Here is a 109291-nt window from a genome sequence, read left to right on the forward strand (position 1 = left end):
TCGCTCCTCGGCGAGGTTGTCCATGACGTAGGCGAACTCGAAGCCGCCCTTGCCCTTCTCCTCTGCCTCCTCGCGGTACTGCTCGATGACGTGGTCCGGAACGCTCCCGGTCTCGTAGAGCAATCGTCCGACGAGCGTGCTCTTGCCGTGGTCGACGTGGCCGATGATGGCCAGGTTCTGGTGTGGTTTCTCCCCCATGATCTCACCCGCGCCGGTTCGGCGCTACCGCTAGATAATCACTGTCAACGAAGAAATCCGTTTCGGCGACCGCCCGCGAAGACCCTTTACGTGGCGGTTCCCTCCACCCGGCATGGAGTTTCGCCGGCTGGTCCGCGGGCGGGTCGACCGGCCACAGCTAGAACGGATCGGCCGCGAGATCGCCAGCCGGTACGACCGCGAGCGCGTCCACATCTCGGTACTGGAGGCGGACAACTGGCTCTCGACGCCGTGTGTCGTCGACGAGGAGTGGTTCGTCAAGGTGATCAGTCCGCAGAACGCGCTGGTCCACGCGCTGTTCACCGGCGCGCGCAACCTCGGCGTCTTCTCGCGGGGCGAGGAGGGCTTCTTCGACCGGTTCGAGGGCCCGCTCGAGATGAGCCAGCACGAACTCGAGGCCACGCGGCTGGTCAGGGAGATCGGACTCAACGCCCCCAAGCCGGTCGAGGCGTTCGGCGTCGACGAGTTCGGGGTGCTCGTCCTGGAGTACCTGCCCGACTTCCGGACCCTCGACGACCTCGCGCCCGAGGAGGTCGAGACGCTCGCGTCCGACCTCTTCGCGGCGCTCGCGCTCATGCACGACCACGGCCTCGCACACGGCGACCTCCGCGGCGAGAACGTCCTCGTTCACGGCGGGGAACTCTACTTCATCGACGCGACCAACGTCCGTGAGGACGGGCTCTCGACGGCACGGGCGTACGACATCGCGAGCGCGCTCGCGACGCTCGAACCCTCGATCGGGGGCAAGCGAGCCGTCGAGACCGCCGCCGGGTTCTACGGTATCGAGGAACTGATGGCCGCTCGGGACTTCCTCGACTTCGTTCGTCTGCGCCCGGACCACGAGTTCGATGCCACGGGGCTGAAAGGCGAGATCGAACGACGGGCCGGGTGACGGGCAACTTTTTACCCTCGCCTCGCAAACCTCCCGAACGATTATGAGTCAACAGACGATGGACGTTTCACAGCACTACATCGCCGGCGAGTGGACCGACGGGGTGGGTGAGGAGACGTTCGAGAGCGTCAACCCCGCGACGGGCGAGACGCTCGGGGAGTTCCGACAGGGGACCGAGGCCGACGTCGATCGCGCGCTCGCCGCGGCCGACGAGGCGTTCGAGGAGTGGCGCGACCTCTCGTACATCGACCGCGCCGAGTACCTCTGGGACATCTACCACGAACTCAGGGACCGCCACGAGGAACTCGGCCGGGTCGTCACCGAGGAGTGCGGCAAGGAGATCAGCGAGGGGAAAGCCGACGTGACCGAGGCCTGGCACATGGTCGAGTGGGCCGCGGGCAACGCCCGCCACCCCCACGGCGACGTCGTCCCCTCGGAGATCCCGAGCAAGGACGCCTACATGCGCCGGAAACCCCGCGGCGTCGTCGGCTGTATCACGCCGTGGAATTTTCCGGTCGCCATCCCCTTCTGGCACATGGCGGTCACGCTGGTCGAGGGCAACACGGTGGTGTGGAAACCCGCCGAACAGACCCCCCGATGCGGGCAGATCATCGCCGAGATGTTCGAGGACGCGGGCATTCCCGACGGGGTGTTCAACATGGTCCAGGGCTTCGGCGACGCGGGCAACGCCATCGTCGAGGACGAGCGCGTTTCTACCGTTCTCTTCACCGGGAGCGCGGAGGTGGGCCACGAGATCTCCGGCAAGGTCGGCGCGGAACCCGGTAAACTGGCGGCCTGCGAGATGGGCGGCAAGAACGGCATCGTGATCACCGAGCAGGCCGACATGGACACGGCGGTCCACTCGGCGGTCATGTCCTCGTTCAAGACGACCGGCCAGCGCTGTGTCTCCTCCGAGCGCCTGATCGTCCACACCGACGTCTACGACGAGTTCAAGGAGCGCTTCGTCGAACTCGCCGAGGGCGTTAAGATCGGCGACCCGCTCGAGGAGGACACGTTCATGGGGCCGGTCGTGGACGAGAGCCAGGTCGAGAAGTTCCACAAGTACAACGAGTTGGCACGGAAGGAGGGCGGACGGGTGCTGGTCGACCGGGCCGACCCCGAGGAGGGAGAGATCCCCGAGGGCCACGAGGGCGGCTACTGGATCGGCCCGTTCGTCTACGAGATCGAGTACGACCCCGAGCTTCGCTGCCTGCAGGAGGAGGTCTTCGGCCCGCACGTCGCGCTGGTCGAGTACAGCGGCGACGTCGAGAACGCGATCGAGATCCACAACGACACGCCCTACGGGCTGGCGGGCGCGATCATCAGCGAGGACTACCGCCAGATCCACGCGTTCCGGGACTACGGCGAGGTCGGGTTGGGCTACGCGAACCTGCCGTGTATCGGCGCGGAGGTCCACCTGCCCTTCGGCGGCGTCAAGAAGAGCGGCAACGGCTATCCGAGCGCGCGCGAGGTGATCGAGGCGGTCACCGAGCGCACCGCGTTCACGCTCAACAACTCCCGGGAGATCGAGATGGCACAGGGCCTCTCGGCGGACATCAAACTCGACGAGTGACCGACGAGAGGACAGAAACGGGGCCGGGCCAGACCCCGTGGCGATGCGGTAAGGCACTGTGCTGGCGGTCTGCCAGCGAGTACCCGTACCACGGCAGAGGTTATCATTATACTGACGCTAACGGCGGAGTAGGGTGCTCGTAAAGCGGACCGAGGCGGGAGAGGGGTCGCCCGAGCGATCCGATGGGGCGCGACGACCGGGTTGTAGTGCCGTCAAGCGAGAAAAGCGCTCTTCGGCACTCCCCACTCGGGGGTCGAACCTAATAAGCGTGTCCGATCGAACCCGCGGGATCGAGCGCCTCTCGACCACACGGGACCTCGTGGCTCACGGCAGTCGGCGGTCCCGCAGCGCCGGGAACTCCTCGCGGACCCGCTCGACCCGCCCGGGATCGATCTCGCTCACGACGAGCGCGGGGTCGTCCGCGGCGCTCGCGAGCGTCGTTCCCCACGGGTCGAAGACGGTCGACCGACCCAGCAGCCGGGTCCCCTCGTGCTCGCTGCTGCCGTTTATCGTGGCGACGTAACACTGGTTCTCGATCGCGCGTGCCCGCGAGAGCGTCGTCCAGTGTTCGACCCGCGGGTAGGGCCACGCGCTCGGGACCAACACGAGGGAGACGTCGTTGGCGGCGAGTTCGCGGTAGAGTTCGGGGAACCGAAGGTCGTAGCACGTCGTGATCGCGGCGGTGAACCCCTCGACCTCGCAGATCCCCGACGCGGGGTCCTCGCCGGGGACCAGCAGTTCGGCCTCGGCCGACTCGTAGCCGAAGAGGTGGTGCTTGCGGTAGATCGCCCGTCGATCCCCCGAGCGGTCGAACAGGACGGCTGTGTTCGCGAGCCCCTCGTCGGCGGGCGTCGGCGCGTCGGTCGTCTCCGCGAGGTCCTCGACGATCGTCCCCGCGAGCACGTTGATCCCGTGTTCGGCGGCGGCCGCCGAGATCCGCGAGAGCGTCGGACCCGAGAGCCCTTCGGCGGCGCGGGGGTACCGATCGAACGCGAAGTAGCCCACGTTGAATATCTCGGGGAGACAGACGAGGTCGACGTCGCGCGCGGCCGCCTCCTCGATCGCGTCGACCGCCCGCTCGACGTTCGTCTCGACATCGCCGTGGTCGATCCCCAGTTGGGCGAGCGCGAGTTTCATCGTCGGTCGTTCCGGGCGAGGTACTCCCGGATCGTCCGCTCGAGGTTCTCGAGTTCCGAATCGAGGTTCTTCTTGAAGAACCGCTCGACGCCGGGGAGCCTCCCGTCGACGACGAACTCGTTCGTGAGCCGACAGCCCCCGTCGGTCTCCTCGAGTCGGTGGCTGCCCGTCACCCGCATGACCTTCGAACGGCCGACGAACTCGACGTACCGGGGCGGGTCGCGTTCGGTGTCCTCGGTCTCGACGCGGGCGGCGCGGCGGATGACCGGGATGGGGATGTCGATGTACCAGATCGCCTCGTTGCCCGCCTCGTCGACGAGTTCGTAGTCGGAGACGACGCTGATCGCGCGTGCTCGCTGCTCCGGATCGGAAATGAACTCCCAGACCTCCTCACACGATGCCGGCAAAACGAACCGTCGTTCGACCCGGACAGTCATACTGGGAGACGGGGACTCTGCGCCTAAAAAGACGCCGGATCAACTCAGTGTGACTCTCCACGTCGTCGAGCGCGAGCGTCCCCACTTCTCGATCTCGACCTCGTCGCTCTTCTCGTCGAGGTAGGGGAGTCGCGCGCCGACCTGCTTCGAGGAGAGCCCGAGCGCCTCCGCGATGTTCTTCGACCGGAAGTAGCCCTCGCCGGTCGAGACGCTGTCACGGAGATACGCGAGGATGCGTCGGTCCTCGTCCGTGATGTCACTCATTGAGGACTGATAGGGCGCGAGCGGTCTTTAACATTTCCCGATTACGCGTACGCGTGGACGGCCACGATCAGGATCATTCCGGCGACCATCGCCGCCGCGAAGCCCCACGCGCCGACCAGTCCGCCCGGAGCCGCGAGCATTCCGAGCGCGCCGCCGATCGCCAGCAGTCCGAACAGCAACCCGAGGCCGAGCCCCTTGTCGGAGACGGCCCGTGTCGTGCGTGCCATGGGTCGTCGTACGCGGAGGGGGCGTGTAGTGCGTTGTGGTTCGCCGCCGGGAGCGGTACGTTTTTGTTCCGTCGAGCGGTTCTACCGATATGGCACGGAGTACCCACGCTCCTGGTCGAGTTCTCGGCGAGTAGTGTCACCACCGCCGACGCGGGGTCGATCGTTCTGACCGTCGACGACACGTCCCACGAACTCACCAGGGAGGGCGCCGCCGATCTGCGCGCGGCGATCGAGGAGGCACTGACCGAACGCCACGACTTTTTCCGTACCGCCGGCGAGTACCGCGAGGACGGCTCCTACGTGGTCTCGCGGCGCGGCGCGGAGTCGGCGGGCAACGCGAAGGTGTTCGAGGATTTCGACTGCCTGCGGCGGCTCTACGACCGCTTACCTGCGACCATCACCGCCGAGGACGTCGGGCGAAGCGGGATCACCGGGTCGCGCCGGCACATGCTGGTGCGCCACTTCGCCGAACACCCGGCGTTCGACTGCCGGATCGCGAACCGAAGCCCGCTGACCGTCGAGAAGACCTGACCTGATCTTTCAGCACTCGACTACCGACGGTAGGCGGTGCGGTGGCCGGCGCGAGCGGAGCCGTCACGTCCGACGGCTCCGTGAGCGGAGCGGGGAACGGCTGGTATACTCGGAAGCGGCGCGTAATCGCGCGCCGCGACTCGGCGGAGCCTGGTCGGACATGAAAAGGGCGAGGAATTCGCGCCAGCGAATTCCGAGGGCTTTCAGGGGAAAGTACCGCCTTCCTCGAACGCCCGCACGACCCGGTCGATGGCGACGACGTAGGCCGCGGTCCGGAAGTTCGGCACGTCGTGGGCCTCGTAGGCGGAAACGAGGTCCTCGAAGGCGTTTACGATCACCCCCTCCAGTTCGTCGTTGACCCGCTCCTCGTCCCAGTAGAAGCGCTGGCGGTTCTGGACCCACTCGAAGTAGCTCACCGTCACGCCGCCGGCGTTCGCGAGGATGTCGGGAAAGACGTCGACCTCGCGCTCGGTGAGGACGGCGTCGGCGTCGGGCGTCAGCGGCCCGTTCGCGGCCTCGACGATCACGTCGGCCTCGACCTCGCGGGCGAGTTCCTCGTCGATGGCGTTCTCGAGGGCGGCGGGCACGAGCAGGTCGACGTCGAGCGTCAGCAGGTCCTCGCCGGAGAACTCCTCGTCGGCGCCCGAAAAGCCGGCCACGCTGCCGGTATCGTCCTTGTGGTCGCGCACCGACTGCGTGTCGAGGCCCGACTCGCTGTGGATCGCCCCCGAGGAGTCGGACGCGGCGACGACCGTCGCGCCCTCCTCTTCGAGGAGGTTCGCGGCGATCCAGCCGGCGTTGCCGTAGCCCTGGACCGCCACGGTCGCCTCGCTCACGTCGCGGCCGAGGTACGAAAAGGCCTCGCGGGCGGTGATCATGGTCGACCGGCCCGTCGCCTCGACGCGGCCCTCGCTGCCGCCGCTCTCGATCGCCTTCCCGGTGACGACGCCGGGCGCGGTCGTGTTCTCGAGGGTCTCGTAGGTGTCCTTGATCCAGTTCATCTCGCGCTGACCGGTGTTGACGTCCGGCGCGGGGACGTCCCGGTCTTCCCCGATGAGGGGCCGAAGTTCGGTCGCGAAGGCACGGGTGATGCGTTCGAGTTCGGCCTCGGAGTACTCCTTGGGATCGATGACGATCCCACCCTTCCCGCCGCCGTAGGGGATCCCGACGATCGCGGTCTTGTAGACCATCCACCCCGACAGCGCCTTCACCTCGTCGCGGGAGACGTTCGGGTGATAGCGGATCCCCCCCTTGTACGGCCCCCGGTCGCCGTTGAACTGCGATCTGAAGGCCCGAAATCGCTCCAAGGAGCCGTCGTCGAGTTCGACCGAGAGGTTCGTTTCGAGGACGCGTTCGGGGTTCTTCAACCGATCGAGGACGTCCTCGCTCACGTCGAGATACGCGGCCGCGTCGTCGACCTGTTCCTGTAGGCTCTCGAATGGGTTCGCTTCCTCGGCCATCGTTCACTCCCACACCCACTGCGGTGTTAAGCGTGCCGAATACGATATCGGTACACCGAACGACCGTGATCACCGATACGAGTCGGCGAGGCGAGCGCGCTCGCGGATCCGCTCGGCCCGCGCGATCAGCGGCGCGTCGATCATCTCGCCGTCGACGCGGAAGACGCCCCGCCCCTCGCTCTCGGCGCGGTCGCGGGCGTCGAGGACGCGCTCTGCCCACTCGATCGCCTCGGGATCGGGCGTGAACGCCTCGTTGATCGGCCCCACCTGGCCGGGGTGGATCGCCATCTTGCCGTCGTAGCCCAACTGAATCGCGAACCGGGTCTCCTCGACGAGGCCCTCGTGATCCTCGATGTCGGTGTAGACGGTGTCGATCGCCTCGCAGTCGGCGGCGCTCGCGGCGATCACGACCCGCTCGCGGGCGTACAGCACCTCGGTGCCCTCGGCCGTGCGGGTCGCGCCGATGTCGGCGGAGAGGTCCTCCGCGCCGAAGACGAGCGCGTCGACGGCGTCGTGGGCGGCGATCTCGGGCGCCGCGAGCACCCCCGCCGCGTTCTCGACTAGCGCGAGCACCGGAAGCGCGTCGCCGTACTCCCGGACCGCCGCGTCGAAGGCCGCGACGTCCGCTCGGCCGGCGACTTTCGGGAGCATCAGGCTGTCGGGCCGGGCGCGTTCGAGGACCGCGAGGTCGGCCTCGAACTCGGGGGTGACCCGGACGCAGACCTCGCTCTCGGGCGTGAAGTCCGGGTCCGCGAGGAGGTCGGCGACGATCTCACGGGCCTCGGCCTTCCGATCGGGGGCGACGGCGTCCTCCAGATCGAAGACGAGCACGTCCGCGCCCGCCTTCGGCGCTTTTCGCAGCATCTCGGGACGGTCGCCGGGGGTGAACATGACGCTACGGCGGGTCATGGGAGGCGTTCGGACGCGATCCATATCGGTGTGTCCCTCGTCGGGAAACGGGAACAGGTTTATCTCGCCGTTCCCCGAACGACCACCGTGAACGGCTCGACGGGCGTCGTAGCGCTCCTCGTGGGTGGGGGACTCGCTGCCGGGGGGATCGAGGGGGTGCGGACGATCGTCGAGACGGCGACCGGATGGCCCGGCGTCGGGATCGTCTTCGCCTACTCGTTTCTCATCGCCTTCGCCCTGCCCGGTCCGAGCGAGGTCGTGCTGGTCGCGCCGCTGGACATCGCCCCCTCGCGTGCGGTGACCCTCGGGGTCATCGTCCTCACCAGCGCGACCGGCAAGGCGATCGGGAGCCTCGTCGCGTTCCACATCGGACAGGAGGCGAAACGATCCGGCCCGCTGCTTCGCTGGCTCGAACGCTCGCGGTTCGACGTCGTCTCGTGGTCCCAGCGGCGGGCGGTCGGAATCGCCAAGAAGTACGGCTACGCGGGACTCGCGCTCGCGCTCTGCGTGCCCTTCTTCCCGGACACCGTCTCCCTGTACGCCTTCGCGGTCCTCGAGGAGAGCTACTGGAAGTTCGCGGTGGCGACGTTCGTCGGGAGCCTCGGGCGCCTCCTCGTGACGCTCGGCGTCTTCGGCGGGGCGATAAGCCTCCTCTGAGAGGGTCGTTCGTAACCGTTTTCAGCCAGCCGCGGCGGAGACGGGTTTCGCGGGGGCGAAACGGACGACGGAGCATCCCTGCCGGGAGAGACGTACGAACGATCCCCTGAGCCATCGCCGGCGATGACGAGGACTGATTGTGCGGCCCGCCCAACGTCCGGCCATGCGCGAACGACTCGACGACATCGACAGGCGCATCCTCTACTACCTCCGGGTCGACGCGCGGAACACGACCGCGCCGATGATCGCCCAGGAGGTCGACGTCTCGGCGGCGACGATCCGAAACCGGATCGACCAGCTCGAGGAGCGCGGCGTCATCCAGGGCTACCACGCCGACATCGACTACGAGGTCGCCGAGGGAAAGCTGATGAACATCTTCCTCTGTAACGCCCCCACCGGGGTCGACGACGTCGTCGCCCGCACCCTGCAGGTCCCGGGCGTGGTCCACGTCCGCTCGACGATGACCGGGCGCGAGAACCTCCACGTCCAGGCGATCGGGGACGACACGGGGGATCTGACCCGCATCAAACGCGAACTGGCCGACCTGGGCCTCGAGATCGAGGACGAGGGGCTGGTAAACGGCGAGTACTACCGCCCCTACGACCAGTACGGACCGGCCGAAACCCACGAACCGAGCCCGCTGACGGACGTCATGAGCCTCTCGGGCGGCGCGGAGGTGATCGAGATCCCCGTCAGGGAGGGCGCCCCGGTCGACGGACGCACGATCGAGGACAGCGTCGAGGAGGGGATCCTCGACGAGGACGTGCTGGTGATCGCCGTCGAGCGCGAGGACGAGGTCATCACCCCGCGCGGGGAGACCGTTCTTCGGAGCGGGGACGTCCTGACCGTGTTCTCGCAGTCGGGGGTGCAGGACGCCCTGCTCGAGGCGGTCACCGGCGTCTCGGCGACCCGCTGATCGGGGCCGGATTTCGCAAAAGAAAATATATTCCTCGTGTGTTTTCGATAGCTGAGTATGACTGCAGAGAGTTTTTGAATGCGGAGTGGCAACCACGGTCGTGGTAGAGAAGACCCGCACCCTCGATTTCAAGATCGCGTTCGCGCTCGGTCTCGGGACCATGATCGCCGCCGGCATCTTCTCGCTGTCCGGACGGGCGGTCTACGAGATCGGTTCGAGCGCCGTCATCGCGTTCGTGATCGCCGCCCTCATCGCGGGCGTCACCGCCGCGAGCTACTCCGAGTTCGCCTCGATCTACTCCGAGAACGGCGGCGGCTACCTCTTCTCGTCGCGGACCTTCGAGAACGAGTACCTCCTGTTCGGCGTCGGGGCGTCGCTCTTTATGGGCTACTGTGCGACGACCGCCTTCTATCTGGGGACGATGGACCACTGGGTCGAGCAGTTCGTCTTCGGGCCGCTGCTCGAACTGCTGGGACTGGGCGGAATCCACCTCCCGGGCGGGGTCTGGGGGATCCTCACCGCGCTCCTGCTGGGCACGCTCAACGCGAGGGGGACCGAGGAGAGCGGCACCTTCCAGTTGATCGTCACCGGCGCGAAGGTCGCCGTCCTCTTCGCGTTCATCGGCGGGGCCGTCGCCTACGCCGGTCCGACGCAGGCGACGGCCACGTTCGTCGCGCAGTTCCAGTTCGGCGACCCCGCCGGCACCGTCTCGATCGCCGCGCTGGCCTTTATCACCTTCTTCGGCTTCTCCGCCATCGCGGCCAGCGCCGGCGAGATCATCGAGCCCCGGGAGACGGTCCCGAAGGCCATCGCCGCCTCGATCGTCACCGTCACCGTCCTCTATACGTTCGTCATCGTCGCGATGGTCAACGCTCCCGTCGACGACTCGGTGCTGCGGGCGGGCGAGACGGCGATGGGGACGGTCGCCGCCTCGTTCATGGGCCCGGCGGGCCAGGCGCTCATCGTCGCGGGCGCGATCTTCTCGATGGTCTCGGCGTCGAACGCCTCGATCCTCGCCGCATCGAGCATCGGCGACCTGATGGGGCGCCAGGGCCAGGCGCCACGGCCGTTCTCGCGCATCCACCGGCAGTACAACACGCCCTTCTGGAGCATCGTCGCCGTCACGGCGACAATCGTGGCGCTGATCGCGGTGTTCGTCGGGCTATTCCCCGCCGAGGGCGGGCTCTCGGGCGCGGTCCCGTTCGCGCTCGGACTCGACGGGCTGACCGGCTTCGCGAACGTGAACCTGCTCGCGCCACTGGCGGTCGTCAACGTCGCGTTGATCGTCAGTCGCCGACGGTTCCCGGACATCGAGCGCCCCTTCTCGGTGCCGGCCTCGCCGTGGCTGCCAATCGTCGGGATCCTCGCGAACCTCGCGCTGATCACCAACCTGCCGCCGATCGGCATCGTCGCCGCCGTCTTGGTCGAGGTGACGCTGGTCGGCGCCTACCTCGTCTGGGGCGGTGCCCTCGATCGCGAGGAGTTGGTCGACCGGGCGGTCACGGCCCGGCGGGTCACCGCCAACGGCAGCGACGGCCAACGGATCGAGACCCCCGGGGTTCCCTCGACCGGCGACGGGTCGGCCTCGCTCGACGACGCGGAGATCGATCCGTCGGTCGCTCGGGCCGAGTCGGTTCCCGAGGACCGCTACGAGGTGCTGGTCCCGATCGAGCGACCCGGCCGGGCGGCCTCCTACGCCCGGCTGGCGGCCGACGTCGGTCGACTCTACGGCGACGATCCGGTCGTTCGCCTGCTCAACGTCACGGAGATCCCCGAACAGACCGAGAGCGCCGCGCTCGTGGACACCGCGGTCGAGCGTGTCGACCGGATCGAGGAGGAACTCGGCGACGTTCGGGCGGACCTCGAGGCGACGGTGCTCGTCGAGGGCCACATCAGCCGCGACGTCGCGTTCGACGTCCTCACGACCGCCCGCGAGGAGTCCGTCGACCGGATCGCCATGGGCTACCCGGAGGACCGACCGGACATCACCGAGGCGATCGAGTACAAGGCCCCCTGTGACGTGCTGTTCGCCAGCGGGGTGGACGCCCCGCTCGACGTCTCGACGATCACCATCGGGGTCGGCGGCGGCCCCCACCACGACCACCTGCTCGACGTCGCGAGTCGACTCGCTCACCGGGGGACGACGGTCCACGTCGTCAACGTCGAACCGACCGGGACGAGCGGCACCCCGGAGGACGTCGGGCGGACGATCGAGCGCTTCGACGAGCGTGACAGCGTCGAGGTACACACGGTCGCGAGCGACGACGTCGCGGACGCGCTGGTCGACGTCGCGACCGACGTCGGCGGGCCGTTGCTCGTCGGCGCCTCGCGCAACCGGGTGTTCCGGCGGTTCGTCTTCGGCAGCAACGCCGACCGGGTGGTGCGTCGGTCCGCGGGGCTCGACCTCCCGGTGCTCGTCTACGCCAGCGAGACCGGGATCCGCGGTCGCCTCCGCTCGGCGCTGTTCACCCCGTATCGCTACTTCCTCAAGCTGGGTCGGGGCTCGCGCCGGCGGGGCCAGTCGGCCGACGAAACGGCGGACTGATGGGGAGTATCGTAGCCGGCCGGAGCCACGGCGCGTCCTCGACGGGGACGGTGTTCGAGTCCCACCGCGGGCACCTCTGTACGTCTACGAGACTCCCTATGAGGGCCCGGAGATCGAACCGTGAACCCGCACCGTTTTCCCCGACGGCCTCGATTCGGGGACATGCCCGGACTGTACTACGAGGAGTTCGAGGTCGGCGAGACGATCGATCACGGGAAACGGCGGACGATAAGTGAGTCGGACAACCAGCGCTTCTGCGACATGACGATGAACCAGCAGCCGCTCCACCTCGATAGCGAGTTCGCGTCCGGTACCGAGTTCGGCGAGCGCCTCGTCAACGGCCTCTACACCATGTCGCTCGCGGTCGGGCTGACGATCCCCGAGACGACCGACGGGACGATCGTCGCCAACCTCTCGTACGACGACGTCTCGCACCCTGCGCCGGTGTTTCACGGCGACACGATCCGCGCCCGGTCGACGGTCACCGAGAAGCGCGAGACGTCCGACGGCGAGCGCGGCGTCGTCACCATGCACGTCGAGGTCCTGAACCAGGACGACGAACTGGTCTGCGAGTTCGACCGGACCGTCCTCTCGCTGAAGGCTAGCTCACGGTGACGATCAACGCGGCGTTGATCAGCGAGGCGATCGTCCACGGGACCGCGAGCCCCAGCGGGACGATCGCGGTGTACTCAGTCGGAAGGACGGCCCGCCCGGCGAGTCCGACCCCGAGCGCGAACAGTTTGAGCGCGCCGAGCGCGGCGTAGCCGACCCGTTCGAGCGCGAACCGCGCGATCGGATTCCCCTCGACGAGGCCCCGTTCGATCCCGTGATACGTGAGGACGATGTCGGCGACCATCGACACGACGGCGGCCCCCCAGAGCAGCGACTCGTACCCCGAAAGCGTCTCCCAGACGCCCACCTCGTGCGTCGACATCAGACGACTGGTTCGGAAGGTATCGATATTGTTATCAATCAGCTATATCCTTTCGAGAGGGTCCCTAAAACCGAGGGTTCGTCGCCCGCTCACGTGCCGGCAGCAGCTCTATTCCCGTCGCAGCCGACCGCCGACACGTGAGTCCTACAGCCCTCACCACCGGCTGCTCGTCGGTCCGTGGAAGTACATGGTCTGGCTGGGACACGTCCTCCCCGACGGGGCGCACGATCGGGTCATGGAACTGCTCAAACGGCTGCCCTGAACGACGGATTCCGAACCGCGATCGCCGGGATTCCGGCCTCAGAGGACCGTCCCGTGTTTCTTCTCGGGCAGGTCCTTCTCGAGGCCCTCGTAGAAGGCGAAGCGATTGACCAGTTCCTCGCGCAGGTCGCTCGGGGGGACGATGTCGTCGATCACGACCTCGCTGGCCATCCGGTGGACGTCGATGTCCCTCCTGTATTCCTCGCGGAGTTCGGCCTCGCGTTCGGCGCGTTCCTCGGGGTCGTCGATCGCGTCGAGCTTGTTGCGGTAGACGGCGTTGATCGCCGCCTCCGGACCCATGATGGCGATCTCGCCGGAGGGAAGCGCGATCGTGCTCTCGGGGTCGTACGCGGGCCCGCTCATCGCGTAGATTCCCGCGCCGTAGGCCTTCCTGACCACCACGCACTGCTTGGGCACCGTCGCCGAGGAGGTCGCGTAGATCATCTTCTTCCCTTTCTCGAGGATGGCGTCCTTTTCCACCCCGGAGCCGGCCATGAACCCGGGGGTGTCACACAGATAGAGCAGCGGAACGTCGTAGGCGTCGGACTTCCAGATGAACTCCGCGGCCTTCTCGGCGGCGTCGGGGAAGATCGCGCCCGCGCGGTGGTTCGGCTGGTTGGCGATTATCCCGACGGGCCGGCCGTCGATCCGGGCGTAGGCGGTGATGATCTCCGCCCCGTAGTCGGGTTTGAGTTCGAAATAGGAGCCGCGATCGACGACCCGCTCGATCACCTCACTCATGTCGTAGCCCCGATTGGGCTCCTCGGGGACGACCGAATCGATCCCCTCGGGCGAGCGTTTGGGCGGCTTCGACTCCCGTTTCGGGGGTTTCTCGCCCGCCTTGTCGGGCAGGTACGTGATGAGTTGGGAGACGAGGTTCCGGGCGTGGTCCTCGTCGCGGGCGACCAGATCGGCGCTCCCGGAGTGTTCGGCGTGGACCGCAGGCCCACCGAGGTCCTGCATATCGATCTCCTCGCCGGTGACCATCCGCACCATTCTAGGACTAGCTATCGCCATCGCGCTCATCCCCTCGACCATCACGGTGAAGTCGGCGAACACGGGGGTGTAGGCCGCGCCCGCTATGCAGGGCCCGTACAGGACGCAGATCTGGGGAACCCTCCCCGAGAGCATCGAGTGGTTGTAGTAGTATTTCCCGATCCCTTCCCTGTTGGCGAAGAAGCCCCGCTGCTGGTCGATCCGTCCTCCAGAAGAGTCCATCAGATACAGGACGGGTTTCCCGCTCTTGAGCGCGCGCTGTTGCATCCGGAGGAACTTTTCCACACCTTTGCCGGCCATGCTGCCGGCCTTCACGGTGAAGTCGTTGGCCATGAAGTGGACCTCGCGGCCCTCGAACTCCGCGGCTCCCGTGAGCAGGCCGTCGGCCGGCAGGCGGTCGTCGGCGTCGAACTCGGCGAACTTGCCGTCCTCGAACAGGGGTCCGTCGGGGAACCACAGGTCGAGGCGGTCGCGGACGAACAGTTTGCCCTGCTCGGGGAGGCGTTCCCTGTACTTCTCCGGGCCACCACGCTCAATGTCCTCGATCTCCTCCCTGAGCAATCGCTCGCGCTCGGTCGGCCCGAGGTCGTCCTCGTACTCGACGACGGCCTCTTGGATCGCCGTCGGCTCGTCGTCGTCGCCGACGTAGACTTCCACTTCGCCGTCGACGTGCTCCGCGAGGGCGGCGGCGATGGCGGAGGCCTCCTCCTCGCTCGCGTCCGCGCTGATCCGGACGTTCATACCTCGTTTGCAACGGGCGATTTGAAACCGTTTTCCATTGAGGATCGGCTCTGACCCCGACGGCCGAACGGTCGCTGTGAACGTGCCTCCGACCGGCGCGAACCATCGGCACCGCGATCGCCGACCACCTCGAGCGCGCCCGTCGGGCGATCGGCTACGAGCCGCGCGCCGAAGGAGTGGGGCGAACCCCCGTAGTGTCACCACTTTTTAGTGAGTCGCCGTAATTAGATATAATTACGATGGTGCACGGACACGCGGACGGCGAGCGCGTCTCGCGTCACGACCTGCTCCTGGGGCTGATCCCGAGCGTCTACGCCGTCGGCTTGGCCGCTCAGGCGGTGCTCTCGGTGTCCCTGCCCGTGGTGCTGGTTCTCTCCTCCCTGATCGCGGCGACGGGGCTCGTCGACGCGCTCCTCGTCCACCCGCCGGCGTAGGGTTCGGTACCGATCGCCGAACGGCAGTCGCAAGACCAACGTTTAGGCGGCGTCGGCGATCACGTCCGACCCGAACGATTCTACCTATGAGCACCGCTACACACGACCTCCACGATCGGATCGAGACGGTAGCGCGCGCGTCGGCCGACCGGACGAGCCTCGTCACGGTGGCGATCCCGCCCGAGGAGGACCTCGAGGCGGTCCGAAACCGGATCGAACGCGACCACTCCGAGTCCGAATACGGCGACTCGGGGCCGACCAACCGGCACGTCGAGGAGGCCTTAGAGGAGCTTCGAGGCGTGTTGCGGGAGTACGACGCGACCCCCGAGAACGGCCTCGTCGTCTACGTCGGCGTCGTCGACGAGGAGCTGGTCGAGTACGTCTTCGACGACCTCCCAGCGCCGATCGACGGGTTCGTCTACGAGCAGGCAAACAAGTTCGACACCGCGCCCCTCGAGAGCATGACCTCCCCCTCGGCGACGTACGGCCTGCTTGTTGTCGAGCGCGGCGGGGCCGCCCTCGGACGGCTCGAAGGCGAGGAGGTCGTCCCGGTCGAGACCCTGGAGAACGAGGTGGCCGAGGAGACGCCCTCGCTCGACAGCGCGCCCGAGGAGGCCGAGGGCGGGGCCCTCGAGGACCGACAGGCCGAGTGGAAGGAGGGCTTTTTCGACGACGTGGCGGACGCCGCCGAGCGGGCGTTCCTGGGCGATGAGTCCGTCGACGAACTGCTCGTCGGCGGCACCGAGATCACCGTCGAGGAGTTCACCGGCGACGACCGGCTCGACCACCGGCTTCGCGAGAGGGTCGCCGGCACCTACACCGTCGAGTACGCCTCCGAGCAGGGCCTCAGACAGCTCGCCGAACGGGCTGAAGACCACCTCACCGAGGCCGAGGACCTGCCCGCACGCGAGGCGCTCGACGAGTTCTTCGAGCGGGTCGACACGGGCGAGGAGGTCGTCTACGGGCGCGAAAACGTGGACGAAGCGCTCACCTACGACGCCGTCGAGACGCTGCTGCTCGCCGAGTCGGTCCCCGCCGAGGAGGCGAGCGAACTGGCCGAGCGCGCCGAGGAGATCGAGGCCGAACACGTGCTCGTCCCGACGGGGATCGAGCGCGGCGAGCAGTTCGAGGAGGCGTTCGGCGGCTACGGCGCGCTGTTGCGCTTCGAGATCGAATAGTCGACATCGTCCCTTCGCGAGAATCGGAAAACGGCTTGTGCGATGGTTTCGGACGGGGAGAGCTTGTCGAGTCCGTCGACCATCGCACGCCGTGAAGCCGCAAACTACAGGTCGGGAAACTCCCGTTGGTACGCCGTCCCCTCGAGGCGATCCTCCCGAAGCGGCCAGAAGGCCAGAAGCGTTGCGGTCTCTCCCTCGACTGCTCGCGAGGTGTGAGGGATCTCGGGAGGGATCGCCAACGTGTCGTAGGGTTCGAGTTCGACCCGCTCGCCGTCGACGAGGAAGTCGAGGCGTCCCTCGACGAGCATGTTCATCTGTTCGTACGGGTGCGTGTGGGGCTCGCCATCCGGCTTTTCGGGACCGATCCGGGAGAAGCCGAGCATCTGATCGATACCGCGAAAGACGACCTGTTCGAAGCCCGGTTCCTCGCGATACGGCGCGATCTCCCGCAGATCGTATACGGCCGGAATCGCGGACGGGTCGTAGTCGCGTGGCATGTGAGTACCTTCCGCGTGCGCCAGATAAACGTGCCCGTTCCGTCCGCGGGCACCGGGACGAACGGCCGGACGGGAACGCCCCTACTGTCCCGTTTCGTCCGTTTCGGACGGGATCAGTTCAGCGCGTCCTCGAGCCGGTCGATCAGTTCGGTCGAGCCGACGTGGACCGGGACGCGGTCGTGGAGGGCGTCGGGTTCGACCTCCAGAAGCGAGCGCTCCCCGTCCGAGGAGCGCCCGCCGGCGGTCTCGACGATGTACCCCACTGGATTGCCCTCGAACTGGAGGCGGAGTTTGCCCTCCGGGGCGGACTCGAGCGCGGGATACGCGAAGACCCCGCCGTAGGTCAGCACCTGGTTGACGTCGCCGATCATCGATCCTCCATACCTGAGTCTGAGGCTCTCGTCGCACTCTATCTCGCGGGCGTACTCGTCGAAGGAGTCGATCCAGTCCGGTACTCGGCCGCCGAAGCCGTAGACCGAGGGCTCGTCGGGTAGCGTGAGGTCCTCGCGGACCGCCTCCCGCTCGCCGTCGGTCACGACGTACTCGGTGACCTCGCCGTCTGCGGCGGCCGCCATCGTCGTGATCGGGCCGTAGAGCACGTAGGCGGCCCCAACCAGTTCGTGCCCGGCGGCGGGCATCGGGGCGTCGTAGATCCCGACGATGGTGCCCATCGTGTTGTTGGGCTTGAGGTTCGAGGAGCCGTCCAGCGGGTCGACCGCGATCGAGAGGCCCTCGCCCGTATCCACGGCCTCCGCGGTCTCCTCGCTCGCGTACTGGCCGACCCCGTCGATCGCGCCGAGGCGCCCCTCCAAGAGGTCGTCGGCGTAGTCGTCGGCCGCGAGTCGCAGTTCGCCGCTGGGGTTCTTTCCGGCGGTCTCGGTCCGCCGACCGGGGAGGGCGGCGCGGATCTCGGGTGCGGTGCGGGCGACCGTCTCGAAGACCTCCTCGACGACGTTCGAGCGATCACGATCCATCAGTCGTCGGAGGGGGCGGCCGCCTCGGTCGCCGCGAGCGCGTCGTCGGCGCTCGCGCCCTCGAAGATGACTTCTTCGAGCGCGTCGAGCAGCGCCGTGGGGTTCTCGCGCTGGAAGACGTTTCGCCCGACGGCGAGCCCCGAGGCCCCGGCGTTGATCGCGCTCTCGACGGTCTCGAGGAAGTCCCTGTCGCTCGCTTTCGACCCGCCGGACATCACGACCTTCGTCTTGCCGGCCATCGCACAGGCGTTTTCCATCGCCTCGGACGACCCGGGGTACTTCACCTTCGTGATGTCCGCGCCGAGTTCGAGCCCCAGACGGGTGGCGTACGAGATCACGTCGGGCTTGGTGTCGTTCTTCAGTCCCTGTCCCCGCGGATACGACCACATGACGACCGCCATGTCCTCCTCGCGGGCGCTCTCCTGGACGTCGCGGAACTCCTCCGCCATCTCGACCTCGTGGTTCGAGCCCCCGTAGAGGGTGAAGCCGACCGCGTCCGCACCCAGTTCGGCGGCGTACTCGGGCGAGCAGTTCACCGCCGAGTCGTGTTCGCCCATCCAGAGGTTCGACGTGCCGTTGACCTTGAGCAGGAGGTTCACGTCATCGGCGTAGGAGGGGTAGTACGCCTCGGCGATCCCCTTCTGGACGGCGACCGCGGTGACCGCGTCGTGGGTAGCGACCTCGAAGATCCGCTCGGGGTCCATCGTCTCGGGGACGGGTTCGAAGTCCACGGGACCGTGCTCGAGACCGTGGTCGTAGGCGAGAATCAGTACCTTCCCATCGCGGACGATCGGGGAGTCGGAAAGCGGGAGCATTCGTGTGGGAATCCGGCGACCTACTATAAGAAACTACTGCCCGTCGTCCGTCAGCGATACGGGGGGTAGCGGCCCGCTAACGAACGATTCCGGCGAATTCGGGACGGGGAACTAACTCCGAAGATAGTAAACCCCGTCCGGCACGCTTAGGACCTCCCCGGGTGAAGCGATCCCATGACCATCGAATCGGTCGAGCGGATCGGCGTGGTCGGTGCGGGAACCATGGGCAACGGCATCGCACAGGTCTGTGCGCTCAACGGCTACGAGGTCGTGATGCGCGACATCGAGACGGAGTTCGTCGAGAACGGTCTGGAGGCGATCGACGACAGTCTGGAGCGGTTCGTCTCGAAGAATCGACTGAGCGAGGAGGAAGCCGAGAGTGCTAAAGAACGGATCACCGGCACGACCGACCTCGACGACCTCGACGACTGTGACCTCGTGATCGAGGCCGCCGTCGAGAAGATGGACATCAAACAAGAGATCTTCGCCGACCTCGAGGCGATCACGGACGAGGACGTGATCCTCGCGACCAACACGAGCACGCTCTCCATTACGACGATCGCGAGCGCGACGGATCGGGAGGATCGGGTGATCGGGCTTCACTTCATGAACCCGGTGCCGATCATGGAGGGCGTCGAGGTGGTCGTCGGCGAGAAGACGGGCGAGGAGACGGTCGAAACCGCCCACGCGCTCGCCGAGGACCTCGGCAAGACCACCTGGGAATCCGACGACAAACCCGGCTTCGTCACCAACCGGATCCTGATGCCGTGGATCAACGAGGGCATCCGGGCGTACGACGAGGGCGTCGCCTCGAAGGAGGACGTCGACCGCGGGATGGAACTCGGGACGAACGTCCCGATGGGGCCGCTGACGCTCGCGGACCACATCGGACTCGACATCTGTCTCGACGCCAGCGAGACGCTCTACGAGGAACTCGGCGACCGGTACAAACCCGCCTACCTCCTGAAGCGGAAGGTCGACGCGGGCGATCTCGGCAAGAAGACGGGCAGGGGCTTCTACGAGTACGAGTGAGCGACGACGAACCGAGCGAACGCGACCTCGCCGGGGCGCTGTACCGGGAACTCGAAGCGACCGAGGGCCTCCCGATCGATCCCGTGGCCAACCGGTGGCTCGGCGAGGCGCAGGCGGTCGCCCGGGAGATCCGAGGTGACGTCTCCCCCGAGGTGCGCCGCGAGGGGGCGACGGACGTCGTTCGACTGTTGGAATCGATCGAGGAGACGGACGACGAACGGGCGGACGAACGCGTCGAGCGGGCGCTCGCGCTGGCGGAACGGTTCGCTCAGGCCTGATGGAACGGCCGTTCGGCGACCGTCGTGCGGAGGTCGCCGACGGCGGCCCGATCGGACTCGCCGAGCATCCGGGTGACGATCGCGCTGACCTCGCTTCGCGAGACCTTCACGCCCCGCTCGGAGAGGGCGTCCTCCGGCCGGGCGGAGAGTTCGCGTAGGGTGCCGACCGCGAGCAGGTAGGGGATCGCCCACGCGGCCAACCGGTTGCCCTCGACCTCGGGGAGGGTCTCGAGGTAGCGCTGGGCGTCGTCGAGGAAGGTCCGTGCGTGGTCCGCGGTTCGTCTCACGACCGCCTTCGATCCGTCCGCGTGCTCCTCGGCGAGCACGCGCTCCTGCGGGACGCCCTCCGCGTCGAGCCACGCCGCCGGCAGGTAGACGTTGTCCTCCTCGCGGTAGTCGTCGTAGACGTCCTTCGAGATGTTCACCAGTTGGAGCAGGAGTCCGAACGATTCGGCGGTGTCGTAGAGGGTTCGCTCGACGGAGCGATCGACCCGCTCGACGCTCTCGGCGTCCCCGGGGGGGCCCGTGTTTCGACAGATGAGGTTGGTGATGAGGACGCCCACGGTGCCCGCGGCGTAGTAACAGTACTCCTCGAGTTCCTCGCGTGTCGCGATCCTGAGCCCCCCGTGATCCGCGTAGCGCTCGACGAACAGCGCCATCCCCGAGACGAGTTCGAGGACGGGCGGCCGGATCGCCTCCGTGACCGATTCGGGCTGGCGCTCGAAGGTCCGGACGACGCGGGGCGCCTGGGAGACCACCGTCCAGTCCGCGGTGCGCTCGCCGTCGTCGGGGATCCACCCGGAGACCGCCTCGGTGAACGACTCGACCCCCGTCGGGTCCGTCGGATCGAGGACGGCGTGGTAGGTCCGAAGCAGCGTCGCCTGCGTCTCCGGCGGGATGTGACGGGCGTCCTCGACGGTGTCGGCGATCCGACAGAGGAGGTAGCCCACGCAGATGTACGACGACATGGGCTCCTCTAGCACGTCGATCGTCAGCGCGAACGTCCGTGAGACGCCGTCTACCGCCTCGTGACACCATTCGAGGTCGGCGGTCGCCTCTGGCAACGAACTCGGGGAGGATCCAGACATAGCCGTTGTCCGTCCTATGGGTCGGAGACAAAAAAACCCACAGGACCCGGCGTGAGCCGTCAGAACCTTTAGGACTGTCCCCTCCCAGAGGACAGGATATGGGATTCAAACGGCTGCTCGGTCTCGGATCGAAGCGCCTGCGCGCGCTCACCATCCTCGCCGCGGCGGGAAAGGCCCTCCGCAAGGGTCGCCCCCTCCGAGGGGCCGGACTGATGGTGGTCGCGGCGCTCGCGTGGAAGTACTTCCTCGTCGCGATGGTCGCGGAGGCCCTGCTGGGTGCGCTCCGGGGGGACGACTCGAAGGACGATCCCGACGCCCCCTCGTCCGAACCCGAAACATAAAGCATCGACCGGGAGGATTCGAAGTATGGACTTCAGCCTCTCCCCCGAACAGAAGCAGATCCGCGAGATGGTCGCGGAGTTCGTCGACGAGGAGATCGAACCCCGAGCGAGCGAGATCGACGAAACCGACGAGTTCCCCCACGACCTCGTGCGCGAGATGGGCGAACTCGGCCTGATGGGGATGCCGTTTCCCGAGGAGTACGGCGGCGCGGGCCTCGACTACCACTCGTACGCGATCGGCCTCGCGGAGATCTCGCGGGGGTCGGGCGGCCTCGGAACGGTCGTCGCCGCCCACACCTCGCTCGCGGGCAACATGCTCTACGAGTTCGGCAGCGAGGAACAGAAGGAGACGTACCTAGCGCCGCTCGCCGAGGGGCGGGAGGTGGGCGCGTTCGCGCTCTCGGAGGCCGGCGCGGGCAGCGACGTGCCCGCGATGGAGACGCGCGCGCAAAAGGAGGGCGACGAGTACGTCGTCGACGGCGGGAAGCTCTGGATCTCGAACGGGTCGGTGGCCGAAACGATCACGCTGTTCGCGAAGACGGATCCCGACGCCGGAAACGGGGGGATCTCCTCGTTCATCGTCCGGCCCGAGGAGGACGAGGGCTTTTTCGTCGAGGGAACGGAGCACAAACTCGGCGACAAGGGCTGTCCGACCGCCGAACTCCGATTCGACGGGATGCGACTCCCCGAAACCCGCCGGATCGGCGAGGAGGGCGAGGGGTTCGTGCAGGCGCTGAAGACCCTGAACGGCGGACGCATCACCATCGCCGCCCGCGGGGTCGGCCTGGCGCAGGCCGCGCTGGACGACGCACGCGAGTACGCGAACGAGCGCGAGCAGTTCGGCCAGCCGATAGGGGAGTTCCAGACGATCAAACACAAGCTGGCGGACATGGACACCAAGTTGAGCGCCGCCCGCCTGCTCATGCATCAGGCGGCGGATCGGAAGATCCGCGGCGAGGACTTCATCAAGGAGGCCGCACAGGCGAAGCTCTATTCGAGCGAAATAAGCAGGGAGGTCGCGAACGAGGCGATCCAGATCCACGGCGGGTACGGCTACACCACCGATTTCGACGTCGAGCGCTACTACCGCGACGCCAAACTCAACGAGATCTACGAGGGCACCAGCGAGATCCTCAGGAACACGATCGGCGACAAGGTGCTGGACTGATAGGGTCGTTCGTCACTGTTTTCAGCCACCCTCAGCAGCGGCGGGTTTCGCGGGGCGAAACGGACGATGGAGCATCGATGCCGGGAGAGAAGTACGAACGACCCCCTGACTCGGCTCAGTCGCGACTCGTCGCCGAACGCTCGACGTTCGACCACCATCCTCGATCACGGATCGCGAGCAGGAGCTGTGAGACGACCGAAAGCAGGGGGAGTTCGAGCAGCGGGCCGATCACGAGCGCCAGCGGGATCAGCGGCTCGTCGGGAAACGCGACGACCGCGATCGCGAGCGCCGTCGGGGAGTTGCGCGAGAGGATCGTGCAGTCGAAACACGCGACCTCCTCGTAGGAGAACTCGAGGGCGCGCCCGATACCCAGTCCGAGGAGGAAGTTGACGACGTAGAAGGCGAGAACGGGCAGGGCGATCAGCGCGAGGACGCCCGGCTCCTCGAGGACGACCTCGCCCTGCGAGGCGAACATCGCGGCGATCGCCAGACAGAGAAAGAGGATCTGAATCGGGGCCAGCCGCGAGATCACGCGCCGGTCGAACCACTCCCTCCCTCGCGTTCGGATCGCTCCCCGCCGGGCGAGGGTCGCGGCGGCCAGCGGCACGACGAGCACGAGGAGGACGCTTTCGACCAACAGATCGAGCGGCAGCGAGACGAGCGCGCCGGCGAAGACGTAGAGATAGACGGGCAGGAGGAGGAGTTGGAGGACGAGGTTGTAGGGGAGGAGCGAGGTCGCGAGCGGGACGTCGCCGCCAGCGATGTCGGTGAAGACGAGATACCAGTCGGTACACGGCGTCACCATGAGCATGATCAGGCCGACCCAGAGCGCGGGCTGGTCCCGGAGGAAGAGCGCGCCCAGACCCACCGCCAGAAGCGGGTTCCAGACGAAGTTGACCGCGAGGCTCGTCCCGACGACCCGCCGGTTGCGAAACGCGTTCCGCAGGCTCGAGAGCGGTATTTGAGCGAACGCGCCGAACAGCATGGCCATCAGGAAGACGAGTATGAGCGACTCGGCGAGCGCCGGCACGCCCGGAACCTGCCCGGCGGCGAGCCCCCCGAGGACGGCGAGGATCACGAGCACCGTCTGGTACTTCTCGAGGAGGTCCATCCGCCGGGTCTCGGGGCCGGGAGCGGATACCGGTTCGGATCCCGACCGACAGGTTCGCCTTCCCGACCCGCGAACGGGGGGTATGGCCGAAACCGACGGGGTGACCGCCGAGTACCACGAGACCGACGCCGAGCGCGTCCTCGAACTCGAACGCGAGGGACGACTGGTCGAGATCGCGCAGAATCGCGAGGGCTACGCGATGCTCGCGGTTCGGGAGGGGGGCGACGAACTCGAACGGTACTACGGCTTCGACATGGCGCTGGATCACGCCGCAGAACTCCTGGAGACCGACCCGAACGACCTCCCGGTTCCCGAGGCCGCGACGGACATGGGGATGTAGGTCGAAGATCGGTGAGTTCCGGCAGTCCTATAGTCGTCCCTCGTCTAGGGGCGACGATGACAGGTGTTCGAATCGCTGGCACGGGTCATACGCACTTCGGCCAGTTCCCCGAGCGGACCGGCCGGGATCTGTTCGCCGAGGCCAGCGGCGACGCGATCGAGACCGCGGGAGTAGAGCGTGGAGAGATCGAGGCGCTGTTCTACGGCAACTTCATGGGCGAACTCGCGGAGGACCAGGGCCACCAGGGCCCGCTGATGGTGGAGATGGCGGGGATCCGCGCGCCGGCCACGCGCTACGAGAGCGCGTGTGCATCGAGCGGGGTCGCGGTGCGGGAGGCGGTCAAGAACGTCCGCAACGGCGAGGCGGACGTCGTCCTCGTCGGCGGAACCGAGCGCATGACCAATCTCGGGACGGCGGGCGCGACGAAGGCGCTCTCGATCGCCGCCGACGAACTGTTCGAGATCCGCGCGGGGATGAACTTCCCCGGCGCGTACGCGCTGATGGCACAGGCGTACTTCGCCGAGTACGGCGGCGACCGGGAGGACCTCGCCCACATCGCGGTGAAGAACCACGAGAACGCCCTCGAGAACGAACACGCCCAGTACCAGCGCGCGATCACCGTCGAGGACGTCCTGGAGGCGCCGCCCGTGGCCGAACCCCTCGGGCTGTACGACGCCTGCCCGATCACCGACGGCGCGAGCGCGATGGTGCTCGTCAGCGACGAGTTCGCGGAGCGCGAGGGGATCGACGCGCCCGTCTCGATCACGGGCACCGGACAGGGAAGCGACCGGATGGCGCTCGCCGACCGCGAGTACCTCGCCCGGACGCCCGCCGCCACCGCGGCGGCCGAGGAGGCCTACGCCGACGCGGGGATCGGCCCCGAGGACGTCGAGGTCGCGGAGGTCCACGACTGCTTCACGATCGCGGAGGTGCTCGCGATCGAGTCGCTGGGCTTCTTCGAACACGGTGAGGGGATCGGCGCGGCCCGCGCGGGCGAGACGACGCGCGACGGGCGGATTCCGATCAACCTCTCGGGGGGCCTGAAGGCCAAGGGCCACCCGGTGGGTGCGACCGGCACGAGCCAGATCATCGAACTCGCGAACGTCCTCTCGGGCGAACACGTGAACAGCGACGCCGTCCCCGACGCGCGGATCGGCCTCGCGCACAACGCCGGCGGCACCGTCGCGAGCACGACCGTTCACGTTCTGGAGGTCCAGTCATGAGCGAGCAGCGCGACGAGGGCTACGACGAGTGGATCGACGCGATCGATCGGGGCGAGGCCTACGCACTGGAGTGTTCGAACGGGCACGGCTCGCTCCCGCCCCGCCGGCTCTGTCCGGAGTGTGGCGACGCCGCTCTCGAAAAGCGAGCGCTCCCCGACAGCGGGACGCTCGACACCTACACGACGATCCACGTCGCGACCCCCGCGTTCGCCGAGGACGCCCCCTACACCGTCGCCATCGTCGACTTCGGCCTCGCCCGGCTGACCGGCCAGCTTCGCGGCGTCGAGGACCCCGAGGTCGGGATGCGACTCGCCGTCGGCGTCGAGGAGCGCGAGACCGAGGAGGAACCGCTACTCGTCTTCCGACCCGCGTAGTTCCTCTCGCACGATTCCGACGAACTCCCGGGGGTACTCGACGTGGGGCAGCAGGCGAGCGCGGTCGATCACCACGAGGCGGGCGTCGGCCGTCTCCGCGAGCGTGCGGCCCTGCCTGAGCGGCGTGATGTCGGCCTCGCGTCCCCAGACCAGCGTCGTCGGGACGTCGAGTTCCGCGAGTTCCCTCCCGAGGTCGATCGGGCGGTCGAGGAACCCACTGATAAAGGAGGCGGGCGCGTAGCGCGCACCGGGCTGGTGGGCGCTCTCCCACTCGTAGCCCAGTGTCTCGTCGGTGAGTTTCTCCACGTCGTAGTAGCCGTGATCCGCGCTGAAATACCGGATCGAGGGCTTGCTCGCGATCAGGTTATATAGACCAGTACCGACCACGGGGGCCCGAAGCAACGAGCGCAGGCGCGGGCGCTTCGTCGGCATCGTTTGTGCGGTCGGACAGATCAGCACGAGCCGCGAGAAGTCGGCCTCCGAGACGGCCTCGACGGCGTATGCCCCCGACAGCGAGGAGGCGACGCAGGTGGCGTCCTCGACCGTATCGCGCGCGAAGTCGCCGAGGAAGTCGGTGTAGAGCTCTCCCGAGTAGAGCAGCGGCGGCCTGTCGGAGGCGCCGAAGCCCGGCAGGTCGGGCGCGATCACGTGGAACTCCTCGGCCAGATCCTCGAAGACCTCCCCGAACTCGTGGCTGGAGGCGGCGGCGTTGATGCCGTGAACCAGAAGCAAGTCCGGGTCGCTCGGGTCGCCGCCCTCGGTGTACGAGACGTCCATCCCCCGCCAGCGATACGTGTGCTGGCGACCCGGGAGGGGCGCCGAGAGCGATCCGGCACGAGCGGCGAGCGTTCGGTTACCGGCAGCCGCGAGGCTGACGGCGGCCGCTGCACCACCGACGAGGCGTCGAAGTTTCATACCCGATCCATCGGCCGGAGGGGTCTTAACGCTGATCGACCGCGCTCAGTTCCGGGCCGACGCCTCCGCCTCCTCGCGTGCGAGACACTCCTTCAGTGGCTCGATGATCTCGTCGGCGACCGTGTAGGGATCGGTCTCGCGGGCGGCAATCCGGTCGACCAACTCCTCCATCCCGCCGCGGCGCTCGATCTCGCCCTCTAGAAGGTGACCGGCGTCCTCCCGGAGCAGGGTGCGCACCTCCTCGGCGTAGCGGGTGCGCGCTTTCTCCTCGAGGACGCCGGAGGTCTCGAGGAACTCGCGGTGGGCCGAAAACGCCGAGAGCAGGTCGTCGATGCCATCGCCGCTCGTGGCGACGGTCTCGACGATCTCGGGGTCCCACTCGCCCCGGTCGCGCCCTTCGAGCATCTCCGAGAGCTGTTTCACCGTCCGGTCGGCGCCGGGCATGTCGGCCTTGTTGACGACGAACACGTCGCCGATCTCGAGGATGCCGGCCTTGAGCATCTGGATGTCGTCGCCGCTTTCGGGCTGGACCAACACGGCGACCGTATCGGCGGTCCGGACGATGTCGACCTCGTTCTGGCCCGCGCCCACCGTCTCGACGATGATCCGATCGATCCCGAACGCGTCGAACGCCGTGATCGCGTCGCCGGTCGCCGTCGAGAGCCCACCCAGTTGGCCGCGGGCGCTCATCGAGCGAACGAACGTGTCCATGTCGCCCGTGGTCGAGGCCATGCGGATCCGGTCCCCGAGGACGGCACCGCCCGTGTACGGCGAGGAGGGGTCGACCGCGATCACGCCGACGGTGAGGCCCGCATCGCGGTAGCGCCGGGCGAGTTTGTCGACGAGGGTCGATTTACCGGCACCGGGGCTGCCCGTGATCCCGACCACCTCGGCGTCGCCGGTGTGTTCGTGGAGCGCGGCGACCAGGTCGCGGTAGCCCGGCGAGCGGTTCTCGATCTTCGTGATCGTGCGCGCGAGCGCGCGGTACTCGCCGTCCAGCAGCGCGTCGACGAGATCGCTCCCGTTCATCGCTCGGGGACGTTCTCGCGGACGAACTCGATCGTCTCTTTCATCGGCGTGCCCGGCCCGAAGATGGCGTCGACGCCCGCCTCCCGGAGGGGTTCCTTGTCCTTGTCAGGGATCACGCCGCCGACGATGATCAGCGTGTCCTCGAACGCGCCGTACTCCTTGAGTCCCGCGACGACCTTCGGCACGAGCGTGTTGTGCGCCCCCGAGAGGATCGATATGCCCAGCACGTCGACGTCCTCTTGCACGGCGGCCTGGACGATCTCGTCGGGCGCGTTGTGCAGCCCCGAGTAGATGACCTCGAAGCCGGCGTCCCGAAAGGCCCGCGAGATGACGTGTGCGCCCCGGTCGTGGCCATCGAGGCCGACCTTGGCGACGAGACACCGAATCGTCCGCTGGCCCTCTACGCTCACCGAGACCGCCTCCGATACGCGTTCATGCCCGTAGTTCCCCGCCGAGGACTTTCACTGTAACGGATGTCCATGATGGAGCCGACGCGTCCGCGGCGGCGAAACCGAACATGGTTTCGACTTTCGGACCGATACCTCGATTCGGTTTCAGCGAAACGTGATACGGATGCGGGCTATACGGACTCACAGTGGCCGTTTCGATCGAACTGATCGGGAACCGAGCGCTCGACCTCTCCCCGAGCGAGGTGACCGGCGCGGTAGGTGATTCGGTTACGGCACTTCCCATCGTCGTCGCGCTCGCCGCCCTCACCGAGATCTCCCTGCCCCACGTGCTGGTCGCCTTCGGCGTCTTCCAGATCGTCTGGGACGCGCGGTACGGCCTGCCGGTCTCGGTCGAGCCGATGAAGGCGCTCGCGATCGCCCGGGCGCTCTCGTACGGGGAACTCGCGCTCGTCGCGATCTCGCTCGGGAGCAGCGTGAGAGAGTCGTCGAACCTCCCGCTCTCGGTCGGGATCGGCCGGCTGGCGGTGGTCTGGAACGTCGGGATCGCCTTCGTGGCGGGGATCTGCGTCCACCTCGTCGTGAAGCGCTATCGCCGGGGCGCGTGAGTCCGACTCACACCGTCGGTCATACCTCCGGCCATCGCCGGTGGCGAAGACGGGCAATGGATGCGCTGGTGATACCGAATCGTGCCACAGACGGTCACAGTCCCACCACCGACGGTATCAGCGGTCGGTCGGGACGACGGCGGTCGACTGGATCCACGCCCGGTCGTTCTCGGCGTCCTGGATCACCGCGATCGTCCGCGACTCGTGGCGGTACTCGCTGTACCGGTATCGTTCCCCCTCCCACGGGTTCTCGGTCGGTTCGTCGGCCACACCGCACCCTCGGTGAGGGCGTGTGATAAACTTTAACAAATCAATCCGTCCGCGGCAGGGCGTAGGCGCCGGCGACGAAGAAGACGAGTGCGAGCCCCGCGAGGACCGCCAGATCCGCGAGCCACGGCCCGCCGGAGACGGTGGCCTCGCGCACGCCCCGCGAGAAGTAGGTGAGTGGAAGCAGGTCGATGACCGGCCCCATCCACCCCGGCAGGAGCGTCGGCGGGACGAACGTCTCGGCGAGAAAGAGCATGGGCAGGGCGATCGTGTTGGCGGCGGCGATCACGCCGTCCTGGGAGTCCGCGACCCGGCCGAGGATCGCGCCGATGCCACAGAAGACGGCGGTGCCGACTCCGATGAACGGGACCAACAGGGGCGAGAGCGAGAAGGTGGCGTCGGTGAGCAGCCACAGCACGCCGATGAGGATCGCGCTCGCGATCCCGACGAGGATCGCGTTGACCAGCGTGTGCGCGAGCAGCCACTCGGTCCGAGAAAGCGGCGTCGTCGCCAGTTTCTCGAAGCGGTTTCCCTCGCGGTGGCGCGCGACGGTGCTCCCCACCCGCGACAGCGGCGTGAAGAGGACGACGACCGCGAGATACCCCGGCAGGTAGTACTCCGGCGGTTCGGTGAAGAGGCCGCCGCCCGTGGGATCGGTGGTGACGAGCGCGCCGAAGATCACGATCAGGATCACGGGGAAGAAGAAGGTGAAGAAGACCGCCGTCCGCCGACGGACGAACGAGTACCACGCGGCGACGAACTCCGCGCGGGTGCGCGCGTGCGAACTCATCGGGCACCCCCGGCCGTCGCCGGCTCCTCGGCGACCCGCTCGTCCGCGAGTTCGAGATAGACGTTTTCGAGGGAGGGCTGGGTCCAGGCGAGCGACTCGTACTCGATCCCGGCGCGTTCGAGCGCCGTCACTGCCTCGCCGATCCCTTCGGGACCGATCCCGTGGATCGTGAGTTCGTCCCGCGTGGCCGAGACCCGGTAGTCGGTTCCGGCGAGGGCGTCGGTCCCGGCGGCCGTCTCGACGACCAGCCGGCTCTCACCACCATGTGCGGCGACGAGCGCCTCCGGGGAGCCAACCTCGACGAGCCGTCCGTCGGCGAGGAGGCCGACCCGATCCGCGAGTTCCTCCGCCTCGGCCATGTCGTGGGTCGTGAGGAAGACGGTCGTCCCGCCGGCGGCGAGGTCGGCGATCAGGCTCCGGAGGTCCCGCCGGCCGGCGGGGTCGATCCCCGTCGTCGGCTCGTCCAAAAAGAGCAGGTCGGGGTCGTTGACCAGCGCCGTCCCCACGCAGATCCGGCGCCGTTGGCCCCCCGAGAGCGTCTCGTACCACGCGTCCGCGTCGGCGGCCATCCCCACCTCCGCCAGGACCGCCTCGACCGGCCGCGACTCGTCGTAGAGGCCGGCGTAGTACGCCAGCAGTTCACGGCCGGTGAGGCGTTCGGGCGGCGAGAACGCCTGTGGCAGGAGGGCGATGCGGTTCTCGTCGACCGCATCGGGCGGGGAGCCAAACACCGAAACCGCCCCGGAATCGGGCGTCGTGGTGCCGGTCAACGCCCGGACGAGCGTCGTCTTGCCCGCGCCGTTCGGGCCGATGAGCGCGAACACCTCGCCGCGCTCGACGGCGAGGGAAACGCCGTCGAGGGCGGTGGTGTCGCCGTAGCTCCGGGAGAGGTCCTCGGCGACGAGCGCGTGGTCCATGTCGGAGGGAGTGGCGAGGCCGCCCTAAGGGGTTCGATCCCCGGACGCTATCGCTACCGGCGCTGGTACCTGTTCCGAACCAGGATCGCCGCGGCGTTCATCGAGAGCATCACCGCGAGCAGGGTGACGACGCCGGCGGCGAGCACGCCGTACTGGAACTCCGCGCTCGGTTGGCTCGCCCACGTGAAGATCTGTCGGGGCATCGCGCTGAACCGGTCGAAGGGGCTCGACGGGGCGTTGAAGATGGTCGCGGCCGCGCCGATCATCAACAGGGGCGCGGTCTCGCCGATCGCCCGCCCGAGCGCGAGGATCGTCCCCGTCAGGATGCCGGGCACCGACGCGGGCAACACGACGTTGCGGACCGTCTGCCAGCGGGTCGCGCCCATCGCGTACGAGGCGCGGCGCTGGGAGTCGGGAACGCTCGCGACCGCCTCCTGTGCGGCGATGATGACGATCGGCAGGATCAACAGGCCGACGGTGAAGCCGCCGACGATGACGCTGCCGGTGGGCATACTGAGGGTTCGGATGAACAGCGCGAGACCCAACAGCCCGTAGACCACGGAGGGGACGCCAGCGAGGTTGCCGATGTTGATCTCGATCAACTCGACGAGCCGGTTGTCGGGGGCGTACTCCTCGAGGTAGATCGCCGCCCCGACGCCGACGGGGAACGCCGAGAGCGCGATGACGAGGACCATCATGACCGACCCGACCAGCGCCGGGTAGATCCCCGCCTCCTCGGGGAACCGGGAGGGGGCGCTCGTCAGGAAGCCCCAGTCGAGCCACGGGTCGGTCCCGGGCTGGCGGATCGCGAAGGCGTCGAGGGTGACGTAGACGAGCAGGATCGACACCATCAGGATCCCGAAGAGGGTGGCGCCGAGACAGAGCCCCTCGAAGAGCCGCCCGCGCCAGTCGACCCGCGCGCCGGCGGCGGTCCACTCCCGAGTTTCGCTTCCGGCCATCAGTCCTCCCCCCTCATCGGTACTCCTCCTGGTATCTGGCGGCGACTACATTGGCCGCGAGGTTCATGGCGAACGTGATCGCGAACAGCGTCAGCCCGATCGCGAAGAGGCTCCTGTAGGCGGTCGTCCCGCCCGAGACGTCGCTCGTCCCGAGTTCGACCATCGCGGATGTCATCGTCTGGCCCGAGCGAAACAGGGCGTCGGGAAAGCTCGCGAGATCGATCATCCGTGGGGTCTGGCCCATCGCGACCGTGACGATCATCGTCTCGCCGATCGCGCGGGACAGCGCGAGGATGAACGAGGAGAAGATCCCCGAGATCGCCGCGGGGACGACGATCCCCGTCGAGACCTCGAACTTCGTCGCGCCGAGCCCGTAGCCCGCGTTGCGCAGTTCGTCGGGCACGGCGCTCATGGCGTCCTCGCTGAGCGAGGAGACCATCGGGATGATCATCACGCCGACCATGATCGAGGCGCTCAGTACGTTGAACGTCGAGACGGGCAGGCCGATCGCGCCCAGCGCGGGCGTGATGTACGCCAGCGCGAAGTAGCCATAAACCACGGTCGGAATTCCCGCGAGCACTTCGAGGGCGGGTTTGATGGCCGAGCGCACCCCGGAACTCGCGTACTCCGAGAGGTAGATCGCCGCCCCGACGCCCGTCGGGAGGGCGATCAGTGCCGACAGGACAGTCACGAGCAGGGTTCCGCTGACCAGCGGCAGCACGCCAAAGGAGAGCGGCTCGATCGCGGGCGTCCAGTCGGATCCGAGAAAGAACGCCGCCGGCGAGACCTCGGTGAAGAAGTCGATCGCGTCGACCGCGAGCGTGAAGACTATCGCCCCGGTCACGAACACCGACAGGGCCGTACAGAGCAACAAGAGCCCCTCGATCGTGCGCTCTTTGAGCGAGCGATCCGCACCGCCCGCCAGGTCGAGCGTGTCGGTTTCAGTGCTCATCGGTCGGTTCGGACGCGCATTCGGTCGTTAGTTCCCCCCGGTGGCGTCCTCGAGCGTCGCGAGGCTCTCCTCGACGAGCTGCTCGTTCGCGGGGACGTAGCCCACCTCGCTGACCAGGTCGGACGAGGAGTTCTCGATGAAATACCGCATGAAATCGGCGACCGTCGAGTCCTGGAGGGACTCCTCGGCGGCGTAGACGAACAGCGGCCGGGACATCGGGTACGAACCGTCCTGTGCGGTTTCGAGGGACGGTTCGACACAGCCCTCGCCGCCGTCGATCTGGAGGCCCTTGATCGCGTCCTCGTTCTCCTGGTAGTAGGCGTAGCCGAAATATCCCAGCGCGTACTGCGAGCCCTGGATCCCCTGGACGATGATGTTGTCCTCCTCGGTGCCCTCGTAGTCCGAGCGGTGCGACCCCGCCTCGCCGATCACGTTCTCGGTGAACCAGTCGAACGTGCCCGAGGTCGAGGCCGGCCCGTAGAGTTCGAACGGTTCGTCGGGCCAGTCGGGGTTGACGTCCGACCAGTTCTGCGCCCCGTTGGGCTGCCAGATCTGGGCGAGTTCGTCGAAGCTCATGCAGTCGACCCAGTCGGCCTCGTTGTTGGCCGCCATCGTCAGCGCGTCGCTCGCGACCTGGAACTCGACCGGGGTGATCCCGTTCTCCTCGGCGGCCTGCTGTTCCTCCTCGCTGATCGGTCGCGAGGCGGTGTTGATGTCGGAGTTACCGGGGATGAAGTGATTCTCGAAGCCGCCGCCGCTGCCCGTCGAGTCGACCGAGATGCTCACGTCGTTCTCCCGTTGGTACTCCTCGGCCATCGCGGTCGCGATGGGGTAGACGGTGCTGCTCCCAGTGATGACGATGTCGCCCGAGCCACCGCCGCCACCGCCGCCCGATCCCGCGTTCGGGTTCTCGTCGCTCATACACCCCGCGACCGTGAGCGCGAGCGCGGACCCGCCGGCCGCGAGAACGTTCCGCCGCGACACCCTCCCGGTTCGCCCGTCGATTGGATCGTCCGTCATCACGCGGAGCATTCGTCGGACGGGGGAAATATCATGCTATGAGCAATATATATTCGACAACACCTATATACTCGGCTATGCTCACCAACCGAGACGTGGGCAAACGATACCTCTCGGCCCCGTTCCCTGCCTGTAGATGATCAGCAGCCTATCGAAAACTCTCAGCAGCGGATCGGTAAATCGACACGAGATCGAATGCTGTGTTTCTACTCTGAATATATAGTATTCAAACCGGTCGATGGGAACGGCGTCGAGCGACCGGGCCGCCGGGTGGATCGGGGGTCACATCCCGAAGGAATGGCCGGGACGGTGAGGGTTTAGGTGATCGAGTCGACAGGGGGCGTATGGAGTATCACAGCCTCGGCTCGACCGGGACGACGGTCTCGGAACTCTGTTTCGGGACGTGGCGATTCGGCAAGGAAAGCGACGGCACCGTCGAGACCGACAGGGAGCAGGCCCACGAACTCCTCGATACGGCCTGGGAACACGGGATCAACTTCATCGACACCGCGAACGTCTACGGGACGCCGAACGGCACCGCCGAGGAGTACATCGGCGAGTGGCTAGACGGGCGCGACCGCGAGGAGTTCGTGCTCGCCTCGAAGGTCTACTTCCCGTTCGACGGCTGGGGCGAACCCGGCCCGAACGATTCGGGGCTCGGACGAAAGCACATCCGCGCACAGATCGAGGGGACCCTCGATCGGCTGGGAACCGACTACCTCGACCTCTACTACATCCACCGCTTCGACGAGGAGACGCCGATCGAGGAGACGCTCGATACGCTCGATACCCTCGTCGAGAAGGGAAAGGTGAACCACCTCGGCGCGAGCACGATGGCCGCCTGGCAGCTGACGAAGGCGCTGTGGAAGTCCGAGGTGGAGGGCTTCGAGCGCTTCGAGGCGACCCAGCCGCTGTTTCACGCCGCGTATCGCGACGACGTCGCCGAGTACCTCGACGTCTGTGCCGACCAGGACCTCGCGGTCTGTCCGTACTCGCCGCTGGCGGGCGGTTTCCTCACCGGCAAGTACGAGCGCGAGGGCGACGAGGTCGTCGGTCCCGAGGGCTCGCGTGCGGACCTCGACGACCGCTTCGAGGACTACTACGTCTCCGAGCGCGGCTGGCACGTCTTGGAGGAGATCCGAGCCGTGGCCGACGAGGTCGAGGCCACGCCCGCCCAGGTCTCGCTGCGCTGGCTGATGGACCAGGAGGCGTTCTCGTGTACGCCGATCGTCGGCGCGCGCACGACCGACCAACTGGCGGAGAACGTCGGCGCGGTCGACGTGGACCTCTCACGCGAGCAGCGCGAGCGGATCGACGACGCGCGCTACGAGAAGGGCGAGAGACGCTACGGTCACTGACCGCTACGCTCCCGCCGTTTTCGTCGCCACCGCTCCTCCGGGTCCTCGCTTCCGTCCTCGCCGTCCCGCTCGCGTTTGAACGGCCGCCAGTGGAGCAGGCAGACGGTGGCGAGGAAGACCGCGGTACCGGCGACGTACGACTGTAGGCTCGTCGTCACCGCGGCCCCGGCGCTACCGAACGCGCCGACGAAGACCGGCGCGATCAGCGGCCAGACGCACGAGAAACACGAAAAGAGCCCGATGACGCCGCCGAGCGCGGAGCCCGCGGCGTCGATGAGGGTCGCGTAGACGAGATACGAGAGGGCGACGTAGCCGACGACGAGGAACGGGACGAACGTGAACCGGACGAACGTGCCGTTGTACGAGACGACCGGCCCGATCCCCGGCGAGAGCATCGAGACGTCGACTCCGGTGGGTACCCCCGGCAGTCCGGTCCAGAGCAGTCCTCCCAACACGAACAGCGCGAGGAGGTAGCCCCCGGCGACGGCCCCCGCGAGATATCGGTGGCGCGCCGTGCGGGGGTCGGGGTTCGTCCGCACGATCGCCCACAGGCCGACGTTGATCCAGATGAAGGGGTAGACGACTGCGAAGACGCTGTCGACACGGACGTCCGAAACGAGGTGATACACCAACAGGGCGACGAGTTCGGTGTTGACGAGCAGCGCGCCGTAGACGAGCGTTGCGGTCCGCGGCCGGAAGCGCTCCGGGAGGGGGTCGAAGAGGTCGAGCGTTTGGGCGTCGCTCATAACACGAGTGCGTCGACGATGATCGCGAACAGGAGCGCTCCGAGGTAGGCGTTCGAGGCGTGGAACGACCGCATCGCGGCGCTTCTGGTCTGCTCGCGGTGGAGCGCCATCACCTCGCGGAGGAACACCGCCCCGAAGAGGACGCTCGTCGCGGCGAAGAGCCAGCCCAGCGTGTCGACCGCGGCGAGCATGCTCGCCCCGATCAGGGTCGCCCCCAGGTAGTAGACGATGTGTTTGCGGGTGGCGCGCTCGCCCCGCACCACGGGCATCATCGGGAACCCGCCCCGGGCGTAGTCGTCCTTGTACGCGAGCGCGAGGTTGTAGAAGTGCGCGGGCGTCCAACAGAAGATCACGCCCGCGAGGACCAGGGCGGGCAGGCCGATCTCGCCGGTGGCGGCGGCCCAGCCGATCAGCGCGGGCAGCGCGCCCGCCGCGCCGCCGATGACGGTGTTCTGGACGGTGTTGGGCTTCAACACCAGCGTGTAGATCACGCTGTAGAAGACGATCGCGGTCAGGCCCAACAGAGCCGCGAGCGCGTTGACGAAGACGTAGAAGGTCGCGAGCGAGGCGATCCCCAGAAGTGTGCCGAACACGAGCGCGTGCCTGACAGGAACGATCTCGGTCGCGAGCGGGCGGGCGGCGGTGCGTTTCATGCGCCGGTCGACGTCGCGTTCGAGCACGTGGTTGAAGGTGCCGCTCGCGCCGATCGCGAGTACGCCCCCGAGGAGGGTGGCGACGATGGTGGTGACGGAGAGGTCGGGGCCGGTGGCGAGCGTCATCGCCGCCGCCGCGACGAGACAGAGCAGCCACATCAAACGGGGCTTCATCAGGCTGTAGTAGGCACCGAGTGTCGCCCGGAGGCCGCGGTTCGGCGTCGACCCCCGTGCGGGTTCGTCGGGTTCCCTCGTGAGCGACTCCTCGCGCTCGCGGGTCGGGAACCGGCGTTCGAGCGACCAGGCGAGTCCGAGCAGGAGGCCGCCGAAGATGACGGTCCCGATCAGCAGGTGGAGCGCCGACACCAACGGGGGTGCGCCGGCCGTGGCGACGACCGCGCCGATCGCCACCTGCACCGGGTAGAGCACGGCCGGGACGACGAGCGCGAGGCGGATCCGCGTCGATCCCGTCCGCCAGCCGACGACGGCGCTCGCGAGGACGCCGACCCCGACGAGGGCCGCGAGGACGCGGTGTGTCCACGCGATCGTCACCTCGGCGCCGTCGAAGGGGTAGCCGCCGTTGCAGGCCGGCCACGTCGAACACGCCGCGGCCGCGTCGGTGAGCGCGGTCGTCGCGCCCGCGATCACCAGCAGGTACGCCCCCACCGCGGTCGCCGCGAGCAGGGCGAGCGCGCGCGACCGGCCACCGAGCGGTTCCGTGAACACGTCTGTGTAGTGGTTGGAGCGGGCGTACTTAGAGGCCGCGATGTGGCCGCCCCCGTTCGAAAACGCACACATTTATGCTCGCCCTCACAAAGGACGCGGTATGGAACGGAGCCGGCGCGCCCTCGTCGGGATCCTCTGTGTGGGGCTGTTCGTCCTCGCCGCAGAGCCCGCCGCGGCGCAGACCTCGGTCAACGATCAGCTCATCGGCGATCTGAACAACGCGCTGCTGTACGCCGCGATCCCGATCACCCTCCTGGTGCAGGCGATCCTGATCTACGCGGTGTTCAAGTTCCGGAACAACGACGACCCCAAACCGACCCAGGAGAACCGCCGGCTCGAGATCACGTGGACGGTCGCGACCGCGATCGTGCTGCTGTTCGTCGGACTTGCCTCCTATCAGGTGATGGCCGACCCCTTCATCACGGCCCAGGGCAACGACGTGCCCGACGAGGCCGACGTCGAGATCGAGGTCGTCGCGTTCAACTACGGCTGGAACTTCAACTACCAGGACGAGGGCATCCAGACGACCGGCGAGGCGACGATCCCGACGAACACCGAGGTCTACTTCAACGTGACCGCGGACGAGGAGCAGAACTCGTACATACACGGCTTTCACGTCCCCGACCTCGGGTTGAAACAGGACGCCAACCCCGGCCAGCACAACATGGTGAAGACGGAGGTCTACGAGGAGGGCGAGTACCAGGGCTACTGCTCGAAGTACTGCGGCGTGGGCCACTCGAACATGTACTTCACCATCAACGCGGTGAGCGAGGACGAGTACCAGCAGTGGGTCCAGGAACAGCAGGCCAGCGCTGAGGGCGAAGGAGGCGGCGAGGAGCAGGCTGCCGAGGAGGAGCAAGCGGCTGAAGGCGAACAGCAGGAGGGCGGAGGCGACCAACAGGCAGAGGGCGAGCAAGGACAGGAAGGGGGCGAACAAGCGGGCGGTAACGGCGAGCAGGCAGGTGGAGAGGGTGAAGCAGGCGGGAACGGCACCCAAGAGGGTGACGGCGGCGGCGGTGCCTGATCGGCGCTGATCGGTTCTCTTTTTCCTACGGTCGGACCGTTCGACCGAGTCGGTGACGAACGGCCGACGGCTTCCCTCACGACCGGCGACAGTCGAACACCTATGAGGACGGAGTGGAGAGCGGAGCGGTATACGTTAGTATCTGAGGGCGCGTACGACGGGTATGACGGAGGAAGTCCTCTTCGAAAGCGAGGGGTCCCGAACCCGCGGGGAGATCGCACAGTACCTCAGGGCGGTCGCCGACGGACTCGACGGCGACGGCCACCTCTCGCTCAGTGCGGGCGGGGAGTCGGTCGATCTGGCGGTCCCGGAGCGCCCGACGTTCGAGGTGAAGGCCGAACGCGAGACCGGGAGCGGCGGGACGGACCTCAGCGTCGAGTTCGAACTCGAGTGGGACGAGGGTGGAGAAGACACGGGCGCGGGCGGCGATCTGACGATCGGGTAGCCGTCCCTGGCCCGCGGTCCACGCATCCGATCGCTGCAGCACGCGAACGGGGAGGCGTCGCGGCCATTCGTTAGCGCGCACGCCCGCGACAGGTTACGAGGGAGAGCCGGAGACCCCGTCTTCGAGACGGGACCACGCTATCGCGGGCCGGTCGAACGCGGGGAAACCGATCCGTCTCAGACGACCGCGCCGAGATACAGCACGACGACGAGGAAGATCCAGACGACGTCGACGAAGTGCCAGTACATCGAGACCGTCGAGACGGAGGTGTGGCGTTCGGCGGAGTACTGGCCGTAGAGCGCGCGCACGAAGACGATGGCGATGAGCACCGCGCCCATCGAGACGTGCAGCCCGTGGAGGCCGGTCAGCCCGTAGAAGGCGCTCGCGTACACCGCCTCCTGGGCCGCCGCAAGCGTAAAGCCGTGGTGGACGATGAACTCGTAGTACTCGTAGCTCTGACCGGCGAGGAAGATCACGCCGAGCAGGAGGGTCGCCCCGAGGCCGAGGATGAAGTTGCGGCGATTGTCCTTTCGGAGTTGGGAGTGCGCCCAGTGGATCGTCCCGCTGCTCAGGATCAGGATCAGCGTGTTCGCGAGGACGATCTCGCTGATGATGGGGATCTGGATCGAGCCCAGCGTGAGGGTGCCCGCGACGAGCGGCCCGGAGATCACCTCGAAGTCCGCGGGCGGCCAACTGCCGATGCGGATCTGGAAGTAGTAGACGAACACCGCGCCGAAGGTCGCGACCTCGGTACACAGAAACAGGATCATCCCCCAGCGAAGCCCGCTGTTGCCGTGGCCGTCGGCGGCCCAGAACGCCTTGATGAACGCGTGGTAGATCCAGCCGTACAGTCCGACGAGGAAGACGACGACGCTCGCGAGCAGGACGCCGCCGCCGACGATCGGTTGGAGCGGCAGGTCGCCCATCGCGAGGATGAACAGGGCGGCCCCGACGTAGATCCCCGAGGCGCCCATCGCGGCGATGAAGGGCCACCAGCTGGCCTCGCCAAAGCCCTTCGGCCAGTCTTCGACGGCCGGGAGGTGGTGGCCGTGATCGTCGCCAGAGTCTTCGGAAACGGTCATGGCTCTGGGTTTTGCGTCGATTACCAAAAAGCCTCCCAACCGCGTCGGCGCGGTGGTCCGGAACCTACAACCGCCCGCGGGGACAATCGCGGGTATGGCAGAGGCGACCTTCGAGCGGCCCGGCGAGGCGGCGCACACCTGCCCGCGGTGCGGGCGTCCGTTCGCGCGCGCGGAGTACGTGACCCTCCACGTCGGTCTCGACCACCCCGAGACGCTCTCGGAGTCGGATCGCGAGCGGTTCGTCGAGGCCTACCGGGGCGAGACCGAGGAGATCAAACGCTTCCGTCTGAAGGCGCTCGCGGGCCTGCTCGTGATCTACTTCGGGTTCCTCTACCTGTATCTCCTCGTCGTCTAGTTCGATGGGTTTTCGGTCGGCTGTCCGCTAGTCGGGGTATGGAAGAGCAACCGGGTTTGAGCGACCGACACCGGAAGGCCAGTCCGTGGCCGCTGTTCATCGCGCTGGGGCTGGCGCTCGCGGAGGTGGGGGTCTTTCTCGACCTCATCGCGATCGCGGTCGGGGGGCTGTTGTTGCTCGTGGGCAGCCTCGGTGGGATCCTGAGCGAGGCGGGGTACGCGGAGACGCCGTGGCCCGTCGTCGGCGCGCTCGGGCTCGTGCTCGCGGTCGCCGGGATCGTGCTGACGGCGATCTACCCGTTGGGCGGCGGCGGCGCGCTCGACCTGGGCTTTCGGGCGGTCTCGATCGCGGTCGCGGGCCTGCTGTGTATGGGCGGGTCGTTGCTGGGACGCGTGCTGACGTCGCGGGCCTCGCCGTTGTAGGCGACGCGAACCACTAGCTATTTGATCGCCGCCCCGGAACGTCGGGTATGAGCCGACTGCTCGACGACCGCGTCTTCAACAAGGAGACGCTGCTCGACTCGACGGTGAACCTCGTGCCGTTCGCCATCCTGATGTTCTTTCTCGTGCTGTACGTGGTCGCCACCCCCGAGGGGTGGAAGGACGGGTCGTACTACAGCATCTACATGCTGACGCTCATCATCAGCATGATCTGGGGGCTGTTGCACCTGACGTACGCGACCGCAAAGCGCATCTGACGGGGCTTCGCCGGCGGCCGATTTTCCGCGCACGCGGAACCTAACCTTTCATTACGCTCCGTTACTGAGAGTGGCGTATGCAGGTAGACGGGCAGATAGCCTTGACCGTCCTGATGGGGCTCCTCTTGCTGATCGTCGCAGGCTGGATCGCCCGCATCGAGGACTGGCGTTCGTACACGCCGCTCGCCAGCGGGGGTGGGCGCGCGGTCGACGACACCGCTTACGAAACACGGGAGAAACCCGGTGGCCTCATCCGGTGGCTCACCACGGTCGATCACAAGGACATCGGCATCCTCTACGGGATCTTCGGGACGTTCGCGCTCGTGTGGGGCGGGGTGACGGTCGCGCTCATGCGGACCGAACTGTTCTCGCCCACCACGGTCCTCATGGACCCGACGACCTACAACGCGCTGATGACGAGCCACGGGATCACGATGCTGTTCCTGTTCGGGACGCCGATGATCGCGGCGTTCGGTAACTACGTCCTCCCGCTTTTGATCGGGGCCGACGACATGGCGTTCCCCCGGATCAACGCCATCGCGTTCTGGCTGCTCCCGGTCGCGGGAACGCTGATCTGGAGCCCGTTTCTCCTGATGGCGTTCGGGATCGACCCCGCCCAGACCGGCTGGACGATGTACCCGCCGCTGTCGATCGACCAGAGCGCCCTCGGCATCGACTTCATGCTGCTGGGGCTGCACCTCTCGGGGATCAGCGCGACGATGGGGGCGATCAACTTCATCGCGACGATCTTCACCGAACGCGCGCCCGACGTCGGCTGGGAGCGCCTCGACATCTTCTCGTGGACGATGCTCACCCAGTCGGGCCTGATCCTCTTCGCCTTCCCGCTCCTGGGGAGCGTCCTGATCATGCTGCTTCTGGATCGCAACCTCGGGACGACCTTCTTCACGACCGACGGCGGCGGCTACATCCTCTACCAGCACCTCTTCTGGTTCTTCGGCCACCCCGAGGTCTACATCCTCGTGCTGCCGCCGATGGGGCTGGTCAGCCTGATCCTCCCGCGCTTTGCGGGCCGCAAACTGTTCGGCTTCAAGTTCGTCGTCTACTCGACGCTGGCGATCGGCGTGCTCTCGTTCGGCGTCTGGGCCCACCACATGTTCACGACCGGGATCGATCCCCGGATCCGCTCGGCGTTCATGGCCGTCTCGCTCGCCATCGCGATCCCGAGCGCGGTGAAGGTGTTCAACTGGACCACCACGCTGTGGTCGGGCCGTCTCAGATTGACGGTGCCGATGCTGTTCTGCATCGGCTTCGTCTCGAACTTCATCATCGGCGGCGTCACCGGCGTGTTCCTCGCCTCCATCCCGGTCAACGCCGTGTTACACGCCACCTACTACATCGTCGGGCACTTCCACTACATCGTGATGGGCGCGATCGGGTTCGCGCTCTTCGCGGGCGTCTACTACTGGTTCCCGCTGGTGACGGGCCGGATGTACCAGCGCTCGCTCGGGCTGATCCACTTCTGGCTCTCCTTTATCGGGACGAACGTGACGTTCTTCGCGATGATCCTGCTGGGCTACGGCGGCATGCCCCGGCGGTACGCCGAGTACCTCCCCCAGTACGCGACCCTCCACCAGGTCACGACGATCGGCGCGTTCCTCATCTTCATCGGCGGCGTCGTCTTCCTGTGGAACATCGTCCAGTCGTGGCTCGAAGGCCCGCGCGTCGAGGACGGCGACCCGTGGAACCTCAAGGAGGACGGCCTGATTACCCACGAGTGGACGTGGTTCGAGCACAAACTCGAAACCCGGCTGGCCGACGGCGGCGAACCCGCGGACGACGAGACGGCGATGGCCGACGGCGGCGAGCGCGAGTGAATCCAGACGGCGACCCGGCCCGGTGCGGTCGCTGACGGAACCGCGACCGCGAGCGCGATGCGTTTCTACCCCGTTATCACGATGAAGAAGGCGGTCATCGCCATCAGTACGGCGACGCCGCCGAGAACGATCGCCAGTAGCTCCTTTTCGGTGAGCTCCCTGTCGAGCATACGCCGGATCGGATCGGCGGAGGGAAAGCCTCATCGCTTCGCCGGCCGAACCCCCGCCGTGAGCGAATCTGCCACCGCCGGCGTGGTGTCCGGCCGACGGGTCGTCGTCGCGATCTACGTCGGACTCGTCGCCTTCGCCGGCATGATGGGGTTCATCCTCGGCGCCGTGGTCGAGGACCTCCGATCGGTCGAACTGCTCGGCGTCGTCCCGATCCCGCCGACGCCGGCGGGTCTCGCCATCTACGGCGCCGCGACGATCGCCCTCCTGCTCGGCGCGTTCCTGCTCGCGATCCGCTACGCCGCCAGCGAGGAGTGAACCAACGGGTCGGGGCCGGCTATCCCTCGCCCACCATCCGGTCCTCCTCGTCCCACTCCTTCTGACGGAGTTCGAACTTCTGGATCTTGCCGGTCGCCGTCGTGGGGAGTTCCTCGACGAACTCGATCTCGTGGACGACCTTGTAGCCCGCGAGGCGCTCGCGGGTGAACGCGGTGATCTCCTCGGCGCTCGCGCCGGGAGCGTCGGGGTCGCCGCTCGCGGGGACGACGAACGCCTTCGGGGTCTCGCCCCACTTCTCGCTTGGCGCGGGGATCACCGCAGCGTCGGCCACGTCGGGGTGCTCGAAGAGGGTGTCCTCGAGTTCGATCGAGGAGATGTTCTCGCCGCCCGAGATGATGATGTCCTTCTTGCGGTCCTGAATCGACACCATCCCGTGTTCGTCGACCACGGCCAGATCGCCGGTGTGGTAGTAGCCCTCGATCCGGTCGTTGAACGCCTCCTCGGTCTCCTCGGGCTTCTCCCAGTAGCCGTCCATGACCTGGTTGCCCCGGACGACGATCTCGCCGATCGTGGCGTCGTCCCGGGGGACGTCCGCGCCGTCCTCGTCGACGACCCGCACGTCGGTTCCGAGATAGCCGAGTCCCTGGCGCTTCTTGATCGAGAACCGGTCGGCCGAATCGGCGTCGAACAGGCGTTTCGCGTCGGAGGTCGTGATCAGCGGGCCGGTCTCGGTCGCGCCGTAGACGTGCTTGAGGTACCAGCCGAACTCGTCCTCGACGGTCCGGATGGTCGCCTCCGGTGGTGCGGCGCCCGCGGTGGCCGCCCGGACGGGATTCGCGCCGGTGGTCCCCTCGCCGGTCGCCTCGTAGCGCTCGATCAGCATGTTCAACACGGTGGGCGCGGCACAGAGATACGAAACGTCCTCGGTTCTGATGGTTTCGAAGATCCCCTCGGCGTCGATCCCACGGGTGCAGACGTGTTTCGCCCCCATTCCCGTGATGGCGTAGATGTGTCCCCAGCCGTTGACGTGGAACATCGGCAGGGTCCAGAGGTAGGTGTCGTCGTCGCGGATCTCCTGGTGGACGCTGACGAGATACGCGTGGATCGTCTCCGCCCGGTGGGTCCGACAGACCCCCTTCGGGTCGCCGGTCGTCCCCGACGTGTAGTTGATCGTGATGATCTCGTCTTCTTCCATCTCGGGACGGTCGTACTCGCCGCTCGAATCCTCGAGGAGCGTCTCGAAGTCCTCCCACTCGCCCTCGGTCGCGCTCGCGTCGTTCGAGACGTACAGTTCCGTGGGCACCGACTCGCGGACGGGTTCGATCTTCTCCGCGTGTTCGTGATCCGCGATGATCGCTTTCACGCCCGAATCGTTCAGGATGTACTCGAAGTCGTCGGGGACCAGCCGGTAGTTCAGCGGCGTGTGGATCGCCCCGAGTTGCATGATCGCGTAGGCGGCCTCGAGGTGGTAGTGCGTGTTCGGGTCCAGCACCGCCACCCGATCCCCCTTTCCGATCCCCCGCTCGGCGAGCGCCGCCGAGAGCCGATCCACCCGATCACCCAGTTCGTCGTACGTAAAGCGCTCGCCCGTCGTGGCGACCACGGCCTCCTGATCGCCGTAGTGCGTGCGTGCCCGATCTAGAAAGTCGGTCGTCAGCAGTGGCTTGTGCATGCCTCGTCCGTCCGTTCATCACAAATAGTGATATACGTTTTCGTCGGGTCCCCCAAGCGATTTCGGTCCGAGGCACCAACCACCGTCCATGACGGGCGTGAACGGGTCGGTGCCGGCTGTCGGCGAGTTCGTCGAGTACTGCCGGACGCAGGCCGGTCTCCTCCGCGGGGCGGTCGAGACGATGGGTTCGGAGGCCGACGGGTTGCTCGACGGGATCGACGCGAAGACTGCCGAGGTCCGCGCGCGTCTCGAGCGGGGCGGCCCCGAGGGGGCGACGACGCCGCAATCGACCGACGCTCCCGACGACGACCCGGTCGACGTCGAGGCGATCGAGGAGTTGGAAGCGGAGATCGAGGACCAACAGTTGCTCGTCAGGGCGAAACAGGCCCGGATGGAGGCGTTTCGAGAACTGGCCGACGGCTACGACGGCCTCGCCGAGGAGCTACACTCGAGCGTGGACGACGGCCGGGAGGCGATGGAGCGAGTCGTGCGGTTCGAGGCCGACCGGGACGCGCCGGCCTACTTCGAGGACCGACGGACGGTGTGTGAAGCCGCCGCGTCTCGCGGGTCCGACGCCGAGTGAACCGGTTTCGAGGGCGGTCGCTACCGGGCCAACCCGACCGTCTCCTGGTACCGACCGTGTTCGGCCTCGAAGACGTCCATGACCTCGCCCATCGTCGCGTAGGCCTTGACGGCGTCGACGATGTGGGGCATGACGTTCTCGCCGTCTCGAATCGCCCGCTGGAGCGAATCGAGGTGGGCCTCGACGGTCCCGTCGTCGCGCTCGGCCTTGACCTCCCGCAGGCGCTCCGTCTGGTGGTCGTAGGCGGCCTGCTCGTCGACGTGGAGCACGTCCGGGCTGGTGTCCTCCTCGAGGGTGTAGCGGTTGACGCCGACGACGACCTCCTCGTCGTCCTCGACGCGTTCCTGGTACTCGTAGGAGGCGTCCTGGATCTCGCGGTGGAAGTAGCCCTCCGAGATACCACTGAGAACGCCGTCGCGCACCGACCCCTCGCCCATCTCGCGGATCTCCTCGATGTACCTCATGGTACGCTCCTCGACCTCGTCGGTGAGCGCCTCGACGGCGAAACTCCCCCCGAGGGGGTCGACGATGTCCGCGGCGCCCGACTCCTCGGCGATGATCTGCTGGGTCCTGAGCGCCACTCGCACCGCCTCCTCCGAGGGGAGCGCAAGCGCCTCGTCGAAGGAGTTGGTGTGAAGCGACTGGGTCCCGCCGAAGACGCCCGCGAGCGCCTGGATGGTCACGCGGACGACGTTGTTCAGCGGCTGTTGGGCGGTCAGGCTCTGGCCCGCCGTCTGGGTGTGGAACTTCATTTGCTTCGATTCGGCCCGCTGAGCGCCGTACCACTCGTCCATGACCCTGGCATAAATCCGCCGGCCCGCGCGGTACTTGGCGACCTCCTCGAAGATGGAGTTGTGCGAGTTGAAGAAAAACGAGAGTTGGGGCGCGAACTCGTCGACGTCGAGCCCGCGCTCCAGGCAGTCCTCGACGTAGGCGAAGCCGTCGGCCAGCGTGAACGCGAGTTCCTGTACCGCGGTAGAGCCGGCCTCGCGGATGTGGTAGCCCGAGATCGAGACGGGCTTGAACTTCGGGGTCTCCTCGACGGCGAACTCGATGGTGTCGGTGACGACTCTCAAGGAGGGCTCCGGGGGGATGACCCACTCCTTCTGGGCGATGAACTCCTTCATCATGTCGTTCTGGAGGGTTCCTCGCACTTCCTCGCGGGGAACGCCCTGCTGGTCGGCGAGCGCGACGTACATCGCGTAGATCACCGCCGCCGAGGGGTTGATCGTAAAGGACGTCGAGACCTCCCCGATGTCGATGCCGTCGAACAGCACCTCCATGTCCCGCAGGGTATCGACCGCGACGCCCTCCTTGCCGACCTCGCCCTCCGAGAGGGGGTCGTCGCTGTCCTTGCCCATGAGGCTGGGCATGTCGAACGCCACCGACAGCCCGGTCTGTCCCTCGTCGATCAGGTAGTGAAACCGCTCGTTCGTCTCCTCGGCGGTGCCGAACCCGGCGAACTGGCGCATCGTCCACGTCCGCCCGCGGTACATCGTCGGATAGACCCCCCGGGTGTAGGGCTCCTCGCCCGGGAACCCGAGGTCCTCGCCGTAGTCGAGGTCCGCTACGTCGTCGGGCGTGTACAGGCGATCGACCCCGAGGTTCGAGACGGTAGCGAAGCGTTCCTTTCGTTCGCCGTGGCGCTCGAGGACCGGTCCGAGGGACTCCGCCTCCCAGCGTTCCCTCTCGGTTCGGATCGCTTCGAGGTCCTCCTCGTCGTACATCGTCGTGTCTTTCATCATCGTTACGCATTAACGTTCCGTCGTCCGTGAGCTACCGGCGGCACGGGCTCACCGGGGGAGGAAAGCGGCATGACTGACGGAGCACGACGGCGGCGCAACCGTTATACGACATGGCTTCCCACGTCACTACCATACATAGTGATCGATAATGCAGGTTGACATGACCACGCTCGACTTCCTCGATCGGGCGACGGACGTCTACGCCGACGTGACCGGCGTGATCGCACACGACGGGACCGAGTACACATACGTCGAGTTCGCCGATCGCGTCAACCGGGTCTCGAACGCGCTGCTCGATTCGGGGATCGAACGGGGCGACCGGGTGGCGTTGCTCTCGCCGAACACCCACTACTTCCTCGAGACGCTCTACGGAACCAACCAGGTCGGGGCGACGTTCGTCCCGATGAACTACCTCCTTGTCCCCGAGGACTTCGAGTACATCCTCGGCGACTGCGAGGCGAAGATCGTCATCGCCGACTACGAGTACGCGGCGAACGTCGAGGCCGTCCGCGACGCGATCCCCACAGAGCGGTTCGTCGGCTACCGGGCCGAGGAGATCGAGGGCGAGTGGACCGGCTACGAGGAGTGGATCGCCGGGCAGTCGAGCGACCCGCCGGAGCGACCGGAGATCCGCGAGGACGACGACGCCGCGATCAACTACACGTCGGGGACGACCGGCGACCCGAAGGGGGTCTGTCGGACCCACCGGACCGAACACTGGCACGCCCTCGTGTTGAACCAGCACATGGAGATCCGCGACGACGACACCTACCTCTGGACCCTACCGATGTTCCACTGCAACGGCTGGGGGCACACCTACGCCATCACCGGGACGGGCGGGACCCACGTCTGTCAGCGCACCTTCGATCCGGAGGGGACGTTCCGCCGGGTGCGCGACCACGACGTGTCGTTCATGTGCGGGGCGCCCACGGTGCTCAACCGGCTCATCGCCTACCACGAGGAGCACCCGGACGTCGGGACGACCGGTGGTCGCGACGTGCGTCTGGCGACGGCCGGCAGCGCGCCGGCGACCTCCACGATCGAGACCATCGAGGACGAGATCGGCTGGCGGATCATCCACATCTACGGGCTGACCGAGACCGCGCCGATCGTCACCACCTCGAACTCCCCGCGCCGGCTGGCCGAGCGCGGGCGCGACCTCAAGGTGAACCAGGGCAGCGAGACGCTCTGTACGGACGTGCGGGTCGTCGACGAGGACGGCGCGGACGTCCCCCGAGACGACGCCACGATCGGCGAGATCGTCGTCCGGGGCAACCAGGTCATGGACCGGTACCTGAACAAGCCCGAGGAGACCGAGGAGGCGTTCAACGCCCGACTGCCGGGTTACTTCCACACGGGCGACCTCGCCACGATCGACGCGGACGGCATGGTGTCGATCCAAGACAGGAAAAAGGACATCATCATCTCGGGCGGCGAGAACGTCTCGAGCATCGAGGTCGAGGACGTGCTCTACGACCATCCGGACGTGGCGAAGGCCGCCGTGATCCCGACGCCCAGCGAGGAGTGGGGCGAGGCCGTGACCGCGGTCGTGGTCCGCAAGCCGGCCGCCGACCTCGCCGAGGAGGACCTGCGGGAGTTCGTGGGCGGGCGACTCGCCCGCTATAAGGTCCCGAAGCGGGTCGAGTTCGTCGACGACCTCCCGGAGACCGCGACCGGCAAGGTACAGAAGTACCAGCTCCGGGAGGACTACTGGGAGAGCGAGGAGCGCCGCGTCGGCACGGAGTGAGGTCGGGATCACCCCAGCGGAACGGCCGGATTCGCCCCTCGTCACTCGCCGCTCTCGCTTCCGGTTCCATCACCCTCGATGAAGGCCCGCGTGGCGCTTCGACACCCCTCGGACGCGGTCGCCCGCGCGAGCGCCCCGGCGATCCGGTCCTCGTCGCCCCTGTCTGGCTTCCCGTGGAGGGCGTGTCGTTTGGCGAGCCGTATCGAGTCCTTCGGGGACCGAACGATCCCGTCGACGAACCCGGAGACCGCGTCCGCCAACCCGCCGTGCGGCGTGACGCGGTTGATCAACCCCCACTCGAGGGCCGTCGCCGCGTCGATCGGCTCGCCGGTCAACGCCAGCTCCATGCTCCGTTTCTTCCCGACCATCTCGGCCATCCGCTCGACGGCGTAGGGCGGATACGCCCCGATCCGCGTCTCGGGAAGCGCGAACGTCGCGTCCTCGACCGCGACGGCGAGGTCGGACGCCGCCACGATCTCGCAGCCGCCGCCGTACGCGAGTCCGTTGACCGCCGCGATCACCGGAATGGGGAGTTCCTCGATGCCGAACAGGACCCGCCGGAGCTCGGTCGCCAGCGCGTCGACGTCGTCGGCGCCCTCCATCGCGTCCAGGACCTCGATGTCGTCGCCGGCACAGAAGACGTCGTCGGTGCCCGTTATCACCGCCACGCGCGCGTCCTCGCTCGCCCGTTCGAGCGCGTCGTGGAGGTCACGCCACCCCTCGAGGTGAAGGGCGTTCATCTTCTCGGCCCGGTCGAGCCGGATCCAGACCGCGTCCTCCCGAGTGCTTCGCTCTATCATACCCCGAGCAATCGCGCGACCGGCATAAACCCCCTCGAGGACGAAACAGTCGGGGCCGCGCCGGCGTCGCGATGAGCGACCCGCCGGGCACGCAAATGCTTTGGTCAATGATAGCAATGAACGGAGTAGATATGCCGGAGTCACCACCGAACGTGCGCTCGCCGACGCCCGAGGAGATCGATGCGGCCGCGGAGCGCCACCACATGGACCTGAGCGACGAGGAACGCGAGGACTTCGCGGCCGTCATCTCGGAGACGCTGGCGGGCTACGAGCGACTCGACGAACTCCCGGACTACCGACCCGCCGTGGAGTACACCCACCGCGATCCCGGCTACAGACCGGGACCGTCCGAGGACTCGCTCAACGCCTTCGTGACGAAGTGCGAGGTGCGGGGCGCGGACGACGGGCCGCTCGCGGGCTACGAGGTCGGCCTCAAGGACACCGTAAACGTCGCCGGCGTCGAGATGACGCTGGGGTCGAAGCTCTTCGAGGGGTACGTCCCGTCGACCGACGCGACGATCGTCACCCGCCTGCTGGATGCGGGGGCGACCATCACCGGGAAGCTGAACATGGAGGACATGGCCTTCTCGGGAAGCGGCGAACTCTCGGCGACCGGGCCGGTTTTGAACCCCCGCGATTCGGCGTACGTCGCGGGCGGGTCGTCGTCGGGGTCGGCCGCGGCCGTCGGGAGCGGCGCGGTCGACGTCGCGATCGGCGGCGATCAGGGCGGGTCGATCCGCATCCCCGCCTCCTGGAGCGGCATCGTCGGCCACAAACCCACCCACGGGCTGGTCCCCTACACCGGGATCGCCGGCCTCGGGCGGTCGTTCGACCACGCCGGCCCGATGTGTTCGACCGTCGAGGACTGCGCGCGCGTTCTCGACGTCATCGCCGGGAAGGACGACCTCGATCCCCGGCAGGGCGCGGTCCCGACCGAGGACTACGTCGGGGCGCTCTCGGACGACCCCGAGGACGTGATCGTCGGCGTCCTCGAGGAGGGGTTCGGCCACGAGACGAGCGAGGGGGCGGTCGACGAAGCGGTGGGAGACGCGCTCGACGGGTTCGAGCGTGCCGGCGCGACGGTACGCGACCTCTCGGTGCCGATGCACCTCGACGGACTCGCGATCTGGACCGCGATCGCGACCGAGGAGACCACGGCGACCGTCGATGCCGAGTGCGTCGGTCACTACGGCAACGGGTTCTACGACGTGCAGATGGCCGACGCGTTCGGGCGGGCGCGCCGCGCGCAGGCCGACGACTACCTCACGACGCTGAAACTCACGCTCGTCCTCGGGCAGTACCTCGCCGACGAGCACCGGGGACGCTACTACGCGAAGGCCCAGAACCTCGGCCGAAAACTGGCCGCGGAGTACGACGCGGCGCTCGACGAGGTGGACGTCCTCGCGATGCCGACGACGCCACAGACCGCTCACGAGGTGAACGAGGAGATCTCGCGCGTCGAGGCGATCGAGCGGGCGCTCAGTATGCTCGACAACACCGCGCCGTTCGACGTGACCGGCCACCCGGCGATATCGGTGCCGGCCGGGACGGCCGACGGACTGCCGGTCGGGCTGATGCTGGTCGGCGAGCGGTTCGACGACGCGACGGTGCTCTCGAGCGCCCACGCCTTCGAGACGGCCGTCGACGCCGGCCTCTGACCGGGTTCGCCAGCGGAAGGTAACCGGTTCCGTGGAGGCCGACACGAATTACTCCGCCTCTAAAACACTAGAAAGATATATATTTAATTAGTACATATCAGAATTGAGGAAAGAATAATGGTCCGCTATCCAGACTGGTGCTGTCAACACTGCGGTGAGCCGCTTCGTACCGTCCCCTGCCTGAACTGCATCCAGCTCGAACGGATGGAACGCGAGGAGGAGTCGGCGGACGACGCCGAGATCGAGGGCGAGCGCGCCGTCGCCACCACGAAGTAGCTCGTACTGTCGGTCACGGGAACGTCACCGGCGTGTGCCCCCTGTGACGGGCCACCGCGCGAGCGAGTCCCGTCCCGCCAACGGCCGAGTTCCGGGGGTATGATCGACAGAATTAGTACGACCGCTCCATCCCGAGGACGTTCTCCCCGAGGAAGTTGAGCGCGAGCTGCTGGGTGATCGGCACCAGCCGCGTGAGCCGCGCCTCGCGGAAGTACCGCTCGACGTCGTACTCGCGGGCGATCCCGAACCCGCCGTGGGTCTGGACCGCCGCGTCGGCCGCCTCGAACGCTGCCTCGCTGGCGAGGTACTTCGCGACGTTCGCGCGCGCGCCGAGGTCCGCGCCCGATTCGGAAGCGGCGGCGTCGGCACCGTTGTAGACGACCGCCTTCGCCGCCTGCACCCGCGCGTAGGCCGCCGCCAGCGGGTGCTGGATCGCCTGGTTCTTCCCGATCGACCGTCCGAACACCTCGCGCTGATTGGCGTAGGCGACGCCCGCGTCGAGCGCCGCCTCACCCAGTCCCACGCACTCGGCGGCGATGACGAGCCGCTCCTCGTTGAGCCCGTCGAGCATCTGGTAGAACCCGCGGCCCTCCTCGCCGATGAGGCGGTCCTCGGGGACGCGAAGCCCCTCGAACCAGCACTCGTAGGAGTGAACGGCGTTGCTCGCGGTCTTCTCGATCGCCTCGATCTCGAGGTATCCGTTCGAAAGGGCCTCGTCGATATCGACGAGGAACATCGAGATCCCGCGGGTCCGTTTCTCGACCTCTTCTCTCGGTGTGGTCCGGGCCATCAACACGAGGTAATCGCTCGCGTCCACCCGCGAGGTCCAGATCTTCTGGCCGTCGATCACGTACTTCTCGCCCTCCTTTCGCGCGCGGGTCTCGATAGCCGTCGAGTCCGATCCCGCGTTCGGCTCGGTGAGGCCGAACGCCTGGATCGAGATCTCGCCGTCCGCGACCTTCGGCAGGAGGTCGGCTTTCAGCTCCGCGCTGCCGTAGCCGACGAGCGAGACGGAGTTGTAGATCCCGCCGTGGATCGCCTGTGCGGCGCTGAAGCCGCCACCGCTCGCGGCGATCTCCTCCATCATCACAACCGTCTCGGGCGTGCCCATCCCCGCCCCGCCGTACTCCTCGGGGATCAGCACGCCGAACCAGCCGTGATCCGCGAGCGCCTCGGCGAACTCGTGGGGATACTCGCCCTCGCTGTCCTTCTCGCGCCAGTACGCCGCGTCGAAGTCCGCACAGATCTCGCGGATCGAATCCCGAACGAGGCGCTGCTGATCCGAGAGATCTACCGTGTCGCGCTGGATCATAGCCCGAATAGCCCCTACATAACTATACGCCTACGGGATGGCATCGATCGTGCCGATTGTACCACTCAGTGGAGTGCTCAGAGCACCTCGGAGACGTCGAGCAACGAGGAGAGCGAGCGCGCACTGGCGAACCCGCCGAGGTCCTCGTAGAGCCGTTCGGCCCGCTCGCGGTCGAGCGTCCGGGTCGCACAGTCGAGGAACTTCGCCCGGCGGCGATCCGCCGAGAGCGGATTCCCGTGAGTGCCCGGCGGGTTCTCCTGTCGGCGCTCGACCGTCTCCCCCGTGGTCTCGATCCGGACGGTGGACGTGTGTGTATCGTAGCCCAGGTCGGAATCCGCCCGAAACGAGACGCGCTCGCGAAGGCGCCGAACGACCGGATCCGACAGCGCGGGCTCCTCGAACGTCGCCAGATCCACCCGGTCGCGCGCGAGCGCGCTGGCGACGGCGTACTCCATCGAGAACTTCGCCTCGAGTCCCGTCCCCGGATCCGAGTGGGCGAGCGCGTCGGCCGCTCCCTGTGAGGCCTCGACGGTGATCGCCTCGACGTCCGCAGGGCCGATCCCGTGGTCGCTCGCGAGCGACTGCGTCGCGGCGATGGCGGTGTGGGTGAAGTAGCAACACGGGTAGGCCTTTGTGTGGATCCCCCGCTCGTCGATGGACCGCCTCTCGGGCGGTTCGACCGCGCGTGGCTGGCCGTAGAGGTCGAGAAAGCCGCCCTCGCCGCCGATCGCCTCGGCGTCGGCGGTGGCGCCGTCGCGCGCGACCAGTGCGGCCGTGAACCCCGAACGGGCCGCGAAGCCCGCGTGCAGCGGCTTGGTCATCGAGCCGAAGTTGCGTTTCAGCCCCGCGGGCGTCGAGGCGGCGATACAGAGTGCGTTTCGCGCCTCCCCGGGCGTGAGATCGAGCAGGTACGCCGCGGCCGCGGCGGCTCCGAACGTCCCGAAGGTCGCCGTCGCGTGCCAGCCCGCCTCGTAATGCTCGGGACTGATCGGCGCGGCGACGGCGCTCATGACCTCGAACCCCGCGACGTAGGCGGCGATCGCGTCCCGACCGCTCGCGTCCGTCTCGCCCGCGAGCGCGAGGATCGGCGGGACCAGCACCACGCTCGGGTGGCCGTCGATCGCCCACGAGAGGTCGTCGTAATCGAGCGCGTGGCCCGCCGCCCCCAGCGCGAGGGCGTGTTCCGGGTCCCCTTTCCCACTCGCCACCAGTCCACCGTCGGGGAGCCACCGCGAAACGGATTCGCCAACTTCGGTCGAGAACCCCGCGAGCGTCACGCCGACGGTGTCGACGAACGCCCGCTCGACGGTGTCCGTCGTCGGTTCGTCGAGCGAGTCGGGGTCGAGGTCCGTGACGGTCGCCGCCAGGCGCGATTCGATGTCGTGGTCCGCGAGAGCCATACCCGTCCATCGACCGGTCGGCGTATAAACGGTATTACTGGAACCGTTTCGTCGTCTCGACGAGCGGGTGGCGCGCGTAGTCGACGACCGCGATGTCGCCGATGGAGGCGAGTCCCTCCTCGCGGGCGGTCCGTTCCATTCCGAGTTCGAGGTCGTCGTCGATGACGATCACGTAGGCGTCCATCTCCTCGACGTCGAGGCTGTCGGCGGCCATGACGCGGTGGTGGCCGTCCGCGAGGAGGAGACGGCCGTCGACGTCGATCACGACCAGCGGCTCCGCCAGCCCGTGTTCGAGTTCGTACCGGCGCCCCTCGAGTTCGTCGGCGTACACCTTTCCCTGCGTGGGGACGAGGTTCGAGAGCGAGACGGTGCGCCGTTCCTCCGCGACGGTGATGTCGTGGATGCTCTCGAGGGTGCGGATCAGTTTCCCGACCTTCTCGGGGGTGGCGCGCTCGATTTGGCTGCGGATCACGTCGGCGTTCGAGATGATTCCCACGAGGTTGCCCGCGTCGTCGACGACCGGGAGCTTCTGGATCCCCGAGCGCAGGATGACGCGGGCGGCGTCCGTCACCTTCATCTGGGGGTGGGCGACGACCAGGTCCGTGCTCATCACCTTGAAGATGGGTTCTTCCTCGTCGGCCAACAGCAGGTCGCGCGCGCTGACGAACCCCTCGACGCGCCGCCCGTCACAGACGGGAAAGCCGCTGTGTTCGTGGCTCTCGGCGATCCGCGCGGCCACGTCGCCGACGGTCGCGTCCGGCGAGACCGTCACGACGTCGCGGGTCATGTACTCGTTGACGCGTGGCTTGCCGTCGGTGACCCCTGCGTTCATAGCCCTCAGACGGTTGCGCCTCGCAAAAAGCTCACGCTACCGCCGACGCAGCGCCGAGCGCCACTGGTCCGGTTCGTCCGCGAGGCGGACGGTCTCGGGATCGCGCACCGAGAGCGTCTCGAAGAAGCGCCCGTCGATCACCTCGCGGACGATCTCGGTCAGCAGTTCGTCGTCGTTTTCGGTCTCCTCGCCGAGGAAGCCAAGCGGGATCTGTGCGCCGGCCATCCCCGCGTGGCCGCCCGCGCTCCCGATCTGGTCGAACGCCTCGCGCAGCGTCTCGCCGATGTCGAGGTCCGACCCGCGCGCCCTCGCGGAGATGTAGACGGTCCCGTCGACGAAGCCGTAGACGAGCGTCGCGACGACCCCCTCCATGTTCAGGAGCCGATCGGCCGCCTGCGAGATGGCGTCGCGGTCCCGGAGGGTGCCGATGCAGCTCGTACAGACGCCCTCTTCCACCCGGCTGTTGCGGATCGCGCGCGCGAGCGTCTCGAACGTCTCCTGGCTGATCGTGGGCCGTTCGATCTGATCGAGGACGTCGGTATCGACGCGGGGCAACAGCGTCTCCGCTGCGTCGAAGTCGAGGCGGGAGACTCCCCGCGAGAAGTCCGCGGTGTCGGTGCGGATCCCGAACAGGAGGGCCGTCGCGAGCTCCTCGGACGGCTCGATCTCCAGCGCGTCGAAGTACTCGACGATCATCGTGCACGTCGATCCCACCTCGCTTCTGACGTCGAGGTGGCGCGCCTCGACCGGCCCCGGCGAGGGGTGGTGGTCGATCACGACGTCGATCGGGGTCTCCTCGGGGAGCTGGTCGTTGACGCTGGGTAGGGAGTGGTCGACGAGCGCGATCGCGTCGAACGCCTCTGCGTCGGCGGGATCGTCGAGTTCGGCGAGGTCGTCCTCAAGGTCGAGGACGTTGACCAGCGCCCGGTTCTGCTGGTGAGAGATCTCCCCGAAGTAGTAGGCGCCGGCGTCGACGCCGACCGAGCGTGCGAGCCGCGCGAGGCCGATGCCGCTGGCGATCGCGTCCGGGTCGGGGTTGTCGTGGAGCATCACCCCGAGTTCCCCCTCGATTCCCACGAGCAGCGACCGCAGGTGGCGTGCGCGCTCGGCGGGCTGGCCGACGACGGCCTCGGCGGTGTGCTCGCGCAGGGCGGTGACCGGATCGAGGACCGTTCCGGCCAGCCTGTCGAGCGTTTCGCGCTCCTCCTCGGTGGGTTCGTGGCCGGCGTAGGCGACGATCGGGGTCGCCTCGAAGACCTCGCTCGCCGCACGCGCGATGTCGACGTTTCGCTCCGCCGAGTCCGTCCCGATGAAGACGCTCGCGACGGGCTCGTCGATCCCCGCGAGCACCGCCCTGTCGGCCGGATCCGCGGCCGTGATCGTCACGTCCCGCTGGGGGAACTCGCGCTGTTCGGGATCGAGCGTCACGACGTGGACCGGGTCGTCCTGCTCGCGGGCGAGTTCGACCAGCGCGTGACCGACGGTCCCGGCACCGCACCCGAGGAGCAGTCGAGAGGCCATACGGTAGGCCGTAGCCCACCGACGCGCTAAAACCTACCGTCTCAGTGAGGCGAAAAACCGCACGCCGTCTCCCGGGTTCAGGCGAGCAGCGCGCCCGCGGCGGCCTGCGCGAGGTCGACGACCGGGAACGCCGGCAGCAGCGCGATCGTCATGATCGCGGCGGCGACGATCGCCGCGTACAGCCCGACGGGCTGGCGCGAGACGTCGAACTCCCGAACGGGATCCTCGATCCAGATCGCCTTCACCAGCCGCGAGTAGTAGAACAGCGACAGCGCGCTGGTGAGCGCGCCGATCGCGGCGAGCCACCAGAAGCCCGCGCCGATCGCCGACGTGAACAGGACGTACTTCGAGAGGAAGCCGCCGCCGATCGGCAGGCCCGCGAGGCTGAACAGGAACACCGTCACCGCCGCGCAGGCGACCGGGGACTGGCGCCACATGCCGTTGTAGTCCTCGAAGGTGCGCCCGACGCCGCGGTACTCCGCGAGCGCGACGAAGAGGAACGCGCCGGTGTTCATGAAGCCATACACGAGGAGATGCATCATCGCCGCGCCCATCACGAGGGCGTCCTGCCCGCCGCCGAGCGCCGCCAGCCCGATCAGCACGTAGCCCGCGTGGCCCACCGACGAATAGGCGAGCATCCGCTTGACGTTCTCCTGCATCGCGGCGGCGAAGTTGCCCACGAGCATCGTCACGACCGCGAGCACCTGGAAGATCAGCACCCAGTCGATCCCCAACCCGACGGCGACGTCGAGCGGGAACGCCTCGACGAACACGCGGAAGGCGATCACGAAGCCGGCGGCCTTCGACGCCGAGGAGATGAAGGCGCTGACGGGTGCGGGCGCGCCCTCGTAGGCCTCGGGCGCCCAGAAGTGGAACGGCACCGAGGCGGTCTTGTATGCGAAGCCGCCGACCAGCATCAGCGTGCCGACGCCGAGAACCCCGACGTTGTCGGTCTCGGCGATCCCCGCGGCGACGGCCCCGAGCTGGAGCGATCCCGTCGCGGCGTAGACGAGGCTGATCCCGTAGACGAAGATCGCGCTCGACAGCGCCCCGATCAGGAAGTACTTCAGCCCCGCCTCGACGCTGCCGCGGTTGTGCTTGAGGAACGCGACCAGCGCGTACGACGAGAGGCTCGCGAGTTCGAGGCTGATGAAGACGGTCACGAGGCTGTTGGCGTTGGCCATCAGCGCCATCCCCGTCGTCGCCAGCACGACCAGCGTGTAGAACTCGCCCTTGTGGGGCTGGTCGTGGAGGTAGTCGTAGCTCCCGAGGATGACGAGCGCGGCCACGCTCGTGACGACGAACGTGAAGAAGAGGCTCATCCCGTCGACGACCACCTGGTCGGCGAGCAGGCTCAGCCCCTCGGGCTGGCCGACGCCCGCGAAGAAGTACCAGACGGCCACGCCGAGCGCGCCGAGAACGCCCACCAGCGAGAGGCCCGCGAGCAACCCGTTGTTCGTCCGGCCCGGCTTGATGCTGTCGACGAGGAACAGCGCGAACGCCGTCGTCGCGAGGACGACGACGGGCGCGAGCGCGATCCACGTGGAGGCCTGTGTCACCATCAGGCACCACCTCCCAGTTCGACGAGCGGATCAACCGCGTCCTGGATCATGGTGAAGAAGATGTCGGGATCGACCCCCAGCAGGATTATGAGGCCGATCAGCACGAACAGCGGCACGACGTCGTGCAGCGGCGCGCGCGCGACGTCGTACTCCGTCGCCAGTCGGTACTCCCCGAACAGCGTGCGCTGCATCGCGAACAGCAGGTAGCCCGCGACGATCACGATGCCGAACATGGCGATCGCCGTGAACAGCGGCGCGCCCGGCAGGGCCGTCGACTGGAACGCACCGAGGAAGATCAGGAACTCGCCGGCGAAGCCGGCCATCAGCGGCAGTCCCATGTAGCCGAAGGCCGCCGCGACGAAGATCCCGGCGGTGATCGGCATCCTATCGGCGATCCCCGAGATGTCCCCGACCATCCGCGTGTGGGTGGCGTTGTAGATCACGCCGACGACCATGAACATCAGCCCCGAGATCAGCCCGTGGGCGACCATCTGGAAGGTCGCGCCGCCGATCCCGTAGACCGTGAAGGCCACCAGTCCGAGGATGACGTAGCCCATCGAGGAGATCGAGGAGTAGGCGACGATGCGTTTGAGGTCCTGCTGGGCCAGCGCGAGCAGCGCGCCGTAGATGACGCTGAAGACGCCCAGTACCGCGATCGGGACCGCGAGCGAGACCGCCACGTCGTAGAGCATCGTGAAGTTGAATCGAAGCAGGGCGTAGGTCCCCATCTTCAGGAGGACGCCCGCAAGCAGCACCGACACCGGGGTCGGCGCCTCGACGTGGGCGTCGGGCAGCCAGGTGTGGACCGGGAAGATCGGCACCTTGACCGCGAAGCCGAAGAAGATCGCGATAAAGGAGACCAGCGACAGCGTCCCGGCGCCGATCCCCGCGAAGCCGGTGAGTTCGCCGGCGTGAAGCGCCTGCGTGATCTCGGGCATGCTGAAACTCGTCACCGAGTCGCCGAGGCCGAACACCAGCGCGATGAAGCCGATGAACATCACCAGCGAGGCGACGTTCGTGTAGACGAAGAACTTGATCGCGGCGTACTTCCTTCTGGGTCCGCCCCAGACCCCGATCAGCAGGTACATCGGGATCAGGACGGCCTCCCAGAAGACGAACCAGACGAAGAAGTCGAGCGCGGTGAACACGCCGATCAGGCTGGCCTCCATGAAGAGGATCAGCCCGTAGAACTGCGAGATCCGCTCGGTGATCGGCGTCCACGCGCTCATGATCGCGAGCGGGACGAGGACGGTGGTGAGCACCAGAAGCGGGAAGCTCACGCCGTCGAGGCCGACGTACCAGTTGACCGCGTAGGGGTCGAGGGCGATCCACTGGGCCCGTGATTCGAACGCGATGGTGCTGCCTTCGAGCAGGGCGTTCCCGGTCGCGTCGAAGCGCGTCCACAGGTAGAGACTGCCCACGAACGGGAGCAGGCTCAGTACGAGCGCGACCTGCGGTGCGTACGCCTCCGGGGTGAGGAAGACGACGAGCGCCGAGACGAACGTGACTGCGATGAGTATCTCGATCAACATTCAGAACCAGCCTCCGTAGATGCCGAAGACGATCAGCAGGACGACCAGCGACAGCGCGATCAGCGCCGCGTAGTTGGTGACGACGCCGCTCTGGAGCCGCCTGATCCGGTCGCTTCCGAGCAGGCTCACGCTGCTGGTGCCGTTGACGACGCCGTCGACGACGCCCTGGTCGAACGTGTCGGCCGCGCGCGCCGTCCGCTGGGTCAGGCCTTCGGCGAGCCAGACCTGGTACTCGTCCTGGTAGTAGTTCGCGACCAGGACGTCCTTGGCCGCGCCGAGCTTGTTCGTGTGCTCCTCGGGATGGGGGCCGCGATAGAGCGCGACCGCCGTCCCCGCTCCCGCGAGCGCGAGCGCGAGCGCGATCACACCGGGGATCAGCGGGCTCAACTCGGCGTGGTGGATGCCGGCGAACTCCTCCGCGGTCGCCGTGTACGTCGAGTAGGCGAGTTCCTGGGGTCCGCTGTCGAGCCAGTGCGAGAGGTACGTGATGTCCGCGCCCGTGAGTTCGGCGACCGGCACCATGTTGACGAGGCCGGCGACCGTCGCGAGCGTCCCGAGGACGACCAGGGGAATCTTCACGTTCCAGCCCAGCGGGACGGGGTGTTCCGCGTGGTCGCTCCGGGGTTCGCCGTGGAAGGTCAGCAACACCATCCGGAAGGTGTAAAAGCCAGTGAAGAACACCGCGAGCAGCCCCATCGCGTACGCTGCGAGCATGATCGGGTCCTCGAGGCCGACGATCAGCGCGTCGTAGAGGATCTCGTCCTTGCTCCAGAAGCCCGAAAAGGGCAGGATGCCCGCGAGCGCGAGCGATCCCGCGAGGAACGAGTAGTAGGTCACGGGCATCTTCTCCTTGAGCCCGCCCATCTCCCACATGTCCTGGTGGTGGTGCATCGCGATGATGACCGCGCCCGCACCCAAGAAGAGCAGCGCCTTGAAGAAGGCGTGGGTCATCAGGTGGAAGGTCGCGGCGACGTAGCCCGCGACGCCCAGCCCGAGCATCATATAGCCGTACTGGGAGATCGTCGAGTACGCGAGCACCTGCTTGATGTCGTTTTTGACGACGCCCATCGTCGCCGCGAACAGCGCCGTGAACCCGCCGGTGAACGCGATGATGGCCATCGCGGTCGGGCTGAGCGCGTAGAACCCGAACATCCGTGCGACCAGATAGACCCCGGCGGCGACCATCGTCGCTGCGTGGATCAGCGCCGAAACCGGCGTGGGGCCCTCCATCGCGTCGGGCAGCCACGTGTGAAGCGGGAACTGGGCGGACTTGCCGATCACGCCGCCCAGAACGAGCAGCCCGAGGATCGTGACCCAGGTCCCCGCGTCGTAGCCGAACAGCGTCTCGCCGCCCTCGACCGCCTCGAGGGCGAGCTGCGGGAACGAGCCCTCGCCGGCGAACTGCGCGGTGCCGAACGTCGCGAGGATCCCGACGACGCCGATCAGGAAGAAGTAGTCACCGAAGCGCGTGACCAAGAAGGCTTTCTTCGCGGCGCTCGGCGGGGCGTCCTCGCGGAACCAGAAGCCGATCAGCAGGAACGAACACAGGCCCACGAGTTCGAAGAACATGAACGCCATCAGCAGGTTGTCCGCGAAGACGAACGAGAGCATGCTGAACGTGAACAGACCGAGGCCGGCGTAGTAGCGGGGTAGGCCTGTCTCGCCCTCGTCGTTCATGTAGCCGAGGCTGAACACGTGGACGAGGAAGGCGATCAGCGAGACGATGACGAGCATCATCGTCGAGAGCGGGTCCAGAAGCAGGCCGAACGAGAGCGAGACCGTCTCCCCGCCGGCGCCGGCGACCCAGGTGTAGAGCGTCTCGTCGTAGACCTCGCCGCCCGCGACCCGGAGCATCGCCCAGATCGAGAGCAACAGCGAGCCACCCGTCGCGGCGATGCCGACGAGGCCGCCCTTCTTGGGGAGGTACTCGCCCGCGACGAGCGCGATGACGAACGACGCGAGCGGGAACAGTGCGATCAACGGTGCGTATTCGAATGCCATCTCGTTACCACCTCATCGTCGTCGCCTCGGTCACGTCGACGCCGCGGAAGTTGCGATAGAGGACGAGGATGATCCCGATCCCGATCGCCACTTCGGCGGCGGCAAGCGCCATCACGAACAGCGCGAACGTCTGTCCGGTCAGGTTGCCCCACTGCAGCGAGAAGGCGACGAAGTTGACGTTCGCTGCGTTGAGCATGAGTTCGACGCTGATCAGGAACATCAGCGCGTTGCGGCGCGTCAGCACGCCGAACAGGCCGATACAGAACACGCCCGCCGAGAGCACGAGGTACCACTCGACCGGCACGAGCAGTTGCGTGGGCGCGAGCATCTACTCCTCACCCCCCTCGAAGCCGCCGCGTTCGGGGACGAGTCCCTCCGGGGGCTCCGCCTCCTCCTTTCGCGCGAGCATCACCGCGCCGTCGAGGGCCGCGTCGAGCACGATCGCGATCGCGAAGAAGGCGACGATGAAGCCCTCGGCGGGCACCTCGCCCGCGTCGATGTTGAACATCGCGTAGCCGATGTTCGCGGTGATGTTCGCCCCGTCGGGAAAGCCCTGCGGGGCGGGGAACGAGGCGGTCACGAAGACGAACGCGAGAACACAGAAGAGCGCGACCGCTGCCAGACCGGGAAGCAGGTGGCCGCCGAGGCGGAGTCGGGGTCTAGTCGGCATTGCTCGCCTCCGTGTCGGTCGGTCCCATTCCCTGTGCGCCGCGGTCGGCTTCCGCGGTCTCGTCGTGGGTCAGCATCACGGCGAACGTGATCAGGATGAGAACCCCGCCGACGTAGACGAGGATCTGCATCGCCGCGAGGAACTCGGCCTGCAGCGTCACGTAGTGGATCGCGACGCTCAGGAGTGCCACCCCGAGCAGGAGCGCGGAGTGCCAGACGTCCCTGACGAGGACGACGCCGAGACTGCTCGCGAGTGTCACCCCCGCAAACAGCGCAAACGCCGCTGTCTCTAGTACCATTAGTTCAACACTCAGTCGCCCGCCCTTTGAACATTTCGAGATTGGCCCGGCGGCACGCGGATTTCCGGGCCGATCTTCGCCGTACGACGCCTGATCCGACGCGCGGACGCGGTCCGGATTACTTTACTTTACTGGTAGTCGACCTCGCCTTCGCCCTCGCCGATCCACGCGCCGCGATCCGGCTCGCGCGATTCGAGCGGGTCGATGTCCTTGTACCACGGGACGTTCCCGAGCTGTTCTTTGTTGTACACCAGGTCGTCCTTGGTGTCGCCCGTGAACTCGAAGTTCTGGGTCAGCAGGATGGCGTCGACGGGGCAGACCTCCTCACACAGCCGGCAGTAGATGCACTGGCCGATGTGGAGGTTGTACTGCTCGCCGTTTCGCTGGTCGTCCATCACGATCTGGATCGTGTCGTTCGGACAGACGTTCTCGCACTGTCGACACCAGATACAGCGCTCCTGGCTGAACTTGTGGACGCCCCTGAACCGTGGGCTGACCTCGGGTGCGGTCTCGGGGTACTCGACGGTGAACGTGTTGCCGTCGAGCGCGTGTTTCATCGTCGTCGCCATCGATTTGAACAGTCCGATCATGCGATAAACACCCCCACGATGATGGCCGTGAGAACCAGGTTGGCGAAGGAGAGCACCAACATTCCTTTCCAACCGATCTCGATGAGTTGGTCGATCCGCACCCTGGGCAGCGCCGAGCGCGCCCACTGGGTGAACAGGAACACCGCCCAGATCTTGATGAGGAACCAGACGATGCCCGGCAGGACGGGCCCGGCGGGCCCGCCGAGGAAGATCGTCGTGACGATCGCGCCCCCGAGGAAGATGTGCAGGAACTCCCCGAGGTAGATCAACACGAAGTACACCGAGGAGTACTCGGTCTGGTAGCCGGCGATGATCTCGGTGGGTGCCTCGGGTACGTCGAAGGGATTCCGGCCCACTTCGGCCATGTTCGCCGTCATGAACAGCACGAACGCGAACGGGTTGACGAACGCGTACCACGAGGGGATCGAGACGCCCGCGACCGTCGCGAGCGGTTCGGCCTGCGCGGCGACGATCTCGCTCATCTGGAGCGTGCCCGCGAAGATCACGACCGAGGCCGCGGTGACGATCAGCGGGATCTCGTAGGCGATGTTCTGGGCGACCGCGCGAAGCCCGCCGAGCATCGAGTACTTGTTGTTCGAGGCGTAGCCCGCGGTCGCGAGCCCCAGCGAGGCGATCGAGGCGATCGCGAAGACGAGCACCAGTCCGACCTCGGGGTCGGCCAGGTGGATGCCGCTGCCCATCGGGATGACGGCGAAGCCGAGCATCGCCGAGGAGGCGATGACCAGCGGCGCGAGGTCGTAGGCCGGTCGGTCGACGCCCTCGGGGATGATCAGCTCCTTCGCCAGCAGTTGAACCGACGACGCCGGGATGATCAGGAGTCCGAAGGGACCGATTCGGTTGACCGCGATCCGGTCGGTGAACGCGGCCGTGATCTTGCGTTTAGCCCACGGACCGGCGATGCCGCTCATCGCCAGCATGATGTTGGCGACGACGAACGCCGCGATGAACGCGGCGACGAACTCGCCAAGCACGCCGTACTGTCCCAGTCCGGTCAGGTCAGCGATCCGATCGGGCAACACCACATCCTGTAGCGGCAGGACCATTCAGCGATCCACCTCCCCGAGGATGATGTCGAGGCTGCCCAGCGAGGCGACCAGGTCGGCGACGTACTCGCCTTCGGCCATCTCCGGCAGCGTGTGCAGGTTGTGGAAACACGGACTGCGGATCTTGAACCGGGCGGGTTTGTCGGTGCCGTCCGATCGGATGTAGATCCCGAGTTCGCCCTTCGCACCCTCGACGGCCCGGTAGATCTCCGTGTCGGGGTCCGGACGCAGCGTTCGGGGGACGTTCGCCTGGATCTCGCGGTCGTCCTCGGGCCAGCCTTCGAGCAGGTCGACGCACTGCTCGATTATCCGTGCGGACTGTTCGACCTCGCGCATCCGCACGAGCAGGCGCGCGTAGTTGTCGCACCCGTCGTCGGTGACGACGTCCCAGTCGAGTTCGGGGTAGTAGCCGTAGGGGTCGTCCCGTCGGAGGTCGTAGTCGATGCCCGACGCGCGCGCGACGGGGCCGGTCGCCCCGTACTGCTTCGCGACCTCGGGCTCGAGCACGCCCGTGTCGACGGTGCGGGTCTGGAAGATCTCGTTCGACGTGATCAGGTCGTGGTACTCCTGGACCGCCCCCGGCAGGTCGTCGAGGAAGTCACGGACCTTCTCGAAGAACTCCTCGCGGGGTTCGGGCAGGTCCCAGACCACGCCGCCGAGGCGGAAGTAGTTGAACATCATCCGCTGGCCGGTGAGGTCCTCGAGGAGGTTCTGTGTCTTCTCGCGGTCGCGCATCGCGTACATGAAGATCGCGGTGAAGTCGCCGTAGATGTCGAGACAGAACGTCCCGAGCGCGAGCATGTGCGAGCAGATCCGGCAGAGTTCGGCCGACATCGTCCGGATCACCTGTGCGTACTCGGGGACCTCGATGTCCGCGAGGTCCTCGGCGACCCGGGCGTACGCCCACTCGTTGAGCAGGCCCGCCGACGCGTAGTCCCAGCGGTCGGGGTACGGCATGATCTGGTGGCGGTACGTCCCCTGTTGGGCCATCTGCTCCTCGCACCGGTGGAGGTAGCCGATGTCCGGGTCGACGTCGACGACCTGCTCGCCGTCGAGCACCGTCTTCAGGTGGAGCACGCCGTGGGTCGCCGGGTGGTGGGGACCGATGTTGAGGAACATCGTGTCCGTGTCCGAATCGTAGTGGTCGTCTGCGATCGGGTTCTTGTGTTCGGCGAGCGTGACGATCTGGGGGCGGTCCTGGTCGTAATCCAGCGCGAGGGGGTGGCCCTGCCAGGTCTCGGGAAGCAGGATGCGTCGAGGATCGGGGTGGCCCTCGTACTCGATGCCGACGAGGTCGTACGCCTCGCGCTCGTGCCAGTCCGCGGTCCGGTAGACGGGTTCCGCGGTCTGGCTGACCGGATCGTCCTTCGCGGTCGGGACGACGACGCTCACCTCGTGGGTCGGGTCGTCGTACTTCTTCAGGTGGTAGATCGACTCGTAACGGTCCTGGTACTCCTGGGCTGTGACCATCGAGAGGTGGTCGAAGCCGGCCTCGTCGCGCAGCGCGAAGAGGACGTCCTGGACCTCGTCGGGACGGATGACGAATCCCTCGGCGTTGAGGTGCGTCTCGCGTCCGAGGACGTGCTCGCCGAGCAACTCCTCGATGGCGTCGTAGTCGACGCCATCCTCGGTGACGTACCGTTGTCGCGGTGGTCTCTCGAGACTCATGGTGAATCAGCCCAGTTGTACCGCATGACTAGGTCGTCGGTGTCGATCCGGCTCGCGAGTTTCTCGACCAGTTCGTCCCGTTCGAGGTCGCCGAACTGCTCTAGCTCGTAGGGTTTGACGACGACCGGGGAGGACTCGCCCTGTGCGATCCGTTCCTGGAGTTTGACGACGCCGTAGACGAGCGCCTCGGGGCGGGGCGGACAGCCCGGGACGTGGATGTCGACCGGGATGACCTCCTCGGCGCCCTTGATGACGTTGTAGCCCTCCTGGAACGGCCCGCCGGAGATGGCACACGAGCCCATGTTGACGACGAACTTCGGCTCGGCCATCTGGTCGTAGACACGCTTCATCCGGGGGGCGAACTTCGAGACGATGGTGCCGGGGATGATGATCGTATCGGCCTGTCGGGGCGAGGCCCGCGGGACGCCCGACCCGAACCGGTCGAGGTCGTGTTTCACGGCGTAGGTGTGCATCATCTCGAGGCTGCAGCAGGCGATCCCGAACTGCAGCATGAACATCGAGGACCCCCGCGCCCAGTTCATGAACTGGTCGAACTTGGTGAGGATGAACGGCGAGGACCCGAACGCTTCACGCAGCCGCGAGTTGAAGCGGTTGTCCACGTCCCCCATGCGCGCCTCACGGGTCTTCGACATGGGATCGCTGCTTTCGCTTATCGTCTCCCGTGGTGTGTCACTCATTGTAGTCTACTCCGTTTGGTCGCCTCCGGGCTCTTGATCCACTGTACCGCACCTGTGCGCCACGCCCAGATCAGCGCGGCGACGAGAACGGCGATGAAGACCAACATCGGCCCCAGCGCGTGGAGCAGTCCGACCTGTGCCACGGCGTCGCTGTAGATGAGGACCCAGGGGAAGATGAAGACCGTCTCGATGTCGAAGACGAGGAACAGCAGCGCAACCATGTAGTACTGAATGTTGAACCGGATGCGCGTCGTCCCCGTCGGGATCTCACCGCTCTCGTAGATGCTCCGTTTTCCTTGTTCGGGGACCGTCGGTCGCAACAGCGCCGATACCGCCATCATACCGAGCGGGATCAACACCCCCACGAGCGCCAGCGCCCCGACTGCTATCCATGTACTCATAGACCGTTTTCTCCGTATCGTCCGAGGGTTGGGAATCCACCTACATAAGGGTTCATTCTCGCGGTTTCACACCCGTCAGGGGCAAGGTCATTCCTCCCTCCCGGCGCGAAACGCGGGGGTCCCAGACTCGTGGAGGTCGCGCGAGACCGCTGCCACTTCCCCCTGCAAGCCCTCGTGGTACTCGACCAGTCGATCGCGCAGTTCGGCGTGCTCGCGCGCGAGGATCTGGACCGCCGACAGCGCCGCGTTGAACGACTTGCCCGCGTCGACCGCGGTGAGCGGCGCGCCCGTCGGCATCCCGATGACCGAATCGACCGACTTCTCCTGGACCGGCACCCCGATGGTGGGTACGGGATACGCCAGCGAGGCAGTCATGTTCGGGAGGTCGGCAGACTTCCCGCCCGCGCCCGCGATGATCACGTCGAGCCCCCGCGCGGATGCAGTGCTCGCGTACGCGTCCATCAGCTTCGGGGTTCGGTGGGCCGAGACGACGTACGTCTCGAAGGTGAACCGCGCCTCCGGCGGGTCCTCGACGTCGGTGACCTCCTCGAAGCCGAGTTCCGAGAGCGCCTCGTAGGCCCCGTACATCGTATCGAGGTCCGAGTCGCTTCCCATGACGATCCCCACCTCGGGGGTTTCCTCGGGGTCACGCTCGCGCTCGGCCTCCCGCTCGAACTCCTCGATCAGTTCCCGTACTTCCTGCACGGTCATGGTTCGAACTCCACGTGCCGGCGGTATGTACGTGCCGACTCCAGCAGTTCGTCGGCCGAGCGGTCCCCGCCGAGAACGGCGAAGTGGCCCATCTTCCGCAGCGGACGCACCTCGCGTTTCCCGTACCAGTGGAGGTGGGCCGTGGGTTCGGCGAGCAACTGATCGACGCCCGAGAGGGTCGCTTCCCGCGACTCGCGGTCGTCGCCCAGCACGTTCTTCGTGACGACCGGTTCGCGCAGTTCGGTCGATCCCAAGGGGAGGCCACAGACCGACCGGGCGTGCTGTTCGAACTGCGAGCTTCGCGCGCCCTCGATCGTCCAGTGACCCGAGTTGTGCGGGCGGGGCGCGATCTCGTTGACGAGGATTTCGTCCCCCTCTTGAAACAGCTCGATTCCGTACACCCCTCGCCCGTCCATCAGACCGAGGACCTCGTCGGCGACCGCCTGGGCGCGCTCTCGGACCGCTCCGCTCGCCCGTGCCGGGACCACGGTCTCCCGGAGGATCTCCTTTTCGTGCAGATTCTCGCCGGCGACGTAGGTCGCGCTCTCCCCATCCCCCTTGACGCCGATCACCGAGAGTTCGCGCTCGAACTCGACGAACTCCTCGACCATCGCCCGTCCGTCGAGTTCGTCCAGTACCGACTCGGCGTCGTCGGGGTCCTCGATCGGGAGGTTGCCCCGGCCGTCGTAGCCGCCCTCGCGGGCCTTCACCATCGCGGGCGTTCCGAGGTCGTCGAGGGCCGCCCGCAGTTCGTCAGGGGAGTCGACCGCTCGGAACGCCGGAACCGGCACGCCGGCCTCCTGAAGCGCGCGCTTTTGGACCAGTTTGTCCTGGATCGTCCGGAGGGTGTCCGGCGAGGGCTGGACCTCGATCCCCGCCTCCTCGGAGACCTCTTCGAGCAGGTCGGGATCCGCGAGTTCGATCTCGAAGGTCAGCACGTCCGCGCGCGCGGCGAGTTCGCGGACCGAATTGGGGTCGTCGAACGCGCCGACGATCTGATCGCGCGCGACGGGCGAGGCCGGACACTTCGGTGTGGGGTCGAGGACGATAACCTCGATTCCCAGGGGGGCCGCCGCCTCCGCGAGCATTCGCCCCAACTGGCCGCCGCCGACGACGCCGATCGTCGGTCCCGGAAGGGAGTTCGGTGTCATGGGCGGCGTTTTCCCGAGCGGGGTCAAAAGCCCACCGCTACCGGCCCAGCGCCGTCGCGGTCCACGGCGCGATCGGATCGTCAACTGCCTCCATCCGTTCGATCAACCGGGCCTCCAGATCGCGTCGGACGTCGACGTACGCGGGGTGTTCGATCAGGTTCCCGAGTTCGTTCGGGTCCGCTTCGAGATCGTAGAGTTCGTTCCTGTCGGGGCCGTTGTGGACGTATTTGTACCGTTCGGTCCGCAGCATCCGCTGGGAGTAGAGTCCGAACTCGTCGCCGTGGTACTGGGCGAAATGGGCGTCGGGCCAGTCGTCAGGCACGTCCCCCGAAAGGAGCGGACGGATCGACCGGCCGTCCACGTCGGGGATCTCGACACCCACAAGATCGAGAAAGGTCGGCATCAGGTCGTGCAGCGAGACGAACTCCTCGCAGGTCGATCCGGCCTCGATCTCGCCGGGCCAGCGTACCTGCAGGGGGATGTGGTAGGTCTCGTCGTACATGATCGGGCCCTTGTTGAACTGGCGGTGGTTCCCGGTGAAATCGCCGTGGTCCGAGGCGTGGATCGTACAGAGGCCCTCGATCCCCTCGGCGGCGTCGAGGATCCGCCCGACCTGGTCGTCGAGCAGCGTCATGAACCCCCGATATTTGGCGATCGCTTCCGACCAAGTCTCCCAATCGAACCCTCGGACGCCCCGGTAGTCGAGGTACTGCTCGTGGACCGCGGGTTTGCCGTCGTAGGTCTCCCGGTAGCTCCCCGGGGGGTCGATCTCGTCGGGGTCGTACATCGAGGCGTACGGTTCGGGGACGACGTAGGGGTGGTGGGGGCCGTAGAGGTCCACCCGGAGGAAGAAGGGGTCCTCGAACCCCTCGTGCAGGCGCTCGATCGCCTGCTGGGCGATGTAGTACGGGCGCGTGGCCTCGACGGGTACGGGATCGGTCGCGGCGACGAGCGTCCCCGTGTCGGTGTAGAGCCTGCCCTCGAGGTCCTCCTCGTCCACCTCGACGCCGAGGTCGTCGCGATAGGCCTCGAAGTCGCCGGCCAGGTCGGCATCGTGGTGGCGGTCGGCCCCGCCGCGGTACTCGAAGCCGAAGTCCCCGGGCCCCTGATCGCGCCCGACGTGCCACTTGCCCACGTAGGCGGTATGGTAGCCGGCCTCGGAGAGGAGTTCGCCGAACGTCGGCAGCTCCGGAGGCAGGTTCGGCCGGATCGCGTCCGGTTCGTGACAGTTGTTCAACATCCCGTGGTTGTGCGGGTAGAGCCCGGTCAGGAGAGATGCGCGCGCGGCCGAACAGATGCTGATGGGCGTGTACGCCCGCTCGAAGACCATCCCCTCCTCGCGAAGGCGGTCGATAGCGGGCGTCTCGACCGGGGAGTCGGGCGCGGTGAGGTCGTAGCGCTCCTGGTCGGTGAGGAGAAACAGGACGTTCGGGTCGCTCATAGGTAGCCTAGATCACGGAGACGGCCCTTGGTCGCTTCGGTCATCTCGACGGTCCCGGCGTTCTCGGCGTGCTCGAAGGAGCCGGCCCACGCCTCCAGATCGACCGCCATGTCCGCGGCGATGTCGGGTTCGGTCGAGGCGATGTCGAAGCGCTCGTCGGGGTCCTGTTCGACGTCGTAGAGCTCCTCGCTCCCGTCCGATCCCCGGATGTACTTGTACTCTTTCGTGCGAATCGCCCGCAGCGAGCGGTCGTACTCGTACATGTACTCGGGGATCTCGCCGAAGCGCTCCTCCAACTGCGCCATCGAGGGCTGGGGCGAGACGTACTCGGCGATCACCGACTCGCGGGGCGTCTCCCCCGCGAGCAACGACTGACCCTGTGCCTGCTCGCGCGCGGCGGGCGCGTCGGCCCCTGCCAGATCGAGCAGCGTCGGGAACAGGTCGAGCAACTGTACCAGTTCGTCCTCGTCGGCCGTCGGCTCGAACGCCCCGCCGTGGATCACGAGCGGGACGTGCAACAGGGTGTCGTAGACGTTGTACTGGTGGCCCAGAAAGCCGTGATCGCCGACGTTCTCGCCGTGGTCGCCACAGACGATCAGGACGGTGTCCTCCCACTCGCCGGCGGCCTTCAGGGCGTCGCGGAACTCGCCGATCTTCGCGTCGAGATAGGCGAGTTCGCCCCGGTAGAGCCCTTCGAGAAGCGAGAACTCCTCGTCGCTGATGTCGTACTCGCCGACGTCGTAGGCGCGTGGCTCCTGTCTGATCGCCATCGCCTTCTCGTAGGCCCCGTCGGGCAGGAACGGCTCGGCGTACTCGCGGGGCGGACGGTACTGGATGTGGGGTTCGATGCAGTTCGCGAAACAGAAGAAGGGGCGGTCCCCTTCGCGGTCCGTGAGCCACTCGTCGAGCCACGCGGTCGTGCGGGCGGCCCCGTCGTCGTCGCCCGTCCGGAAGAACTGGTCGTAGACCGCGTTCAGCCCGTTGACCAGGGGGTTGCCCGAAAGCGCCCGCGAGACGAACGCGTCTACCTTTCCGCGGGCGTGTTTCGCCCGCGTCACCTCTCCCAGATCGGTCTCGGACTGGACGAGCTGCCAGGTCTTCTGGAAGCGCTCGAACCCGCGCGTGAAGCCGAACTCCTCGGTGATCCACGTGTTGTTCGAGATGCCGACCGTCTCGTAGCCCTCGCCCGCGAGCGCCTCCGCGAGGGTGATGAAGTCCTCGTCGAGGTAGGTGTGCCCGCCGTGAGCGCCGTGGCGCGAGGCGTAGGTGCCGGTGAAGAACGACGCGTGTGACGGCAGCGTCCACGGCGCGCTCGTAAACGCGTTCGAGTAAGCGGTTCCCCCGGCCGCGAGATCCGCGAGCGTCGGCATGACAGCCGGATCGGCCGGAACGGTGTCCGCCGCTCGCGCCGTGTCCATGACGACGACCGCGATGTTAGGATGTCCCATCGTTTCGGTCCCTCTCGGGGGTCGATATTGGATCATTACGGGGAAATATCGGGTCCTTGCGTGCGCACCCCGTTCAGTAGCTACCCGACGGACGGCGTCTCACGGACTCGATATCGGATGGTAGGACAGTTGATACGAATCCGAGTGAAGGATACAGGTAGCCGGATGAAGCGTATAAAGGCCACGGTATCGCAGGCAGAAGGGGGAGTGCCGAAACCGTTGTAGGCATGGGCAGGAGAGGGCCATGAAACCCGCATTAGATGACATATTCCTGCCGTACGGGTGGACCGCGGCGTCCTTCCGGGAGGACAGGATCGAGTTCAGGCGGGAGGACGAGCGGTTGGCGCTCGTCGCGGAACCGACGGACGAGAGTCCGTCGATGCCGGAGCTCTGTGCGAGCCAGCTCTGGCAACTCCGGTGTGAACAGCGCGTCGGCGAGGCGAAAAGTGGTATGACGCTGGGCTGCGTAGCGACGATGGACACAGCCGTGGAAACACTACTCACGTACACGCGACGGATCAACGGGATCGCCGAGGCGGAGGGTGACATCCCCGTCGGGCGAGTGGTGGAACTGCTCGACACCGAACCGACGGGCGACCACCACGACCGGTGGGGACGGAACCCGTCGAACCATCTCGACACGCGACCGCCCCTATGAACGACCGACAGCTGAGTCCTCGCGTCCTCGAGGCGCTCTCGGGGCGCGAGTTGATCGTCGTCTCGAACCGCCAGCCGTACGCCCACAGCCGCGAGGACGGCGAGATCACCGTCTCGCGGCCGGCCGGCGGGCTCACCGCCGGGATCGACCCGGTGATGCAGCGCACCGAGGGGACGTGGATCGCGTGGGGCGACGGCGACGCCGACTTCGAGGTCGCCGAGGACGGGCGCGTCCGGGTGCCTCCGGACGATCCCTCCTATACGCTCTCGCGGATCGACCTGAGCGAGGAGGACCTCGAGGGCTACTACTACGGCTACAGCAACCAGGCGCTCTGGCCGCTCTGTCACGGCATGATCTACCCCGTGCGGTGTGACGGGCGCGACTTCGAGCGCTATCGGGCGGTCAACCGCCGCTTCGCCGAGGCCGTCGTCGAGGAGGCCGAGAAGGGGAGCCTGATCTGGTTCCAGGACTACCACTTCGGGCTCGCGCCCCGGTTCGTCCGCCGGGAAGCGCCCGAAGCGCTGCTCACCCAGTTCTGGCACATCCCCTGGCCGACGGCGAACACCTACGAGGTCTGCCCGCAGGCCGAAGCGCTCCTCGACGGGCTGTTGGCGAACGACCTGCTCGTCTTTCACACCGCCGAGTACGTCGAGAACTTCCTCGAGTGCGTCGCCGAGACGGTCCCCGACGCGACCGTCGACCGCGACCGCCGGATCGTCCGGCGCGGCGATCGGACGACGACGGTTCGGGCGTTCCCGCTCGGGATCGACGCCGAACGGACGGAGGAACTCGCGAGCGAGTCGGGCGTCTGGTCCGACCTCGCGGAACGCTACGGGATCGGCGGGCAGACCGTCGCCCTCGGCGTCGATCGGCTCGACTACACCAAGGGGATCCCCGAGCGCATCGACGCCATCGAGCGTTTCTTCGAGGAGAACCCCGACTGGCGCGGCGAGTTCACCTACGTCCAGAACGGCTCGGCGAGTCGCAGCGAGATCGCGAGCTACGAGTACCTCCAACAGCGGGTCGACACCGCGATCCAGCGGGTCAACCGCCGGTTCGGGACCGGGGAGTGGCAGCCGATCGTCCGGATCGACGAGATGCTCCCCGAGGAAGAACTCTACGCGCTGTACCGCCACAGCGACCTCGCGCTGGTGAGCGCGCTCCGCGACGGGATGAACCTCGTCGCGAAGGAGTACGTCGCCTCCCAGATCGACGGCGACGGAGTCCTTCTCCTGTCGAAGTTCGCGGGCGCACACGCGGAACTCGGCGAGGACGCCGTGACGATCAACCCCTTCGACACGCAGGCGTTCGCCGAGGCCATCGAACGGGCGCTCTCGCTGTCGGCGGCCGAACGCGAGGAACGCATGGCCGCCCAGCGACGCCGCGTCACGGAGTACGACCTCCAGGCGTGGATGAACGACGTCCTCGAGACGGCGCTCGACTGCGAGCCCGCACACGATCGGTCCGTGACCCATGCCTGAACCGACCGCCGACCTCGAGCGGTTCGCCGCGAGCGGGGTCCGCGAGCGGGTCGAGAACGCCGAGGGGCTGGTGCTCTGTACCGACTTCGACGGCACGCTCGCGCCCATCGAGGCCGACCCCGACGCCCCGGAGATCGTCCCCGAGAACCGCAGGCTCCTGCGAACCCTTCGGGACGCCGAGGACGTGCGCGTCGCCGTCGTCAGCGGGCGGGCGCTCGCGGACGTCCGCGAGCGCGTCGGCGTCGAGGGGATCGCCTACGCGGGCAATCACGGCCTCGAGCTCCGGCGTCGGGGCTCGACGGTCGTCCACCCGATCGCCGCGAAACATCGGGAACGGATCGGGCGGATCTGCGCGGCGCTCGAAGCCGACCTCTCGGGGATCGAGGGTGCGGCCGTCGAGGACAAGTCGGTCACGGCGACGGTCCACTACCGAAAGACCCCCGAAGCGAAGGTCGCACGCGTTCGCGAGGCCGTCGAGACGGTCCTCGATCGGTTCGGCGACGGGCGGATCCGTCGCACCGACGGCAAGGAGATCGTCGAACTCAGGCCGGCCGTCCGCTGGCACAAGGGGATGGCCGTCTCGCTGCTGGCCGCCGACTACGAGGGGAGGCTGCCGATCTACATCGGCGACGACACCACCGACGAGTCGGCGTTCCGCGTGGTCAACGACGGCCTCGCGATCTACGTCGGGGAGGGCGAGACGAACGCCCACTACCGGGTGCCGACCCAACCGAGGGTCGCCTCGTGCCTCGCCGCGATCGCGGAGTGGCGGACGACCCCCGACGAGGGGACTTGCGATCGCAGGCCGTATCGACTACCGAGTGCTTGACGAAGACGGAGACAACATGAGTCGCTATCCACGCCAAGCGCGTAACGCACGGATCAAGTGTATCGCCTGTAACGCACCGGTCGTCCGCACGGCCGACGAGGAGTACGTCTGTGTCGACTGCGGCGAGTCGCCGATTCGCCCGCACGAATCCCCGGCGGCGGCGGACTGATACCGTCGGTCGTACCTCCGTGAATCGATCGGAGCCAAAACGGACGGAAATCGTGCTGGTACCCGTCGACGCACGCCACCGCAGGCAGACTTCCAGGACCGACAGTACGGGCTACCCGTCGAGACCCAGCGCCTCGGTGAGTTCGTCGGTCATCTCATCGCGCCCGAGGTTGGCCTTGATGTCGTGGTCCTTCGCCAGCGACTGGAGCTTACGGTACGACAGGTCCTCTAGCTCCTCCCGGCTCGACGGCTCGTCGCCGTCCCTGGCGTCCTCGCCGTCTTCCTCGTCGTTCGCGTCACTGCCCTCCTCCGAATCGTCCGTTCCCTCGTCACCGCCGTTCTCATTTCCCTCTTCGTCCTCCTCGGCTTCGTCTTCCGCCGTTTCGTCCTCGGCTTCCCCTGCTTCGCCGTCTTCGTCCTCCGCTATCTCGTCGCCGCCGTTCTCATTTCCCTCTTCGCCCTCCTCGTCGCCCTGATCCTCGTCCTCCCCTTGCTCGTCCTCGTCTTCATCCCCCTCTTCGTCCGCCTCGTCCTCCTCGGGGGTTTCGTCTTCCTCATCCTCTCCGTTCTCGTCTTCGTCCTCCTCGCGGCTCCGCCTGATCGCGTCCTCTATCTGCCGGGCGATCGCTTCGCCGAGCTTCCGGCCGATGATCGCGCCGATCGCTCCGCCGAGGGACTCGGCGACGGATTTGTCGTCGCTGTCCTCGAACGTGTCTTCGAGCTGCGTTCCTTCGAAAAGCTCCTCGTAGTCGACGTTGTCGAGCAGCTTCTCGGTATCGATACTGTCGGCGAGGTTCGTGTCGCTCATTATTGACTGTGGATGCCCTGTCGAGGCGGGTCGGTTCGGGGTCTATGCGCTCGCGGCTTCATCGCTACCGTTGCCGTTGCCGTTATCGTCGTCGGAACTGAGGAGCTGGTTGACGAGCTCTTGGACGAACTGCGTGGCCAGTTCCTCGAGCGGCAGTTCCTCGACGATACTCCCGAAGAAGTTCCGGAGGCGCTCCGCGATCGCGCTCGCGAAGGCCCGAATGCGTTCCCCGATGTCGAGGTCCGGGAACGCCGGCACCGGCAGCAGGCCGCCGGAGGACTCCTCGCCCTCTTCACCCTCTTCGCCGCCCAGCAGGCCGTCCTCGCCGAGGAGGCCATCGCCCTCCTCGTCCCCGCCGAGCAACCCGCCGTCGCCGAGCAGGTCGTCGAGCCCGAGGATGCTTCCGAGGTCGCCGCCGTCGAGCAGGCCGCCGACCGCCGACAGCAGGTTCCCGAGCAGGTTGCCCTCGCCGGGAATCGCGGTGATGTCGAGGGTCACCTCGTCGAGGTCGACCTCCAACCCGAGCAGGTCGAGGAACAGCCCGTCGAGGTTGAGGTGGAGCACGCGCGTCCCCTCCTCGGATTCGGCCTCCTCGCGGTCGCTCTCCTCTTCTTCCTGTTCCTCTTCGTCCTCTTCCTGCTCGCTTTCGTCCTGCTCCCCTTCGTCCGCCTCGTCCTCATCGCCTTCGGGGGTTTCGTCTTCCTCGTTCCCTTCGTCCTCCTGCTCGTCGGCTTCCTGCTCCGACTCCTCGTCGTCGTTCTCGACTTCGTCGTCCTCTCCGTCTTCTTCCTCCTCCGGCGTCTCCTGTTCGCCCCCGTCGGGCAACAACACACGGACGTGCACGCCGTCCTCTCGGTCAGCGGTCGTAGATTCGTCTCCCATCGTCATTAGAACGACCACCCAGAGACGTAAGAAGGTTCATGACGGTTTGGTCTAGATCTTCGCCCGCCTCAGTCGAACGCGGGCGTAAACGACTCCCGACAGTCGAGACAGACGTGGGACTCCTGATTGAGCGCGTCGGCGTTGGCGTCGCTGAGTCCGCCGTCGTTCGCGAGTTTCGCCGCCCCGACGCCGGACTTGTAGACCGCCTCCGTGCGCCCGCAGTCGGGACACTCGATCGACGACCCGTCCTCGAGGGCGTCGACGCGGCGTTCGAGGCGCTCGATCCGTTCCTCGAGCGCCTCGAGGTGGTCGCCGTCGTCGACGGAGGCCTGCCCGAGCGCCTCGACCGCCTCTTCCACGTCCATCGGTTCGTCGATCCACGGCAGGGTGATCTCTTCGTCACTCATCGCTGGTGAATAGGTGGTGGATCCGTATAACTCCCGTTATCGTGACGACAGGTCAGACGTCCTGATCCATGTCGTCACGGCGATACCGATGAGTCCGACGGTAGCCGGTGATCTCGTGATCCGCGTCGAGCGTGATCTCGTAGCGCCCGAGGATGTCCTGCGTGTCGGGAACGCTCTTGCGTTCGAGGATCTCGACCGCCGCGACCCAGCCGTCCTCCTCGTCGTCGCCCCGACTCCGATCGCGGTCGACGGAGACGACGCTCACGAGCGGACGGCCGATGAGGTCCTCTGCGACCTGCCTGATCTTTTCGCGTACCGTCCCGATCTCGGTTCCCGAGACGGAGTCTTGGTCTGCCATGTCTGATTCCTCCGGTTGGTGGTCGTCGATCGTCTCGTCGTCGGGTCCGTGTTGGTAACAGAACCCGTCGTCCTGTGCCGGCCGGGTACACCGCTCCCCGTCCGACGTCAGCGCCCGACACTGCTCGTCGTCTGACTCCGCGGCGGACATGGGGGGGCCCCTTACGAGGACTCGGCGGACGCCTCGATCTCGATGTCCTCGAGGTCGTCTAAGTCCCCCTCCTCCTCCGCTTGTTCGATCTTCGATATCTCCCTCGCGTAGTGGAGGAAGGTGTCGACGGAGGCGATCACGACGCGGGCCTCGACGGTGAGGATCTCGATCCCGACGAGCGAGACCCGTACCCAGATGTCGATAACCGCACCCTTATCGAGGATGCGATCGAGCACCTCTGCGAGGCTTGACGTGCTTGGTCTTGCTTGACTCATGGTCTTCCCTTCGTCTACCATGCGAACGCCGACCGTCTTATGGTTTCCCCTTCCAACGCAAGCGCTCGTCTATTGTCCGACCGTGACACATATGCGGGTGCGAACGAGTAGGTTCGCTACCGAGCCACCATGACCGACGACGCACTCTACGTCTACGGCGTGATCGAAAACGAGGACCTCGACATCGGGATCGACGGCGTCAACGGGGCCGAGCGCGCCTACACCGTCGGCTACCAGTCGCTCTCGGCGGTCGTCTCCGACATCGACACGGTCGAACCCGAACGCAGCGACGAGAACGTCCAGCGCCACGACGAGGTGCTCCAGACGATCCTCGAGTACGACGGCGGGCGGACGATCGTCCCGATGAGCTTCGGCATGGGGTTCAAGAACGAACGCACCCTGAAGAACGTGCTCCGAAACGCCCGGCCGGTGTTCTCGCGGACGCTCCGGGAGATCGACGGCATGGTCGAACTCGGGCTGAAGGTCCTCACGCGGGAGGACGCGTCGGTCGACCCCGAGGAGATCGCCGCGGAGGCCGACGAGCGCTTCGACCGGATAAGCGTTAACGTCGTGGAGAACGAACTGTTCAGTGATCGACTCGTGATAAACAGATCCTACCTCGTCGAACGCGACGACCGCGAGGCGTTCAACGAGGCCGTCGGCGAGTTCGAGGACGACCACGAGGAGCTGCTCGTCCAGTATACGGGCCCGTGGGCGCCCTACAACTTCGTCGACATCGAGATCACGGCCCAGCGTTAACCATACCATGTTCATCGTCGACGACATCCTGTTCCGGCCGTTCATCTCGATCCTCGACGCGATCCACACGCTCGCGGTCACGGAGATGTACGACATCGAGGGGATCCAGAGCGACCTGAAGGAGAACCAGCTCCTGTACGAACTGGGCGAGCGCGACGAGAGCGAGTACGCAAAGCGCAAGGCCGAACTCGAGGCGGAACTCGAGACGGCGGAACTGGCACACGAACAGCTCGACAGCAAGAACATCCAGATACGACAATGACCGACGACAACCACCGCGAGACCTCGTCGCTGCTCGACGTCCTCAGACACGTCGTCGAGACGCTACAGGACGCGGAACGAAGCGGCGAGGGACGGGGAACCGGAAGCGGGACGGTCTCGGGGAGACACACCCGAACCGACTACGGGTTCAGCGTCAGCACTGGCCCCGATCCCGATAGCCTCTGGGAGCGACTCGGGGTCGACGAGCCGTCCGACGGGAGCGACGCGGAGACCACGCCGACGTCCACCGACGACCACCTCGTCGACGTCCGCGAGGTCGAGGACGGCGTGGTCGTGCTCGCGGACCTCCCGCAGGCAACCGCCGAGAGCGTCACCGCCGGGATCGACCGGGAGGAAAACGACCTCGTCATCGGGTTCGAGGGGGAGGTCGTCGAGCGGATTCCGCTCGGGGACGCCGACATCACCGTGGCCGACTCGACGTTCAGAAACGGCGTCCTCGAGGTCCGCCTGCGGACCGACCCCGAGGAGGGTGCGTCGTGAGCGAGACCGAACAGGAGGCCGAGGTCGTCTCGGCGCTCGACCGCCTCGACGAACTGATCCCGGGGATCGCGGACGCGCTCGAACGCCTCAAGACCCAGATCGTCGAGAACAGCGACGACGAGGAGGTCATCGAGACCGCGGAGGAGATCTGGGAGATCCTCGACGAGGCCGAGGACGTCCTCGACACGATCGACCTGGGGGAGGTCCCCGACGTGATCGACCTCGACGAACTGCCCGAGGCGATCGACGCCGAGGAGGTACCCGAGGCGATCGCGGACGGCGACGCCCGCGATGCGATCGACCTCAGGGCGCTGAAGGAGGCCATCGAGTTCCGCGAACTCTGGGAGGCCGCCGACCTCTCGGAGCTGCGCGAGGAGAAGGCGGAACTCGAAGAGGAGGTCGACGACGTCACCGAGGGCGACGGCGACGAAGAGGACGACGATCTGCTGGACATGAACATGGGGATGAGCGGCGCACACGTCCAGTTCGACGCCGAGGACCGCCAGGAGAAGATCCAGGAGCTCATCGAGACGGCCATCCAGAAGTTCCGGACGGCGCTGTTGGAGACCCACGACAAGCTACGGTTGCTCTACGAGTTCAACCAGGAGAAACTCGGCGGCTCCGAGTCGTTGAACCCGACGGCGGTCTCGACGATGCCGAGCGGGCCGCTCGCGAACTCGGCCTCGACGCGCCGATCGACGGTGCCCTCGCAAGTGCGGTACTCGCGGGCGAAGAACCCCCGACGGATCTACGGGCGGCGCTTCGAGAACGCGAACACGGAGTAACACCATGAGCAGCGCAAAACCAACCCGCAAGCAAAGCGACCTGGCGGACGTCCTCGAACTCGTCCTGGACAAGGGAATCGTCATCAACGCCGACATCGCGGTGACGGTCGGCGAGACCGAACTCCTGGGAATCGAGATCCGGGCGGCGATCGCCTCGTTCGAGACCGCCGCCGAGTACGGCCTCGCGTTCCCGAGCGGCACCGATATGCGCCGGGTCGAGCAGGCCTCCGGCCGGGAGCCCCTCGAAGTCGAGAACGACGACGAGGTGAACCTCGGGATCAGCGCGAGCGAGGGCGGGTCGAACGCCGAGGACGATAACGCGGACGGCGCCGCCAGCGACCCCCCGAGCGAACGGCCCGACCCCGAGGTCCCCATCGTCACCGACGAGGAAAACGAGGGCGACGATGACGAGGAGGACGGTGACGAGGGGGTGACCGAGAGCGAGACGGACGACGGGACGAACGGGGACGAGGACTCATGAGGCAGATCGACCTCGGCGGCGAGGCCGACGAGGAAGGCGAGGCCGACGCGGCCTCCGGGCTGCTCGCGCTCGTGATCACGGTCGTCGAGTTGCTCGTCGAGGCGATGGAGAAGGAGGCGATCCGGCGCATGGAGTCGGGTGTGCTCAGTCCCGAGGAGATCGAGCGCCTCGGGACCCAACTGCAGGCCATCGAGGACGAGATCGAGGCGATCAAGGAACGCGAGGGGATCGAGAACGACGTCGGCGAGCTACGGACCGAACTGAACGACCTCCTCAGCGAGGGAATCGAACGGGTCTACGAGGACCACCACGAGGAACTGGAGCCATGAGCGAGGCTCAGGGCGCCACGGAGTTCGACGAGGGACGCTACCTCTACTGTGCGGTCCGGGTCGAGGACGGCGACCTCACGGTCGAGGGGATCGAGGACGGCGAGGTGCGGATCGTCGAGCACGACGGGATCGGGGCGGTCGTCCAGCCCGTCGAGGCGATGTTCGACTCCGAGGACCTCGCGCAGGTCAGGCGGTGGCTGCTCAGCCACCAGCGCGTCGTCGACGCCGCGGGCGAGGCGTTCGACACCCCCGTGCCGTTCCGGTTCGACACGGTCATCAAGGGCGACGACGAGCGGGTCCGCGGGTGGATCGCCGAGAACGCGGCGGACCTCGAGGAGGCGCTCGACTCCCTGTCGGGGCGCTGGGAGTACCGCATCGAGTTGCGCTGGGACGAGGCCGGCGTGCGCGAGTCGCTCGCCGCCGAGGACGACGACCTCGCGGACCTCGAAGAACGCATCGAGGCGTCGAGCGAGGGGACGGGCTACCTGCTCGAGAAACAGTACGAACAGCGGCTCACCGAGCGCCTCCAGGGGAGGCGCGAGGAGGTCGCGGAACGGCTCTACGACCGGGTCGCGGAACACGCGACGACCGTCGAGACGGTCGGGAACAAACAGACGCTCCTCGGGGCGGGGGGCACGGGCGAGACGGACGACGAGTACGAGACGGTCGTCCAGCTCTCGGTGCTCGCGCCCGAGGAGAGCGAGGGGCCGATCGGCGACGTCCTCGAGGAGTTCGTGGACGACGAGGGGTTCGACGTCCGCTATACGGGGCCGTGGCCGCCGTACTCGCACGCGCCGACCATCGGGGGTGGGGAGTGATGGAGCCGACGCGCCCCGAGGGTCACGCGATCGTCGACGTGCTCGACGTGTTGCTCACGGAGGGTGCGATCGTGCAGGCCGACGTGGTCGTCACCGTCGCGGACATCCCGCTGATCGGAATCAACCTCCGGGCGGCGATCGCCGGCATGACGACGATGGTCGAGTACGGGCTGTTCACCGAGTGGGACGAGGAGATCCGCGATCAGGAGCGGTATCGCCACTCGGAGTTCGGCCGCCGGCCGCGCCCGAGCCTTCCGGGCTCGGACGAACGGTAAGGTCTTTTAGCGCGCCCTCACACCCGCAGGTATGGTCACGCTCGGACTGGTGGTGGCGCAGTTCAACCGCTCCGTCACCGAGGAGATGGCGGAGACGGCCCGCGACGCCGCCGAGGAACGCGGCGCCGAGGTCGCCGAGACGCTCCGCGTTCCGGGCGCCTACGACAGCCCGCTCGCGGCCGACCGCCTCGCCCGGCGCGAGGGGATCGACGCGGTCGCGGTCGTGGGAGCGATCGTCACCGGCGACACCGAGCACGACCGCGTCATCGCCCAGTCGGCGGCGGACGCGCTCACGAGGGTGAGCCTCGACCGGGACCTCCCGGTGACCTTCGGCGTCAGCGGGCCGGGGATGTCCGGCGCGGAGGCCCGCGAGCGCGTCGGGAAGGGTGCGGAGGCGGTCGATGCGGCGATAGACCTGGTGGAGGAACTATGATGGAGTTCACAGACAGAGTCAGCCGAGTCGAACCGAGCGCAACCCTCGCGATCAGCCAACTCGCGAGCGAACTCGAAGCCGAGGGCGCGGACGTGATCGACCTCTCGGTGGGCGAACCCGACTTCCCGACCCCCGAGAACGTGGTCGACGCGGGAAAAGAATCGATGGACGCCGGCGACACCGGCTACACGTCCTCGGTCGGGATTTCCGAGCTTCGGGAGGCGATAGCCGACAAACTACGGGGCGACGGCCTCGAGTACGGTCCCGAGAACGTCATCGTCACCCCGGGCGCGAAACAGGCGCTCTACGAGACGTTCCAGACGCTGGTCCAAGAGGGGGACGAGGTCGTTCTCCTCGACCCCGCGTGGGTCTCCTACGAGGCGATGGCGAAGCTCGCAGGGGCCTCCCTGTCGCGGGTCGACCTCTCGGCCCACGAGTTCCGCCTCGAACCCGCGCTCGAGGACCTCGCCGAGACGGTGAGCGACGAGACGGAACTGCTCGTGGTGAACTCCCCGAGCAACCCCTCGGGAGCGGTCTACACCGACGCCGCCCTCGAGGGCGTGCGCGATCTGGCGGTCGAACACGATACCACGGTGATCTCCGACGAGATCTACGAGCGAATCGCCTACGGCGAGGAGCCGACGCCGCTCGCGACGCTGGAGGGCATGGCCGAGCGAACCGTCACGATCAACGGCTTTTCCAAAGCGTACTCGATGACCGGATGGCGACTGGGTTATCTGGCCGCTCCTGAGGAACTCGTCAGCGAGGCGGGCAAGCTTCACTCGCACTCGGTTTCGTGTGCGACGAACTTCGTCCAGCACGCCGGCTGCGAGGCCCTCGAGAACGCCGAGGAGTCGGTCGAGGAGATGGTCGAGGCCTTCGAGGACCGGCGGGATCTGCTGGTCGACCTGCTCGCCGAACACGACATCGACGTGCGCGCGCCCGAGGGGGCGTTCTACATGATGGTTCCCGTACGTGAAGACGACCAGTCGTGGTGCGAGGGCGCGATTCAGGACGCCCACGTCGCCACGGTACCGGGGAGCGCCTTCGGCACGCCCGGCTACGCGCGGATCTCGTACGCCAACAGCGAGGAACGGATTCGAGAGGCGGTCGACCGACTAGTCACAGAGGGCTACCTGTAGAAGATCATCGGCAGGTCGCGTTCGATCTCCGCGCGCCGGGGTTCGAGCCACTCCGGTAGCTGGAGCTCCTCGCCCAGTGACGCCTCGGGTTCGTCGACGGTGAACCCCGGCCCGTCGGTCGCGATCTCGAAGAGCACGCCGCCCGGCTCCCGGAAGTAGATCGACTCGAAGTACTTGCGGTCGAGCACCGGGGTGACGTCGAGGCCGCGCTCGGCGAGCGTCTCGCGCCACTCCCGTTGGGAGGCCCCGTCCGCGGTTCGAAACGCGACGTGGTGGACGCTGCCGACGCCGATCCGCCCGCGGCGCAGGTCGGGGCGACACCGGACGTCGAGGATCGACCCGGCGTCGCCCGTTACCGTGTATCGGAAGCGATCGCGCTCCTCACCCACGGGATCGTATCCCATCGTCCCGAGCAGATCCGCGGTTCGCTCGTAGCCCTCGACCGCGAGCGTCACGCCGTACAGCCCGCGGATCGCGTGCTCGGGGTCGACCGATCCGCCGGCCCACGGCTCCGTGTCGACCTCGGCCTCGACGAGTTCGAGACGCAGCGCGTCGGGGCCGTGAAATCTGAGGAGACGCTCGTCGAAGCGCTCGACCTCCTCGGCGTTGATCCCCCGTCGTCCGACGCGGTCGGCCCAGTGCTCGATGGAGCCGGGCGGAACGGCGAAGGCGATCGACTCGGCCTGTCCGGTGCCGAGGCGTCCCTGCAGGGCGTCGGGCCACGCGAAAAAGGTCACCAGCGTGCCGGGCCGGCCGGTCTCGTCGCCGTAGTAGAGGTGGTAGCTGTCGGGCGCGTCGAAGTTGACCGTTCTCTTCACGAGTCGCAGGCCGAGCAGGTCGGCGTAGAAGGCGATGTTCTGCCCCGCGGTGTCGCAGATCGCCGTGACGTGGTGGATGCCGGATACGGTTGCCATACCAACAGGACGACGCCCGCCGACATAGCTGTAGGGCTACGAGAGGCGCGCGGCGACGTCGGCCTCGGTGATGATCCCCACCGTCTCGCCGGACTCGGTCACCATCACCGCCTTGTAGTGATCGAGCAGGTTGCCGATCTCGTCGAGGGTCGCCTCCCGCGAGACGGTCGGGAAGCTCTCGGCCATGTGCTCGACGACGGGTTCGTCGCGCGCGTCGGCGTCGAGGTGGACGAGGTCGCTCTGGCTGATGCTTCCTACGGGTATCCCGTTCTGGAGCACCGGTAGCTGCGAGTAGGCCTCCTCGTCCATCTTCCGGACCGCCTCGCGGATCGCGTCGTTGGGTCCGACGTGGATCACCTCGGTGTTCATCAGGTCGTCCGCCCGGACGATCCCGCCCTCGGTCTCGTCCAGCGCCTCGACGATCCGCCGGAGCGTCGAGAGGCGCGGGTCGACGTCGCCGCCCTCGATCCGGGCGATCAGCGGCTGGGAGACGCCCGCGCGCTCGGCGAGCGCGCTCTGGGTCAGATCGAGTTCGATCCGCCGTTCGCGCAGGTCCTGCGGCGTCGGAAGGTTCATGCGCGTCAATAACTGCGAGTTATTATAAAAGGTTCGGCCGCTACTCGCCCTCCTCGATCTCGAAGGTCTCGATCACCGAGAGGGGGACGTCCCGGAGCGCGCCGCCGACCTCGCTTTTGGCGATTCGCTGGGCGTGTTCCTCGCCCTCGGCGTTGAACACCTTCATCTCCAGGACGAGGCCGACGAGCGCGGTGTCGGCCGCCACGTACGCCGAGTCGAACGGCTCGCCACAGGCCGGACAGCCCGTCGCCCCGACCTCGACCTCGACGTAGTCGAGGTCCTGCTGGTTCAGTCGCTTTCCGGCCTCGCTGACCGCGACGCCGATCGCGTCGTCGATCGCCTCGACGTCGCGGACCAGCCACGCCGCCTCCATCGCCACGAGATAGTTCATACCCTCCCTCTCCCCTCCGAAGGGGAGTGCGTTGCGGTTCGGCGCGCGCACGTCACACGGATCATCCCCATACGTTACGATGATCACGCCCGTTGCACACCCCGAACGTTTCAATTATCCGTCATTGTTCGTCGATCCGTCGATCCCGGTCCGACACGAACCGAAATCGGATGCCGGCGTCGGGGTGCCGTTCGAAAGGATAGATCGTTATGTTCAGGATGGGCGACAAGATTTATGTAGGGTGTGGTGGTGAGCACCCAGTATCGGATGATCGCACGGCTGCAACGGTTCGCCCTGTTCGCCCTGTACCAGACGACCGTCGCCCTCGGGCTGTTCATGCTCCCGGTGGCGATCGGGATGAAACGAATCGGCGTCTCGCTGCCGATCCACCGCCTCCTCGCGCGGGTGGAACGCGCCTACGAGGCTCGTTCGTCCGCGGAGTGATCGGCCGGAACGAGTGGGTTTATGAATCCGCGTCGGTAACGTCCGGTAATGCGAACGCCAGACGACCTACAGCTTTCGGAGTCGCTCGCGTCGAGCCCCGGTCAGGCCAACCCCTACGAGCCCGAACTGGGGGCGCTTCCCGACGCCGAACTGCCCGAGGGGGCCGACGCCGCGGAGCTCAAGACCGGCACCACGACCGTCGGTCTCCGGGCGGAGGACGGCGTCGTGATGGCGACCGACATGCGCGCGAGCCTCGGCAACATGGTCTCGAGTAAAACCGTACAAAAGGTCGAGGACGTCCACCCGACGGGCGCGCTCACCATCGCGGGGTCGGTCAGCGCCGCCCAGTCGCTGATCCGGACCCTTCGAGCCGAGGTCAACCTCTACGACGCCCGCCAGGGCGAGGACATGAGCATGACCGCGCTGTCGACGCTCACCAGCAACCTGCTTCGCAGCGGCGGCTTCTTCATCGTCGTACCCGTGCTGGGCGGCGTCGACGACGAGGGCCCCCACATCTACAGCATGGACGCCCTCGGAGGGACCACCGAGGAGACCTACGCCGTTTCGGGTTCCGGTTCCCAGTTCGCGCTGGGCGTCCTCGAACAGCAGTACGAGGAGGGGCTCGGCGTCGAGGAGGCCCGCGACGTCGCCATCCGGAGCGTGGGAAGCGCCGTCGAGCGCGACACCGCGAGCGGCAACGGGATCAACATCGCCACCGTCACCGAGGCGGGTGTCGAGATCGAGCGCTACGAGGAGTTCGAGGGGATCGACGACATCTCGAGCGGTCGATAGCTACCGATCGTCGATCCAGTCGGCGAAGCTTCCCTCCAACAGCGTCTCCTTCTGGCGGTCGATGTACTCGCGTTGCGCGGTGTGGATCGCCCCGTCGAGCGACTCGCCCGCGTCGACGAGGTCGCTCACGCGTTCGTGGCGGAGTTCGGCGGGCGAGTAGCCGTGGCGGGCGCGGTGGCGAAGCGGCCAGAGGTACGTCTCGACCTCCTGGTCGGAGAGCCCGCGGAGTTTGAGGCCGTCGCGGGCGTGGTCGAACAGGTCGGCGAAGAGCGCCTCGCCGTCGACGATCGCCTCGCCGCCGCCGGTGATCCACGAGAGGTCCGCCGAGAGGCCGTCGCGCATCGCGCAGTAGAAGTTCTCGCGGGCGTCGGCCCAGTCGAGGCCGATCACGGGGTGTTCGCGCCGGGGGAGGCTCTCGAGGAGGCCGGCGAACATCGCGAGAAACGCGACCGAGTCCCTGACGGTGGGCTGGGAGCCGATCGGCCGGAACTCGATGCGGGCGTTCGCCGCCGAGCGGGTCGCGCCGTCGAAGACCGGGCGGACCCACCGCCAGTAGGTGCCGTGTTTCATGCGGAAGTGGGCGAACTCGTCGTCGAACCGGTTGGAGGTCTCGACGGGCATCGGGACGATGGTGTCGTCGGCGACGATCCGGTCGACCGCCTCCTCGACGCTCGAGAGGTCGTGGGGGAACCGAACCTTCCCCGGCCGTCCCTCGTTCAGCACCGACTCGAAGACGGCGATCCGGTGGGACATCCACGCCTCCTCGACGATCCGTTCGTCCGAACCATCCTCGTAGAGGTCGGGCGGGAAAAACGGCGAGTTCGCCCCGAGCGCGAGCAGCGGGCCGGCGATCCGCAGCGCGTAGTTGAAGTAGTCGGGCAGGTCGGCGGCGTGGGCCACCTGGTAGTGGGGCTGGATCGACGTGATGAGGCTCTCGGGCATCACGGTGGCGGAGTCGAGCGAGACGTTCGGCGCGGCGAGTCGCATCCCGGCGGTGGTCTCGCCCTCGGCGTTGGCCATCGCGTGGTACCTGACCGAGTCGCTCATGTTGGTCGCGATGCGGACCCCGCCGTCGACGACGTGGTCGGTGAGGTACTCGCGGGCGCCCTCGCCCTCGGGGGGGATCGTCCACATGCCGTCGCTGACGAGCGTGATCCCCTCGGGGCGCACACAGTCGAGCGCGGTCGTGAGGCGGGCCTTGATCTCCGCCTCCTGTGCGAGCAGGCCGTGGGCGTTCAGCGGCTGGGGGCTGGTCGACATCTCGGCGTTGTGCAGGCCGAGTTCCTTCTCGAAGCCGATGTACTCGAGTACCCGTCGGGGAACGCGCCGCAGCGCGCTCGTTTCGTCGTCGACGGCGTAGAACTCGTACTCGAAGCCGACGATCGCCTGCGGATTGTCGAAGACGCCCTCCGAAAGTCCCTCGATGATGACGTCGGCGTCCTCGGCCGCCCGTCGCTGGAACGTCGCCGCGTCGATCCCAAGGGCGTCCGTCACCGCCTGCGCGAGGTGGGATTCGGTCATTGCTCAGGGGTCGGCCGCCGACCACCTTGAAAGGTGGAGTGTTCGATCAGGATGGTCAGCGATTCGGCCGCACCGGGGGCCGCCGTTCCACCGTCGAAGGGATAGGAAACCGGTTCGGACGGATGCAGGCGACAGCGTAATGCGGCGGGCACCCGCGAGAGGTGACATGGAGTACGACCGAGAGGTGGGCCGACGACTCGGGTTGGGGTTGATCGTGTTCGGGCTGTTTCTCGTCGCCGCCTACGTCGTCGAGGCGTTCATCGCCGTCGTCGTGTTCGCCGTCTTCCTCTACTACTCGGTCCGGCCGATCCACCGATTCCTCCGGCGGTTCGGCATCCCCCAGCGCCTGCGGGCGGTCCTCGCGATCACCCTGTTCGGGATCCCGTTTCTGGTCCTGCTCGTCTACACGGTCGCCATCATCGTCATCGAGACGCAGGCACTCGTCGAGGCCTACGAGATCCAGGACCAGGTGCTCGGTCGGGGGCTGGAGGAGTTCGACGTCGCCGCGCTGGACCTCGACACCCTCCAGGAGGCGATCACCACCGCGGGCGCACAGGGCTCGATCTTCGCAGCGCTGTTCAGCCTCTCCAGCGCGGTGAGCGTCGTCGGCAGCGCGCTCGTCCAGCTCATGATCCTCGTCGTCGCCACCTACTACATGCTCGTCGACGGGCCGCGACTGCGCGCGTGGATCCTCACGCACTTCGACGACACGGGAATCATCCGCCGCTACTTCGAGGAGGCCGATCCCGAGCTCTCGATGACGCTCTTCGGCAACATCGTCAACGTGTTCGTCACCGCCATCATGGGCGTCCTCGTCTTTTTCACGTACAACTTCTTCGTCCCCGAGCCGGTGGAGGTGCCGTTTCCGGGGCTGTTGGCCGCGCTGGCCGGGATCGGCAGCCTGATCCCCGTGGTCGGAATCAAACTCGTCTACGTCCCCGTCGGGATCGGCCTCGCGGCGGCGGTCTTCGCGGCCGGGCAGACCGCGCTGTTGCTCTACGTCGGGGTCTTCTTCGTCGTCGCGGGGGTGTTCGTCGACTTCATCCCCGATTTCTTCATCCGCGCGCTCATCAGCGGCGAGAACACCCACACCGGGATGTTGCTGCTCAGCTACATCGTCGGCCCCACCGTCTTCGGCTTCTACGGGCTGTTCCTCCTCCCGATCCTGCTGATCCTCCTGATCAACGCGACCCACGTCCTCCTGCCGTACGTCCTCTGGGGCGAGAACACCCCCGCCCAGCAGACCCGCCTCGAGGACTTCGGCGCTTCCGAGCGGGAGCCACCGCCGGTCGCCACCGCACACGAGACGGACGCGACGCCGGTGGTCGAGGACTAGCGCGGCTTCCAGTCGAGGGTCACGGTGACGGTCTCGCGGTCGCCCCGGAGGATCGAGGAGCCCTCGCGGACGCCGATCTCGTAGCCGATCTCCCCGGGCGGCGTGAGCCGAACCCGCTTGTTGCCGACCGGGACCTCGATGTCGCCGTCTTCGTCTCCCTCGTCCGCGTCCAACTCGTCGGCGAGGCGTCTGAGCTGTGTCGCGACGTCCGCACGACTCATCCGCTCCTCGTACAGGGTCTTCTCCGCCATAGCCGAACTGGGGGCACCGAACCGATAAACCTAGGGCGCGGACCGAAGCCTTCACCCGCTCGCCCCGACAACACGGACCGATGGAGTTCAGCGAGTTCGCCGCCCGTGCCCGCGAGATCGAGGACGAGTCGGCGGACCTGGAGACGGTCTCGCTCGTCGCCGACCTCCTCCGGGACGCGAACGACGACTTGGCGGTCCTCGCGCGGTTCGTCCAGGGACGCGTCTTCCCGGCCTACGACTCGACGACCCTCGACATCGGGCCGAGCCTCTGCTATGGGGCGCTCGCGCGCGCGGCCGGCCCGAACGTCGGCCCCGAGGACGTAGAGGAGCGACTCGCCGACGTCGGCGAGATCGGCGCGGTCGCCGCGAGCTACGATCTGGGCGGCCAGCGGGGGCTCGCGGCGTTCGGCGAGGGAAGCGCGGACCTCACCGTCCGCGAGGTCGACTCGGAGCTTCGAGCGCTCGCCGCGGCGGCGGGGTCGGGCAGCGAGGACCGGAAGCTCGACCTCCTGTTCGGGCTGTTCAACCGGTGTAGCCCCGAGGAGGCGCGCTACCTCGCGCGGCTCGTCCTCTCGGAGATGCGAATCGGCGTCGGCGAGGGCACGGTTCGGGACGCCATCGTCGAGGCGTTCGACGTCCCCGAGGAGCCCGTCGAACGCGCGCTCCAGGTGTCGAACGACTACGGTCGCGTCGCCGAGGTGGCACGCGATGGAGGAGCCGACGGCCTCGCCGGCCTCACCCTCGAGGTCGGCCGGCCCGTCCAGGCGATGCTCGCCCAATCGGGTGCCGTCGCCGACGTCCTCGAGGAGTGGGGCGAGGTCGGCGTCGAATGGAAGTACGACGGGGCACGTATCCAGCTCCACCACGACCCGACCGGCGAGGTGCGGGCGTTCTCCCGGAACATGGAGGAGATCACCGACGCCCTGCCGGAGGTCGTCGAGTTCGCCGACGAGCGCCTCGACGCTCCGGCGATCCTCGACGGCGAGGTGGTTGCCGTCGACGGGAACGGTGCTCCCCTGCCGTTTCAGGAGGTGTTGCGGCGGTTCCGGCGCAAACACGACGTCGCCGCCGCGCGCGAGGCGGTCGCGGTCCGGCCCGTCTTCTTCGACTGCCTGCACGCCGACGGCGAGGACCTGCTCGACGACCCGCTGGTCGAACGCCACGACCGGCTGATCGAGCAACTGGGCGACGGCGACGAGGCCGCGGAGGGGCTCTCGAGGCTGTGGATCACGGACGACCCCGACGAGATCGCCGCGATCGAGGCCGACGCGCTCGAAGCGGGCCACGAGGGGGTCATGCTGAAAAAGCCCGACTCGGCGTACTCGCCGGGTCGGCGGGGACGCAACTGGCGCAAGCGAAAACCCGACGTGGAGACGCTCGACCTCGTCGTCACGGGTGCGGAGTGGGGCGAGGGGCGGCGCGCGCAGTTCCTCGGGACGTTCGAGCTCTCGGTTCGCTCCGAGGGGGGGTTCGAGACGATCGGCAAGGTCGCGACCGGCGTCTCCGACGAAGACCTCGCCGATCTCACCGACCTCCTCGAGCCGCACGTGCTGGCCGAGCGCGGACAGGCGGTCGAGTTGCGCCCCGCGGTGGTCTTCGAGGTGGGCTACGAGGAGATCCAGCGCTCGCCGACGTACGGGTCGGGCTACGCGCTTCGATTCCCGCGATTCCTCGCGGTTCGGTCGGATAAACCGATCGAGGAGGCCGCTTCGCTGGCGGATGTCCGGCGACTCGTCGGCGACCGGTCGTGAGTCGTCGACGGAACCGCCACCCGTCGTGTCACGCCGCGTGTTGCGGGTACCGCTCCTCCCTGACGAACGCGTCCTCGCCACACGCGCCACAGCGGGCGGGTGGCTCGTATCGGTGGCCGTCGTCGGCGTGTTCGACGACGCCGACGCTCACGACCAGGCAGTTCGTACAGACGTACCGCTCGGGCGTCTCGGGTAAGTGGGCCATGTGATGGTGGACGGGTGAAAACGACTTAGTTACCGTTGCGGGTCGTCCGACAGATCGGACCGGTCGTCGATCGTCCGCGTCAGAGCGTCTCGTCGAGCCAGTCGTAGATGGTCGCCGCCGCGAGGCTCAGGTTGCCGAGTTGGCAGTGTTCGGCCGCACCCTCCTCGGGGCCGAACACCCGCAGCGTCGGGTCCGGGAGCGCGTCGACGAACTCGTAGGCCAGCGGGAGCGCCACGAGGTGGTCGTCCTCGCCGGCCAGCACGAGCGTCGGACAGTCGATCCGCCCCGCGACGCCCCGCAGCGAGTACTCCTCGATCGTCGCCGAGAGCGCCGCGGCCGAGGGGGCGCCGAAGGTCCACAACGAGTTGTTCAACTGCCAGCGTGCGGTGACGTCGAAGCGCGCGCCGAGCGCGGCCAGCGCGTTCACGGCAGACGCGGGGACGCGCTCGATGAGCCCGGCGATGCGCTCCTGGCCGTACGCGGAGGCCGCCCGGAGGTCGTAACAGTGGTCGAACGCGACGCAGGCGCTCACCCGCTCGTCGAACGCCGCCGCCCGCGGCGCGTAGTACCCCCCGAGGCTCGCGCCCAGCAGCGCGATCCGCTCGTCGTCGATTTCGGACCGTCCCTCGAGGAAATCGAGGACTGGCCCGACGACCGCCTCCCAGTCGGGCCGGGCGGTCATCCCCTCTAGTCGGAGCGGCGCGCCCTGTCCGGGGCCGTCGAACGCGAGACAGGCGTAACCCCGTTCGAGGGCGGCGGGGATCCCACAGAGGAAGTACAGTTCCTCGGCGAGCGAGTCGAACCCGCCGAGACAGACGACCGTCGCGAGCGGCCCGTCCTCCTCGCCGGGGAGGTAGAGATAGCCCGGCAGGGTCGTCCCCTCGTAGGGGATCTCGACGCGCTCGACCGGCGTATCGAGCAGGTCGATCCCGGCCCGGAAGGCCTCGCGGCTGCGTTCGTAGGTCGGCCGTCGGCGCGGGTCGTCGGCCGCGAGGAAGAACTCGGCGGTCCGGTAGTAGGTGTGCGCCCGGAGGAACGCGCCGCGTGCGCTGATCGGGTGGCCGTCGGCGAGCGCGGCGTCGGCCCGTCGCGCACAGCGCTCGCCGGCGTACCGCCACTCGGCGTGCCACGCCTCGAGGTCACCCTCGGGGATCCGCTCGGCCGTAGACAGCACCTCGCCGGGCTCCGCACCGCCGTAGGTGGTGTACGCCAGTGCACGAAGCGTCTGGTAGTCGAGGGTCGGCTCGGAGAAGTGAACGTTCATCCATCTCCACTACGCCGCGTCGGGAAATAGCCTGTGGCTACAGGACGCCCATCTCGCCGAGCCGTTCGGGGAGGTAGGTGTCGGTGACGAAATCGAGTCCGCGCGAGGCGAGCGCCTGCTGTTCGGCCTTCTCTCCGATCTCCAACTGCAGTTCGATCTGCTCGCGCCAGTAGTCCGTCTGGAACCGGGGATCCTCGAGTTCGTTCTCGAGGGCGTTGACGTCCGAGTCGCTCAGTGGGTCGGTCGGGAGGTCGTACTCGACGATGTCCTCGGGCTGGATGCCGACGAACTGCGCCTCGGGGGTCGCGAGGTACTCCGAGAGGTGGGCCGATTTGATCGAGCCGTACGCCACGGAGCCGTAGATCCGGTAGGACCACGGGTCGCCGTCGGTGAAAACGGTCACGGGGAGGTCAAGTTCGTCGTGCAGGCGCTTCGTGATCCGGCGGGTCGCGCGCGCGGGCTGACCCTTGAGGTGAACGACGATCACGTTGTAGTCCTCGTCGAAGCCGTTCTCGACGAGCCGGTCTCGCATCCCACCGGTCTCGACACAGAGGACGAAGTCGGCGTCGTTGTCGAGGAACTCGATCGTGTCGGGGTTGTTCGGGATCTGGTAGCCCCCCTCGCCGACGTCCTCCTGGCAGTGGATCACCCGCTCTCCCCGTCGGGTCTGCTCGCGGAGTTCGAGCGGGCCCATAAGGGTCGCTCCCGACTCCTCGGGGCGCATGTGGAAGTCCTCGCGGGTCACCGAGGAGACGATCTCGAGGTCCTCGATCAGCTGGTTGGACTCGTCCTGGTCGTTGAACTGTGCCTCCTCGTTGTCCCAGCTTTCGGAGAGGTAGTAGAGTTCACGCAGCGTCGAGGAGCGGTCCTCTCCCAACTGCTCTGCGAGGAAGTCGATCGTGTAGATCGCCTTCAGCAGCTTGCGCGCCCCCCGGACGGAGTTCGCCGAACGGGTGCTCGTCCGGTCGCCGTAGACCCACACCCGCGAGTCCTCGTCGTACTCGATGTTGCTCTTCGTTCGCGTCGGGAGCGTCATCTCGGGGATGTCGCCCTCGGCGAACTGGTCGTAGAACTCGGCGGCGAGTTCGATCAGCTGTTCGCGTGCGTCGTGTGGTGTGTCCGTGCTCATCCTTCCTCCTCGACCGTGAGCTTCGCCGTCTCGACCCCGCTCACGTCGAGGTCGAACGTCGCCTCACCGTCCACGCTGTACTCCAGTGTTGCCGTCTCGCCCGCCGATATCGTCGGCGACCACTTGACGAACCACTCGCCGTCCATCTCTATCACCGTTCCCTCGGAGAGGTCGCTCGGCTCCGCGGAGACGATGTCGGTGACGTCGAGGTCCTCCGAGGCCCCCGAGTGGTTCTCGACGACCAGCTTCACCGAGCCGTTCTCTGCGACGCGCGAGACCTGCACGTTGTTCATGATGCGCGCGAGCGCCGCGTCGATGTTCGGCGGTTCTCTCCCCGTTACCTCGGCGACCTTCGTCGCCATCTCCGGCAGGATCGTCGCCAGGACGTCCTGTTTCTTCCGGCGCTTGGCGATCGAGCGCTGTTTCGAGAGGTAGGACTTGAGGTCGCGGGCCGCCTCCCGAATCGCGAGTTCGATCTCGTCCTCGATGGCGGGGACGTTCGCGATGGCGTCCTTCGACTCGCTGGTGAAGGGGACGTTCGTCGAGGCGACGTGGACCATCACGACGGCGGGGCCGTTGGGCAGGCCGCTGTCGCCGGGCTGATCTAATCCATAATTTCGCCACCCGATCCGTTTGACCACGTCGGTCGTCGCACACGCCCCGCGCTGGTAGACGAGGGGAACGCGGTTCGCGAATCGCATCACGTCGATGCTTCCCTCGGCGGGGATCTCGCCGCCGTAGGCGATGCCCGCCTCGACGATGAACGGATCGCCGCCGTGGACCTCGGCGTCGCGCGTTGCAGCCGCGTAAAAATCGGCGTCGAACTCCTTTCTCAACCCTGCCTCGACCAGTTCGGCGGTGATCGGCGCGAGACAGTCCGTCGGTGGGGCGATGATGTCCGTCTCGCGCATCGCCGCGACGAGGTCGCGGGCGGCGTTCCGGTCGCTCGCGACCTCCCTCGCGAGCGGAACGTCGTCCGGAACCGTCCGCATGGCCGACCAGAACTCCGAGACGATGTTCTCGCGGGCGGTCGCGCCGACCGCGACCTCGTCGCGCTCCTGGGTCATGTCCGCCGCGCGGTCGACGTAGCCCTCGAGAGCCGAGCGGGTCAGCCGGTGTCGGCCGTCGTCGAACTTCGCGGCGATCCGTCGGGAGAGGGCCTCGATCGTCGCCTCGTCCTTGCGGGTGCTCGTCGCGCTATCGACCAAGCGATAGCACTCCCCGTCCCGACTCTCGGTGATCGCGCCCCACCCCGCCTCGACGGCTTTTTGCCGGGCGGTCTCGCCGAACGTGCCGTGGTCGACGCCGATCTCCTCGGCGACCGCGGCGACGATCCCCTCGAGTTCGTGGTGGGCGAGGCGGTCGCACTCGGTCACGCGCTCTGCGATACCGCTCGTGAACGCCGCGGTCGCCTCCGGTGATTTGTTCGCGGTCACCTCGCTGACGGCGCTTTCTATCGCGTCCCCCGCGGGTGGCTGCCACGCCATCTCACGACCGAAGTGTTGATCCCGGAAGTTATCGAGTACCTTCTGGGCGGTCTTCTTGCCGACGCGGGTGAACTCCTCCTGGAGGAAGCCCGAAAGCGAGTGTGAATCGGTCGCGCCGAGCATCTTGATGACCGTCCCCAGCTCTACCCCGTGTGGATGGGGGCGGATCTCCTCGGTTTCCGCGGGCAGTTGATCGGTCGCGCGCTCGGCCTTGAACGAGTCCGTCGGCTCGTGGAGTTCGATCCGGGCGTGGGGGTTGACGACGGCGGTGTGTTTGATGTAGTCGTGGAGCTGGGCGCGCGCGCGCATGTTCGCCTCCATCTCGAGTTCGATGCGCGTCCCGTGGGGCCGATCCCACGACGTGGTCTCCTCGACGCCGATCTCCGGTTCGTTGGTGTCGGTGTCGATGATCAGCTCGAAGTACTGGGCCTCCGCCGAGCCCTGCGTCCGGGAGGTAATCTTCGCGGGTTTGCCGGAGGTGAGCTGGCTGTAGAGCACCGCCGCAGAGATGCCGATCCCCTGCTGACCGCGGGACTGTTCGCGGGCGTGAAAGCGAGAGCCATACAGGAGTTTTCCGAACACTTTGGGGATCTGCTCCTTGGTGATCCCGGGGCCGTTGTCCTCGACGACGAGGCGATAGTAGTTACCGACCTCCTCGATCTCGACGTAGATGTCGGGGAGGATGCCCGCCTCCTCGGTGGCGTCCAGCGCGTTGTCGACGGCCTCCTTGACAGCGGTGACCAACCCCCGGGCCCCGCTGTCGAACCCGAGCATGTGCTTGTTCTTCTCGAAGAACTCGGCGATGGAGATCTCCCGCTGGTTTTTGGCCAGCTCGTCGGCGATCCCCGGCTCGTCGCCGAGCGTCGACTGAAGCGACGTCATTCGTACCCGTCTCTATCGGCGGCGTACGTAAAACCCGTGTGGTAGCTTGGTGAAAGTGGAAGTGAGCGGCTCAGACCGCCAGCACCGTGTCGACGAACAGCATGATCGCAAACCCCAGGATGAACAGCAGGGTCGCCTCGTCGGCGTAGCCGTGACCGTGGCTCTGGGGGATCATCTCTCGGAAGATCACGGCCATCATCGTCCCCGCGGCGAATCCCGCCGCGACGGGGAACAGCTGGGTGAACACCGCGACGAGCGCGAAGCCCGCGACGGCGGCGATCGGTTCGGGAACGCCCCCCGAGAGCGTCGTGTAGAGGACCGTCTTCGCGTCCGAGAGCCGCGTCCGGCTGGCGGGGACGGCCATCGCGAACCCGTCGGGGACGTTCTGGATGGCGATCGCGAGCGCGAGCGTGAGCCCGACGCCGTCGAGGCCGCTGCCGAAGGCGATGCCGATCGCCAGCCCCTCGGGGACGTTGTGGAGGGTGATCGAGCCACCGATCAGCAGGGCCCTGCGGGCCGTGTTGGCGTCCTCCGGTGCGATCTCGGCGTCTGCGCCGGTTTTCCGACCGTTGATCAGGAGGTGGAAGTGCGGGATCGCCCGGTTGGCGACGAGCAGGAACAGCCCGCCCAGCAGGATGCCGACGAGCACCTCGGCGAGCGAGCCGATCTCCATGCCGGGGACGATCAGCGCGAAGACCGCCGCACCGAACATGATCCCCGCGGCCAGTCCGAGCGCGGCGTCGTAGACGCGGTGGGAGATGCTCATCGCGACGAGGATCGGCAACGCCCCCAGACCGGTCGCACAGCCGGCGAGAAGCGAGACGAGAAGAACCATCGATACCGCTTCCATACCCCACCGAGGACGCGGGGCGGGTAAAAGCCCCGTGGTCGGGCACAAAACATATGTGATCCGACTGGGGAGGCGCCGTATGAACTCGATGCGCCGACAGTCGAACCGAGGGCGAGCCAGTGTCACCGCCTCACGCGCGGGCGCGCGTACGGGAAGTTTAATCACCCCGGAGGGCCAAGCCCTACTCAGATTTTATGTCCGAGCAGAGTGAGTACGGAGCCGGCCAAATCCAGGTGTTAGAGGGGCTCGAAGCCGTTCGCACCCGACCGGCGATGTACATCGGGTCTACCGACTCTAGAGGGCTGCACCACCTCGTCTACGAGGTCGTCGACAACGCGATCGACGAGGCGCTCGCGGGGTACTGTGACACCATCGGGGTGACGATCCACGAGGACGACTCGGTGAGCGTCAGCGACGACGGCCGAGGCATCCCCGTCGACACCCACGCCGAGTACGACCGGCCCGCCCTCGAGGTGATCATGACCGTGCTTCACGCCGGCGGGAAGTTCGACTCGAAGTCGTATCAGGTCTCCGGGGGGCTCCACGGCGTCGGCGTCTCTGTCGTCAACGCCCTCTCGAAGCGCCTCGAGGTCGAGGTCCGACGGGACGGCGCGGTCTGGCACCACCGCTTCGACCACGGCGCCCCGGAGGGCGACATCGAGCGGGTCCGCGACCTCGAAGAGGGTGAAGAGACGGGTACTATGGTCAGGTTCTGGCCCGACGACGCGGTCTTCGAGGACTGCGAGTTCGACGCCTCGACGCTCGAGACCCGCATCCGGGAACTGGCCTTCCTCAACCCCGGCGTCGCCATCACGCTGACGGACGAGCGCGACGGGGGCGAGTCGACCTTCCAGTACGACGGCGGGATCCGCGAGTTCGTCGAGTACCTCAACGAGACGCGTACCCCGCTCCACGACGACGTGCTCTATCTCGCCGACGAGGAACGGGACATCCAGGTCGAGGTGGCGATGCAGGCCACCGACGAACTCCAGGGGTCGATCCACGCCTTCGCGAACAACATCAACACGCGCGAGGGAGGATCGCACCTGACGGGGTTCAAGACCGCGCTGACACGCGTGGTCAACGACTACGCGAACGGGCAGGGACTGCTCGACGACATCGACGGGAACCTCCGCGGCGAGGACGTCCGCGAGGGCCTTACTGCCGTTATCTCGATCAAACACCCCGACCCGCAGTTCGAGGGCCAGACGAAGACCAAACTCGGCAACAGCGAAGTCAGAGGAATCGTCGAGAGCGCGATGCACGAGGGGCTCTCGACGTACTTCGAGGAACACCCCGACACCGCGCGGGCGCTCATTCGCAAGGCCGTCGAGGCCGCCAAGGCCCGCAAGGCCGCGAAGCAGGCCGAGGAGCTGACGCGCAGGAAGAGCGCGCTCGAATCGACGGCGCTCCCGGGAAAGCTCGCGGACTGTCAGACCCGCGATCCGACCGAGGCCGAACTGTTCGTCGTCGAGGGCGACTCGGCGGGCGGGAGCGCAAAACAGGGCCGCGCCCGCGAGTTCCAGGCGATACTTCCCCTCTCCGGAAAGATCCTCAACGTCGAGAAACACCGCCTCGATCGGGTGCTCGAGAACGACGAGATCCGCGACCTCATCACCGCGGTCGGCGCGGGCGTCGGCGAGGAGTTCGACATCGGCGAGGCGCGCTACCAGAAGGTCGTCATCATGACCGACGCCGACGTCGACGGGGCGCACATCCGCACGCTGCTGTTGACGCTGTTCTACCGACACATGCGCCCGCTGATCGAGGCCGGCTACGTCTACGCCGCCCAGCCGCCGCTGTATCGGCTGCGCTACGGCGGGGAGACCCGCGAGGCGATGACCGAGGCCGAACGCGAGGAGATCATCGCCGAGCACGGCTCGCCCGACCGAGTCCAGCGCTTCAAGGGACTGGGCGAGATGAACCCCGACCAGCTCTGGGAGACGACGATGAACCCCGAGAACCGGGTGCTCAAACGCGTCACCATCGAGGACGCCGCCGCAGCGGACAGAATGTTCTCGGTGCTGATGGGCGACGCCGTCGAGCCGCGAAAGCGGTTCATCCAGGAGCACGCGAAGGAGGCCGAATGGGTCGACATCTGAAAACGAAAGCCCTCGAAACGGACTGGCGTCCGTTCCTCGCCCTTTGCATGTCCGCCAGGCCGCATGGCGAGCGATTCCGATCGGAATCGCTCGCCGGAGGCCCAGCCACGCACCTCCCCGTTCGATTTGCGGCCCGTGGCCGCAAATCGAGGCCACCGCACCGCGAACAGCCACCGCAGCCGCACCACGAACGACACCCACCGCGACCACCACACCCTGAGATCCCCACACCATGAGTTCCGACGTACCCAACCCGAACATCGACGCCGCACGCATCGACACCGTCCGAATCGAGGACGAGATGGAGCAGTCGTACATCGACTACGCGATGAGCGTCATCGCAGGCCGGGCGCTGCCCGACGTCCGCGACGGCCTCAAACCCGTCCACCGGCGCATCCTGTATGCGATGCACGAAATGGGCGTGACGAGTCGCTCCAGCCACCGCAAGTCCTCCTCGGTCGTCGGCGAGACGATGGGGGACTACCACCCCCACGGCGACAGCGCGATCTACGACACGCTCGTCCGGATGGCCCAGGGCTTCTCGATGCGCTATCCACTGGTCGACGGTCAGGGCAACTTCGGCTCCGTCGACGGCGACCCCGCGGCGGCCATGCGCTACACCGAGGCCCGGATGAGCCCGATCGCAGAGGAACTGCTCGCGGACATCGGGAAGGACACCGTCGAGTTCCAGTCGAACTACGACGACCGCCTCGAGGAACCGGAGGTCCTGCCCTCGGCGATCCCCAACCTACTGGTCAACGGCTCGTCGGGCATCGCCGTCGGGATGAGCACCAACGTCCCGCCGCACAATCTGAGAGAGGTGATCGACGCGACGATCCACCTGATCGAGAACCCGGAGTGTTCGATCCCGGACCTGATGGAACACGTCAAGGGGCCGGACTTCCCGACGGGTGCGAACATCGTGGGTCGGGAGCCGATCCATTCCGCCTATACAACGGGCCGCGGGCGGATCCGCGTGCGCGCGGAGTTCGAGCGCGAGCAGGCGGGCAAGCGAGAGCGGATCGTCATCACGGAGCTACCCTTCCAGCAGAACAAGTCGCGGCTGGTCGAACGCATCGCCGAGAACGTCAACGAGGGAAAGATCGAGGGTATCTCGGACCTGCGCGACGAGTCCGACAGAGATGGGATTCGAATCGCGATCGACCTCAAGCGCGGCGCGAACGCCGACGTCGTCGAGAACCAGCTCTTAGAGCACCACCTCGAACGGACCTTCGGCGTCATCAACCTCGCGCTGGTCGACGGCCAGCCCCGGGTGCTCGACCTGAAGGAGACCCTCGAGCACTACGTCGCACACAGAAAGGAGGTCGTCCGTCGGCGCAGCGAGTACGATCTGGGCGAGGCCGAAGAGCGCGCGCACATCCTCGAGGGACGGCTGAGGGCGCTCGACGACGTCGACAACGTGGTCGAGTTGATCCGCGATGCGGAGGACCGCGAGAGCGCGAAGGCCGACCTGAGAGAGGAGTTCGACTTCTCGGAGGCCCAGGCCGAACACATCGTCCGGATGCAACTGGGCAGCCTGACCTCGCTCGAACGCGATGAGATCGCCGAGGAGTACGACGCGCTGGTCGAGGAGATCGAGCGCCTCGAAACCATCCTCGCGAACGAATCGGAGCTCCTGGGCGTCATCAAGGCGGAACTCCGGGAGATCCGCGAGGAGTACGGCGACGATCGGCGAACCAGCATCGTCGAGGGCGGCGACACGGTGCTCCACGAGGACCTCATCCCCGAGGAGGACTCCCTGATCCTCGTCACCGAGGACGACTACGTCAAGCGGATGCCCGTCGCGGCGTTCGACCCGCAGGGCCGGGGCGGCAAGGGGATCATCGGCGCGAACCTCAAGGAGGGCGACCGCGTCTCGAAGGTGTTCCGCGCGAACACCCACGACTACCTGCTTTGCTTTACGAACCACGGCAAGGCCTACCAGCTTCGCGGCTTCGACATCCCCGAGATGAGCCGCACGGCCCGCGGGAAGTCGGCGGTGAACATCCTCGACCTCGAGGCCGACGAGGAGTTGACGGCGGTCGTGAACACCGACGACTTCGACGACGAGGAGTTCCTGACGATGGTCACCGAACGCGGCTACGTCAAGCGGACCGAGGCCGGCGCATTCGAGCGGGTCCGGTCGACGGGCCTGATCGCCGCCTCGCTCGAAGAGGGCGATCGGCTGGTCGACGTCACCGTCACCGACGGCTCGACCGACCTCGTGATCGCCACGCGCGAGGGGATGGCAATCCGCTTTCCCGAGAGCGAGGCCCGCGCGATGGGACGCACCGCCAGAGGAGTGAACGGGATCAAGCTACAGGAGGGTGATTCGGTCGTCGGTCTCGTCACGGCGGAGGAGGGCCGTGACCTGCTGACGATCACCGAGAACGGCTACGGCAAGCGCACCCCCTTTTCCGAGTACCGCACCCAGTCGCGCTACGGAAAGGGGCTGATCGACATCAAGACGGGCGAGCGAAACGGGCCGGTCGCCGCCGTCGAGTCCGTGAGCGAGGCCGACGACCTCGTGGTGATGAGCGACGACGCCCAGATCATGCGGATCCACGCCGCCGACGTCTCGACGGTGGGACGAAACACCATGGGCGTGATCGTAATGCGACTCGCCGGGGACGACCGCGTCGCCAGCGTCGACGTGATCCGCGACGCCGCGTAGAACCGGACGGAACTTAGCGAGGAACATCGAGAGGTACGCCCGGATCGAGACCCGCCCGGCGGGCGCGACGAACGGATCGTCAGATCATGTCCTCTTTTTCGAGGCCGACCATGACGTCGTTGACGAGCGAATCGACGTCCTCGTAGGGGAACTCCTGGTGGCCCGACAGGCGGGTGGCCATCTCCATGGCGGTGAAACTCGTGCCGTCGGACTCGAACTTCGTCGCGGGCCCGTTCGGGAGCGCGGGGACGAGGTCCATCTGGTTCTTGACGGGGTAGTCCGCGTCGGCGAAGGCGTCACGGAGCTGCGACCGGAGGTCGTCTTTGTCTGCCATAGCGGGTACCTGCTCGCCCAGACGGTAAAAACGTTCTGAAACAACTATAACTGCATTGGGAATTTCGTCCGGCAAACTGAACCTTTTTGACCGCGCCGGGCCACCTGCGCGGTATGCGGGACGTCCTAACCGAGTGGCGGCCGGTCGTCGACGACGCGATCGAGGAACTCCTCCCCCGCGACATCGACGAGGCCTATCTGGAGGAGTGGTTCGGACCGGCGAGCCACCGGTACGATTCGGGGGCGATCCAGCGCGCGCTGTCGGATCCGATCTGGGACCTCCTCGACCGGGGCGGGAAGCGCTGGCGGGCGGTCGTCTGTCTGCTGCTGCTCGATGGGTTCGGGGCCGACCCCCACGAGTACCTCCCCTACGCCTGTATCCCCGAGATCCTGCACAACGGGACGATCATCGTCGACGACGTGGAGGACGAAGCCCGGATCCGCCGGGGGAAGCCCGCTCTGCACCACGAGTTCGGACAGGACATCGCGCTCAACGCCGGCAACGCGATGTACTTCCTCCCCCTGAAGGTGGTCGGCAAGAACCCCGCGGACCTCGATCCGGGGACCCAACTCGCGATCTACGACATGCTCATGGACGAACTCAACCGCACGCATCTGGGCCAGGGGATGGACATCTACTGGCACCGGAACCGCGAGGCGACGGTCGCCGAGGCGGAGTACCTCGAGATGTGTGCGTGCAAGACGGGCTGTCTGGGGCGGATCGTCGCCCGCCTCGCCGCCCTCATCACCGACCAGTCCTCGGCGGTCGAACGCGAGATCGCCAAGTACGCCGAGGACATGTCCATCGCGTTCCAGATCGGCGACGACATCCTCGACGTCGAGAGCACGGTCGAGGGTAACGCCGAGTTCGGCAAGGCCTTCGGCAACGACATCCGCGAGGGCAAACGCACCCTGATGGCGATTCACGCCCTCTCGGAGGCCGACGCCGAGGACGCAGACCGGCTGTCGACGATCCTCCACGAGCCGGAGAACACGCGCGAGGAGATCCTCGAGGCCATCGAGGTCCTCCAGTCGACCGGGAGCGTCGAGTACGCCCGCGAGCGGGCGTTGGAGTTCGCCGAGAGCGCCCGCGAGCACCTCCGGGAGGTCCCCCTCGACGAGGTGCGCGCCGAGCAACTCGCCTCCTTCACCGAGTTCGTCATCGACCGGGACGTCTAGCCCTCGGCCCCGCCGGATCGCCTACCTCCGTAGCGAGGGTTATCCCCGAGGCTGGCCTAGACGGTCGAATGGCGACGGTGCGGACCGGCGACATCGAAACGTACTACGAACAGCGAGGCTCCGGCCCGGCGATTGTCTTCGTCCACGGCGCGATCCTCGATCACGGCCAGTGGACCCCACAGATGGAGCCACTGAGCGACGACTACACCACGATCGCCTACGACGTGCGGGGCCACGGACGGACCGGCGGGTCGGCCAGGGAACGCTACTCGATCGAACTGTTCGCCGAGGACCTCGCCGCGCTCGTCACCGCGCTCGACCTCGACCGGCCCGTGCTCTGTGGGCACTCGATGGGCGGGTGTATCGCACAGGCCTACGCGGCCAGGTATCCCGATAGGCTGGCCGGCCTCGTGCTCGCCGATACGTTCGCGCCGGAACCCCTCACCCGTGGCGAGTGGGTACAGCGGTCGCTCCTGTTGCGCGCGACCGTTCCGCCGGTGCGACTCCTCGGGTACGAACGCGTCGAGCGGGCGCTGGTGTGGCTCCACGAACGGCTTTCGAGGGGCGCGAGCGGCGATTACGGCGAGATCGAACGGCTCCGGTCGGGGGGGCCGCGGATGGCGACCGACGAGTTCGCGAAGGTGATCCGGGCGGTCGCGCGGTTCCACGAGACGGACCTCGACCTCGCTGCGATCACGACGCCGACCCTGGTTATCTACGGCGAGAACGAACCGGCGTTCGTTCGCCGGCACGTCCCGACCCTGGAAACGACGCTCCCGGACGCCACCGTTCGGGAGGTCCCCGGCGCGGGCCACGCCTCGAACCTCGACGACCCAGACTCCTTCACCCGGTCGATCCGGGAGTTCCTCGCGCGAATCGGGTTCGCCGATCCCGCACACGGGACCGAGTGAGTCCCGCCGTGATTTATACGCGCCGCGCCGTGGAACCGGTATGGCAGTCGACCCCGACTTCGAGTACGACCTGCTGAAGCGCCTGACCGAAACACGCGGAGTTCCCGGCTACGAGGACCGGGTGCGCGAGATCGTCCGCGAGGAACTCTCGGGGGAGGTCGACGAACTGCGCACCGACGCGATGGGCAACGTGATCGGCACCCTCGAGGGCGATTCGGACTATTCGGTGGTCGTCGCGGCCCACATGGACGAGATCGGGTTCATGGTCACGCACGTCGACGACCGGGGCTTTCTCGCGGTCGATCCGTTAGGCGGGTTCGATCCCCGCGTGCTGAAGGCCCAGCGAGTGACGGTTCACACGCAGTCGGGCGATCTGCCCGGGGTGATCGGCTCGCCGCCGCCCCACACCCTCGACGAGGAGGAACGAGAGCAGACCCCGAAGACCGAGGACGTGCGCATCGACCTCGGACTCGGTTCGGAGACGGTCGATAAGCGCGTCTCCCCCGGTGATCTCGTGACGCTGGATCAAGATACGGAAACCGTCGGCGACCATATCACGGGAAAGGCGATCGACAACCGGGTCAGCGTCTTCGCGCTGATCGAGGCCGCCCGGCGGATCGCGGACCCCGCGGTGACCGTCCACTTCGCCGCGACCGTCCAGGAGGAGGTCGGTCTCCGGGGAGCCCACGCGCTCGGGGTGGATCTGGACCCGGATCTGGCGATCGCGCTGGACACCACCGTCGCGAACGACGTGCCGGGCTTCGAGGAGCGCGAGTACGTCACCCGCTGTGGCGAGGGGACCGCGATCAAACTGAAGGATTCGAGCGTGATCACCAGCCCGAAGGTCCACAGACGGCTCGCAGAAGTGGCCGAAAACGAGGGGATCAGCCACCAGTTCGAGGTCCTGCCCGCCGGGGGCACCGACACCGCGGGATTCCAGACGTCGGCCGGAGCCAAGCCCGTCGGCGCGATCTCGATCCCCACCCGGTACCTCCATACGGTCACCGAGAGCGCCCACGTCGAGGACGTCGCGGCGACGATCGACCTCCTGAGCGCCTTCCTCGACGCCGAGACGGGCGAGCGCGACTACCGGCTCTGACGGACGGCGGAAACCAACATATTCAGTACGGCGCGTTCCCAACCCCCGCGTATGACCGAGGACCGAGACCGGGACCGGGACCTCTCGCGGCGACTGTTCATGCGCGAGACGGTGATCGGCGGGACGGCGGCGGCCGTCGCGGCGAGTGGCACGGCGGGCGCACAGGAAGAGGGCGGGGACAGCGGTGGCGGTGAGGGTGGAGGCGGCGGCGAAGGCGGCGAGGGCGGTGGCGGAAGCGGAGAAGGCGGTGGCGGCGGCGAGGGCGGCGAAGGTGGCGAGGGTGGTGGAGAAGGTGAAGGGGGCGGTGGCGGCAACCAGGTACCCGCCTGGTCGAGTTTCGTTCAGGACGCCAACGGCTTCGACGGCACCGACGACCAGCGTGGCTCGGGCGAGGTCACGATCCAGGTCGGCGCGGGCGACGGCCTCGCGTTCGACCCGGCGGGCGTCTGGGTCGACGCCGGTACCACGGTGATCTGGGAGTGGACCGGCGAGGGCGGCGGTCACAACGTCAGTTCGACCGGCGACCTGGAGTTCGAGAGCGAGATCACCGAGGAAGCCGGCTTCACCTTCGAGCACACGTTCGAGGAGGGGGGTATCCACGAGTACGAGTGTGTACCCCACACCGGCCAAGGCATGCACGGCGGCGTCGCGGTCGGCGAGGAGATCGAGACCACCGAGGCCCAGAGCGAGAGCGGCGGCGGCGGGGAGTCGAGCGGCGTCCAGTTGCCCGACTCGGCGAAGTCGGTCGGCGTCGCGCTCACCGTCGCGCTGGGTTCGACGCTCGGGCTCACCTACGTGTTCATGAAGTACGGCGGCGACTACGAGGGCGACCGCGTCGAATAGCCCACAAGCGAACCCCTTAAGCCGCCGGTTCGGCCAGTAACGGTGTGTACCGACGACCGGTCGCGGGTCGTGATACCCGATGAGGATCAACGTCGACTGGCGCGTGAGCGCCCGCCTCACCGGGGTCGTCCTCAGGTGGCTCACCGTCCCCCTCGGCTTCCCGCTCCTGGTCGCGGTCTACTACGGCGAGGCGCTCTCCCCGTTTCTCGTGGCGATGGCGGTCTCGCTGCTCGCGGGCGAGGCGCTCGTTCAGACGGGCAGAGAGGGGCGCCTCGGCCCGCGCGAGGCGTTCCTCATGGTCGCGGTGACGTGGTTCGTCGTCCCGCTCGCGGGGGCGATCCCGTTCGTCGTCGCGGGGACGGGATCGATCGCCCACCCGGTCGACGCGCTGTTCGAGTCGATGAGCGGCGTCACGACCACCGGCGCGACGGTCCTGCTGGACTTCGAGATCCACGCCCGCTCGATCATGATGTGGCGACAGGTCAGCCAGTGGCTCGGGGGGCTCGGCATCCTCGTCCTCGCGACGGCGATCCTCTCGCAGATCGGCGTCGGTGGCGCACAGCTCATGGAGTCCGAAACCCAGACACGGGACGTCAACAAACTCGCCCCGCGGATCGCCCAGACCGCACGCCTGCTCGGCGAACTCTACGTCGGGCTGACGTTCCTGCTGGTGGCGATCCTCTACGCGCTCTCGCTGGTCGGTCTCGCCCCGAACATGGGGCTGTACAACGCGGTCGCCCACCCGCTGACGACCGTCTCGACGGCTGGCTTCTCGCCGGAGGCCGACAGTGTCATGGCCTTCTCGCCGGCCGTCCAGTGGGTCATCACCCTGTTCATGATCGTCGGGGCGACGAACTTCCTGCTCATCTACTTCGCCCTGCAGGGCGACTGGCGAAGGCTCGTCGATAGCGAGGAGTTCCGCTTCTACGTCGCGTTGCTCGCGCTGTTGGGGGCGATCACGACCGTCCTGCTCGTCCTCGACGAGACCTACGCGGGCGGCATCGAGGAGACGGTGCGCCACGCCGTGTTCAACACCGTCTCGATGATGACGACGACGGGCTACGCGAACGTCGACTTCGACGGCTGGGAGGCGGGCGCGAAACACGTCCTGTTCGTCTGTATGTTCATCGGCGGGATGGCCGGGTCGACCACCTGCTCGATCAAGACGCTGCGCTGGCTGGTCGTCCTCAAGGGGTTTCGCCGCGACCTGTTCACCTCGATCCACCCCGAGGCGATCCGCCCCGTCCGACTGAGCGGCGAGGTGATCGACGAGGAGGCGATCCGGGACATCTACGCGTTCACCCTCGTGAACCTCCTGCTCTTCTCGGCGGCGACGACCTTCATCGTCGTCGACGGCGCCCGCGCGGGCCTCGCGCTGAGCGAGTTCGACGCGATGGGCGCGGCCGCGGCGACGTTCCTCAACATCGGCCCCGCCTTCGGCATCGCCGGCCCCTTCGGCACCTACGAGGGGTTCCCGACGACGACCAAACTGGTGATGATCGTCCTGATGTGGATCGGCCGCATCGAAGTGATCCCGGTGCTCGTCCTGCTCACGAAGGCCTTCTGGACCTCATAGCACCGCGGCCACGGCGTCGACCACGTCGGTGCGCGCGAAGACGATGACGTGATCGCCGACCTCGATCCGCGTCTCCCCCCGCGGGATGATACACTCCCCGTCGCGGGTGACCGCGCCGACGACGACCGCCTCCGGGAGGTCGGCCATCGACTCCTTCAGGGGGCGACCCGCCAGCACGCTCTCGCGGTTGATCTCGACCTCGATGACCTCCGCCCGGTCGTTGTGGATGAGCGAGATGTTCTCGGCGCGGCCCTCGTGGGTGAATCGGGTGATCTCCTCGGCGGTGATCTCCCGCGGGTTGATCGCCGCGTCGACGCCGACGGACTCGAAGATGTCGACGTAATCGCCGTGTTCGACGACCGCCACCGCACGGGCGGCCCCGAGCTGTTTCGCCAGCAGCGAGATGAGCAGGTTCGCCTCGTCGTGGAGCAGCGCGCTCACGACGACGTCGGCCTCGTCGATGTGTTCCCGCGAGAGGAACTCCATGTCCGTCGCGTCGCTCTCCATCACCACGGTGTTGGGAAGGCGCTCGGCGAGGTCGCGCGCCCGGTCGTGGTCCTCCTCGATGAGTCGGGGCGAGAGCCCCTGTTGTTCGAGCAGTCGGGCGACCTGGAACCCGATCTCGCTGCCGCCGATGACGACGATCTCCTCGGTCGATCCCGGCGTCTGCTCGGGCGAGAGTTCGGCCCCGAAGCGCTGGACGCTCTCGGGGCTGCCGATCACGACGACGTAGTCGCCGGCCTCGAGGACCGTCTCCCCGCGGGCGATCTGGACGGTCTCGCCCCGGAGCAGGCCGACGAACGTCAGCGAGTCGAACCGATCGGCCTCCGCGACGGTCTGTCCCGCGATCGAACTGTTCTCGGGGATCTCGAACTCGGCCATCTGGACGGTCCCGCCGGCGAAGGGGTCGGCGTCGCGCGCGGCGGGCAGGCCGACGATGGTGACGATCGCCTGCGCCGACAGCAGGTCCGAACAGACCATGAAGTCGACGCCGAAGCCCCGGTTCGATCGGTTCCACGTGTCGAGCAGGTCGGGCTTCTTCACCCGGGCGATGGTGAACACCTCGCCCGCGATCTTCGCGGCGTTGCAGGCGACGATGTTCGTCTCGTCGTTGTCGGTGCTCGCGATGAGCATGTCCGCCCGGTCGATCCCCGCCTCCTCGAGCGTCGGCATCGAGGTGCCGTCGCCCTGAATGGCCAACACGTCGATCGAGTAGGTCAACTCTTCGACGCGGTCGGCGTCGATGTCGACGACGACGACCTCGTGGGAGTCGGCGAGTCCGGCCGCGATCGAGGAGCCGACCTCGCCGGCACCGATGATGATTACGCGCACGGAACCACCGCTGGTGTCATTGCTCGCCGGTTTGCGACCGGGGCGTATGGGTATTTCCCTTCATACTGTCGGTCGTGGGAGTCTGGC

Annotated in this window: 118 protein-coding genes and 1 pseudogene; 54 read left to right on the top strand and 65 right to left on the bottom strand. The window is 67.2% G+C overall.

What is annotated here, in order from left to right; translation table 11 throughout:
* Positions 1-198: GTP-binding protein (locus tag QRT08_RS16760; protein WP_286047124.1), on the bottom strand; the 198-nt coding region annotated here is incomplete at its 3' end.
* A gap of 112 nt (positions 199-310) precedes the next feature.
* Here QRT08_RS16760 and QRT08_RS16765 point away from each other — a divergent pair.
* A complete protein-coding gene (locus QRT08_RS16765; protein ID WP_286047125.1) occupies positions 311-1108 on the top strand; it encodes an RIO1 family regulatory kinase/ATPase domain-containing protein in 798 nt (265 codons plus the stop codon).
* Positions 1109-1151: 43 nt separating this feature from the next.
* On the top strand, positions 1152-2681 hold the full coding sequence (locus QRT08_RS16770) for an aldehyde dehydrogenase family protein (protein ID WP_286047126.1): 1530 nt from the start codon (positions 1152-1154) through the stop codon (positions 2679-2681).
* Positions 2682-3005: 324 nt separating this feature from the next.
* Here the strand turns inward: QRT08_RS16770 and QRT08_RS16775 are convergent, their stop codons facing one another.
* Genes QRT08_RS16775 through QRT08_RS16790 form a run of 4 tightly spaced genes read right to left on the bottom strand, consistent with a single transcriptional unit; the run spans position 3006 to position 4746 of the window.
* Positions 3006-3818, bottom strand: coding sequence for a carbon-nitrogen family hydrolase (locus QRT08_RS16775; protein WP_286047127.1), 813 nt, complete (start codon positions 3816-3818; stop codon positions 3006-3008).
* Positions 3815-4255: an SRPBCC family protein gene (locus QRT08_RS16780; RefSeq protein WP_286047128.1), complete on the bottom strand. Its 441-nt coding sequence runs from the start codon at positions 4253-4255 to the stop codon at positions 3815-3817. The genes QRT08_RS16775 and QRT08_RS16780 overlap by 4 nt, the downstream gene beginning before the upstream one ends.
* A 39-nt stretch (positions 4256-4294) precedes the next feature.
* Complete coding sequence (locus tag QRT08_RS16785) at positions 4295-4519, bottom strand: DUF7123 family protein (RefSeq protein ID WP_286047129.1); 225 nt, start codon at positions 4517-4519, stop codon at positions 4295-4297.
* A 41-nt stretch (positions 4520-4560) separates the two neighbouring features.
* Positions 4561-4746: a DUF7525 family protein gene (locus QRT08_RS16790; RefSeq protein WP_286047130.1), complete on the bottom strand. Its 186-nt coding sequence runs from the start codon at positions 4744-4746 to the stop codon at positions 4561-4563.
* A 159-nt stretch (positions 4747-4905) separates the two neighbouring features.
* On the opposite strand from QRT08_RS16790, the gene QRT08_RS16795 reads away from it, so the two are divergent.
* Positions 4906-5277 carry a DUF7528 family protein gene (locus tag QRT08_RS16795; protein ID WP_483299975.1) on the top strand — a complete coding sequence of 124 codons (372 nt, stop codon included), beginning with the start codon at positions 4906-4908 and terminating at the stop codon, positions 5275-5277.
* A 203-nt stretch (positions 5278-5480) separates the two neighbouring features.
* Here QRT08_RS16795 and QRT08_RS16800 read toward each other — a convergent pair whose 3' ends face one another.
* Positions 5481-6737 (bottom strand): Glu/Leu/Phe/Val family dehydrogenase, encoded by a 1257-nt coding sequence (locus QRT08_RS16800; protein WP_286047132.1) that lies wholly within the window; start codon positions 6735-6737, stop codon positions 5481-5483.
* A gap of 69 nt (positions 6738-6806) precedes the next feature.
* Positions 6807-7646, bottom strand: coding sequence for an HpcH/HpaI aldolase/citrate lyase family protein (locus QRT08_RS16805; protein WP_286047133.1), 840 nt, complete (start codon positions 7644-7646; stop codon positions 6807-6809).
* Positions 7647-7733: 87 nt separating this feature from the next.
* On the opposite strand from QRT08_RS16805, the gene QRT08_RS16810 reads away from it, so the two are divergent.
* From QRT08_RS16810 to QRT08_RS16825, 4 genes are all read left to right on the top strand, one after another.
* Complete coding sequence (locus QRT08_RS16810; RefSeq protein ID WP_483299974.1) at positions 7734-8303, top strand: YqaA family protein; 570 nt, start codon at positions 7734-7736, stop codon at positions 8301-8303.
* 163 nt (positions 8304-8466) lie between these two features.
* Positions 8467-9219, top strand: coding sequence for an Lrp/AsnC family transcriptional regulator (locus tag QRT08_RS16815; RefSeq protein ID WP_286047134.1), 753 nt, complete (start codon positions 8467-8469; stop codon positions 9217-9219).
* A 100-nt stretch (positions 9220-9319) separates the two neighbouring features.
* Positions 9320-11764 (top strand): amino acid permease, encoded by a 2445-nt coding sequence (locus QRT08_RS16820; protein ID WP_286047135.1) that lies wholly within the window; start codon positions 9320-9322, stop codon positions 11762-11764.
* 162 nt (positions 11765-11926) lie between these two features.
* The gene (locus QRT08_RS16825) at positions 11927-12379 is read left to right on the top strand and encodes a MaoC family dehydratase (protein WP_286047136.1); all 453 of its coding nucleotides are present in this window, start codon (positions 11927-11929) and stop codon (positions 12377-12379) included.
* Here QRT08_RS16825 and QRT08_RS16830 read toward each other — a convergent pair.
* Complete coding sequence (locus QRT08_RS16830) at positions 12366-12698, bottom strand: DUF5658 family protein (RefSeq protein ID WP_286047137.1); 333 nt, start codon at positions 12696-12698, stop codon at positions 12366-12368. The genes QRT08_RS16825 and QRT08_RS16830 overlap by 14 nt on opposite strands.
* Before the next feature lie 300 nt (positions 12699-12998).
* Positions 12999-14696 carry an acyl-CoA carboxylase subunit beta gene (locus QRT08_RS16835; RefSeq protein ID WP_286047138.1) on the bottom strand — a complete coding sequence of 566 codons (1698 nt, stop codon included), beginning with the start codon at positions 14694-14696 and terminating at the stop codon, positions 12999-13001.
* A gap of 239 nt (positions 14697-14935) precedes the next feature.
* Between QRT08_RS16835 and QRT08_RS16840 the strand changes: the two genes are divergently transcribed.
* Positions 14936-15130 (top strand): DUF8015 family protein, encoded by a 195-nt coding sequence (locus QRT08_RS16840; RefSeq protein WP_286047139.1) that lies wholly within the window; start codon positions 14936-14938, stop codon positions 15128-15130.
* Between the two features lie 86 nt (positions 15131-15216).
* Positions 15217-16308: a baeRF10 domain-containing protein gene (locus QRT08_RS16845; protein ID WP_286047140.1), complete on the top strand. Its 1092-nt coding sequence runs from the start codon at positions 15217-15219 to the stop codon at positions 16306-16308.
* A gap of 104 nt (positions 16309-16412) precedes the next feature.
* On the opposite strand, the gene QRT08_RS16850 is transcribed toward QRT08_RS16845, so the two are convergent.
* From QRT08_RS16850 to QRT08_RS16860, 3 genes are all read right to left on the bottom strand, one after another.
* Positions 16413-16805, bottom strand: coding sequence for a cupin domain-containing protein (locus QRT08_RS16850; RefSeq protein WP_286047141.1), 393 nt, complete (start codon positions 16803-16805; stop codon positions 16413-16415).
* Positions 16806-16918: 113 nt separating this feature from the next.
* A complete protein-coding gene (locus QRT08_RS16855) occupies positions 16919-17779 on the bottom strand; it encodes a class 1 fructose-bisphosphatase (RefSeq protein ID WP_286047142.1) in 861 nt (286 codons plus the stop codon).
* Positions 17779-18594 (bottom strand): class I fructose-bisphosphate aldolase, encoded by an 816-nt coding sequence (locus tag QRT08_RS16860; protein WP_286047143.1) that lies wholly within the window; start codon positions 18592-18594, stop codon positions 17779-17781. Before QRT08_RS16860 ends, QRT08_RS16855 begins: the two co-directional genes overlap by 1 nt.
* A gap of 174 nt (positions 18595-18768) precedes the next feature.
* Here QRT08_RS16860 and QRT08_RS16865 point away from each other — a divergent pair, with 174 nt between their 5' ends.
* Both QRT08_RS16865 and QRT08_RS16870 read left to right on the top strand, forming a co-directional pair.
* A complete protein-coding gene (locus QRT08_RS16865; protein ID WP_286047144.1) occupies positions 18769-19626 on the top strand; it encodes a 3-hydroxyacyl-CoA dehydrogenase family protein in 858 nt (285 codons plus the stop codon).
* The gene (locus tag QRT08_RS16870) at positions 19623-19904 is read left to right on the top strand and encodes a DUF8152 family protein (protein ID WP_286047145.1); all 282 of its coding nucleotides are present in this window, start codon (positions 19623-19625) and stop codon (positions 19902-19904) included. Before QRT08_RS16865 ends, QRT08_RS16870 begins: the two co-directional genes overlap by 4 nt.
* Here the strand turns inward: QRT08_RS16870 and QRT08_RS16875 are convergent.
* Complete coding sequence (locus QRT08_RS16875; RefSeq protein WP_286047146.1) at positions 19895-20992, bottom strand: phytoene/squalene synthase family protein; 1098 nt, start codon at positions 20990-20992, stop codon at positions 19895-19897. The two genes, QRT08_RS16870 and QRT08_RS16875, sit on opposite strands and share 10 nt — an antisense overlap.
* Positions 20993-21090: 98 nt before the next feature.
* Here QRT08_RS16875 and QRT08_RS16880 point away from each other — a divergent pair, with 98 nt between their 5' ends.
* Together QRT08_RS16880 and QRT08_RS16885 are read left to right on the top strand one after the other, a co-directional pair.
* Complete coding sequence (locus tag QRT08_RS16880; protein ID WP_286047147.1) at positions 21091-21333, top strand: hypothetical protein; 243 nt, start codon at positions 21091-21093, stop codon at positions 21331-21333.
* A gap of 25 nt (positions 21334-21358) precedes the next feature.
* Entirely contained in the window at positions 21359-22501 is a 1143-nt protein-coding gene (locus tag QRT08_RS16885) for an acyl-CoA dehydrogenase (RefSeq protein ID WP_286047148.1), read from the top strand.
* A gap of 115 nt (positions 22502-22616) precedes the next feature.
* On the opposite strand, the gene QRT08_RS16890 is transcribed toward QRT08_RS16885, so the two are convergent.
* Positions 22617-23612, bottom strand: a complete 996-nt coding sequence (locus tag QRT08_RS16890) for an arsenic resistance protein (protein ID WP_286047149.1) — start codon at positions 23610-23612, stop codon at positions 22617-22619.
* An 82-nt stretch (positions 23613-23694) separates the two neighbouring features.
* Here QRT08_RS16890 and QRT08_RS16895 point away from each other — a divergent pair, with 82 nt between their 5' ends.
* Genes QRT08_RS16895 through QRT08_RS16905 form a run of 3 tightly spaced genes read left to right on the top strand, consistent with a single transcriptional unit; the run spans position 23695 to position 25549 of the window.
* A complete protein-coding gene (locus QRT08_RS16895) occupies positions 23695-23952 on the top strand; it encodes a DUF7111 family protein (RefSeq protein WP_286047150.1) in 258 nt (85 codons plus the stop codon).
* 56 nt (positions 23953-24008) lie between these two features.
* Entirely contained in the window at positions 24009-25175 is a 1167-nt protein-coding gene (locus QRT08_RS16900) for a thiolase domain-containing protein (protein WP_286047151.1), read from the top strand.
* Positions 25172-25549, top strand: coding sequence for a Zn-ribbon domain-containing OB-fold protein (locus tag QRT08_RS16905; RefSeq protein ID WP_286047152.1), 378 nt, complete (start codon positions 25172-25174; stop codon positions 25547-25549). The genes QRT08_RS16900 and QRT08_RS16905 overlap by 4 nt, the downstream gene beginning before the upstream one ends.
* Here the strand turns inward: QRT08_RS16905 and QRT08_RS16910 are convergent.
* Genes QRT08_RS16910 through QRT08_RS16920 form a run of 3 tightly spaced genes read right to left on the bottom strand, consistent with a single transcriptional unit; the run spans position 25526 to position 27903 of the window.
* Positions 25526-26464 (bottom strand): alpha/beta fold hydrolase, encoded by a 939-nt coding sequence (locus tag QRT08_RS16910; protein ID WP_286047153.1) that lies wholly within the window; start codon positions 26462-26464, stop codon positions 25526-25528. The genes QRT08_RS16905 and QRT08_RS16910 overlap by 24 nt on opposite strands.
* Before the next feature lie 45 nt (positions 26465-26509).
* Complete coding sequence (gene meaB / locus QRT08_RS16915) at positions 26510-27493, bottom strand: methylmalonyl Co-A mutase-associated GTPase MeaB (RefSeq protein WP_286047154.1); 984 nt, start codon at positions 27491-27493, stop codon at positions 26510-26512.
* Positions 27490-27903: a cobalamin B12-binding domain-containing protein gene (locus tag QRT08_RS16920; protein ID WP_286047155.1), complete on the bottom strand. Its 414-nt coding sequence runs from the start codon at positions 27901-27903 to the stop codon at positions 27490-27492. The genes meaB and QRT08_RS16920 overlap by 4 nt, the downstream gene beginning before the upstream one ends.
* A gap of 185 nt (positions 27904-28088) precedes the next feature.
* On the opposite strand from QRT08_RS16920, the pseudogene QRT08_RS16925 reads away from it, so the two are divergent.
* Positions 28089-28370: pseudogene (locus QRT08_RS16925) on the top strand (putative sulfate/molybdate transporter); the annotation flags it as partial.
* A 255-nt stretch (positions 28371-28625) separates the two neighbouring features.
* Here the strand turns inward: QRT08_RS16925 and QRT08_RS16930 are convergent.
* The 6 genes from QRT08_RS16930 to QRT08_RS16955 are packed head-to-tail and all read right to left on the bottom strand — an operon-like array spanning position 28626 to position 33413.
* Positions 28626-28778 carry a hypothetical protein gene (locus QRT08_RS16930; protein WP_286047156.1) on the bottom strand — a complete coding sequence of 51 codons (153 nt, stop codon included), beginning with the start codon at positions 28776-28778 and terminating at the stop codon, positions 28626-28628.
* A 40-nt stretch (positions 28779-28818) separates the two neighbouring features.
* Positions 28819-29565, bottom strand: a complete 747-nt coding sequence (locus tag QRT08_RS16935) for an ABC transporter permease (RefSeq protein ID WP_286047157.1) — start codon at positions 29563-29565, stop codon at positions 28819-28821.
* Entirely contained in the window at positions 29562-30482 is a 921-nt protein-coding gene (locus QRT08_RS16940) for an ABC transporter ATP-binding protein (RefSeq protein ID WP_286047158.1), read from the bottom strand. Before QRT08_RS16940 ends, QRT08_RS16935 begins: the two co-directional genes overlap by 4 nt.
* A 53-nt stretch (positions 30483-30535) precedes the next feature.
* Positions 30536-31441: a phosphate ABC transporter permease PstA gene (pstA, locus tag QRT08_RS16945; protein ID WP_286047159.1), complete on the bottom strand. Its 906-nt coding sequence runs from the start codon at positions 31439-31441 to the stop codon at positions 30536-30538.
* Between the two features lie 13 nt (positions 31442-31454).
* Entirely contained in the window at positions 31455-32393 is a 939-nt protein-coding gene (gene pstC / locus QRT08_RS16950) for a phosphate ABC transporter permease subunit PstC (RefSeq protein WP_286047160.1), read from the bottom strand.
* Between the two features lie 27 nt (positions 32394-32420).
* Positions 32421-33413, bottom strand: coding sequence for a PstS family phosphate ABC transporter substrate-binding protein (locus QRT08_RS16955; RefSeq protein ID WP_286047161.1), 993 nt, complete (start codon positions 33411-33413; stop codon positions 32421-32423).
* 344 nt (positions 33414-33757) lie between these two features.
* On the opposite strand from QRT08_RS16955, the gene QRT08_RS16960 reads away from it, so the two are divergent.
* Complete coding sequence (locus tag QRT08_RS16960; RefSeq protein WP_286047162.1) at positions 33758-34771, top strand: aldo/keto reductase; 1014 nt, start codon at positions 33758-33760, stop codon at positions 34769-34771.
* Here QRT08_RS16960 and QRT08_RS16965 read toward each other — a convergent pair.
* Both QRT08_RS16965 and QRT08_RS16970 read right to left on the bottom strand, forming a co-directional pair.
* A complete protein-coding gene (locus QRT08_RS16965) occupies positions 34765-35517 on the bottom strand; it encodes a DUF7546 family protein (RefSeq protein ID WP_286047163.1) in 753 nt (250 codons plus the stop codon). The genes QRT08_RS16960 and QRT08_RS16965 overlap by 7 nt on opposite strands.
* Complete coding sequence (locus tag QRT08_RS16970) at positions 35514-36968, bottom strand: heme o synthase (RefSeq protein ID WP_286047164.1); 1455 nt, start codon at positions 36966-36968, stop codon at positions 35514-35516. Before QRT08_RS16970 ends, QRT08_RS16965 begins: the two co-directional genes overlap by 4 nt.
* A 28-nt stretch (positions 36969-36996) precedes the next feature.
* Between QRT08_RS16970 and coxB the strand changes: the two genes are divergently transcribed.
* Together coxB and QRT08_RS16980 are read left to right on the top strand one after the other, a co-directional pair.
* Positions 36997-37920: a cytochrome c oxidase subunit II gene (gene coxB / locus QRT08_RS16975; protein WP_286047165.1), complete on the top strand. Its 924-nt coding sequence runs from the start codon at positions 36997-36999 to the stop codon at positions 37918-37920.
* 163 nt (positions 37921-38083) lie between these two features.
* Complete coding sequence (locus QRT08_RS16980; RefSeq protein ID WP_286047166.1) at positions 38084-38365, top strand: amphi-Trp domain-containing protein; 282 nt, start codon at positions 38084-38086, stop codon at positions 38363-38365.
* Between the two features lie 176 nt (positions 38366-38541).
* On the opposite strand, the gene QRT08_RS16985 is transcribed toward QRT08_RS16980, so the two are convergent.
* Complete coding sequence (locus QRT08_RS16985; RefSeq protein ID WP_286047167.1) at positions 38542-39447, bottom strand: cytochrome c oxidase subunit 3; 906 nt, start codon at positions 39445-39447, stop codon at positions 38542-38544.
* A gap of 94 nt (positions 39448-39541) precedes the next feature.
* On the opposite strand from QRT08_RS16985, the gene QRT08_RS16990 reads away from it, so the two are divergent.
* The 5 genes from QRT08_RS16990 (at position 39542) to QRT08_RS17010 (ending at position 42820) form a co-directional block, all read left to right on the top strand.
* The gene (locus QRT08_RS16990) at positions 39542-39802 is read left to right on the top strand and encodes a DUF7410 domain-containing protein (protein ID WP_286047168.1); all 261 of its coding nucleotides are present in this window, start codon (positions 39542-39544) and stop codon (positions 39800-39802) included.
* A 38-nt stretch (positions 39803-39840) separates the two neighbouring features.
* Entirely contained in the window at positions 39841-40224 is a 384-nt protein-coding gene (locus QRT08_RS16995; RefSeq protein ID WP_286047169.1) for a DUF7541 family protein, read from the top strand.
* A gap of 47 nt (positions 40225-40271) precedes the next feature.
* Positions 40272-40499 carry a DUF6684 family protein gene (locus QRT08_RS17000; RefSeq protein WP_286047170.1) on the top strand — a complete coding sequence of 76 codons (228 nt, stop codon included), beginning with the start codon at positions 40272-40274 and terminating at the stop codon, positions 40497-40499.
* 77 nt (positions 40500-40576) lie between these two features.
* On the top strand, positions 40577-42334 hold the full coding sequence (locus tag QRT08_RS17005; protein WP_286047171.1) for a cbb3-type cytochrome c oxidase subunit I: 1758 nt from the start codon (positions 40577-40579) through the stop codon (positions 42332-42334).
* Positions 42335-42562: 228 nt separating this feature from the next.
* On the top strand, positions 42563-42820 hold the full coding sequence (locus QRT08_RS17010; protein ID WP_286047172.1) for a DUF7520 family protein: 258 nt from the start codon (positions 42563-42565) through the stop codon (positions 42818-42820).
* Between the two features lie 19 nt (positions 42821-42839).
* On the opposite strand, the gene QRT08_RS17015 is transcribed toward QRT08_RS17010, so the two are convergent.
* On the bottom strand, positions 42840-44453 hold the full coding sequence (locus QRT08_RS17015) for a long-chain-fatty-acid--CoA ligase (RefSeq protein WP_286047173.1): 1614 nt from the start codon (positions 44451-44453) through the stop codon (positions 42840-42842).
* Positions 44454-44541: 88 nt separating this feature from the next.
* Between QRT08_RS17015 and QRT08_RS17020 the strand changes: the two genes are divergently transcribed.
* Positions 44542-45036, top strand: coding sequence for a hypothetical protein (locus tag QRT08_RS17020; RefSeq protein WP_286047174.1), 495 nt, complete (start codon positions 44542-44544; stop codon positions 45034-45036).
* A gap of 20 nt (positions 45037-45056) precedes the next feature.
* On the opposite strand, the gene QRT08_RS17025 is transcribed toward QRT08_RS17020, so the two are convergent.
* Complete coding sequence (locus QRT08_RS17025; RefSeq protein ID WP_286047175.1) at positions 45057-46763, bottom strand: acyl-CoA mutase large subunit family protein; 1707 nt, start codon at positions 46761-46763, stop codon at positions 45057-45059.
* Between the two features lie 166 nt (positions 46764-46929).
* Between QRT08_RS17025 and QRT08_RS17030 the strand changes: the two genes are divergently transcribed.
* Entirely contained in the window at positions 46930-48528 is a 1599-nt protein-coding gene (locus QRT08_RS17030) for a class I adenylate-forming enzyme family protein (RefSeq protein ID WP_286047176.1), read from the top strand.
* 41 nt (positions 48529-48569) lie between these two features.
* On the opposite strand, the gene QRT08_RS17035 is transcribed toward QRT08_RS17030, so the two are convergent.
* Positions 48570-49328 carry an enoyl-CoA hydratase/isomerase family protein gene (locus QRT08_RS17035; RefSeq protein WP_286047177.1) on the bottom strand — a complete coding sequence of 253 codons (759 nt, stop codon included), beginning with the start codon at positions 49326-49328 and terminating at the stop codon, positions 48570-48572.
* 131 nt (positions 49329-49459) lie between these two features.
* Here QRT08_RS17035 and QRT08_RS17040 point away from each other — a divergent pair, with 131 nt between their 5' ends.
* Both QRT08_RS17040 and QRT08_RS17045 read left to right on the top strand, forming a co-directional pair.
* Positions 49460-50986 (top strand): amidase, encoded by a 1527-nt coding sequence (locus tag QRT08_RS17040; protein WP_286047178.1) that lies wholly within the window; start codon positions 49460-49462, stop codon positions 50984-50986.
* A 117-nt stretch (positions 50987-51103) separates the two neighbouring features.
* Positions 51104-51262, top strand: a complete 159-nt coding sequence (locus tag QRT08_RS17045) for a hypothetical protein (RefSeq protein ID WP_286047179.1) — start codon at positions 51104-51106, stop codon at positions 51260-51262.
* Positions 51263-51374: 112 nt separating this feature from the next.
* Here the strand turns inward: QRT08_RS17045 and QRT08_RS17050 are convergent, their stop codons facing one another.
* From QRT08_RS17050 to QRT08_RS17140, 19 genes are all read right to left on the bottom strand, one after another.
* The gene (locus tag QRT08_RS17050; RefSeq protein WP_286047180.1) at positions 51375-52574 is read right to left on the bottom strand and encodes an acyl-CoA dehydrogenase family protein; all 1200 of its coding nucleotides are present in this window, start codon (positions 52572-52574) and stop codon (positions 51375-51377) included.
* 77 nt (positions 52575-52651) lie between these two features.
* On the bottom strand, positions 52652-53974 hold the full coding sequence (locus tag QRT08_RS17055; RefSeq protein ID WP_286047181.1) for an MmgE/PrpD family protein: 1323 nt from the start codon (positions 53972-53974) through the stop codon (positions 52652-52654).
* 34 nt (positions 53975-54008) lie between these two features.
* Complete coding sequence (locus tag QRT08_RS17060; RefSeq protein ID WP_286047182.1) at positions 54009-54806, bottom strand: CBS pair associated ParBc domain-containing protein; 798 nt, start codon at positions 54804-54806, stop codon at positions 54009-54011.
* Between the two features lie 36 nt (positions 54807-54842).
* Positions 54843-56327: a DHH family phosphoesterase gene (locus QRT08_RS17065; protein ID WP_286047183.1), complete on the bottom strand. Its 1485-nt coding sequence runs from the start codon at positions 56325-56327 to the stop codon at positions 54843-54845.
* A 77-nt stretch (positions 56328-56404) separates the two neighbouring features.
* On the bottom strand, positions 56405-57889 hold the full coding sequence (locus tag QRT08_RS17070) for an NADH-quinone oxidoreductase subunit N (protein ID WP_286047184.1): 1485 nt from the start codon (positions 57887-57889) through the stop codon (positions 56405-56407).
* The gene (locus QRT08_RS17075; RefSeq protein ID WP_286047185.1) at positions 57889-59421 is read right to left on the bottom strand and encodes a complex I subunit 4 family protein; all 1533 of its coding nucleotides are present in this window, start codon (positions 59419-59421) and stop codon (positions 57889-57891) included. The genes QRT08_RS17070 and QRT08_RS17075 overlap by 1 nt, the downstream gene beginning before the upstream one ends.
* Positions 59422-61422, bottom strand: a complete 2001-nt coding sequence (nuoL, locus tag QRT08_RS17080) for an NADH-quinone oxidoreductase subunit L (RefSeq protein ID WP_286047186.1) — start codon at positions 61420-61422, stop codon at positions 59422-59424. It lies immediately after the preceding gene.
* Positions 61423-61426: 4 nt separating this feature from the next.
* Complete coding sequence (gene nuoK / locus QRT08_RS17085; protein ID WP_286047188.1) at positions 61427-61750, bottom strand: NADH-quinone oxidoreductase subunit NuoK; 324 nt, start codon at positions 61748-61750, stop codon at positions 61427-61429.
* The gene (locus QRT08_RS17090) at positions 61751-62092 is read right to left on the bottom strand and encodes a proton-conducting membrane transporter (RefSeq protein ID WP_286047189.1); all 342 of its coding nucleotides are present in this window, start codon (positions 62090-62092) and stop codon (positions 61751-61753) included.
* Complete coding sequence (locus QRT08_RS17095; protein ID WP_286047190.1) at positions 62082-62390, bottom strand: NADH-quinone oxidoreductase subunit J; 309 nt, start codon at positions 62388-62390, stop codon at positions 62082-62084. Before QRT08_RS17095 ends, QRT08_RS17090 begins: the two co-directional genes overlap by 11 nt.
* Before the next feature lie 128 nt (positions 62391-62518).
* A complete protein-coding gene (locus QRT08_RS17100) occupies positions 62519-62980 on the bottom strand; it encodes a NuoI/complex I 23 kDa subunit family protein (RefSeq protein ID WP_286047191.1) in 462 nt (153 codons plus the stop codon).
* Complete coding sequence (locus QRT08_RS17105) at positions 62977-64044, bottom strand: complex I subunit 1/NuoH family protein (protein ID WP_286047192.1); 1068 nt, start codon at positions 64042-64044, stop codon at positions 62977-62979. The genes QRT08_RS17100 and QRT08_RS17105 overlap by 4 nt, the downstream gene beginning before the upstream one ends.
* The gene (locus tag QRT08_RS17110; protein ID WP_286047194.1) at positions 64045-65712 is read right to left on the bottom strand and encodes an NADH-quinone oxidoreductase subunit D; all 1668 of its coding nucleotides are present in this window, start codon (positions 65710-65712) and stop codon (positions 64045-64047) included.
* On the bottom strand, positions 65709-66365 hold the full coding sequence (locus QRT08_RS17115) for an NADH-quinone oxidoreductase subunit B (protein WP_483299976.1): 657 nt from the start codon (positions 66363-66365) through the stop codon (positions 65709-65711). Before QRT08_RS17115 ends, QRT08_RS17110 begins: the two co-directional genes overlap by 4 nt.
* A gap of 41 nt (positions 66366-66406) precedes the next feature.
* Complete coding sequence (locus QRT08_RS17120; RefSeq protein WP_008416680.1) at positions 66407-66811, bottom strand: NADH-quinone oxidoreductase subunit A; 405 nt, start codon at positions 66809-66811, stop codon at positions 66407-66409.
* Between the two features lie 87 nt (positions 66812-66898).
* Positions 66899-67522 carry a 5-(carboxyamino)imidazole ribonucleotide mutase gene (gene purE / locus QRT08_RS17125; RefSeq protein WP_286047196.1) on the bottom strand — a complete coding sequence of 208 codons (624 nt, stop codon included), beginning with the start codon at positions 67520-67522 and terminating at the stop codon, positions 66899-66901.
* Positions 67519-68673, bottom strand: a complete 1155-nt coding sequence (locus QRT08_RS17130) for a 5-(carboxyamino)imidazole ribonucleotide synthase (RefSeq protein ID WP_286047197.1) — start codon at positions 68671-68673, stop codon at positions 67519-67521. The genes purE and QRT08_RS17130 overlap by 4 nt, the downstream gene beginning before the upstream one ends.
* 37 nt (positions 68674-68710) lie before the next feature.
* Entirely contained in the window at positions 68711-70114 is a 1404-nt protein-coding gene (locus tag QRT08_RS17135) for a sulfatase family protein (protein WP_286047198.1), read from the bottom strand.
* The gene (locus tag QRT08_RS17140) at positions 70111-71562 is read right to left on the bottom strand and encodes a sulfatase family protein (RefSeq protein WP_286047199.1); all 1452 of its coding nucleotides are present in this window, start codon (positions 71560-71562) and stop codon (positions 70111-70113) included. Before QRT08_RS17140 ends, QRT08_RS17135 begins: the two co-directional genes overlap by 4 nt.
* 244 nt (positions 71563-71806) lie before the next feature.
* Here QRT08_RS17140 and QRT08_RS17145 point away from each other — a divergent pair, with 244 nt between their 5' ends.
* Genes QRT08_RS17145 through QRT08_RS17160 form a run of 4 tightly spaced genes read left to right on the top strand, consistent with a single transcriptional unit; the run spans position 71807 to position 74699 of the window.
* On the top strand, positions 71807-72220 hold the full coding sequence (locus tag QRT08_RS17145; protein ID WP_286047200.1) for a hypothetical protein: 414 nt from the start codon (positions 71807-71809) through the stop codon (positions 72218-72220).
* A complete protein-coding gene (locus QRT08_RS17150) occupies positions 72217-73701 on the top strand; it encodes an alpha,alpha-trehalose-phosphate synthase (UDP-forming) (protein ID WP_286047201.1) in 1485 nt (494 codons plus the stop codon). Before QRT08_RS17145 ends, QRT08_RS17150 begins: the two co-directional genes overlap by 4 nt.
* Entirely contained in the window at positions 73694-74530 is an 837-nt protein-coding gene (otsB, locus tag QRT08_RS17155; RefSeq protein ID WP_286047202.1) for a trehalose-phosphatase, read from the top strand. Before QRT08_RS17150 ends, otsB begins: the two co-directional genes overlap by 8 nt.
* 16 nt (positions 74531-74546) lie before the next feature.
* Positions 74547-74699, top strand: coding sequence for a hypothetical protein (locus QRT08_RS17160; protein ID WP_286047203.1), 153 nt, complete (start codon positions 74547-74549; stop codon positions 74697-74699).
* Positions 74700-74810: 111 nt separating this feature from the next.
* Here the strand turns inward: QRT08_RS17160 and QRT08_RS17165 are convergent, their stop codons facing one another.
* From QRT08_RS17165 to gvpA, 5 genes are all read right to left on the bottom strand, one after another.
* Positions 74811-75506: a hypothetical protein gene (locus QRT08_RS17165; RefSeq protein WP_286047204.1), complete on the bottom strand. Its 696-nt coding sequence runs from the start codon at positions 75504-75506 to the stop codon at positions 74811-74813.
* Between the two features lie 42 nt (positions 75507-75548).
* A complete protein-coding gene (locus QRT08_RS17170; RefSeq protein ID WP_286047205.1) occupies positions 75549-76388 on the bottom strand; it encodes a hypothetical protein in 840 nt (279 codons plus the stop codon).
* 68 nt (positions 76389-76456) lie between these two features.
* The gene (locus tag QRT08_RS17175; RefSeq protein ID WP_286047206.1) at positions 76457-76795 is read right to left on the bottom strand and encodes a hypothetical protein; all 339 of its coding nucleotides are present in this window, start codon (positions 76793-76795) and stop codon (positions 76457-76459) included.
* A 52-nt stretch (positions 76796-76847) separates the two neighbouring features.
* On the bottom strand, positions 76848-77303 hold the full coding sequence (gvpO, locus tag QRT08_RS17180; protein WP_369684857.1) for a gas vesicle protein GvpO, halophile-type: 456 nt from the start codon (positions 77301-77303) through the stop codon (positions 76848-76850).
* Positions 77304-77314: 11 nt separating this feature from the next.
* Positions 77315-77578 carry a gas vesicle protein GvpA gene (gene gvpA / locus QRT08_RS17185; RefSeq protein WP_049934428.1) on the bottom strand — a complete coding sequence of 88 codons (264 nt, stop codon included), beginning with the start codon at positions 77576-77578 and terminating at the stop codon, positions 77315-77317.
* A gap of 129 nt (positions 77579-77707) precedes the next feature.
* Here gvpA and QRT08_RS17190 point away from each other — a divergent pair, with 129 nt between their 5' ends.
* From QRT08_RS17190 to QRT08_RS17235, 10 genes are read left to right on the top strand one after another with little or no spacing between them, the layout of a single operon-like run.
* Entirely contained in the window at positions 77708-78337 is a 630-nt protein-coding gene (locus tag QRT08_RS17190) for a GvpL/GvpF family gas vesicle protein (protein WP_286047208.1), read from the top strand.
* Between the two features lie 7 nt (positions 78338-78344).
* On the top strand, positions 78345-78599 hold the full coding sequence (gvpG, locus tag QRT08_RS17195) for a gas vesicle protein GvpG (protein WP_286047209.1): 255 nt from the start codon (positions 78345-78347) through the stop codon (positions 78597-78599).
* The gene (gene gvpH, locus QRT08_RS17200; RefSeq protein WP_286047210.1) at positions 78596-79099 is read left to right on the top strand and encodes a gas vesicle protein GvpH; all 504 of its coding nucleotides are present in this window, start codon (positions 78596-78598) and stop codon (positions 79097-79099) included. The genes gvpG and gvpH overlap by 4 nt, the downstream gene beginning before the upstream one ends.
* Positions 79096-79884, top strand: coding sequence for a hypothetical protein (locus QRT08_RS17205; protein WP_286047211.1), 789 nt, complete (start codon positions 79096-79098; stop codon positions 79882-79884). Before gvpH ends, QRT08_RS17205 begins: the two co-directional genes overlap by 4 nt.
* A gap of 4 nt (positions 79885-79888) precedes the next feature.
* Complete coding sequence (gvpJ, locus tag QRT08_RS17210; RefSeq protein ID WP_286047212.1) at positions 79889-80365, top strand: gas vesicle protein GvpJ; 477 nt, start codon at positions 79889-79891, stop codon at positions 80363-80365.
* Positions 80362-80694, top strand: a complete 333-nt coding sequence (locus QRT08_RS17215) for a gas vesicle protein K (protein WP_286047213.1) — start codon at positions 80362-80364, stop codon at positions 80692-80694. The genes gvpJ and QRT08_RS17215 overlap by 4 nt, the downstream gene beginning before the upstream one ends.
* Positions 80691-81512 carry a gas vesicle protein GvpL gene (gene gvpL / locus QRT08_RS17220; protein WP_286047214.1) on the top strand — a complete coding sequence of 274 codons (822 nt, stop codon included), beginning with the start codon at positions 80691-80693 and terminating at the stop codon, positions 81510-81512. Before QRT08_RS17215 ends, gvpL begins: the two co-directional genes overlap by 4 nt.
* Positions 81512-81787, top strand: coding sequence for a gas vesicle protein GvpM (gene gvpM, locus QRT08_RS17225; RefSeq protein ID WP_286047215.1), 276 nt, complete (start codon positions 81512-81514; stop codon positions 81785-81787). The genes gvpL and gvpM overlap by 1 nt, the downstream gene beginning before the upstream one ends.
* Before the next feature lie 31 nt (positions 81788-81818).
* A complete protein-coding gene (gene ribH, locus QRT08_RS17230; protein ID WP_286047216.1) occupies positions 81819-82220 on the top strand; it encodes a 6,7-dimethyl-8-ribityllumazine synthase in 402 nt (133 codons plus the stop codon).
* Positions 82220-83362, top strand: a complete 1143-nt coding sequence (locus QRT08_RS17235; RefSeq protein ID WP_286047217.1) for a pyridoxal phosphate-dependent aminotransferase — start codon at positions 82220-82222, stop codon at positions 83360-83362. Before ribH ends, QRT08_RS17235 begins: the two co-directional genes overlap by 1 nt.
* Here QRT08_RS17235 and QRT08_RS17240 read toward each other — a convergent pair.
* The 3 genes from QRT08_RS17240 to QRT08_RS17250 are packed head-to-tail and all read right to left on the bottom strand — an operon-like array spanning position 83353 to position 85243.
* The gene (locus QRT08_RS17240) at positions 83353-84276 is read right to left on the bottom strand and encodes a ring-cleaving dioxygenase (RefSeq protein WP_286047219.1); all 924 of its coding nucleotides are present in this window, start codon (positions 84274-84276) and stop codon (positions 83353-83355) included. The two genes, QRT08_RS17235 and QRT08_RS17240, sit on opposite strands and share 10 nt — an antisense overlap.
* 36 nt (positions 84277-84312) lie before the next feature.
* Positions 84313-84852: a CBS domain-containing protein gene (locus QRT08_RS17245; protein ID WP_286047220.1), complete on the bottom strand. Its 540-nt coding sequence runs from the start codon at positions 84850-84852 to the stop codon at positions 84313-84315.
* Positions 84853-84892: 40 nt separating this feature from the next.
* Entirely contained in the window at positions 84893-85243 is a 351-nt protein-coding gene (locus tag QRT08_RS17250) for a DUF555 domain-containing protein (RefSeq protein WP_286047221.1), read from the bottom strand.
* Positions 85244-85492: 249 nt separating this feature from the next.
* On the opposite strand from QRT08_RS17250, the gene QRT08_RS17255 reads away from it, so the two are divergent.
* The gene (locus tag QRT08_RS17255; protein ID WP_286047222.1) at positions 85493-85687 is read left to right on the top strand and encodes a hypothetical protein; all 195 of its coding nucleotides are present in this window, start codon (positions 85493-85495) and stop codon (positions 85685-85687) included.
* Between the two features lie 48 nt (positions 85688-85735).
* Positions 85736-86479: an archaeal proteasome endopeptidase complex subunit beta gene (gene psmB, locus QRT08_RS17260; protein ID WP_286047223.1), complete on the top strand. Its 744-nt coding sequence runs from the start codon at positions 85736-85738 to the stop codon at positions 86477-86479.
* On the opposite strand, the gene QRT08_RS17265 is transcribed toward psmB, so the two are convergent.
* Positions 86480-88000: a glutamate-cysteine ligase family protein gene (locus tag QRT08_RS17265; protein ID WP_286047224.1), complete on the bottom strand. Its 1521-nt coding sequence runs from the start codon at positions 87998-88000 to the stop codon at positions 86480-86482.
* Between the two features lie 166 nt (positions 88001-88166).
* On the opposite strand from QRT08_RS17265, the gene QRT08_RS17270 reads away from it, so the two are divergent.
* Positions 88167-89336 (top strand): AI-2E family transporter, encoded by a 1170-nt coding sequence (locus tag QRT08_RS17270; RefSeq protein WP_286047225.1) that lies wholly within the window; start codon positions 88167-88169, stop codon positions 89334-89336.
* On the opposite strand, the gene QRT08_RS17275 is transcribed toward QRT08_RS17270, so the two are convergent.
* Positions 89333-89587 carry an amphi-Trp domain-containing protein gene (locus tag QRT08_RS17275; protein WP_286047226.1) on the bottom strand — a complete coding sequence of 85 codons (255 nt, stop codon included), beginning with the start codon at positions 89585-89587 and terminating at the stop codon, positions 89333-89335. The genes QRT08_RS17270 and QRT08_RS17275 overlap by 4 nt on opposite strands.
* A gap of 80 nt (positions 89588-89667) precedes the next feature.
* Here QRT08_RS17275 and ligA point away from each other — a divergent pair, with 80 nt between their 5' ends.
* The gene (ligA, locus tag QRT08_RS17280; RefSeq protein ID WP_286047227.1) at positions 89668-91338 is read left to right on the top strand and encodes an ATP-dependent DNA ligase LigA; all 1671 of its coding nucleotides are present in this window, start codon (positions 89668-89670) and stop codon (positions 91336-91338) included.
* 28 nt (positions 91339-91366) lie between these two features.
* Here the strand turns inward: ligA and QRT08_RS17285 are convergent, their stop codons facing one another.
* The 5 genes from QRT08_RS17285 to QRT08_RS17305 all read right to left on the bottom strand — a co-directional run bounded on the left by QRT08_RS17285 (position 91367) and on the right by QRT08_RS17305 (position 97155).
* A complete protein-coding gene (locus QRT08_RS17285; protein WP_286047228.1) occupies positions 91367-91543 on the bottom strand; it encodes a hypothetical protein in 177 nt (58 codons plus the stop codon).
* A gap of 79 nt (positions 91544-91622) precedes the next feature.
* On the bottom strand, positions 91623-92807 hold the full coding sequence (locus QRT08_RS17290) for an alpha/beta hydrolase family protein (protein WP_286047229.1): 1185 nt from the start codon (positions 92805-92807) through the stop codon (positions 91623-91625).
* 37 nt (positions 92808-92844) lie between these two features.
* On the bottom strand, positions 92845-93936 hold the full coding sequence (locus QRT08_RS17295) for a DNA topoisomerase IV subunit A (RefSeq protein WP_286047230.1): 1092 nt from the start codon (positions 93934-93936) through the stop codon (positions 92845-92847).
* The gene (locus QRT08_RS17300) at positions 93933-96305 is read right to left on the bottom strand and encodes a DNA topoisomerase VI subunit B (protein ID WP_286047231.1); all 2373 of its coding nucleotides are present in this window, start codon (positions 96303-96305) and stop codon (positions 93933-93935) included. Before QRT08_RS17300 ends, QRT08_RS17295 begins: the two co-directional genes overlap by 4 nt.
* Before the next feature lie 70 nt (positions 96306-96375).
* Positions 96376-97155: a ZIP family metal transporter gene (locus QRT08_RS17305; protein ID WP_286047232.1), complete on the bottom strand. Its 780-nt coding sequence runs from the start codon at positions 97153-97155 to the stop codon at positions 96376-96378.
* Positions 97156-97349: 194 nt separating this feature from the next.
* Between QRT08_RS17305 and gyrB the strand changes: the two genes are divergently transcribed.
* On the top strand, positions 97350-99257 hold the full coding sequence (gyrB, locus tag QRT08_RS17310) for a DNA topoisomerase (ATP-hydrolyzing) subunit B (protein ID WP_286047233.1): 1908 nt from the start codon (positions 97350-97352) through the stop codon (positions 99255-99257).
* Positions 99258-99489: 232 nt separating this feature from the next.
* Positions 99490-101931 (top strand): DNA gyrase subunit A, encoded by a 2442-nt coding sequence (gene gyrA, locus QRT08_RS17315; RefSeq protein WP_286047234.1) that lies wholly within the window; start codon positions 99490-99492, stop codon positions 101929-101931.
* Between the two features lie 79 nt (positions 101932-102010).
* Here the strand turns inward: gyrA and QRT08_RS17320 are convergent, their stop codons facing one another.
* Positions 102011-102265, bottom strand: coding sequence for an MTH865 family protein (locus QRT08_RS17320; RefSeq protein WP_286047235.1), 255 nt, complete (start codon positions 102263-102265; stop codon positions 102011-102013).
* A 113-nt stretch (positions 102266-102378) separates the two neighbouring features.
* Between QRT08_RS17320 and QRT08_RS17325 the strand changes: the two genes are divergently transcribed.
* The 5 genes from QRT08_RS17325 to QRT08_RS17345 all read left to right on the top strand — a co-directional run bounded on the left by QRT08_RS17325 (position 102379) and on the right by QRT08_RS17345 (position 107872).
* On the top strand, positions 102379-103443 hold the full coding sequence (locus tag QRT08_RS17325; protein ID WP_286047236.1) for a polyprenyl synthetase family protein: 1065 nt from the start codon (positions 102379-102381) through the stop codon (positions 103441-103443).
* A 68-nt stretch (positions 103444-103511) separates the two neighbouring features.
* Positions 103512-104354 carry an alpha/beta fold hydrolase gene (locus QRT08_RS17330; protein WP_286047237.1) on the top strand — a complete coding sequence of 281 codons (843 nt, stop codon included), beginning with the start codon at positions 103512-103514 and terminating at the stop codon, positions 104352-104354.
* A 40-nt stretch (positions 104355-104394) separates the two neighbouring features.
* On the top strand, positions 104395-105453 hold the full coding sequence (locus QRT08_RS17335) for a M42 family metallopeptidase (RefSeq protein ID WP_286047238.1): 1059 nt from the start codon (positions 104395-104397) through the stop codon (positions 105451-105453).
* A gap of 51 nt (positions 105454-105504) precedes the next feature.
* Positions 105505-106296 (top strand): halocyanin domain-containing protein, encoded by a 792-nt coding sequence (locus QRT08_RS17340; protein WP_286047239.1) that lies wholly within the window; start codon positions 105505-105507, stop codon positions 106294-106296.
* 79 nt (positions 106297-106375) lie between these two features.
* Positions 106376-107872 (top strand): TrkH family potassium uptake protein, encoded by a 1497-nt coding sequence (locus QRT08_RS17345; RefSeq protein WP_286047240.1) that lies wholly within the window; start codon positions 106376-106378, stop codon positions 107870-107872.
* Here the strand turns inward: QRT08_RS17345 and trkA are convergent.
* Positions 107867-109204 (bottom strand): Trk system potassium transporter TrkA, encoded by a 1338-nt coding sequence (gene trkA / locus QRT08_RS17350; RefSeq protein WP_286047241.1) that lies wholly within the window; start codon positions 109202-109204, stop codon positions 107867-107869. The two genes, QRT08_RS17345 and trkA, sit on opposite strands and share 6 nt — an antisense overlap.
* Positions 109205-109291: the final 87 nt, after the last annotated feature.

The organism is Halalkalicoccus sp. NIPERK01 (assembly GCF_030287405.1).
Lineage (GTDB): Archaea > Halobacteriota > Halobacteria > Halobacteriales > Halalkalicoccaceae > Halalkalicoccus.

Excerpts from the sequence above, each read along its gene's own strand:
- QRT08_RS16765 (WP_286047125.1), top strand. The coding sequence starts at position 311 with ATGGAGTTTCGCCGGCTGGTCCGCGGGCGGGTCGACCGGCCACAGCTA.
- QRT08_RS16770 (WP_286047126.1), top strand. The coding sequence starts at position 1,152 with ATGAGTCAACAGACGATGGACGTTTCACAGCACTACATCGCCGGCGAG.
- QRT08_RS16775 (WP_286047127.1), bottom strand. The coding sequence starts at position 3,818 with ATGAAACTCGCGCTCGCCCAACTGGGGATCGACCACGGCGATGTCGAG.
- QRT08_RS16780 (WP_286047128.1), bottom strand. The coding sequence starts at position 4,255 with ATGACTGTCCGGGTCGAACGACGGTTCGTTTTGCCGGCATCGTGTGAG.
- QRT08_RS16785 (WP_286047129.1), bottom strand. The coding sequence starts at position 4,519 with ATGAGTGACATCACGGACGAGGACCGACGCATCCTCGCGTATCTCCGT.
- QRT08_RS16790 (WP_286047130.1), bottom strand. The coding sequence starts at position 4,746 with ATGGCACGCACGACACGGGCCGTCTCCGACAAGGGGCTCGGCCTCGGG.
- QRT08_RS16800 (WP_286047132.1), bottom strand. The coding sequence starts at position 6,737 with ATGGCCGAGGAAGCGAACCCATTCGAGAGCCTACAGGAACAGGTCGAC.
- QRT08_RS16805 (WP_286047133.1), bottom strand. The coding sequence starts at position 7,646 with ATGACCCGCCGTAGCGTCATGTTCACCCCCGGCGACCGTCCCGAGATG.
- QRT08_RS16815 (WP_286047134.1), top strand. The coding sequence starts at position 8,467 with ATGCGCGAACGACTCGACGACATCGACAGGCGCATCCTCTACTACCTC.
- QRT08_RS16825 (WP_286047136.1), top strand. The coding sequence starts at position 11,927 with ATGCCCGGACTGTACTACGAGGAGTTCGAGGTCGGCGAGACGATCGAT.
- QRT08_RS16830 (WP_286047137.1), bottom strand. The coding sequence starts at position 12,698 with ATGTCGACGCACGAGGTGGGCGTCTGGGAGACGCTTTCGGGGTACGAG.
- QRT08_RS16835 (WP_286047138.1), bottom strand. The coding sequence starts at position 14,696 with ATGAACGTCCGGATCAGCGCGGACGCGAGCGAGGAGGAGGCCTCCGCC.
- QRT08_RS16840 (WP_286047139.1), top strand. The coding sequence starts at position 14,936 with ATGGTGCACGGACACGCGGACGGCGAGCGCGTCTCGCGTCACGACCTG.
- QRT08_RS16845 (WP_286047140.1), top strand. The coding sequence starts at position 15,217 with ATGAGCACCGCTACACACGACCTCCACGATCGGATCGAGACGGTAGCG.
- QRT08_RS16850 (WP_286047141.1), bottom strand. The coding sequence starts at position 16,805 with ATGCCACGCGACTACGACCCGTCCGCGATTCCGGCCGTATACGATCTG.
- QRT08_RS16855 (WP_286047142.1), bottom strand. The coding sequence starts at position 17,779 with ATGGATCGTGATCGCTCGAACGTCGTCGAGGAGGTCTTCGAGACGGTC.
- QRT08_RS16860 (WP_286047143.1), bottom strand. The coding sequence starts at position 18,594 with ATGCTCCCGCTTTCCGACTCCCCGATCGTCCGCGATGGGAAGGTACTG.
- QRT08_RS16865 (WP_286047144.1), top strand. The coding sequence starts at position 18,769 with ATGACCATCGAATCGGTCGAGCGGATCGGCGTGGTCGGTGCGGGAACC.
- QRT08_RS16875 (WP_286047146.1), bottom strand. The coding sequence starts at position 20,992 with ATGTCTGGATCCTCCCCGAGTTCGTTGCCAGAGGCGACCGCCGACCTC.
- QRT08_RS16880 (WP_286047147.1), top strand. The coding sequence starts at position 21,091 with ATGGGATTCAAACGGCTGCTCGGTCTCGGATCGAAGCGCCTGCGCGCG.
- QRT08_RS16885 (WP_286047148.1), top strand. The coding sequence starts at position 21,359 with ATGGACTTCAGCCTCTCCCCCGAACAGAAGCAGATCCGCGAGATGGTC.
- QRT08_RS16890 (WP_286047149.1), bottom strand. The coding sequence starts at position 23,612 with ATGGACCTCCTCGAGAAGTACCAGACGGTGCTCGTGATCCTCGCCGTC.
- QRT08_RS16895 (WP_286047150.1), top strand. The coding sequence starts at position 23,695 with ATGGCCGAAACCGACGGGGTGACCGCCGAGTACCACGAGACCGACGCC.
- QRT08_RS16900 (WP_286047151.1), top strand. The coding sequence starts at position 24,009 with ATGACAGGTGTTCGAATCGCTGGCACGGGTCATACGCACTTCGGCCAG.
- QRT08_RS16905 (WP_286047152.1), top strand. The coding sequence starts at position 25,172 with ATGAGCGAGCAGCGCGACGAGGGCTACGACGAGTGGATCGACGCGATC.
- QRT08_RS16910 (WP_286047153.1), bottom strand. The coding sequence starts at position 26,464 with ATGAAACTTCGACGCCTCGTCGGTGGTGCAGCGGCCGCCGTCAGCCTC.
- meaB (WP_286047154.1), bottom strand. The coding sequence starts at position 27,493 with ATGAACGGGAGCGATCTCGTCGACGCGCTGCTGGACGGCGAGTACCGC.
- QRT08_RS16935 (WP_286047157.1), bottom strand. The coding sequence starts at position 29,565 with ATGAGTTCGCACGCGCGCACCCGCGCGGAGTTCGTCGCCGCGTGGTAC.
- QRT08_RS16940 (WP_286047158.1), bottom strand. The coding sequence starts at position 30,482 with ATGGACCACGCGCTCGTCGCCGAGGACCTCTCCCGGAGCTACGGCGAC.
- pstA (WP_286047159.1), bottom strand. The coding sequence starts at position 31,441 with ATGGCCGGAAGCGAAACTCGGGAGTGGACCGCCGCCGGCGCGCGGGTC.
- pstC (WP_286047160.1), bottom strand. The coding sequence starts at position 32,393 with ATGAGCACTGAAACCGACACGCTCGACCTGGCGGGCGGTGCGGATCGC.
- QRT08_RS16955 (WP_286047161.1), bottom strand. The coding sequence starts at position 33,413 with ATGACGGACGATCCAATCGACGGGCGAACCGGGAGGGTGTCGCGGCGG.
- QRT08_RS16960 (WP_286047162.1), top strand. The coding sequence starts at position 33,758 with ATGGAGTATCACAGCCTCGGCTCGACCGGGACGACGGTCTCGGAACTC.
- QRT08_RS16965 (WP_286047163.1), bottom strand. The coding sequence starts at position 35,517 with ATGAGCGACGCCCAAACGCTCGACCTCTTCGACCCCCTCCCGGAGCGC.
- QRT08_RS16970 (WP_286047164.1), bottom strand. The coding sequence starts at position 36,968 with ATGTGTGCGTTTTCGAACGGGGGCGGCCACATCGCGGCCTCTAAGTAC.
- coxB (WP_286047165.1), top strand. The coding sequence starts at position 36,997 with ATGGAACGGAGCCGGCGCGCCCTCGTCGGGATCCTCTGTGTGGGGCTG.
- QRT08_RS16980 (WP_286047166.1), top strand. The coding sequence starts at position 38,084 with ATGACGGAGGAAGTCCTCTTCGAAAGCGAGGGGTCCCGAACCCGCGGG.
- QRT08_RS16985 (WP_286047167.1), bottom strand. The coding sequence starts at position 39,447 with ATGACCGTTTCCGAAGACTCTGGCGACGATCACGGCCACCACCTCCCG.
- QRT08_RS16990 (WP_286047168.1), top strand. The coding sequence starts at position 39,542 with ATGGCAGAGGCGACCTTCGAGCGGCCCGGCGAGGCGGCGCACACCTGC.
- QRT08_RS16995 (WP_286047169.1), top strand. The coding sequence starts at position 39,841 with ATGGAAGAGCAACCGGGTTTGAGCGACCGACACCGGAAGGCCAGTCCG.
- QRT08_RS17000 (WP_286047170.1), top strand. The coding sequence starts at position 40,272 with ATGAGCCGACTGCTCGACGACCGCGTCTTCAACAAGGAGACGCTGCTC.
- QRT08_RS17005 (WP_286047171.1), top strand. The coding sequence starts at position 40,577 with ATGCAGGTAGACGGGCAGATAGCCTTGACCGTCCTGATGGGGCTCCTC.
- QRT08_RS17015 (WP_286047173.1), bottom strand. The coding sequence starts at position 44,453 with ATGCACAAGCCACTGCTGACGACCGACTTTCTAGATCGGGCACGCACG.
- QRT08_RS17020 (WP_286047174.1), top strand. The coding sequence starts at position 44,542 with ATGACGGGCGTGAACGGGTCGGTGCCGGCTGTCGGCGAGTTCGTCGAG.
- QRT08_RS17025 (WP_286047175.1), bottom strand. The coding sequence starts at position 46,763 with ATGTACGACGAGGAGGACCTCGAAGCGATCCGAACCGAGAGGGAACGC.
- QRT08_RS17030 (WP_286047176.1), top strand. The coding sequence starts at position 46,930 with ATGCAGGTTGACATGACCACGCTCGACTTCCTCGATCGGGCGACGGAC.
- QRT08_RS17035 (WP_286047177.1), bottom strand. The coding sequence starts at position 49,328 with ATGATAGAGCGAAGCACTCGGGAGGACGCGGTCTGGATCCGGCTCGAC.
- QRT08_RS17040 (WP_286047178.1), top strand. The coding sequence starts at position 49,460 with ATGCCGGAGTCACCACCGAACGTGCGCTCGCCGACGCCCGAGGAGATC.
- QRT08_RS17045 (WP_286047179.1), top strand. The coding sequence starts at position 51,104 with ATGGTCCGCTATCCAGACTGGTGCTGTCAACACTGCGGTGAGCCGCTT.
- QRT08_RS17050 (WP_286047180.1), bottom strand. The coding sequence starts at position 52,574 with ATGATCCAGCGCGACACGGTAGATCTCTCGGATCAGCAGCGCCTCGTT.
- QRT08_RS17055 (WP_286047181.1), bottom strand. The coding sequence starts at position 53,974 with ATGGCTCTCGCGGACCACGACATCGAATCGCGCCTGGCGGCGACCGTC.
- QRT08_RS17060 (WP_286047182.1), bottom strand. The coding sequence starts at position 54,806 with ATGAACGCAGGGGTCACCGACGGCAAGCCACGCGTCAACGAGTACATG.
- QRT08_RS17065 (WP_286047183.1), bottom strand. The coding sequence starts at position 56,327 with ATGGCCTCTCGACTGCTCCTCGGGTGCGGTGCCGGGACCGTCGGTCAC.
- QRT08_RS17070 (WP_286047184.1), bottom strand. The coding sequence starts at position 57,889 with ATGGTGACACAGGCCTCCACGTGGATCGCGCTCGCGCCCGTCGTCGTC.
- QRT08_RS17075 (WP_286047185.1), bottom strand. The coding sequence starts at position 59,421 with ATGTTGATCGAGATACTCATCGCAGTCACGTTCGTCTCGGCGCTCGTC.
- nuoL (WP_286047186.1), bottom strand. The coding sequence starts at position 61,422 with ATGGCATTCGAATACGCACCGTTGATCGCACTGTTCCCGCTCGCGTCG.
- nuoK (WP_286047188.1), bottom strand. The coding sequence starts at position 61,750 with ATGCTCGCGCCCACGCAACTGCTCGTGCCGGTCGAGTGGTACCTCGTG.
- QRT08_RS17090 (WP_286047189.1), bottom strand. The coding sequence starts at position 62,092 with ATGCCGACTAGACCCCGACTCCGCCTCGGCGGCCACCTGCTTCCCGGT.
- QRT08_RS17095 (WP_286047190.1), bottom strand. The coding sequence starts at position 62,390 with ATGGTACTAGAGACAGCGGCGTTTGCGCTGTTTGCGGGGGTGACACTC.
- QRT08_RS17100 (WP_286047191.1), bottom strand. The coding sequence starts at position 62,980 with ATGATCGGACTGTTCAAATCGATGGCGACGACGATGAAACACGCGCTC.
- QRT08_RS17105 (WP_286047192.1), bottom strand. The coding sequence starts at position 64,044 with ATGGTCCTGCCGCTACAGGATGTGGTGTTGCCCGATCGGATCGCTGAC.
- QRT08_RS17110 (WP_286047194.1), bottom strand. The coding sequence starts at position 65,712 with ATGAGTCTCGAGAGACCACCGCGACAACGGTACGTCACCGAGGATGGC.
- QRT08_RS17115 (WP_483299976.1), bottom strand. The coding sequence starts at position 66,365 with ATGTCGAAGACCCGTGAGGCGCGCATGGGGGACGTGGACAACCGCTTC.
- QRT08_RS17120 (WP_008416680.1), bottom strand. The coding sequence starts at position 66,811 with ATGAGTACATGGATAGCAGTCGGGGCGCTGGCGCTCGTGGGGGTGTTG.
- purE (WP_286047196.1), bottom strand. The coding sequence starts at position 67,522 with ATGACCGTGCAGGAAGTACGGGAACTGATCGAGGAGTTCGAGCGGGAG.
- QRT08_RS17130 (WP_286047197.1), bottom strand. The coding sequence starts at position 68,673 with ATGACACCGAACTCCCTTCCGGGACCGACGATCGGCGTCGTCGGCGGC.
- QRT08_RS17135 (WP_286047198.1), bottom strand. The coding sequence starts at position 70,114 with ATGAGCGACCCGAACGTCCTGTTTCTCCTCACCGACCAGGAGCGCTAC.
- QRT08_RS17140 (WP_286047199.1), bottom strand. The coding sequence starts at position 71,562 with ATGGGACATCCTAACATCGCGGTCGTCGTCATGGACACGGCGCGAGCG.
- QRT08_RS17145 (WP_286047200.1), top strand. The coding sequence starts at position 71,807 with ATGAAACCCGCATTAGATGACATATTCCTGCCGTACGGGTGGACCGCG.
- QRT08_RS17150 (WP_286047201.1), top strand. The coding sequence starts at position 72,217 with ATGAACGACCGACAGCTGAGTCCTCGCGTCCTCGAGGCGCTCTCGGGG.
- otsB (WP_286047202.1), top strand. The coding sequence starts at position 73,694 with ATGCCTGAACCGACCGCCGACCTCGAGCGGTTCGCCGCGAGCGGGGTC.
- QRT08_RS17160 (WP_286047203.1), top strand. The coding sequence starts at position 74,547 with ATGAGTCGCTATCCACGCCAAGCGCGTAACGCACGGATCAAGTGTATC.
- QRT08_RS17165 (WP_286047204.1), bottom strand. The coding sequence starts at position 75,506 with ATGAGCGACACGAACCTCGCCGACAGTATCGATACCGAGAAGCTGCTC.
- QRT08_RS17170 (WP_286047205.1), bottom strand. The coding sequence starts at position 76,388 with ATGGGAGACGAATCTACGACCGCTGACCGAGAGGACGGCGTGCACGTC.
- QRT08_RS17175 (WP_286047206.1), bottom strand. The coding sequence starts at position 76,795 with ATGAGTGACGAAGAGATCACCCTGCCGTGGATCGACGAACCGATGGAC.
- gvpO (WP_369684857.1), bottom strand. The coding sequence starts at position 77,303 with ATGTCCGCCGCGGAGTCAGACGACGAGCAGTGTCGGGCGCTGACGTCG.
- gvpA (WP_049934428.1), bottom strand. The coding sequence starts at position 77,578 with ATGAGTCAAGCAAGACCAAGCACGTCAAGCCTCGCAGAGGTGCTCGAT.
- QRT08_RS17190 (WP_286047208.1), top strand. The coding sequence starts at position 77,708 with ATGACCGACGACGCACTCTACGTCTACGGCGTGATCGAAAACGAGGAC.
- gvpG (WP_286047209.1), top strand. The coding sequence starts at position 78,345 with ATGTTCATCGTCGACGACATCCTGTTCCGGCCGTTCATCTCGATCCTC.
- gvpH (WP_286047210.1), top strand. The coding sequence starts at position 78,596 with ATGACCGACGACAACCACCGCGAGACCTCGTCGCTGCTCGACGTCCTC.
- gvpJ (WP_286047212.1), top strand. The coding sequence starts at position 79,889 with ATGAGCAGCGCAAAACCAACCCGCAAGCAAAGCGACCTGGCGGACGTC.
- QRT08_RS17215 (WP_286047213.1), top strand. The coding sequence starts at position 80,362 with ATGAGGCAGATCGACCTCGGCGGCGAGGCCGACGAGGAAGGCGAGGCC.
- gvpL (WP_286047214.1), top strand. The coding sequence starts at position 80,691 with ATGAGCGAGGCTCAGGGCGCCACGGAGTTCGACGAGGGACGCTACCTC.
- gvpM (WP_286047215.1), top strand. The coding sequence starts at position 81,512 with ATGGAGCCGACGCGCCCCGAGGGTCACGCGATCGTCGACGTGCTCGAC.
- ribH (WP_286047216.1), top strand. The coding sequence starts at position 81,819 with ATGGTCACGCTCGGACTGGTGGTGGCGCAGTTCAACCGCTCCGTCACC.
- QRT08_RS17235 (WP_286047217.1), top strand. The coding sequence starts at position 82,220 with ATGGAGTTCACAGACAGAGTCAGCCGAGTCGAACCGAGCGCAACCCTC.
- QRT08_RS17240 (WP_286047219.1), bottom strand. The coding sequence starts at position 84,276 with ATGGCAACCGTATCCGGCATCCACCACGTCACGGCGATCTGCGACACC.
- QRT08_RS17245 (WP_286047220.1), bottom strand. The coding sequence starts at position 84,852 with ATGAACCTTCCGACGCCGCAGGACCTGCGCGAACGGCGGATCGAACTC.
- QRT08_RS17250 (WP_286047221.1), bottom strand. The coding sequence starts at position 85,243 with ATGAACTATCTCGTGGCGATGGAGGCGGCGTGGCTGGTCCGCGACGTC.
- psmB (WP_286047223.1), top strand. The coding sequence starts at position 85,736 with ATGCGAACGCCAGACGACCTACAGCTTTCGGAGTCGCTCGCGTCGAGC.
- QRT08_RS17265 (WP_286047224.1), bottom strand. The coding sequence starts at position 88,000 with ATGACCGAATCCCACCTCGCGCAGGCGGTGACGGACGCCCTTGGGATC.
- QRT08_RS17270 (WP_286047225.1), top strand. The coding sequence starts at position 88,167 with ATGGAGTACGACCGAGAGGTGGGCCGACGACTCGGGTTGGGGTTGATC.
- QRT08_RS17275 (WP_286047226.1), bottom strand. The coding sequence starts at position 89,587 with ATGGCGGAGAAGACCCTGTACGAGGAGCGGATGAGTCGTGCGGACGTC.
- ligA (WP_286047227.1), top strand. The coding sequence starts at position 89,668 with ATGGAGTTCAGCGAGTTCGCCGCCCGTGCCCGCGAGATCGAGGACGAG.
- QRT08_RS17285 (WP_286047228.1), bottom strand. The coding sequence starts at position 91,543 with ATGGCCCACTTACCCGAGACGCCCGAGCGGTACGTCTGTACGAACTGC.
- QRT08_RS17290 (WP_286047229.1), bottom strand. The coding sequence starts at position 92,807 with ATGAACGTTCACTTCTCCGAGCCGACCCTCGACTACCAGACGCTTCGT.
- QRT08_RS17295 (WP_286047230.1), bottom strand. The coding sequence starts at position 93,936 with ATGAGCACGGACACACCACACGACGCACGCGAACAGCTGATCGAACTC.
- QRT08_RS17300 (WP_286047231.1), bottom strand. The coding sequence starts at position 96,305 with ATGACGTCGCTTCAGTCGACGCTCGGCGACGAGCCGGGGATCGCCGAC.
- QRT08_RS17305 (WP_286047232.1), bottom strand. The coding sequence starts at position 97,155 with ATGGAAGCGGTATCGATGGTTCTTCTCGTCTCGCTTCTCGCCGGCTGT.
- gyrB (WP_286047233.1), top strand. The coding sequence starts at position 97,350 with ATGTCCGAGCAGAGTGAGTACGGAGCCGGCCAAATCCAGGTGTTAGAG.
- gyrA (WP_286047234.1), top strand. The coding sequence starts at position 99,490 with ATGAGTTCCGACGTACCCAACCCGAACATCGACGCCGCACGCATCGAC.
- QRT08_RS17320 (WP_286047235.1), bottom strand. The coding sequence starts at position 102,265 with ATGGCAGACAAAGACGACCTCCGGTCGCAGCTCCGTGACGCCTTCGCC.
- QRT08_RS17325 (WP_286047236.1), top strand. The coding sequence starts at position 102,379 with ATGCGGGACGTCCTAACCGAGTGGCGGCCGGTCGTCGACGACGCGATC.
- QRT08_RS17330 (WP_286047237.1), top strand. The coding sequence starts at position 103,512 with ATGGCGACGGTGCGGACCGGCGACATCGAAACGTACTACGAACAGCGA.
- QRT08_RS17335 (WP_286047238.1), top strand. The coding sequence starts at position 104,395 with ATGGCAGTCGACCCCGACTTCGAGTACGACCTGCTGAAGCGCCTGACC.
- QRT08_RS17340 (WP_286047239.1), top strand. The coding sequence starts at position 105,505 with ATGACCGAGGACCGAGACCGGGACCGGGACCTCTCGCGGCGACTGTTC.
- QRT08_RS17345 (WP_286047240.1), top strand. The coding sequence starts at position 106,376 with ATGAGGATCAACGTCGACTGGCGCGTGAGCGCCCGCCTCACCGGGGTC.